Below are 114657 nucleotides of genomic sequence, written 5' to 3'. Positions count from 1 at the left end.
GGCCGAGGCCGCCCGCGCCACCGTGGCCCGGCTCACCGCCGAACGGGACCGGCTCACCGCCGTGCGGGTGCCGGCCGGCCTGAACGAGCTCGATGCCCGGCTGCGCGCGGCACGCGAGGTGGCCGCACGCGCGGCCACCGCGCTCACCGAGGCCGAGGCCGCCGACTCGGCCGCCCGCGCGGCGGTGAGCGCGTCCCCGCCCCGTGGCCCGGTCGAGGAGGCCAGGCGCGCCCGCCGCGAGCTCGATGCCACAGTGGACGGCCGCCAGGCGCTGGTCGAGCGTCGCTCCCGGGCGGCGGCCGCGCTGGACGCCGCCGACCGCGCGGTCACCGACGCCAGGGCCGCGGTCGAGCAGGCCAGGGCGGCCCGTGAGTCCGACGCCCGCGCCCGCACCGCCGCCGGGTTGCGTCCGCACCTGGTGGCGGGGGAGCCGTGCCCGGTCTGCGAGCAGACCGTGGCCACCCTTCCGCCGCCGCTGGACGACCAGGACGGCACCGCCGACGCCGACCGCCGCATCGCCGCCGCCCAGCGCGCCGCCGACACCGCGTCCGCGGACCGCTCGACCGCGGCGACGGCCCTCCGCGACGCCGAGGCCGCGCTCGCCGCCGCCGACGGGACGATCGCCCGCCTGCAGGCCGCGCTGGGCGAGGAGAGCCTGCGGGTCACCGTCCACGGTGACGGGGCCGGTTCGGTGGAGATCCTCGCGCTCGCCGATCTCGAGCGGTGGCTCACCGCGCGCGACGCGCTCGACACCGCCGTCGTCGCGGCCGACCGGGAACTGGTGGCCGCACGCACCGCCCGCGCCGACGCCGACCGCGACGCGGCCAAGGTCGACGCCGAGTCCAGCGGCGTCCGGGCGGCGCTGCGCGAAACCCGCGACGCGGTGGCCGCGCTCGGCGCCCCGGCCGGCCTCGTCGAGGACGTCGCGGCCGGCTGGGACGCGCTGGCCACTTGGGCGTCGTCGGTCGCCGCCGAGCGCACCGCCGCGCTGGCCGAGGCCGGCCGGGCCGAGACCGCCGCCGCGGCCGCGCTCGCCACCGCGGAAAAGACGCTCGCCCGAGCCCAACAGCAGCTGGCCGACGCCCGGCGAGCGCACACCGAGGCGACGCGGGCCGAGCAGCGCGCGGCGGCCGAACTCGCCGCCGCCGACCGCACCGCCGAGGCGCTCACCGCCCAGCTCGGCGACTCTCCGGGCGCGGAGGAGCTGGCCCGGTCCCTCGCGGAACTCGACGCGCTCGACGCCGAGGCGCGCGCCGCCGACGAACGCCTCCGCGCCGCACGCACCGCGCTGGCCACCGCCCAACGCACCGCGCGCGAGGCTTACGAGCAGGTGGCGGCCACCGTCCGTGGTCTCACCGCGGTGCGCGAGCCGCTGGTGGCGCTGGGCGCTCCCGCGATCCCGTCCGACGATCCGGTCGGCGGCTGGCGGGCGTTCGCCGAGTGGGCGGAGACCGCCGCGGCCGACCGCGCCGAGCAGCTGGCGGAGGCCCAGCGGGCGGTCCACGCCGCCGACCGCGCCCTCGCCGACCACGAACAGGCCCTGCGGGGCCTGCTCGCCGACGCCGGGGTCCCGGTCCCGGCCGCGGACACCGTCCCGGCCCCGGATGACGACACCGAGGCGCCGACCGGCACCCAGGCCCGGACGCCGGGTGCGCGGCCGCTGGCCGAGATCGCGCCGGCGGCGGTCGCGCGGGCGCTCGCCGAGGCCCGCGCCGCCGAGGCACGCATCACCGAGCGGCGAAAGGAGTGCGCCGACCTGGTCGACCGCCGCGACGCCGCGGACACCGCCCAGCAGGTGGCCCGGCAGCTCGGCCAGCTGCTCCGGTCGGACGCCTTCCCGCGCTGGCTGGTGGCCTCCGCGCTCGACCTGCTCGTCGCCGAGGCCTCCGCGACGCTCAACGAACTCTCCGGTGGGCAGTTCGCGCTCACCCACGAGGCCGGCGAGTTCGTCGTCGTGGACCGGGCCGACGCCGACAGCCGCCGCCCGGTCAAGACGCTCTCCGGCGGGGAGACCTTCCAGGCGAGCCTGGCGCTGGCGCTCGCGCTCTCCGCGCACCTGTCGACGATGGCGGCGTCCGGCGCCGCCCGGCTCGACTCGATCTTCCTCGACGAGGGCTTCGGCACGCTCGACGAGGCGACGCTCGAAGTGGTCGCGGCGACGTTGGAGAACCTGGCCGCCGGTGGCGACCGGATGGTCGGCCTGGTCACGCACGTCGCGGCGCTCGCCGAGCGGGTGCCGGTACGGTTCGAGGTCAGCCGCGACCAGCGCACGTCCGTGGTGACGAAGGTGGTGCAATGAAGTTCTCCGTCGATGCCTGGGACCCGGGTTACGGCACCAGCACCGAGGACGACGCGGCCCGCACGAAGTCGTCGGCCCAGCTCGACCTCGAGATCGAGCGGCCCCAGACCGATTGGAAGCCGATCGAGCCCCGCCCGGTCGCCGCGCCGTCCGCGGTGCTGTTCGTCGACGGGGTGCGGCGCATCGACGCCCAGCTCTGGGTGCACGGCGCGAACGCGGCGTCGCTGGCGATCTGTGCGTCGTACGCGGCCGGGGTGGTGTGCTGCACCGACTCCGGGGCCACGGTCCCCACCGTGCAGGTCCGCCGGGGGGTGTTCACCGCGGCCGAGGACGCCACGCCGGTCACCACGTCGGCCGGTACCTACGCGCTGTACAAGGTGCGCCGCGACGACGCCGACGCGCTCAGCCTCGGGGTGCAGAGCCAGCTCGCCGACGTCGAGGTCCACGCCGCCCGCCTCGCGCGGGACCAGAACGCGACCGACGACGACCTGCTGGTGATCGACGGGCCGCTGAAGGGGCGCCAGCACCTGCCGCGTGCGCTCGGGTTCATCAAGACGCACAAGGCCGAGTACCTGCCCGCGCACCTCAACGGGGTGGTCGCGCGGCTGGAGGCGGCGCACCGGTCGCCGGTGTTCCGGATGGGCACCAGCTGGGACCGGTACGCGTGGTACCTCCGGCTGCCGGGCGCGGCCGGTGCACCGTGGGCCGGTGTCGTCCGCGTGGAGTGCGCCGCCGAGCTCACCGCGGCCGACGCGGTCGCGCTGGCGAACCTCAGCCAGGAGACGCTCTGCCGCTATGCGTCGGTCGAGTTCAAGGACTCCCGGGCACCGCAGAACCTGTTCCCGATCGCGGGCCTGGAGCGCGCCCTCCGCCGCCGTCTGGGCGACCCCGGCCTGCTCTACCGCGCCCTCCGCGCCGCCGCACGCCCCTGACCGACCTGGAGGCTGGGCGTTCAAGAGCGGGATCTAAAGGGTATAACCACGCATAAGCGGCTTAACTGGCGACGGAGAGGGGCTGGACCGTGCGGTCGGCGGCCACGCGGATGCGCTTCGGCGTCGCGATCGTGATCGTCTTCCTGCTGCTCGCGGCCGTGGTGGAGTTCGCCTCCGGTGCCCTGCACGGCGGGGTCTTCTCGCTCGGCGGCGCGCTACTCGTCGGGCTGATCGGCCTCCGCCTCGGCCGCGAGATCGCCCAGCCGCTGGACGTCCTCGGCGACGTACTGCACCGGGCCGCCGGCGGTGACCTCGCGGCACGCGCCCCGCTCGACGGGCCGGGCGGCGCCGGCACGGTCTACGCGGCGGCGAACACGGTGATCGCCGAGTGCGAGCAGGCCACCTCGGTCGAACAGACCCGCCGCCTGGTGCGCCGCCTCGCCGACCCCAACGGCGAGAACCCGAGCGCGAAAGGCCCCGAGGCCGCGCTCGCCGACGTCGTGCGCCGCGTCGGTACCGCGCTCGCCGTCGACCGGGTGTTCGTCCGGGTCACGGCCGGGAAACCGCTGGTCTCGCAGTGGCACCGCGACGGTCTCCAGCCGGTGTCCGACCAGCTCCCGCTGCTGCCGCCCGACCCGCGCAGCACCGAACCGGTGGGCACACCGGACGCCCACACCAACCTGCGCGGCGACCCGATCCTGTACGGCGACACCCCGCGCGCCCGCGCCGCGCGGACCCTCACCGAGGAGGCCGACGTCCGCGCGATCGTCACCACCCGCATCTCGGTGGCGGGAAAGCCGTGCGGCGCGCTGATGGTGATGGACAGCACCGGCCCCCGGAACTGGACGCCCGGCGAGCTCGACCTGCTCACGTCGATCGCCGCCGACCTGAGCCGCATGGTGGAGAATGCGCAGCTGCTCGCCGACCAGCGCCGGTTGGAGAGCGAGAAGCAGCTGTTCATCGCGACCGCGTCGCACGAGCTCCGGACGCCGCTCGCGAGCATCCTCGGCTACCTCGAGCTGCTCGCCGTCGGAGACTTCGGCGGGCTCACCGAGGACCAGCTCAACGCGGTCCGGGTCGTCGAGCGCAACACCACCCGCCTGCACGAACTGGTGCTCGACCTGTTGACGATCTCCGGCATCGGACCGGCTGGTGACCTCACCGAGCGCCCACCGGTGGACCTCAGCGACGTCGCGATGAAAGTGATCACCGAGGCCGAGGCGCTGGCCGCCGAGGCGCAGCTGGAGCTGCGCTACGAGGAGAAGGACCCGGCGACCGTGCTCGGCGAGTCGCGGCAGATCGAACGGGCGCTCACCGCGCTCGTGCACAACGCGATCGTGTTCACCCCGGCGGGCGGAACGATCACGATCAGGCTGGACCGCGACGCCGGGGAGGGCCGCCCGATCGGCACCGCGCGGCTGACCGTCGCCGACACCGGGATCGGTATCCCGGAGGCCGAGCTGGGCCGCGCGCTCGAGCCGTTCTACCGGGGATCGAACGCACTCCAGCGGGGCATCGCCGGGTCCGGGCTCGGGCTGTCCATCGTGGCGATGGTGGCCGAGCAGCACGCCGGCACCGTCACGCTCGCCGCCAGGGCCGGCGGCGGCACCGAGGCCACGATCCACCTGCCGCTCGCCCAGTACACCGCGGCCGCGGTGTCCGGCGCGATCATCGGCTGGCGCTAGAGACCCGTCGAAGGGGACGATACGGTTATCGTGAGCCGGTCTCGCCCTACGACCTGAATGGACTCATGTGCCGACGTTCCGTGTGACGCGCTACGTGCTCTCCTACGGCGCGGTGAAGACTGCCGGTGAGCGGCCGTTCCCCTGGCACTCGATCATCCTCGTGTTCGACCCCGACGGGCGCCCGCCGGTGTCCGACGCCGTCGTGCTGTTCACGCCCAGCAACAGCCTGGGCAACATGAACACGCCGAACCGCCTGACCGCCTACCTCCCGGTCGAGGACTTCGACACCTACCACCGCATCCTGCAGACCGAGAGCCCGGTCTTCGCCGAGTGGACCGAGGACAACGGGGGCCGATTGACCAGCTTCTACCTCAAGACGCAGGAGGAACCCGTCGGCGAGGGGCCGGTGGACCGCTCGGAAGGACCCGGCTGATCGACCGGGTCTGCGTCGTCGGGGCCGGCGCGGTCGGCGGCGTGCTGGGCACGCGGCTCGCCGCGGCCGGCGTCGGTGTGGCCGCGGTGGCCCGCGGCGCCACGCTCGCCGCGCTCCGCGAGCACGGCTGGCGTCTGCGTGACCGCGGCACCGGCGCACTGCTCACCGCGCCCGCCGCCGCCAGTGACGACCCGGCCGAGCTCGGCGTCCAGGACCTGGTGGTGCTCTCGGTCAAAGCCACCGCACTGGCCGACGCCGTGCGCGCGTTGCCGCCGCTCGTCGGGCCCGACACCGTGGTGCTCACCGCGATGAACGGCGTGCCCTGGTGGTTCTTCGCGGCGGGCGCCGGTATCCCCGCCGAGCTGCGGGGCCGGCGGCTGCGTGCGGTGGACCCGGACGGGGTCGTGGAGAAGACCGTCGCGGCCGAGCGGGTGCTCGGGGGAGTCGTGCACTACAGCGCGGCGGTGGCCGAACCCGGCGTCGCGGTGCTCAACGCGATCGGGCACGGGCTGATCGTCGGCGAACCCGACGGGAGCCGGTCGGAGCGGGTGGCCGACGTCGTGCGGCTGCTGTCGGACGCCGGCGTCCCGACCGCGCTCTCGACCCGGATCCAGGCCGACATCTGGTACAAGCTCTGGGGCAATATGACGATGAATCCGGTCTCGGTGCTCACCGGCGCCACCAGCGACCGGATCCTCGACGATCCGCTGGTGCACGAGTTCTGCGCCGGTGTGATGCGTGAGGCGGCCGAGGTCGGTGACCGGATCGGGTGCCACATCGACGAGACCGTGGCCGACCGGATGACCGTCACCCGCGGGCTCGGGGCGATGACCACGTCGATGCTCCAGGACGCCCGCTCCGGCCGCCCGATCGAGCTCGACGCGCTGGTCGGGGCGGTGCGCGAGATCGCCGCCGCGGTGGGCGTCCCCACCCCGGCCACCGACGCCTTGATGGGCCTGACCCGCCTCGCCGCCCGCGAGCGAGGCCTCTATTAGTCCGGCACGGCCCAGTGCGGAAGGCGGCTCTCCAGCAGCGCGGCGATGCCCTCCCTGGCCTCCGGGGCCTCGCACAGCTCGGACCAGAGCTTGACCATGCTCGGACCCTGTTCGTCGAGCCGGGCCCGGATCGGCCGGGTGAGCAGCTCCTTCGTGGCGGCCAGCGCCCCGGGTGACCCGGCCAGCAGGCTCGCCACCGCGAAGTCCACCGCCGCGTCCAGCATCTCGTCCTCGACGACCTGGCTGACCAGCCCGATCTCCTCGGCGATCCCGGCGTCGATCGTGACGCCGGTCAGGTACGCCCTGGCCGCGGCCCGCGGGGCGAGCCGCGGCAGCGTGAGCAGCGCCGCGAGCGTCGGAGCGAGGCCGATCCGCGTCTCGGTGAAACCGTAGCGGGCGCTCCGCTCCGAGATCACCAGGTCGCTCGCGCCCACCAGCCCGAGCCCGGCGGCGACCGCCTCGCCGTGGATGCGGGCGACGATCGGCTTCGGCAAGCGCACCATCGCCCGCAGCAACGCCAGGTAGGCCTCCGCCCAGATCTCCGGGTGGTGTTCGCCGGGCTCGGTGAGCTCGGTCAGGTCGGCCCCGGCGCAGAACACCTCGCCCTCGGCGACCAGGACGACGACCCGGACCTCGTCGTCGCCGGCCGCGGTGTCCATCGCGTCGATCAGGCCGGTCACGACCGGGAGCGAGAGCGCGTTCCGGTTGGCCGGGGAGTCGAGCATGACGACGGCGACCGCGCCGTCCAGGCGGGTCCGCACCAGCGGCCGCACCACGTCGACCGGTGCCGACGCTCCCATGGTCGATTGCTCCATATCGCCCAGCCTTGCACATTTCACCCCCGGGTGATGTGAGCGGGGCTTCTAGCGCTCCGGTGTCGCCCCACCGGCCTCGGTGAGCACCCCTCCGTCCAGCCGCAACCGGCGGGTGACCCCGAGCGCCGCCAGGAACGTTTCGTCGTGACTGACCACCACGAACGCGCCCTGGTAGGCCTCCAGCGCGCTCTCCAGCTGCCCCACGCTCACCAGATCGAGGTTGTTCGTCGGCTCGTCGAGCAGCAGCAGCTGCGGCGCCGGCTCCGCGTAGAGCACGCAGGCCAGCGTCGCGCGCAGCCGCTCACCGCCGGAGAGCGCCCCGACCGGCAGGTGCGCCCGGCCGCCGCGGAACAGGAACCGCGCCAGCAGCGTGAGCCGCTCGGACTCGGGCCGCTCGGGGGCGAACGCGGCGAAGTTCTCCGCCACCGTGCGCTCCGGGTCCAGCAGGTCCAGGCGCTGGGACAGGTACGCGACCCGGCCCGGCCCGTGGCGCAGCACCCCGGCGGTCGGCGTCGCCTGGCCCGCCAGCAGGCGCAGCAGCGTCGACTTGCCGGCGCCGTTCGGGCCGACCAGCGCGATCCGCTCCGGGCCCCGGACCGTCAGGTCGACGCCGTCGCCGGCGAAGAGGGAGCGCACCCGCAGCCGCTCACCGCTGAACACGGTGCGGCCGGCCGGTACCCGCGTGCCCGGCAGGTCCAGCGTGATCGTCGCGTCGTCGCGCAGCGCGCGCTCGGCGTCGTCGAGGCGGGCCTGGGCGCCCTCCAGGCGGGCGGCGTGCAGGTCGTTCGCACGACCCGCTGATTCCTGGGCCCCCCGAGCCATGTTACCGGCGAAGATGCGGGGCAGCCCGGCGCTCTTGAGGTTGCGCGAGGCGGTGCTCGCCCGCCGCGCGGCCCGCTCCTTGGCCTGCTGGGCGCCGCGTTTCTCGCGCTTGAGCTCCTGCTCCGCGCTGCGGACGTTCTTCTCGGCCACGTCCTGGGCGGCCGCCACCGCGCTCTCGTACGCGGTGAAGTCGCCGCCGTACAGGTGCATCTCGCCGCGGTGGAGCTCGGCGATGCGGTCCATCCGGTCGAGCAGGGCCCGGTCGTGGCTGACGACGACCACGCAGCCGCGCCACTCGTCGAGCACGCGGTGGAGCGCGTCCCTGGCGCCGGCGTCGAGGTTGTTCGTGGGCTCGTCGAGCAGCAGGACGTCGGGCTGGTCCAGCAGGAGCGCCGCGACGCCGAGCGAGACGACCTGGCCGCCGCTCAGCGTGTCCAGGCGCCGGTCGAACGCGAGCCCGCCGAGGCCGAGCCGGTCGAGCTGGGCCCGGGTGCGGTCCTCGACGTCCCAGTCGTCGCCGATCGCGGCCAGCACGGACTCGCCGGCGTCACCGGACTCCAGCGCGTCGAGGGCCTCGATCACCGGCGCGATGCCGAGCACCTCGGCGACGGTCGGGTCGCCGGCGAGCGGCAGGGTCTGGGGGAGGTAGCCGACCGTGCCCTGGACGGTCACGCTCCCGGCGGCCGGCCGCAGCTCGCCGACGATCAGCCGCAGCAGCGTGCTCTTGCCGGAACCGTTGGGCGCGACCAGGCCGGTGCGGCCACCGCCGAGCGAGAACGACAGGGAATCGAAGACCGGGGTGCCGTCCGGCCAGGAGAACGACAGGTCGGAACAGCTGACGAACGCAGTGGACATGCCATGCCCTCACGGGGGAACGCGGGCACGCCACCGGCGGGCCCGACATGATCAGGGAACGACGAAATGGCCACGGCGGCGCGACTGCGCCGGTGGCTCACCCCCGGAACTCATCCGGAGATGTCGTCGTCTCCCGCCACGGTTCGTCTCCTCGGATCACCGATCTGACGTTTCGACGGTAGCAGGGTTCAGCGTTCCCCGGCCCGGACGGCGAGTCGGGCGGGGACACCGGCGTGGTCGTTCGCGGCCAGCGCCACCGCGTGTGCGCGTGGGCGGGACGTGCTCGGCGGGCCGAGTCCCGGCGGGGCCGAGCCGGCCGGGGGCGTGCGGTGCGTCCCGGACGGCGTCTCCGGCGCCGGTGGGGTGCTCTCCCGGACCCGGTCGTGGCGCAGCGTCGCCAGGTAGATCGCGACCTGGTCGGCGGCCCGGCTCAGGTCGAGGCCGAGCCGCTCCTCGATCCGGCCGAGCCGGTAGAGCAGCGTGTTGCGGTGGATGTGCAGCGTCGCGGCCGTGCTCGTGCGGTCGAACCCGTAGGCCACCAGCGCGTGCAGCGTCGTCCGCAGGTCCTCCGGCAGCGGGTCGTAGACCCGGGCGGTCAGCGCGTCGCTCACCTCGGGGCTGAGCTCCACCAGCACCTCGGGCGCGAAGTCCGCCAGCCCGATCGTGCCGGTGCGCCCGTGCCGCACCGCGACCTCGATGACGACGTGCAGGTCGTGGCAGGCGGCGCCGAGCCGGCCGCGGGAGGCCGCCGGCCCGACCGCGACCGCGACCTCGTCCAGGCCGGTCAGCCACTCCAGCGCCGACGGCGACCGGCAGATGCCGTCGATCCGGGTGCCCTCACTGAACGCCAGTACGCCGCCGGCCGCGGTCAGCTCCGCGGCGAGGCGGGCGTGGTCACCGGCGCCGGCGCCGCGTTGCGCGGCGGTGAACGGCAGGTACGGCCCGGTCGTCGGGAGCCCGATGTCGTCGGCCAGCTCGACCAGGTCGGCGGTGAGGGCGGCGGCGCCGTCCAATGCGTCGAACAGCCGCCGGAAGCGGCGTTCGCGCTCGGACCGGCGCAGGTCGCGGTCGTCGAGACTGGCCTGGACGATCGCGGCCGTCGTCAGGTTGACGTAGGCCATCATCTCCTCGGTGACGGTCACGACCGCCGCGAGGTCCTCCGCGCCGGCCGCCGCCCGGACGGCACGGGAGGCCGCCTCGGCCGCGATCCGGTAGGAGCGCAGCAGCTCCTCGACCGGCGACTGGGACGCCGCCGCCGCCTGCCGGACGAGGGCGCGCAGCTCGGCGCGGGTGGGCTGCTCGCCGGAGTGCAGCATCCGGGTGAACATCCGCACGTGGTCGCGCACCAACGGCGGCACCGCGGTCCAGCGCGGGTTGCCGGCGCGGGGCTCGGTGGGGGCGTGGCCGTCGAGTCCGCGGCTCGCCCGCAGGGCCTGCAGGACGGCGTCGGTGACGGTGTCCCGGTCGAGCGCGTCGATGAGACGCCGGACGCGTGCACGGTCGGACAGCGATCGGGACTCATCGGACTCCGGCATGGGACCAGAGCTTGCCCGCCATTTCTCGATGGAACCGCTGGCCGGGACTGCGATAGGTCACCGATCGGGTTTCCTTAAGGTTTCCTGCTCGGCTTCGATTCAGCTCGTCAAGCGACGCGCGGAACCTGTTCGTCTGGGCGAAATAGGGCGTGGAATGTCCCCGTGGCCTGCGGAGTCGCAAATAGAAGGTCTCTTGTGGAGGCAACGATCCACACCATATTGACCGGCGGTCGTCACGCCTCTAGATTGCCAAATCACGGACCGGCCCTATGTGTTCCACGCCACATGGCATCGATGCCAGGAGGTTCACCGTGCGGATCTGGATGGCGTCCCTACTCGCGGCGGTACTCGTTCTGGCTGGATGCTCGTCCAGCGGCGGCGACTCCGAGACCGGTCCGATCCGGATCGGGTTGACCGTGCCTCTCACCGGCAACTACCAGGCGCTGGGCACCGGCGATCAGCAGGGTGCGCAGATCGCCGTCGAACAGATCAACGCCGACGGCGGCATCGACGGCCGGAAGATCGAGCTGGTCGTCAAGGACGACAAGACCCAGCCCGACCAGTCGGTGCTGGCGTTCAACGCGCACAAGAACGAGGGCGCGGTCGCGGTGATCGGTTCCTCGTTCTCCAACTCCGCGCTGGCGGCGATCCCGCTGGCCGAACGCGCGTCGATGCCGTACCTCTCGCTCGCCGCGGCCGACCAGCAGGTCGACCCGGTGCGGAAGTTCGCGTTCCAGATCCCGGCCCGCTCGTCCACCTACGCCGAGCAGACGCTGAAGTACCTCCAGACCACCAAGATCACCAAGATCGCGCTGGCCCACGACACGAAGAGCTCCTATGCGGTCGCCGGGTACGAGGCGGTCAAGGAGAAGGCGTCGCAGTACGGCGTGACGGTCGTCGTCGACCGGGCGTTCGACACCGGCACGCAGGACTTCAGCGCGGTGTTCGCGCCGGTGCGCACGTCCGGGGCGCAGGCGCTGTTCTTCTGGGCCACCGGGCCCCCCGCCGTGATCGCCACCAAGCAGTTCGCGTCCTCGGGGCTGTCGATCCCGCTGATCCTGACCGGCGCGCAGGGCACCCCGCTCTTCACCAAGCCGGCCGGTGCGGCGGCGGAGAAGGTCGTGCTCTCCACGTCGATCGGCGTGATCGGCAAGGACCTGCCGGCCGGTGACCTGAAGCAGGCCGTCGACAAGCTCGCCGGGGACTACCAGAAGAAGTACGGCACGTATCCGCCGCAGTTCGCCGCCGACGGGTACTGCGGGGTGATCATCCTGGCCGAGGCGATCCGCAAGGCCGGCAGCACCGACGGCAAGAAGGTGCAGGCGGCGCTGGAGAAGCTGTCGCTGCTGTCGCCGAACGGGCGCTACGAGTACAGCGCCGACGACCACTCCGGCCTCTCCACCGACAACATCGCGATGGCCCAGGTCACCGGCGGGGCGTTCGTCCCCACCCCCTGGATGGTCCAGCAGCTCTCGACGAACCTCCCCAAGTGAACTCGCCGGTACTGCGGCTGGAGGGGCTCTCCCGCTCGTTCGGCGGAGTGTTCGCGGTCCGTGACGTGAGCCTGTCCGTCCCCTCCGGGCAGACCAGGGGCCTGATCGGCCCGAACGGCGCCGGCAAGTCGACGCTGTTCAACCTCGTCGCCGGTCTGCTCCGGCCCGACGCGGGGCGGGTGAGCCTGGCCGGTGACGCGGTCACCCGGCTGCCCGCCCACCGCCGGGCCGCCCACGGCGTCGCGATCGTGTTCCAGGGTGCGCGGGTGTTCCCCGGGCTCACCACGCTCGAGAACGTGATGGTCGGCGCGCACACCCAGGTCCGGCACGGGTTCCTCGCGGCGGCGGTCCGGTCACGCCGGTGCCGTCGCGAAGAACGGGCCGTCCGGGTGTCCGCGCTGGCCGCGCTGGAGCGGGTCGGGCTCGCCGACTGGGCCGACGTGCCCGCCACGTCGCTGCCGCTGGGCCAGCAGCGGCGCACGCAGCTGGCCCGGGCGCTCTGCGCGCAGCCGCGGCTGCTGCTGCTCGACGAGCCGGCGGCCGGGCTGCGCGGCGCCGAGCGGGCGGCGCTCGCGGAGGTCATCGAAGGACTGCGTGGCGAGGGGCTGACGATGATGCTCGTCGAGCACGACGTCGGCTTCGTCTCCCGCCTCGCCGACCGGGTCACCGTCCTCGACCTCGGCTCGGTGATCGCCGAGGGCACCCCGGCCGAGGTGCGCCGCGACCCGGCGGTCGTCACCGCATACCTGGGCCCCGGGGAGGTGGAGCGCGATGCTGGAAGTACGTGAACTCGTGGTGCGCTACGGCACGGCCACCGCGCTGGACGACGTCGAGCTGGACGTCGCGCCGGGCGAGATGGTCGCGCTGGTCGGCGCGAACGGCGCCGGGAAGTCCACGTTGGTCAACACGCTGTCGGGGATCGTGCGGCCGGCGTCGGGAACGGTCCGCCTGGACGGCCGGATGGCCCAGGTGCCCGAGGGGCGGCAGCTGTTCGCCACGCTGAGCGTCGAGGACAACCTGCGGCTCGGGGCCTGGCGCAACCAGCGTTCCCGGCGTGACCCGGCGCGGATCTACGACCTCTTCCCCGACCTGGTGCGCCTCCGGCAGCAGCTCGCCGGTTCGCTCTCCGGCGGCCAGCAGCAGATGGTCGCCGTCGGGCGCGCGCTGATGGCCGACCCCGACCTCCTCGCGGTCGACGAACTCTCGCTCGGGCTGGCCCCGCTCGTGGTCCGTGACCTCGCCGCGCACCTCGCCGAACTCAACCGGGACCGCGGCCTGGCCGTGCTGCTGATCGAACAGGAGACGACGCTGGCGTTCGAACTCTGCCGGCGCGGTTACGTGCTCGAAGCCGGCCGCGTGGTGGCGTCCGGTCCCTCGGCCGAGCTGCGGGCCAGCCCCGCCGTCGCCGCCGCCTATCTGGGAGGACTGCCCGGATGAGTGAGTTACTGGGGTACCTCGTGGCCGGTGCGGCCCTCGGCTGCACGATCGCGTTGCTGGCCAGCGGGTTCGTGGTCGTGCACCGGGTCACCGGCGTGGTGAACTTCGCCCAGGGCATGTTCCCGGTCGTCGCCGGGCTGGCCGCCGGTTCGCTGCTCTCGGCGCACTGGCCGCACGGCATCGCCGAGCTCGGCGGGATCGCGCTCGCCGGCGCGGTCGGCCTGGTCGTCGGCGTCGTCGCGATCGGCAAACCCGGCACCCCGCCGCTGGCGTCGTTGGTGATCACGTTCGGGCTCGGGTTCCTCGGCTACGCGATCGAGATCATCGTCTGGGGCGACCAGCCCCGCGGCTTCGACGGCCTCTCCGGCGTCGTGACGCTCGGCGACGTCCGGATCCAGCACCAGTGGCTGCTCGTGATGGTCGTCACGGCCGGTACGTTCGCCGCGCTCGGCGCGTTCTTCGGCCGCACCTACCTGGGCAAAGGGCTCACCGCGTGCGCGGCGAACCCGTACGCCGCCCGGCTGGCCGGCATCGACGTGCGCCGGATGGGCCTGTACGCGTTCGCGCTGGCCGGTGTGCTCGGCGGCATCGCCGGTGTGCTCCTGACGCCGCTGCAGTCGATCGCGTTCGACCGGGACGTCGCGCTGGCGGTCAACGGGTTCGCCGCGGCCGTCCTCGGCGGCCTCGACCGGCCCGGCACCGCGCTCGCCGGCGGGCTGCTGCTCGGCATCGGCCAGACGCTCTTCGCCGGCTACGTCGACGGCTCCTTCCAGACCGAGGTCGCGCTCGGCTTCATGGTGCTGGTCATGGTGGTCAGGGCCGTCCGCCAGCCCCAGGCGGTGGCGGTATGAACCGCCTCGTCGGCGTCGGGTTCCTCGTCGTCACGATGAGCCTGCCGCTGGTGCTCGACGACACCCGGCTCTCGATCTACGTCCTGATGGGCCTGGCGGTGCTCGTCGTCACCGGCATCAGCCTGCTGATGGGCTACGCCGGGCAGGTCTCGCTCGGCCAGGCCGCGTTCTACGGCATCGGCGCGTACACCGCCGCGGTCCCGGCCGTGCACGGGTGGCCGCCGGTCGTCGGCCTGCTCGCCGCCCCGCTGGTCGCCGCCGCCGCGGCGGCGCTGCTCGGCGCGCTGCTGCTCCGGCTGCGCGGCCACTACCTGGCGTTCGCGACGCTCGCGCTGCAGCTGATCATCCTGTCGGTGGCGGCCGAGATCGAGTTCTTCGGCGGCGCGATCGGGCTGCAGGGCATCCCGCAGTTCGGCATCGGCTCGGTGACGCTCGACGAGCCCCGCGAGTACGCCTGGCTCACCTGGGCCGCGGTGGCGCTGGTGCTGCTGCTCACCGCCAACATCGTCGCCAGCCGCCCGGGCCGGGCGCTGCGTGCGCTGGCCGGCAGCGAGCAGGCCGCCGCGGCCAGCGGCGTGCCGGTGATCCGCTACAAGGTCACGGTCTTCGCCCTGTCGGCGGCGTTCGCCGGCCTGGCCGGCGGCATCTACGCGTTCTTCCTCGGTTACATCGCGCCGGGCTCGTTCACGATCGCGATGTCCGTCGAGTGGGTGGTGATGGCGGTGTTCGGCGGCCTGGGCACCCGCTGGGGCCCGGTCGTCGGCACGGTCGCGGTCACGCTCGTCGTCCAGGTGCTCAACGACCTGAGCACCCGGCCCGGCGCGCCCAGCTACGCGCCCACCGTCCTCGGGTACGCCGCGTACGCCGTGCTGCTCATCGGCGTGCTGCTGTTCATGCCGGCCGGGGTGGTGCCGTGGCTGCGCAACCGCGTGCGGCGGCGCCGGAAGACCCCCGACGAGCCGATTCGTATGATCCCGGAGTGGCCACCCCGACGAGAGCAGACGTCGCGAGCCACCACACCCCCATGACCACGGTCCAGCTGCCCCGCAGGCAGGCCGGAACCTCGCCCCAGCACCTCCTGGTCACCCTGCTCGGCGACTACTGGAACGGCCGCCGGGAGCACCTGCCGTCGGCGGCGCTGGTCGCGCTGGTCGAGGAGTTCGACGTCGGCGAGGTGAGCGCACGGGCCGCGCTGCGCCGCCTGGCCCGGCGGGGGGTGCTGGAGTCCAGCAAGGTGGGGCGCAACACCTACTACGGCCTGTCCGCGTCGGCCACCCGCACCATCGTCCAGAGCTCGAAGCGCATCGTCCACCTGGGAACCCGCGAGGAGTCCTGGGACGGCGTCTGGACCGTCGCGACGTTCTCGCTCCCGGAGGAACAGCGGGACCTGCGCCACCTGCTGCGAAGCCGGCTGCGGTGGCTGGGGTTCGCCCCACTGTTCGACGGGGTGTGGGTCTCACCGCGCGCGGCGACCGCGGAGGTGCGTGAGTTCCTCGACGAACTCGCGATCAGCTCGGCCGCGGTGATGCGGGCCGAGGAAGCGGTCGGCACCCCGCTGATCTCGGCTTGGGACCTCGACGAGATCCGGCACGCCTACGAAACGTTCCTCGCCGACACGCTCCCGCTGCGCGAACGGCTCGACGGCGGCGACGTCGGGTCGGCCGAGGCGCTGATCGCCCGCACCCGGCTGATGGACGTCTGGCGGACGTTCCCCGCGCTCGACCCCGACCTGCCCGAACGGGTGCTGCCCGCGGACTGGCCCCGGCGCCGGGCCCGCGCGGTCTTCGGTGAGCTCTACGACGCGCTCGGACCGCTCGCCGAGGCGCGGGTGCGTCAGGTGCTCGCCCGGTTCGACGCGTCGCTGGCGCCGCTGGTGCGCCACCACACCACTACCGAGCTGACCATCTGAGCGTGCCGTTCGCGGTGTCGCGGGCCAGCTCACGGGAGAGCGCCAGCGCGGCCGTGCGCACCGCGGGCGCGAGCCGGTCGAGATCGAGGTGCTGCGCCCAGCCGGTGATCGAGATCGCCGCGATCACCGAACGCTCGTGGTCGAAGACCGGTGCGCCCACGGCCGAGACACCGACCTCGGCCTCCTCCCGGTTGATGCCGTAGCCCCGCTCGAGCGTGCGCGCGAGCTCCTGGCGCAGGAGGCCCGGCATCACGATCGTGCGTGGCGTCAGGCGGGCCAGCCCCGCCTCCACGACCTGACGCAACCGGTCGGGCGAGCCGTAGGCGAGGAACACCTTCCCGGTGGCCGTGCAGTGCGCGGGCAGGCGCCCGCCGACGCGCGACACGATCGGCGTCGAGCGGCGTCCGCTCACCTTCTCCAGGAACAGCGTGTCGTTGCCGGCCGGCACCGTGAGGTGGATGTTCTCGTGAGTGGCCTCGTAGAGGTCCTCCAGGTACGGCAGCGCGGCCTCGCGCAGCTCGCGGTGCCGGGGCACCCGCTGGCCGAGCACGAACAGGCTCATGCCCAGCCGGTAGCCGCGCGTGGTGCGCTCCAGGCCACCCCAGGTGACCAGCTCGTTGAGCAGCCGGTACGCGGTCGGTTTCGGCAGGCCGGTACGTTCGGACAGCTCGGAGAGGGTCAGGTCGACGTCGGTGGCGCCGAACGCGTCGAGCAGGCGCAGCCCGCGTGCCAGCACCGACTTCGGGACGACGTCGCTGCCGTCCCCGCGCCCCGGTTCCATCCGCTGATCGTGGCGTCGCCGGTACCGCACCGCAATCGTTCTCAGGTCGCCTCTGCGGTGGACAGACCGCTGGCTGCGGTGAACGCGTGCGTGGTCACCGGAACCTCGACCAGCAGCGGTCGGGCCCGGTCACCGGCGCCCGCGACGAGGGCACGCAGCTCGTCGGTGTGACCGACCCGCGTCGACGCCAGCCCGAAGAGCCGCGCGGCGGCCTGCCAGTCCAGGCCGGGCAGGTCGAGGCCCAGGTAGGTGTTCCGCTCGGCCGAGCGGCTCTTCGTGCCGTCGAGCGTGTCCTTGAGCGTGCGGTACTCGCCGTTGTTCACGATCACGAACGTCACCGGGGTCCGGTAGCGCGCCGCGCTCCACAGGCCTTGCAGCCCGAACATCGCCGAACCGTCGCCGAGCACCGCGACGACCGGGCGGCCCGGGTCGCCCAGGCTGCTGCCGACCGCGGCCCCGATGCCCCAGCCCAGGCCGCCCCCGACCGTGTGCACGTAGGACTTCGGCCGGTCCGGGCGGTACACCGAGCGCAGCGCGATACCCGCCGTGATCGCCTCCTCGACCACCACCGCGTCCGGCGGCAGCCCCGACGCCAGCGCGTGCATCGCCGCCAGCGGATCCAGCGGCGCCGGCCCGTACCTCGCCCGCGCACCGGCGTCGACCGCGTCCCGCTGCGCCGCGGTCCCGGCCGCGGTGCGCGCGGCCCGCTCCTCGATCCGGGTCAGCCGCTCCCGTGCCGCCTCGGACGGGCCCGCGGACAGGGCGTCGGCGAGCGCGTCGTCGAGGGCACCGAGCGTGGGGCCGATCGCGCCCACCAGGCCGGCGGCGACCGGGAAGTTGCGGCCGATCTCGTGCTGGTCGGAGTCGAGCTGCACCACCGCGGTGCCCTCCGGGATCGCCGGCCCCGGCGTGTAGTGGTGCGGCATGAACGCGTGGCAACCGACGATCAGCACGACGTCGTGGGGCTCCAGCGCCGCCCGGATCGACGCGTGCCGCGGTGGCAGCATGCCTCGGTGCAGCGCGTGCCCGCCGGGGAAGTCGACCCCGTCGAACATCGGCTGCGACCACACCGTCGCGCCGAGCCGCTCGGCCACCGCGACCAGCTCCGGCACCGCGCCCTCGCGGCCCACCGCGTCCCCGGCCACCACCACCGGCGCCGACGCCGCCGACAGCAGGCGCACGGCGTCGTCGAGCGCGGTGGCGGCGGGAAGCCCGGCCACCCGCGACGGTTCCCCGACCGCGACCGGGCCCTCCTCCTCCAGCAGGTCCATCGGCACCGACACGAACACCGGCCCCGACGGCGGGCGCCGGGCCAGCGCGAACGCCCGCCGGAGCAGCACCGGCAGGTCGTAGGCCTGGTGCACCTCCACCGCCGACTTCGTGACCGGCGCCGCGAGCGCGACCAGGTCGCCCGAGAGCATCGGGTCGGCGAGCAGGTGCCTGCGGTCCTGCTGCCCGGCCAGCACCACCATCGGCGTCCGCGACCGGCTCGCGTTGAGCAGCCCGATCAGCCCGTTCGCCAGACCGGCGGCGACGTGCAGGTTCACGAACGCCGTCCGCCCGGTCGCGCGCGCGTACCCGTCGGCGGTCGCGACCACCGACGCCTCCTGCAACCCCAGCACGTACCGCAGGTCGGGGGCGTCCACGAGCGCGTCGAGCAGTGGCAGCTCAGTGGTGCCGGGATTGCCGAAGACGTACTGGACGCCTTCGCTGCGCAGGATCTCCAGCAGTGCGTCCACGGGTTTCACGCGAGCTCCTCCGAGTGCGTCGGCGGCACGGGCGGAGCGTCGGCCCGAACGCGTCGAACTACAAGGAGGACATTCCGGTGAATGAAAACCGGCGGTCAGTTGGCCCAGGTGGTGTAGGCGCGGACGTGACGGGCCGGGAGCGGGTGGCCGTAGTGCCAGCCCTGCGCCCGGTCGATGCCGAGACGCCGGGCCAGACCAGCCTCGGCGATGTTCTCGATGCCCTCCACGGTCGTGGTGAGGCCGAGGCGCTGCGCCAGCGCGGTGACCGTCACCAGCACGTCGGTGCCGGCCTGCGCGGCCGGGAACGGCAACTGGCGCACCGGGTCGAGCAGCGCACCGGCGAGCTTCAGACCGTGGATCGGCAACACCGGGAGCATCGCCAGCCGGGACAGCCCGGTGCCGAAGTCGTCGAGCGTGAGGTGCGCGCCGGTGGCCGCGAGCCCGCGGAGCACCGGGAGGTCGGCGTCGGTGAGCGAGACGTCCTCGGTGATCTCCAGGTGCAGCAGCTCCGGCGGGAGGCCGGTGCGGTCGAGCAGGTCGCGGATGTCGTCGACGAGCGCGGGATCGCGCAGCTCGGCGGGGGAGACGTTCACGCCGACGAAGAGCGGCCGCGCCGCCTCCCGCTGCCAGCTCACCGCGGTCTCGCACGCCTCCGTGCGCAGCCGCTGCCCGAGCGCGCGGAACAGCTCCGACTCCGACGCGTCGGGCAGGAACGCCGCGGGCGGCAACGTGCCGCGCACCGGGTGCTCCCAGCGGGCCAGCGCCTCGAAGCCCAGCAGCCGCTCGTCGTCGAGGGCGACGATCGGCTGGTAGTAGGGCACGACCTCGCCGCGCTCGAGTGCGGCGGGCAGCTCGGAGCGGTAGCCGGTGTCGAGCACGCGTCCGGTGCGGCTGACCGGGGCCGCCGGGTGCTCTACGTCCGGCTCCGTCTCGCCGGGCGTTTCGGCGGGTTCGTTCGTGGCGGCCAGCTGGGAGCGGAGAGCGCGCTCGGCGCGTTGGCGGGCGACCAGGTCGGAGGTCCGGATCGCGTCCTGCTGGGCCAGCGTCCGGTCGTGTGCGGCTCGCGCGAATCCCACTCCGACCGCTCCCACCAGTGACGCCAGCCGCTGCGGCAGCACGCCGTCAGCGGGATCGATACCCAGTTCCGCCGGCAACCTCGTGCCGAGCAGGTACAACGTCCGGCCGAGCGCGTCCGGTGCGGCGAACCCGATCGTCACCACGCCCTCGCCGATCGCCCGTCCGGCCGCCGCCGAGTCCGCGTGCCCGTGCAGCGCGTCCGCGGCCTGGTCGACGAGCAGCCGTAACCGTTCGACGATCACCGTCCGGTCGTCGGCCACCCAGCTCGTACCACTCAGGTTGCGGGCCCATTCCCACGCGAACACCGCGATGTCGACCGCGCGGTTGTGCTCCGCGCGACCGGCTCGTCGGCCGGGTGCGGACGTCACCGTGTCCGAACTCCACTCCGGACGGTCCACGCGCTGGCTCCCGGGTGTAGGCGGTGGTTGGCCGATCCTAAGACCACTGTGGCCGGTGGTTGTTTCCGAACAAGGTACGTTGCCCGCTTTTCTCATACTTTCTCGGTGGAGGCGGCGGGACCGCCGCTGGAGTCAGGAAGCCAGGTCCGGCGCGATCCGGTCAGCCAGCCGGCGCAGCGCCGACCACGCCAGCGCCCCCGCCTGGTCGTCGACAAAATCGTCGCCGGTGTCCACGCCGGTGAGCTGGCGCGCGGTCCGCTCGCACACCTCCGGCTCTGGCACCACCAGCGGCACCCCGGTCGCCTGCGCCGCGACCTGAATCTCGCACGCCCGCTCGAGATAGTGCATGCGCAGGAACGCCTGCCCCGGCGTCTGGCCCACCGTCAGCAGGCCGTGGTTGCGCAGGATCAGCGCCGGGTGCGGCCCCAGGTCGTCGACCAGCCGTTTCTGCTCGGCCAGGCTGAGCGCGACCCCCTCGTAGTCGTGGTAGCCGACCCGGTCGTAGAACTCCATCGACATCTGGTTCAGCGGGAGCAGCCCGTCGCGCTGCGCCGCCACCGCGCACCCGGCCTTCGTGTGCGTGTGCAGCACGCACTGCGCGTCCTCGCGGGCCTGGTGCACGGCGCTGTGGATGACGAACCCGGCCGGGTTCACCGGGTGCGGGGTCGGCTCGACGGCCCGCCCGGACAGATCGATCTTCACCAGGCTCGATGCGGTGATCTCGCTGAACAACAGTCCGTACGGATTGATCAGGAAGTGGTGCTCCGGTCCCGGCAGCCGCACCGAGATATGCGTGAAGATCAGGTCGGTCATCCGGAAGTGGTCGACGAGCCGGTAGACGGCGGCGAGCTCGCACCGCAGGTCCCACTCACTCATCGACGCCCTCCAACGCGGACGCCACCAGCACCTGGAACCGGGCCGTGATCTGGTCCCAGTGCGGCAGCAGGTGGTTGCGGTCGGCGGCGGGTGAGCTCCGCCCACGCTGCAGGCGTTCGAGTATCGGCACGTCCTGGTCGTTCACCTCGAACAGCACCGCCGACAACGCCTTGCGCGCGTCCTCGAACTCCGGCCCGGCCGCGGTCCGGTCCACGAACACCGCCATGTGCTCGACGGTACGGTCCGCGGCCACCGGTTCGAAGCCGATCACCTGGAACCAGTCGGCCTCCAGGAACACCAGTGCGTTCGGGAACACGCAGAAGATGTCCTGCCGGTCGCGCAGCGCGGCCGGTACGTCCCCGAACATCGGCAGCGGCGACGAGGTCTTCGCCGCCTTGCCCGCGGCCCCGCGCGGATAACAGCCGCCGAGGATGTCGTCGGCCAGCATGACGTCGTCGATGTCCAACGCGGCCGCGGCCGGTCCGACCTGGGGATGGACGAACGGCAGGTGGTAGAAGTCGAGGAAGTTCTCCACCACGAGCTTCCAGTTCGCCGCGATCTCGTAGGTGTCCTCGGCGGCCAGGTGCAGGCGCTCCAGGTCGACCGGGGCCCAGCGTTCCCGCAGCGGCGCCAGCGCCTCGCCCAGCGGCCGGCCCGGCTCGCCCAGGCTGACCAGCACCATCCCGGCCCACTCGGCGTGCGTCACCGGCAGCAACGCCAGCGCGTCCCGGGTCGCCTCGTCCGGCGCCGAGCCCTTGCTGCGGTCCCAGTACGGCGTGCCGCAGAGCCCACCGTCGACGTCGTACGTCCAGTAGTGGTACGGGCAGCGCAGGCGTTTGCGGGTGCTGGGCTCCTCCGAGAGCACCATGCCGCGGTGACGGCAGATGTTGTGGAACACCCGGAGCACGCCGTCGAGGCCCCGGGTGATCAGCAGCGGCCGCCCGGCCACCGTGACCGGGTGCGAGCTGCCCGGCGCCGACACCCAGTGCGTGAACCCGGCCCAGACCCAGCGCCGCTCGAAGATCGCACCGCGCTCGGCCGCGAACACCGCCGGATCGGTGTAGGCGTCGGCCGGCAGAATGCTGGTGCCGATGGCTCGGTCGTCCAGAGGCCCGACGGTCATGCGGTGCTCCCCTCGAAGAGTTCCTCGGCCCACGACTTGAGCAGCAGCGCGTCGGCCCAGCGGTCGCTGATCTGGGCGCCGTCCGGTCCGGTGATCGCGTAGGGCACCGTGCCGAGCTCGCAGCAGAACATCAGGTCGTCCCCGGTGTAGGACCGCATGCCCGCCGTCCACCAGCGGCGGAAGCGCTCGGCGGTGTCGCGGTGCTGCGGGAACGACGGTGAGACCTGCACCTGGCCCCGGGTGGCGATCCGGCCCTGCAGCGAGCCCGCGCGGGCCAGCACCCGCCCGATCAGCGACTCGACCCGCGGATCCGGGGCGTCGGGAAGCTCGTTGCCGACGACGTAGTGCGAGAGGTCGACCGCGAGCGTCAGCTCCGGGACGGCGTCGAGCAGGGAGACGGTGAAACCAAGGTCGTTGGTGAGCGTGTACCGGTGGGTCTCCAGCTGGAACGGTGTCCCTCCGGCGCGCCGGAGCCAGCCCCGGACGATGTCCGCCGCGGTCCCGACGTCGCCGGGGAACACCTGTCCGCAGCCCACCACCAGCTCCGCGCCGATCGTGTCGGCGTACGCCAGCGCGGCGTCCAGCGCGGCGTCGTCGGGAAGAAAAGTGAACACCGCGCTGCGCAGGCCCGAGAGCAGCGGCGCCAGCTCGGCGGCCGCGGGTGCCTCCCGCGCCCCGAGGTCGACCGCGAGCCCCGCGAAGCCGGCCGACGCGATCCGCTCGACCCGTTCGGCGAGCGTCCACGGCTGCGCCGAACGCCAGGGCAGATCCTCCATCGCCCACAGCGACTGGAACACCGACAGGGTCGTCACGGTCGGCCCACCACCCGCGGTGGCTCCTGACCGGCCAGCACCGCCGCGACGGACTCGGCGGCCCAGACGTACGGACGCACCGCCGCCGTGGCGGAGTACCACGCGGCATGGGGCGTGAGAACGGTGCGCGGAAAGCTCAGCGCGGGGTCGTCGGGCGGCGGGGGTTCGCTCGGCAGCACGTCGAGCGCCGCACCGGCGACGTGACCCGACCGCAGCGCCGCACCGAGCGCGGCGGTGTCGAGCACGGCGCCGCGGGCGACGTTCACCACGAACGCCCCCGGCCGCAGCGCCGCGATTCCCGCCGCGTCCAGCACCGGCTTCGCGCCGGGCCGGTGCGGCACGTGCAGGGTGACCACGTCGGATCCGGACAGCAGGGGTGACAGGTCCTCGCCCGACGACGCGGAGAGCACCCGCATGCCCAGCGCGGTCGCCCGAGCCGCGACCGCCCGGCCGGTCGCACCGAAGCCGATCACCCCGAGCGTGGTACCGGCGATGCGACGCGGAGCGGCCTCCCGGACGTCCCAGCGTCCGGCCCGCACCGCCGAGTCCAGCGCGGTGACGCCGCGCAGCAAACCCAGCACCAGCGCGATCGTGTGGTCGGCGACCTCGTCCGTGCAGTAACCGGCGGTCGAGGTCACCCACGCGCCGCGCGCCGTGACCGCGTCGACCGGCACGTGGTCGGTCCCGGCCGAGGTCGCCGCCACGATCCGCAGGTCGGGCAACGCGTCCAGCTGCGCCGGGGTCAGCGGCGTCTCCGGCCCGAGGAGCAGCGCGACGATCCCGGCGCCGGCCGGAACCACCGATGACACCCGCACCTCGGCCGGCACCCGCGACTCCACCTCGGACACCACCGCGAACGGATCGACCACCACCACGACGGGCATCACGCGTCGGCGAGCGCGCGCAGGGCGCCGCCGCGGTGACGGACACCGATCGTGTCCCCGGCCTCCGGCCGCACGGCCAGCTCGCCGGGGATCGCGCTGACCACCAGCGCGGTCTCCTCCGCGGTCACCGTCACCCGCAGCCGCGAGCCCTGATAGACGACGTCGGTGACGGTCGCGGCCACCGTGCCCGGATGGTCGGCCGCGGTCAGCTCCAGGTCCTCGGGGCGCAGCACGGTGATCCCCGAACCGGAGACCGGGTTCCCGAACAGCGCGGCCCGGCCGTCCACCACCGGCAGCAGGTTCGCCTCCCCGAGGAACCCGGCCACGAACCGGGTCGCCGGCCGCCGGTACACCTCCTCGGGCGATCCGACCTGGACGATCCGCCCCTCGTGCATGATCGCCACCACGTCGGACATGGACAGCGCCTCCACCTGGTCGTGGGTCACCGCGACCGTCGTCGTCCCGGTCTCCCGCTGGATGCGTTTGAGCTCGAGCTGCATCGCCTCGCGCAGTTGCTTGTCCAGCGCGGCCAGCGGCTCGTCCAGCAGCAGCAGTTTCGGCTCGAACACCAGCGCGCGGGCCAGCGCGATGCGCTGCTGCTGACCGCCCGACAGCGACCGCACCGAGCGGTCGGTCACGTCCGGCAACTGCACCAACTCCAACGCCGACGCCACCCGCGCCCGCCTCGACGCGGACGGCACCTTCCGCGCCAGCAGCGGGAACTCGACGTTCCGGCCCACCGACAGGTGCGGGAACAACGCGTAGTTCTGGAACACCACGCCGATGTCCCGCCGGTGCGGCGGCACGTCGAGCAGCGGTTCGCCGTCGACACGCACGTCGCCCGACGTCGCCGCGACGAAGCCCGCCAGCACGTTCAGCGTCGTGGTCTTGCCGCTGCCGCTCGGTCCGAGCAGCGTCGCGAAGCTTCCCGCCGGCACGGTCAGGCTGACGCCGTCCAGGATCCGGGTGCCACCCAGGTGCACCGTGAGTTCGTCGATCTCCACGCTCATCGGCGTCGTCTCCCCAGTAGCAGGCTCAACCCGAGCAGGACGACGGCCAGCCCGATCACCAGCGTGCTCACCGCCGCGATCGCCGGTGACGCGCTCTGGCTCGCGTCCAGCCAGATCCGCGTCGGCAGCGTCTCGCGCCCGGGCGGCGAGAGGTAGTAGGCCAGCACCGACTCGTCGAAGCACAGCCCGAACGCCAGCACGGCCGCACCGGCGACGCTCCGCGCGACCAGCGGCAACTCGATCCGCAGCAGCACCGAGGGCCAGGTGTGCCCGAGGCTGCGGGCGGCCCGCGCCAGCGCCGGGTCCACCCCGGCCAGCCCGGCCGCGACCGCCAGGTAGACGATCGGCGTGGCCAGCACCGCCTGCCCGACCAGCAGCGTCCCGAGCCCGGCCCGGCCGCCCAGGTCGTCGACCGCCAGGTACAGCCCCAGCGCCAGCACCAGCTGGGGCACCACCAGCGGGGCCAGCATCACCGTGCGCAGCGCCCGCTGCCCGCGCCGGAGCCGCCGCAACGCGAACGCCGCCGCGGTACCGGCCACCGTCGCCAGCACGGTCGCGCCGGCCGCGATCCGGGCCGAGAGCCCCAGCGCGTCCCGCCAGGCCGGGTCGTTCAGCACCGCGCTGAACCAGCGCGGTGACCACTCCTGCGGCGGGAACACCAGGAACGAGTCGGCGCTGAACGCCACCGGCAGGATGACCAGCAACGGCAACAGCAGAAAGAGCGCCACGACGACGCCGAGCGCGACCGCGATCGCGCTCGTGCGCGGTGCCGCCCGGCGGAGGTCACTCACGCTCCACCGCCGCGCTCCAGGCCCGCCCGATCCCGAGGAACCGGTCGGCCAGCAGGTACAGGCCGAGCGTCGCCACCAGCAGCAGCACGCCCATCGCCGCGGCGCCGCCCAGGTTCTGCAACCGCCCGAACTGCGCACCGATGACGATCGACACCACCTGGCCGCCGGGGCCGCCGAGGAACGCCGGCGTGACGTAGAACCCCAGGCTCAGCACGAACACGATCACCGCGCCGGCCAGCACACCGGGCCGGATCGCCGGGAGCACGACCGAGCGCAGCGTCAACCATTCACCGCCGCCGAGGCTGCGGGCCGCGCGCAGCTGCGTGGCGTCCAGCGCGCGCAGATCGGCGTACACCGGCAGCACCAGGTACGGAAGCATGATGTGGACCATCGCGGGCACCAGGCCGGGCGTGGTCTGGTACAACCCCAGCCCGTCGCCGCCCACGACGACGTCGAGCGCCCCGGCCGGCTGCAACGTCAGCACCCAGCCGAACGTGCGGACCAGCAGCGACACCCAGAACGTCAGGAACAGCACCCCGAACAGCACGCCGGCCAACCAGCGCGGCGCCGCGGCCAGCGCCACCGCGTACACCGTGCCGATCACCACCGTGAACACACTGACCAGTAACGACAGCCAGAGGGTCCGCACCGCCGCGTCGAGGAACAGCTCGCTGGAGAACGGCTCGGTCAGCATGCCGACCGGCCCGTCGGCCGCGATGCCGGCGGCGAGCACGGCGACCAGCGGACCGATCAGCCCGATCAGCAGCAGTGCGAGCGGCGGCAGGAGCAGCCACCGCCCGCCCTCGCTCACTTGCCGACCCACGCGAAGAACTTCTCGACGTACTCCCCGTCCTGCTTCGCCAGCGACGGAACGTCCACCGACAGCTGTTTCGCCACGTTGTCGGGCGCGCTCGGCTGCTTCGCCAGTTCCTCGGGCGTCAGCAGATCGAGCGCGGCCGACACGGTCGGACCGAGGTAGAGCTCCTTGGCCACGGCGGCCTGCGCCTCGGGGGTGGACAGGTAGTCGATCAGCGCGTTCGCGGCGTCGGCGTTCGGTGCCTGCTGGGTGAGGGCGAAGCCACCCCAGGGGTAGAGGATCGCGTCCTGGTAGGTCCAGTCGATCGGCTTGCCGCTGTCCTTCAGCTGGATCATCCGGCTGTTCGCGGTCGCGATCATCGACGCGCTGCCCTGCGCCATGTATTGCTGACCCTGGGCGTACGAGTCGTAGAAGATGATGTCCTTCTTGATCGTGTCCATCTTCGCGATCGCCCGGTCCAGGTCGAGCGGGTACAGCTTGTCCTTCGCGACGCCGTCCGCGAGCAGCGCCAGCTCGGCGGTGCCGGCGTAGATCGACTTCGGGAACGCCCGCTTGCCGGGGAACTTCTTCGTGTCGAAGAAGTCGGCCCAGCCGGTCGGCGTCGCACCGAGCTTCGTCGACCACCCCAGCACGACGCTGTACGCGTAGCTGCCCGCCGCGTAGTCCTGGTACTGCTTGTCGACGAGGTCGCAGCGGCGCACCCAGTCGGCGAGCTTGCCCGGCGGGGTCTTGCCCTCGATCAGCGCGGCGATCGAGTAGCCGTCGAAGTCGATCATGTCCCACTCGGGGTTCGGCTTCGCGACCATCTCGGTGAACTTGCCGTAGTCCCAGGAGGCCTGGGTGACCCGCGCGCCGGAGAGCTTCGTGAACGGGTCGAACTCCAGCTTCTGCCGGACCTCGTAGGTCTCGCCGCCGAAACCGGCCACGACGACCTGGCGTGACGTCAGGTCGGGCCACTTCGCGTCGACGCCGGAGGGCGCGGCCGACGGCGTGGCTTCGGCGTCACCGTCACCGCAGGCGGCCAGCAGAGCCATCCCGCCGGCGGCCAACGAGACTCTCGTGAGGAACTGACGACGGGAGGAGTGCACGGGGAGCCTCCGGGGGTTCGACTTTCAGCGGCAAGCTGGGGGTAGCGCCGCTGCAACGCTCGTAAGCTAGCGTCGCTACTTACGGATCTGCGGTCTGAAATCCAGATGGCCGCAGAGATTTACTAACCCGAAACCGGAGGCCGATGGACGCCGACGTGTTCGACCGCGCGCTGCTCGCCGAGCTGCGCCGCGACGGGCGGGCCACGTTCGAGGCGCTGGCCGCGGCGGTGGGCCTGTCCCGCCCGGCGGTGACCGCGCGGATGCGCCGGCTGCTCGACAGCGGGCTGGTGACGATCGTCGGCGTGGTCCACCCGTCGGTGTTCGGCCTCACCGCCTACGCCCACCTGGGGCTGACGATCGAGGGCCCGGTGTCGCCGGTGGCCGACACGCTGGCGGAATTCCCGGAGATCCCGTTCCTGTCCGCGGTCGCGGGACGGTTCTCGCTGATCGCCGAAGTACGGTCCGCCGATCAGGCGGCGCTGGCGGCGACGGTGCGCCGGGTCGCCGGCCTGCCGGGCGTCCGCCGGGTGGAGACAGGGGTCTACACCGAGATCCGCAAGGACACGCACTTCCCGCCCGGCCCGTACGAACAGAGTCCGATCGACGACGCCGACCGCGGCCTGCTCGCGCACCTGCGACGCGACGGCCGGGCCTCGTTCGCGGAGCTGGCCGAGGGGGTGGGCCTCTCGACCAGCGCGGCCCGCTCCCGGGTGTTACGGCTGCTGGAGTCGGGCGCGGTGCACGTCGGGGCGAAAGTGAACGCCAGCGCGTGGGGCGCGCCCGTCCTCACCGGCTTCGAGGTGACGCTCGGGGGCGATCCCGCGCCGGTCGTCGCCGTCCTGGAGGGTCTCGAGCAGATCGAGTACCTCGCGACCGTGGTGGGGCGCACCGACCTGATCGGCACCGCGGTCACCTACGACGCCCACGAGACCCTGAAACTGCTCGAGGACGTCCGGGCGATGCCGGGCGTCCTCGGGCTCGAAGCGTGGACGCACCTCGACGTCCGGAAAGAACGGTATTAGCGCGCGCGGGCCATCCGTGGGCCGCCGAGCGGGTCGGAGCCCATCAGCGGCACGACCCGGTCGCCCAGCGGGTCGTCCTCGATCAGCTGGTGGGTTCCGGTCTGCACGCCGGAGGGCTGCGCGAACCGGTTGTTCAGGTCCATCGGCGTCGCGCCGTCGAGCGACTCGGAGAACGACGAGGTCAGGTAGCTGCGGATGCCGTTGAGCAGCCGCTCGGTGTCGGCCCGGGGCCGGACCACCAGCCGCACGAACTGGCTGGTGATACCGAGCTTGTTGCCGCACTCGCGGATCAGGACACCGTGCCGCTGCAGCAGGTAGTCGCGCAGGCGCGGCCCCTCGACCTCGGCCGGGAGCTTCACCAGCACGAAGTTGCCCTGCGACGGGAAGACCTGCATGCCGGGGATGCGGCGCAGCTCGTTGATCATCTCGTAGCGGTCGCGGGCCAGCAGGCGCAGGCTCTCGCGGTACTCACCGAGGTGGTCGCGGAGCATGAACACCACGGACTCGGCCAGCGAGTTCAGGTTCCACTTCGGCAGCCGGGAGCCGATCTTCTTCACCAGCGCCGGGTTGCCGACGACGTACCCGAACCGGATGCCGTGCAGACCGAAGTTCTTGCCGAGGCTCTTGAGCACGACGACGTTGTTGCGCAGCATCGCCTCCTGCGCGATCGACGGCCGGTGCTCGGCGTCGACAAAATCGATGAACGACTCGTCGACGACGACCAGGTCACGATCGGCCAGCGAGTCGACGAACCGGAGCACCTCCCACTTGGGGATGTAGTTGCCGTCCGGGTTGTTCGGGTTGCACACCACCGCCACCCGCGAGCCGCGCTCCCGGATGAATTCGATGTACGCGTCGATGTCGAGCGCGAACCCGCCCGCCTCCGGGAGCTGGAACATGTCGACGCGCTTGCCGGTCTCCAGCGACTGGTCGGTCCAGCGACCGAACGTCGGCACCGGCGTGGCCATGCTCTCGGTGATGAGCAGGTGGTCGATCCAGGTGATCAACTCGGTCGAGCCGTTGCCCATCGCGATCGTCTGCGGCGGCATCTGCAGGAGGCTGGCGAGCTGCCCGGTGATCGCGCCCGCGTCGGTGGGGTAGTACTTGAGCATCGTCTCGAGCTTGGAGGCCAGCTCGGCGAACATCTCCGGGGTGGGGAAGTACGGGTTGCAGGGGATGCAGAAGTCGGAAAGCTCTTCGGCGCCGGCGCCCATGCTGCGTGTGAGGGTGGCGTACGACGGGCTGTGGTTGCCCTGTCGGAACATGCCCAGGTCCATCGAGTGCTTCACGCAGGTCCTTCCATCGGGCCGGTCTAGGGGGTTACGCGGCTCGCAGGCGGTGCACTCTCACAGACGGGTTGCGGGGGACGCCGGTTCACCCGAGTTGCTGGTGTGAGCGACGTATTCTGCGGCGGTGAGTCTCGCCGCTACCGCCCTGGTGACCGTGCTCGGAGCCGGGTGCGCGGCGGGCACGCTGTGGTTGGCCCGCCGGGCCGAGAACGCTTCGCGTCCGGGCGGGGAGGCCGAGAACGTTTCGCGTCCGGGCGGGGAGGCCGAGCTCGATGCGGCCGGTGCTGGTGCGGTGGGCTTGCCGGCGCGGGAGGCGGGCGCGGGGGACCCGCCGGGTGAGGTAGCGGCCGGGAGTGACTCCCCGAACGGTGGGGAGCGTTGGTGGGAGGCCCAGCCGTGGTGGGAGTCCCTGTCGGAGGACGAGCGGGGCTGGGTGGTCCGCAATCTCGCCGAGGCCGGGCACGCGCCCGGGGCGGACGTCGATTGACTCGTTGACAGGTTGCTCTAGTCTCCGCGCTCAACTGAGCGCTACCGCACTGGTGGTGTGCGAGTGACTGGAGGGACGCGATGTATCCGGACGGAGAACTCGATAAAGGATTAAATGGGGCGGTGATCGTGGCGGAGCCGATCGACCCCGCAACTCCGCCCGCTCCGGCGGCTTCCGCGCCCGACGGCGGCGACGCACCACCAGCCCGAAAAGCCCCACCCGCGCGAAAGACCCCCGCTCCCCGAAAGAGCCCTGCTCCCCGGAAGAGCCCCGCTCCCCGAAAGTCCGCCACCGCCCGGAAGACTCCCGCCCCACCGGAGGCTTCCGCCCCTCAGGAGACGCCGGCCCCACCGGAGGCTTCCGCCCCTCAGGAGACGCCGGCCCCACCGGAGGCTTCCGCCCCTCAGGAGACGTCCGCCCCACCGGAGGCTTCCGCACCTCGGGAGACTCCCGCACCTCAGGAGACTCCCGCGCCGCAGGTGGCTGCCGCCGAGGTGGAGGCTCCCGCAGCCCCGCAGGCCCCTGCCTCCAAGGCCCCCGCCCGGAAGGCCTCGGCCCGGAAGGCTCCCGCTTCGGCGCCGGCGGCTTCGGCAGCGCCCGCCTCCAAGGCTCCGGCCCGGAAGGCCTCGGCCCGGAAGGCGCCTGTCACTCGGAAAGCTGCGACCGTCCGGAATGTCGTGGCGGTCGACGAAGCGTCAGTAGCCGAGGTGGCTCACCCCGTTGAGGTAACTGCTCCGGCCGAGGTGATCCCGGCTGCGGAGGTGACTCCGGCGGAACACTTGGCTCCGGCGGCCGAGATCGCGGCGCCAGTCCAGGCACCTCCGGCCCCTCCGGTGGCTCCGGTGGCTCCGGTGGCTCCGGTGGCTCCGGTGGCTCCGGTGGCTCCGGTGGCTCCGGTGGCTCCGGTGGCTCCGGTGGTTCAGGGGGCCTCGGTGGCTTCCTCGGGCGTGGGGGAGCGGGGGAGCACGGTGACACCGATCGGTGACACCGAACCCGGCACGGTTGCACCGATCGGTGCAAGCACGGCGGCGGCGCGGCCCAAGACGCTGATCATCGAGCGGATCCTGCGCGATCGGGAGGGCCTCTGGCGCGACATCCTCGCCGAGCAGAACCTCAACACGGTGCTCCGTCGCATGCTGGTCAGCTCGGTGATCTCGCTGGCGTTCTACGGGCTGGTGCTCGGCGCCTCGGCCGGTCCGTTGCAGGCGGTGTCGTCCGCGGTGAAACTTCCGCTGCTGTTCCTGCTCACGCTCGCGATCTGTCTTCCGACGCTGTACCTCTTCAACCTCGTGTTCGGTGCCCGGTTGTCGATCCGGCAGGCGTTGGCGCTGGTGTTGGTGGCGATCACGGTCACCGGGGCGTTGACCCTCGCGTTCGCGCCGATCAGCTTGTTCTTCCTGGTGACTTCGAGCGACTACTCGTTCTTCAAGCTCCTCAATGTGGGCATCCTGATGCTCACCGGGTTCATCGGGCTCAGCCTGATGGTGGACGGCATGCGTGGTCTGAACCGGCTGTCCGGACACGAGCCGGCACCGCGTCCGGAGCCCCGCTACGCCTGGGAGGCCCTCGACGCCCATCCCCACGGCCCCCACGCCGTCCCGGCCGCGTCAGCCGTCCACACGGTGCCGAACACCCAGAACATCCACGCCGCCCACCAGAACATCCACGCCGCCCACCAGATCAACGCCGCGCACCAGGTCCACGCCGCGCACCAGATCAACGCCGCGCAAAAGGCTCACCCCGCTCCCGGCGCCTTCGACCGGCCGGTCAACACTCGGCTGCTCTACGTCTGGGCGCTGCTGTTCGGGTTCGTCGGCACGCAGCTGGCCTGGACCCTCCGCCCCTTCATCGGCGAGCCGAACCATCCCTTCCAGCTCTTCCGCGACATCGAAGGCAGCTTCTACTCCAACGTGCTCTCGACGATCGCGTCGCTCTTCTAAGCACGGGAGAAGCTTCTAGGCACGGGAGAAGCTTCTAGGCACGAAGAAGCCCGCCCCGGCGCGAACGCCGGGGCGGGCGACACATCGATGACGGTTCGTACCGGGTGCCCGTCGGCAGGGACCACATCGATGCGTTGACACGCCGGCCGTCAGGCGGCCGGCCGCTGGTCAGCCCGTCGCCGCCAGACGACGGCCGTCGCGCGACAGGATCCCGGTGGGGACCTGCACCGGACGACGCGGCGCGGAGAGCTCGTAGCGCGGCTTCGCGTACAACAGCTCACGAGCCACCGTGACGAACTCCGACGGCGCGTTGATCGCCACGACGCCGACCAGGTCACGGCCGCGGTAGTGGCAGGTCAGGACGCCGTTGCGGGCGGTCTTCCGGTGCCCGGGACGACGCTCGAGGCGACGCACGTCGCTCTCGTCGGAGATGTCGCCGCAGACCTGGACGCGCAGTCCCAGCTGCTGCGACCAGTACCGGGGAAGCAGAATCGCCGGGTGGGTGGCCGCGTCACCGGCGAGCAGCGACCGCGCCGCCTGCTGGCCCTGCTCGAGCGCGGCGATCCACTGGCCGACCCGGCCGTTCTTGCCGTTCATCCAGTAGTTCGGCCACTTCGCGAGCGCGCCGGCCGCGACCACGCCCGGCACGACGTTGCCGTCGGTGTCCAGGACGCGCAGCGCGTCGTCGCAGATCACGCCGTCGGACGTGTCGATGCCGGTGCCTTCGAGCCAGGCGATCGAGGGCTTCTCACCAGCGGTCATCACGACCATGTCGGCGTTCACGCGGTCGCCGTTGTCGAGCGTCAGCTGCCACTTCTCGCCCATGCGGTCGGCGGCCTTCACGCGGCGGCCGAGGCGCATGTCGATGCCGTCCTCGATGTGCTCCTCGGTCATCAGCTCGGCGGCCGTCGCGTCCAGCACGCCGTTGAGGACGACGTTGCGCGGGTGGATGAGCGTGACGTTCTTGCCCATGCCGCGGATGCTGCAGGCGAGCTCGGTGCCGGTGAAACCGCCGCCGACGATCGCGATGTGCTCGGCGGTGCGCAGCCCGACCCGGATGCCCCAGGCGTCCTCGATGTCGTGGACGATGTGCGGGGTGGCGTGGCCGGACCACATGCTGTTGAGCGTCGGGCGGGCGCCGTTGGCGATCACCAGGCCGTCGAACCGGAAGCCCTCGCCGGTGTTGGCCCAGACGACCCGCTCGTTCATGTCACAGGCCACCGCGGTGCGCCCGAGGCTCCAGTTGATCTCCCAGCGCTTGTCGGTGACGCCGATCCGGGCGTCCTTGGGGCGCTGGGTGCCGGTGATGAGGCCCTTGGAGCAGGCCGGCCGGTCGTAGGAGCCGCCGGGGTCCTGGCAGAGCAGCTGGATCTGACCGCGGAAGCCCAGGCGCCGCAGCTCCTCGCCCGCTGCGGTACCGGCGGGGCCACCGCCGACGATCAGGATCCGATCGGCCGGCCCCAGGTTCGCCAGTGACTTCTGGGGCGCGAGGCGGGAGATGTTTGCCGCTCGCCTCTGCATCACTTACCTCCTCGGGGGCGGAGCCCCGTGACGTTGTTGAACTGGCCGGTGTTGTCCCTGCGTTCCGGTCGGTTGGGTACCGACCGCAGCGGGGGCGGAGGCGGGGGGTTCACGGGCTGACCGTGTCGCCGGCCGGGGCCACCGGGAGGGAACGGTCCGAGCCGGCCGGTGGGCCGCGGCGCACCGGGTCCGCTGGACGCGCCGGCCGGGACCGGCATCGGACCGGACGGCTGGGACGGTGCCGCCGGGCTGGTCGGCATGTCCGGAACGACCCGGGGGCCGGGGGTGGGCACGTCCGGAACGGCACGCGGGCCGTCGACCGGGGACACCGGCGCGATGTGCGGCACCACGGTGGTCTCCCGGTTGTCGCTGGGGACGCCGGGCGCGTAGTCCTGACCGGGGCCGGTCGTGGGGCCGATGTTGACCTTCGGCCCGGCGCTCTCGGCGCCCGGGGGGATCGTCAGGTCGAACGGGACGCCGGGGCCGGTCATCGTGATGGCACGGGCCGGGCAGATCTTGACCGCGTTGTAGACCTTGTCGACCTCGTGCGGCTCGACCGTCGTGCGGTAGGCCAGGCGGCCGGTGTGCTGGAGCTTGAAGACCTCCGGCGCCTCGTGCTCGCAGAACCCGAACCGGGCGCAGACGTGGGGGTCGACGTTGACGGTCGTGGTGTTGACCCGCTTCTCGTGCAGCCCGACCGCGACCGTCTCCAGCCGCTTGCCGTACTTGTTCGGGCCGACCGCCAGCCAGAAGCCGGTGGCGATCACCCAGGACGCGATGACGGCCCAGGTGACCAGGCCCTTGACCTCGGAGCCGGTGAAGACCAGGTGCGCCGCGGTGACCGTGTAGGCCGCGTAGGCGGTGGAGTGGAGCATCCGCCAGCGCGCGTGTCCGAGCCGGCGCTGCACCGGCACCGAGAGCGCGATCGCGATGAACATCTCCATGCAGAGCGTGCCCAGCCCGACGCCGATCGGCTTGGTCGGGTTGATGAACGGAATGAACTCGTCGATCACGCGCACGTACGTGCCGGGAGCCGCCAGCTGCGCCAGACCGTGGACGATGCCGAGCGCGAGCCCGCCGATCGCGAACGACATGTGCAGGTTCTTCAGCGATGCGTGCTTGATCCACGGCAGCGACCAGGAGCGGCCGAGCGCGGTGCCCATCAGGATGCTGATCCACAGTGCGATCGTGGAAGCGAATCCCACAGCCGCCGCGACTACGTGCACAGCGGCCGCGGCCGCGGCGTCCTCAGCGGATGCCGCCAGCAGGGCGGGTTCCATTCACGTCCTCCTCGTAGTTCCACCGGCCGTCGCGCATCTGCGTCCCTGCAAAGAGTCCGGCCGATCGGACGGGCGTCCGATCGGCCGGTGCTCCCGATCCCCTCGGGATGCGCACCGTCCTATCCGTGTGACGGGTGAGGCGGCGCGCCGGTTCAGAGGTTTTTTCTCAGCAGCGGCGACCCGTGTTGATGCACTGGACGACGCGGTTCATCAGACCCTCGTCCATGACGTTGATGAAGTCGTCGTGGTCGTTGATCGGCTTGTGCAGCTGCTCCGGGAATCCGTCGACAGCGAAGTTCGGACCGGCCGGGACGTTGTAGGTCAGCGTCATGGTCAGCTGCGGGATCGCCTTGAAGCCGGCCGGGCAGGCGCCCGTGCGCGGGTCCGAGAAGGCGACGTGCGAGCGGTGGTTGGCGCTGTCGGCGTTCACGCCGTCCCAGCAGTTCTGGAACGCGAACGTACGCTGCATCCCCCGGCCGCCCGGGCAGAGCGGGTACTTGTCGGTCGTGATCCGGTTGGTGAACCCGGAGCAGGTGAAGTGCGCGTTCGCGTTGCCGCCACCGTTGGTGAAGGCCTTCGCGTCACCGGTGATGATGCGCAGGAACTTCGGCATGGCCACGACCTTCTGGGTCGGGTTGCCCTTGTACTGGATGGTGAACTTCGGGGTGAGCGGAGCGCCCTCGTTCAGGTCCTCTTCCAGCTCGTTGGTGAAGCGCTGGGGGGTGTCCTTGGTGATGTCGCGGACGACCGGCCAGTAGTACGTGGACTTGTCGCCGTTGGTGCAGGTGGTACCGCCGGCGGCGAGGCTCTCGTCGGTCGACTTGCCGCTGGTGGTCGTGTTGCCGGCGTACTCGTGCAGGTGGTGGGCACCGTTGTCGACACCCGGCGCGACGATCACGTTGTCGGAGTTGAAGCCGTTGGGGTTGATGCTGCAGTTCACGCGGAACGAGCCCCGCGAGCCGTTCCGGTTGCCCCGCGGAGCGGCCTGCTGGTTCGGACGGACCTGGCGGATGTCGATGAAGTCCGAGGCGACCGGGCCGCGGGCCGGCTCGGCCTCTTCGCCGCCGTCGCCCTCTTCGCCCTCACCGTTGCCGTCGCCCTGGCCGTTGCCGTTGCCCTGACCGTCGCCGTTGCCCTGGCCATCCCCGTTGCCCTGGCCGTCGCCGTTGCCCTGGCCGTCGCCGTTGCCCTGGCCGTCGCCGTTGCCCTGGCCCTCGGTGGCGCTCGGGTCGGCGCTCGCGCTCTCGTCCGGGTCCTCGGAGTTGGCCGGGTCGGCGGTGGAGGAGGCCTGCGGGTTGCCGCTCTGCGTCGGCTTGCCGTGGCCGTGACCCCACTTCTGTCCGGCCCACTTCCAGCTCTGCTGACCGCCCCGGTCGCCGCGCATACCGGCCGACGCGGTGCCAACCCCGAGGGCCACCACCATCGTCGTCACGACCGCCATGATGATCAGCGATCGGCGACGGAACTGGTTGGGGGGCCGCTTGTGCCTCTTGGGTCCAGTCATGCGGGTGTTGTCTCCTCGGTTGGGGTCGGCAGGTTTGCTCGGGTCTGCCGACCAGGTCGGTTCACAGGCCCCTCATACGTCTCGCCCTCACTACGCTGCGCGGGCGAATCCGGTTCAACGCGATCGGCGCTGTAGACCAGCCGGAGCGCGGTGCGCGCCCGGTGTCGTCCACCGTTTCCGCTGCTCAGCGGCGTACGGCGGGCGGAATATTCACGTCCGGCAATGGCCGGAGATTCAGGATTTTCGTACTGTTCCGCAGTGGACCCAGCATTTTCTGGCCACTCAGCGTCACTATCGGCCGCGTGGCGCGGTGCGGGGACCGCTGCTCGCCGGGACTCGACGGCGAGCATGCTCGCGGCCCAGGCCCGGGCGTCCAGGTGGTCCGGAACCGGCCCGTCGTCCAGGCAGGCTTCCTCGACCCAGTCGTCGTGCATCCAGGAGTCGTCCGGGCGGGCCACGGTCTGCACGCGGGCCACGCCGATCCAGGCACCGGCTTCGCGGGGTATCCGCGACCGGGTGCGCCAGGACTCAGGATCTCTGAACTCGTTCATCGGATTACGCTCCTCGGCGGATCCGGCGGACGCTGACGAGGCCGATGAGCCCGGCGGCGGCCAGCATCGCGACGATTGCCATGGTTCGCATGCCCGGGGAACTCTCGGAGAGGCCGCCCGAACCGCTGGTGGACGACGCCTGGGAGAGAACCGGGGCCGGCAGGTCGTCGAACGCGACCAGGCCGGTGCTCTCCAGCAGCGTCATGTGCCGCATGACGACGGTGTTCGCCGTCTGGGCGTACGCCCGGATGATCGGGTTGCGGGTACCGGTCCGCACCTGGGCGATGATGTTGAAGACCGTGCCGTGCGCGGCACGCAGCCGGTCGGCGAACAGTCGGTCGTAGTCCGCGCCGCTCGCCTTGGACAGCTCGGCCATCCAGCCCTGCTGCAGCTCCGAGGGCGTGCTCGGCAGGACGACGTCGAGGTCGGCGGCCAGTTTGCGCACCGAGTCGTCGAGCTTGCGGTGGTCGGCGGCCAGCTGCCGTCCGACGGCCTTCACGATCGGGCTCTCGGCCTTCTGCTGGGCCTGCTCACCCGACGGGATCTCCCAGAGGCCGGCCTGCCGCACCTTGATCAGGAGCTGCTTGTCGGCCTCGGTGAGCGGGATCGACCGCGCGGTGGCCAGATCGGGGTTCGGCGGCAACGGCTCCGGGCTGGCGCTGGTGACGACCGGGTCGGTCGCCTGGTCCTTGGTGGTGTCCCGGACGTCGCCGGTGCCGGCGGCGGGGGTGTCGGTGCCGTCGCCCTCCTCCGCCGCCGGGACGGCGGCGGGGTTGCCCTGGCCGGTCCGCAGCGCGGGGGTGCCGACGCCGGGTTCGGCGGCCTGCGCCGCCGCTCCGGGCCACCATCCGAGGGAGGTGGCGCCGAGCGCGATCGAACCCGCCGCGATCAGCGCGACGAAAAGAGTTAGTGATCGACCGGGCAGGGCATCGGCGACGGTGCGCTGCACCCGCCGGTTACCCGGTGCGTTGTCGTTACGACCGGTCATCGACCGCTCCCGAACGTCTGGAAGTAACAGGGGTCCCAGGGCGTCCCGGGTTTCCCCGGGGACTCGTTCAGCGCGACGAGGGTGGGCGCCGACCAGTTCAGCGCGGATCGATCGTTAATCCGGAGATAAAGTTCGGCTGACCCGGGGTTAATGGGACGGCCGTCGTCAGCAACTTTCTCCGTTGTTTATGAACCGGCGATGAGCGTCGTCCGTGTTTTCGATCGCGCGGCTCAGCCGGCCGCGTGCTACCCCGACGCCACTGGGAGACCAGGACGATGAACGCGAGCATCCGCTCGGTCACGACACGCTCCGCCCTCGCGGCCGCTGGGCTGCTCACGGCCCTGGCGTTGACCGCGTGCGGCTCGACGTACGACGGCGCAGCGCAGAACACCGCCGCCACCGGGGCGCCGGCACCTGCGACCGCCGACGTCGCCCCGCCGGCGGACGAGGTCATTCCGAAGACCACGGAATCGGAGGGCGGTGACACCGCGGCCGGCGGCGACGCCGGTGCCTCCTCGGCCGACGTCGGTAAGAAGCCCACGACGCTCAAGCGCACGCGCACGAAGAAGATGGGTGACGTCGTCACCGACGAGCGCGGGTGGATTCTCTACCGCTTCGACAACGACAAGCCGAAGCCGCCGAAGTCCGCCTGTGACGGTGACTGCGCGAAGGTGTGGCCGCCGGTCGTCGCCGGTGACCAGAAGCTCGTCGGGCTGGACGCGGCCAAGGTGGGCGAGGTGACCCGCAAGGACGGGACGAAGCAGGTCACGCTGGGCGGCTGGCCGCTCTACTACTACCTGGGCGACAAGAAGCCCGGCGACTGGACCGGGCAGAACGTGGGCAAGGTGTGGTTCGCGGTGTCGCCCGACGGCACCAAGAACGTGACCTGCCTCCCGGAGAACCCGCCGGCTCCGCCGAAGCCGCCCGCGGACGACGCCGCCCAGAGCGACGACGCGGGCGCGGGAGATGGTGAATACACCTACTGACGGGTGGGGAACCACCCCATCACTGTCGGAGTTCGCCCTGGCGGCTCGCACCCGGTGCTAGTGCGGACTCCGGCCCAGCCCACCCGATCGCCGACTCGGATCGCGGTCGGGTGGGCCACTGGTCCGGTGTCGCCACCGCTGGGCCGGACGAGAAAGTCCGCGGGGGCGGAAGGGGAACAAGCTCAAATGGCGCGCAAAAACATGTGGTCGGCGTCCGCCGCGGTGGGGGACGCCGAACTCCGGGGTCTTCCGGAGGGGTACGCGCCTGAGCGTGACGGCACGATCGAGCTCCCGCGCGCGATGCCGGGCCCGTCGTCCGGTGTGTACACGGTGGGCCGGCTGGGCGGTGCGCACCGCAAGAGCGACAAGCCGGGCCGGCAGGTGGACCCGACGGCCGGCCGATCGAGCCGCTCCGGACGCGCGAACCGCGACAGCAGCCAGGACACCGGCGAGTGGACCAGCATCTGGCCCGACGAGCAGCCCACCGTTTCCCGGGCGATGCCGCAGCCGCGGCCGTCGCAGTCACCGCACGACACCGGCACCTACGGCTACGTCCAGGCCGAACCCGGCTACGACCGGGGCCCGTCCGGCTACGACGCCGGCCCGGCGGCGTACGACCGCGGCCCGTCGGGTTACGACCGGGGCCCCTCCGGCTACGACGCGGGCCCGTCGGGTTACGACCGGGGAGCGGGTGCGCGTCCGGTTCCGACCAGTCCGGCCGGGCGTCCGGCCCCCCAGGGGCGGCCGGTCTCGAGCAGCCGGCCGGTGTCGAGCAGCCGCCCGACGTCCGGGTCGCGCACGGGCCAGCGCCGGGCCGGTGGGGAGCGCCGCGCGAAGGCCGGCTCGCGCCGGAGACCCTCGCGCCCGATGCGCTACACCGGGGCCCGCCGCAAGTTCTCCAGCTGGGCCCCGCTCGCCGGTGGTGTGCTGATGCTCGTCCTCGTGCTGGGCGCGACGATGCTCGCCGAGCGGGACCGCTACACCGGCAACTCCAGCACCGCGCAGGGCACCGCCTCGGCGAGTCTCCCGGCCGCCGGGGCGAACCAGCCCCCGAAGGCCGACGCGGCCACCGCGCAGGCCGCCGAGGCCGTCGCCACCGCGATCAACAAGGACCTCGACGACCTGGGCTGCGGCCGCGTCGAGGTCGACCAGACCCTGGTGGCGTACGCGGGTGACCACGTCGACGACATGCTGACCCGCAACTACTTCAACACCACGACGCCGGACGGCGACACCTCGATCCAACGGGTGAAGAGCGTCGGGTACGACGGGACGAAGGTCGTGGAGTCCGTCGTCGCCGGTGCCGGTAATCCGGCCGAGGCGGCCCGCGCCGCGTTTCCGGCTCCGGACACCGCCACCAACCTCCCGGCGACCGTCAAAGTGGTGTCCGGAGGCAAGCTGAGCTGCGGTTGGACCAAGGTAGGGGCGCAGGCACGGATGAACACCAAGAGCGTCGCGTACTGGTCGATCGTGCTCGGGCAGTGACCCGGGTGGCCGCCTGCGAAGACAGGGAGGGGTTTGTTGCCGGTTCCGGTCCGCATTACGTTGTGGCTCCGGTTGACTGGCTCCTGCCGTTGACCGTCCGCGTCGCCGAGAAAGTCTTCGGTTCGCCCTGAACCGGCTCTCGACGACGCACGTGTGAGAGTTGGGGTTCGTGCGACCCGATAAAGGATCACGGTCGGAGGCGTCAGTGCACATCGCTGTTCCCGCTCCTCGGCTACCCGGAGCGGCAGTACCGCCAAGCGGTCGGATGTTCGGTGGACCCGACGTCCGGCAACGCACTGCGTCGGGACCCCGGGACGGAGTAGCCGCCGGACCAGGACACGCTCAGCCGGTGAACGGCGCGGCGCGCGCCGACCGGGGGCCGTCCGGCCGTCAGCTGCCACCGGCCCAAGGTGAGGAGCTGATCCGGCAGATCTACGTGGAACACGGTCGGGCGCTCCTGGCGTACGCGACCCGCCTCACGGGTGACGCCGCGGCCGCCGAGGACGTCGTCCAGGAGACGCTGGTCCGTGCCTGGAAGCACGGTGAAGCGCTTTCTGACGGATCCCGGTCAGTTCGGGGCTGGTTGCTCACGGTCGCGAGGAACATCGTCACCGACCGGGCCCGCGCCCGCCGGGCTCGGCCGACCGAGGTCGCCGAGAACCCCGCGACCCCGCCGATGGAACGGGACCACTCCGACGGGGTGGTCGACACGATGGTGGTTCTCGATGGCCTGGGAACCCTCTCCGCCGAGCATCGGCGGGTACTGATCGAGGTTTATTACCGTGGACGGACGACCGCAGAGGCTGCCGAGGTGCTCGGCGTGCCCGCCGGCACCGTCAAGTCCCGGACGTACTACGCGCTGCGGGCTTTACGCTCCGCGCTCGGAGATGTAGTGGGGGTGACACGATGACCGAGATGCAATGCCGCGAATTGGTCGGGGCGTACGCGGTAGGAGCGCTCGAGCCACCAGAGGCGGCCCGGCTGGCCGACCATCTGCTGTCGTGCACCCGCTGCCGGCACGAGCTCGACGAAGCCGAGGAGACCGCCGCGATCATGGCGGCCGTGCCGCCCGAGGCGTTCATCGACGAGCCGGCCGACCCGAACGACGCGATCTTCATGCGTGCGCTGCACGACATCCGCCTCGAGGCGTTCGAGCAGGCCGGTCCGCCGCCCCGCCAGGAGGCCGGGCCGCAGCTGCGCTCGGTGCCGGGCGGACGGCAGGACAGCTTCCCGGGTTACTCCGGGCAGAAGGCCCGCTCGCACCGGCGTCGGCCCCGCGCGGGCAGCGCCAGCCAGCAGCGTCGTCACCTCGCGTTCGCCGGTGCGGCGGCCGCGGCGGTGCTGGTGCTCGGCGGTGGCGTCCTGATCGGATCGGGCCTCGGTGACTCCGACGAGGGTGGCACCCGGACCAACCCGGTCGCGAAGCAGACCCAGGGGACGAGCCAGCCCGCCGATCCCGGGATCGGCTCGGCGAACCTCCCCGGCCTCAAGGGCGAGAACCCCACCACCAAGGCGACGCTCAAGGTCGACGTCAGCTCGGCCGCCAGCGGCTACCTGCGCCTCGACCTGGAGGGCACCGGGCTGCCGGCCGGCCAGGACGTCGAGATCGTCGCGTCGGACTCGGTGGGTGCTCCGACCGTCGTCGACACGGTGAAGGTCAGTGCGTCCGGTGTGCTGGACGAGATCAAGTCGGTGAAGATGGCGCCGACCGAGCTGACCACGGTCACGCTCCGGACCACGGCCGGCGAGACGTTGGTGACCGCCAAGAGTTCCTAGGCCGGGTGGCGACTCTCCTCGGGTTGTGGGGATCGGTGGGGCGTCGCGACCCTTCAGTGAGCCCCGCATCGTTTTCGGAAGCGATGCGGGGCTCACTTGTTTTCCGCGTTGAACCACCGTGGGCCGCGAACCGTCTGGGAAGTATGAGCCGACCGCAGTCGACGTACCCCCACCAGCAGGCCGGTCGCCCGCCTGCCGATTCCTACTCGGACCGGTCCTACCCGGGCTACGGCTCCGACGACCAGGACCCCCCGGGCCGCTACCCGGGCAACGGCCGGAACGCCCCGGGCGCCCCGAAGTCCTCGAAGCGCAAAGCCATCATCGCGACCGTCGCGGCGGCCGTGGTCGGTGGTTCCCTGCTGGGGCTCGGCGGCGCCGAGTGGTGGAGCAGTCGCGACTCCGGGCCGAAGACCGCGCCGGTCCTCTCGCTGGAGCAGATCGCCGACAAGGTCGGCTGTGAGCCGACGAGCATTCGGAAGAGCAGCGACTTCTCGCAGGGCGTCTGCGATCTCGGGTCGACGCGCACGACGATCCTGACGTTCGAGTCGAACCAGAAGATGCTCGACTGGATCGAGGCGGCCGAGGGGTACGGCGGCGCCTACCTGGTCGGCACGAAGTGGCTGGTGACCTCGAACAAGGCCGAGACGCTCGACCCGCTCGTCAAGAAGCTCGGTGGTGGGCAGATCATGCTCGACTCCCACTACCAGGACTGATACCTCCGGTCGGACTACCCGCGTCGCCCTGATCGGGCGGCGCGGGTTCTTTCGTGTGCGTGCTTTCCGGTGCTGCGTGCTTTTCCGGTACGGGAAACCACCCCCGAAAAGCCGAACGCGCGAGCCCCCGAGGGGTGCTCGCGTCGCGTCCAGAGGAAGGTGTGTAGTTGGGTCGTGCGGGCGTCAGCGGCCGCAGGAGCGGGTCCAGCGCCGCGCGCTGCGGGCGGCTCGCGCGGGGCGCGGACCGAGCACCAGCGGGCGGGAACCGATCGCCGGGCGGGCGACGGCGGGCAGCGTGGGTTCGGGCGCGGTCGTCTCGACCGACAGCGGCTTGGGCAGCGTCCGGGACGGCGGCGCCGCCGACGGGAGCCAGGGTATGCCGGCGGGGGCGGCCGATTCCGTGGCTCTGGCGGCGCGGCGGTCGGCACCCGCGCCCAGGCCACCGCGGCGGCCGAGGCCACCGGGCCGGCGCGCGCTGCGGGCCCGGCCCAGCGCGCCGCGCTGCGCGGACGTGATCCGGTTGAGCGTCGCGCGGCCGATCACGGTCAGCGGGCCGGTGGCCACGACCACCGCGGTTCCCGCGCCGTGGACGATGCGGCTGCCGGCGTGCACCATCGAGCGACGGTCGGCGACCGGGGTCCAGCCACTGCCCACCGGGGCGACGCACCGGGAGGAGGCGAGCTCACCGCCGGTCAGCGGCTCCTCGTCCACCCGCAGTTCGACGACGTCGAGCAGGCGCGCGTCGGCGGGCACCAGGTCACCCTGGGCGAGCAGGACGATGTCGCCGGGCACCAGGTCGACGGCGTGGACGGTCAGCACCCGGTCCGAGCGCAGGACGCGGGCCATGAACTGCTCGCGGACCTGCTCGGTCGCGCTCTCCGCCTCGGAGCGGCGGCCGAGCAGCGTGTCGACGAAGGCACGCAGCCGGGGCCAGCGCTCCTGGCTCAGCGCGGTGGTCTCCTCGGTGCCCGGCTCGACGACGTTCGGGCCGAGCGCGCCGCGCCGACGCGCCGCCTCCTCCAGCGTGAGCCCGGTCAGCGGGTTGACGTCGAAGCGGCGGACGACCTCCTCGTGGGAGTAGGCCCACGGGTGAACCGACACCGGTCCGCGCGTCTCGGCGCTGGCCTTCACTGCTGGGCGCATGGCCGTCTCCTGTCCAAGCTTTCGGGTTGGGCACCTGGGTGACGCTGATCAACGACCCTGCGGCGGCTGACCTTAAGTTCGGCTTTGCGTTTCCTGTTTGGGAGGACGGCTCCTCTCGGGGGTTGGTTCAAAGCTCATGGGACTACGTTGACGATGTTTTGGAAGGGGCGGGTGTGACTGGTGGGACCAGGCGCACCCCGGCGTGGCCGTCACCGCCGCGACCGGGCACGATAGGGGTGCGATGACGCTCACCGACCTGCTCCCACAGACACCCGACGCCGACGAGATCTTCGAGGCCTTCGCGGGCTGGGCGGAGAAACAGGGCCTGACGCTCTACCCGCACCAGGAAGAGGCGCTCATCGAGATCGTCTCGGGCGCGAACGTCATCCTCTCCACGCCCACCGGGTCGGGGAAGAGCATGGTCGCCACCGGGGCGCACTTCGCGGCGCTGGCCACCGGGAAGCGCACGTACTACACCGCGCCGATCAAGGCGCTGGTCTCGGAGAAGTTCTTCGCGCTCTGCGACGTGTTCTCCCCGTCGCAGGTCGGGATGCTGACCGGCGACGCGTCGGTGAACGCCGACGCCCCGATCATCTGCTGCACGGCCGAGATCCTCGCCAACATCGCGCTGCGCGACGGCGCCGCGGCCGACGTCGGCCAGGTCGTGATGGACGAGTTCCACTTCTACGCCGAGCCCGACCGCGGATGGGCCTGGCAGGTGCCGCTGATCGAGCTGCCGCAGGCCCAGTTCCTGCTGATGTCGGCGACGCTCGGCGACGTCACGCGGTTCGTCGACGACCTCAGCCGGCGCACCGGTCGCTCGACCGCGGTGGTGAGCAACGCCGAGCGTCCGGTTCCGCTGTTCTACGAGTACGTCACGACGCCGCTCCACGAGACCCTGACAGAACTGTTGGAAACCCGACAGGCGCCGATCTACGTGGTGCACTTCACCCAGGCCGCGGCGCTCGAACGGGCACAGGCCCTGATGAGCGTCAACGTCTGCACGCGCGCGGAGAAGGACGCGATCGCGTCGGCGATCGGGAACTTCCGGTTCAGCACCGGCTTCGGGAAGACGCTGTCGCGGCTGGTGAGGCACGGCATCGGCGTGCACCACGCGGGCATGCTGCCCAAGTACCGGCGGCTGGTCGAGACGCTCGCCCAGGCCGGGCTGCTGAAGGTGATCTGCGGCACCGACACGCTCGGTGTCGGCATCAACGTGCCGATCCGGACGGTGTTGTTCACCGGCCTGTCCAAATACGACGGGGTTAAGGTCCGGCTCCTGAAGGCCCGGGAGTTCCACCAGATCGCCGGTCGGGCCGGCCGGGCCGGGTACGACACCGTCGGCACCGTCGTCGTGCAGGCGCCGGAACACGTGGTCGAGAACGAGCGTGCGCTGGCCAAGGCCGGCGACGACCCGAAGAAGCGGCGCAAGGTCGTGAAGAAGAAGCCGCCGGAGGGGTCGGTCGGGTACGGCAAGCCCACCTACGAGCGGCTGATCGCGGCTGAACCGGAGCCGCTGACGTCGTCGTTCGCCGTGTCGCACGCGATGCTGCTCAACGTGATCGGGCGGCCGGGCGACGCGTTCGCCGCGATGCGCCACCTGCTCACCGACAACCACGAGGACGCCGCCGCGCAGCGCAAGCACATCCGCCGGGCGATCGCGATCTACCGGGCGTTGCTCGCCGGCGGAGTGGTGGAGAAGCTCGACTCGCCCGACGCCGAGGGGCGCTCGGTGCGGCTCACGATCGACCTGCAGGAGGACTTCGCGCTCAACCAGCCGCTGTCGCCGCTCGCGCTGGCCGCCATCGAGCTGCTCGACCGCGAGTCGCCGTCGTACGCCCTGGACGTCGTGTCGGTGATCGAGTCGACGCTCGACGACCCGCGCCAGGTGCTCTCGGCCCAGCAGTTCAAGGCCCGCGGCGAGGCCGTCGCGCAGATGAAGGCCGACGGGCTCGAGTACGACGCGCGGATGGAGGCCCTGGAGGACGTCACCTACCCGAAGCCGCTGGTGGAGCTGCTCTCGGCGGCGTACGAGACGTACCGGCGCGGACACCCGTGGGTGGCCGACTACGAGCTCTCGCCGAAGTCGGTCGTGCGTGACATGTACGAGCGGGCGATGACGTTCACCGAGTACGTGTCGTTCTACTCGCTGGGGCGCTCGGAAGGCCTGGTGCTGCGTTACCTGGCCGACGCGTACCGGGCGATCCGGCAGACCGTGCCCGGCGAGGCGCGCACCGAGGACCTCACCGACCTGATCGAGTGGCTCGGCGAACTCGTGCGCCAGGTCGACTCGTCGCTGATCGACGAGTGGGAGCGGTTGACGTCGCCGGCCGACGAACTGGCCGAGGTGGCGCCGATCGAGTCGACGCCGGTGGCCGTGACCCGCAACACCAGGGCGTTCCGCGTGCTGGTGCGCAACGCGCTGTTCCGGCGGGTGGAGCTGGCCGCGCTGCGCAACTGGTGGGAGCTGGGCGAGCTGGACTCGGCGTCCGGGTGGGACACCGAGGCCTGGGACGAGGCGATGACGCCGTACTTCGAGGAGTACGCGTCGATCGGCACCGGCCCGGACGCGCGTGGCCCGGCGCTGCTCTCGATCTCCGAGGAGGCCGGGTTGTGGCTGGTGCGCCAGACGTTCGACGACCCGGCCGGTGACCGGGACTGGGGCATCTCGGCGACCGTCGATCTGTCGGCCTCGGACGAGGCCGGGGTCGCGGTGATCGAGGTGACGTCGGTGGGCCCGCTCACCGCGGAGTGAACTAGCCGCCTGGGGGTGGGGCGCTCATCGGGGGGTGAGGTAGCCCTGTAGGTGGTGGAAAACGGTGGCTTGCCGGATGTCGTCGGTCGGGACCTCGATCAGGCGGCCGCCGGCCGGGTTGTAGACGAGCAACGTGTCCGTGTCATGGGCGACGGCGAGCAGGTAGTGCGCCGGATAGGTGTTGCCGACCAGTAACGGCACCGGGTGGCCGGCGTCGACCGCGGTGAGGATGTTCCTGGTGGCCGCGGAGAGCTCGCGCGGGTTCGTGTCGTCGGTCCAGTGGAACGCGTACCGGGTGCCGGTCTCGGCGGCCAGACCTCGCTCCATGCCCCACGGTGAGGTGCCGAGCGCCTCGGGCCAGATCGGGTTGGTGCGGCCGTGCAGGCGGCGCTGTTCCTCCCGGAACGACTCGGGATCCTTCGTGATCTCGAGCGTGTAGACGGGGTCGGCGAGCGCGCGGGCGACCACGATCGAGGTCGTGCCGCAGGTGGTGCCGTCGGTCTGGGCGAACGGCTGCCCGGCGAACGTGACCGGGCCGCGCCGGGCCGGATCGAGCACCGAGAGGTGCTCGCGGAGCCAGGTGGGGTTGTGGCCGCGGATCTGCTCGGCGAACGCGGTGACGGTGGCGATGTCGTGGCCGGCGGCCAGCGCTTTCCAGAGGTAGGCGCGTTCGAGCGGGCTCGCGGCCGCGGCCAGCGTGTGCTCGAAGGCCGCCCGCTCGATGGCGGTGAGGGCGGCGCGGCGCCGGTTCGCGCGGAGCAGCTGCCACGGTGGCAGGACACCGAGATCGGTCGGCCACCCGGCCCCACCACCCACGGCCGGCCCACCGGCACCCGACGACCCCGGGGCGCCCGCATCGGCGGGCGACGACCCCGGGGCGCCCGGATCGGCGGGCGACGACCCCGGGGCGCCCGGATCGGTGGCGCCGGGGTTGGCGGGTCGTGCGTCCACGGCGGCCAGGGTGACCGCGTCGGCGGGGTGGGCGTCGACGGCGGACGCGCGGGCCCGGGCGGTGACGTCGCCGAGCCGGGCGATCAGCGTGTCGGCGGCGGTCAGGCCGCGCCGGTAGATCTCCCCGAACCCGCTGATCAACTCCCTGGCCGTGGTCGCGAGCTCGTCGAGCGCACGCACGTCGAGCGCGCGGACGCTGCGCCCGAACAGCTCGACGTGCGTGGCGTCGTGCCAGGCGGCGGCGAGTCGGGAGCGCAGCTCGCGGTGCTCGGCCCGGAGCTCGGCGCTGGTGGCGGCGTAGCCGGTGAGCGCGTCGGCCGCGGCGTCGAACGCCGGGCGGACCGAACCGACCAGGTGCGCGGTGGCGATCGTGGTCTCGGCGGCGGAGGCGAACGCGCTGCCGGTCCACGCGGCCGGGAGCCGCCCGCGGGCGAGTTCGGCGGCGTCGGCGGCGACCGGATCGGTGTCAGCGGCGGCCCGGCGGAAGGCCGCGGCGAGGTCGGCGAGCTTCTCCGGGTCGCCGCCGGGAGGGTCGGACACCGTGGCGAGCACCGTGCCGAGCGTGCGTACCAGTGCGGCGGGGCCGAGCCGCCCGAGTGCGGACCCCAGGCGGTGCAGGATGGCTCCGACCTGCGCGTAGTCCCGAATGGCCACGGTTACTCCGCCTCCCCGGACACGGTGGCGCCGTCGGCGTCCCGATAGCCGGCCGCGGCGATGGGCAGTGCGTCGCAGAGGGTGCGGAGCACCTCGAGGTACAGCCCGAGCTCGGCATCCCAGCGCTGCACGGTGTCGGCGATCGCGTGGTCGGCCTCGCGGAGGCCGGTGGCTCCGGCGACGTCGGCGGTGCCGCTGCGCCAGTGCCGCCGGATCGCGTCGAGCTCGTCGACGAGCGCACTCGCGACCCGCCCGGCGTCCACGAGCGCCCCGGGCGACACCGCGAACGCCCCGGGCGAAAGACCGAACGCCCCGGGCGGCGCGACCACTGCCCCGGGCGGTGCAACCAGCGCATCGGCCGACCCCGCGAGCGGCCCGGCCGGGCCGGCCGACCCGGCGCGCTCCGAAGATTTCTCCACCCCGTCATCGTGGCAGCCCTCACGACCCTCGCCCACGTTGTCCACAGGGCGATTCACGCCGGCGGCGTCAACCCGCCGGTGGGGGAGACGCGCGCGGCGGCGCGGCCGAAATCGGCGGTGGAGAGCCCCCGCACCAGCGTGAGCGCCCGCCGGCGGGGGTCACGGGCCGGGAGACCGCCGTCGACCAGGTGGGTGCCCACCAGCGTGCCACCGGCCCAGCTGCCGTCGGAGCGCAGCGTCACCCGCAGGACACCGCCCACCCCGGCCGGCCCGGCGCTCGACAACGTCCGGTACCCGGCGAAGTTGCCCAGGCTGTACGCGATCAGCCGCCCCCGGTAGAACTCCAGGCCACGCAGCACGTGCGGGCTGTGCCCCACGACGAGGTCCGCACCGGCGTCGACGACGGCGTGCGCGAACCGGATCGGGTCGCCGCGCTGCTCGCCGAGGAACGACTCCGGGCCCCGCCGGACGTGGGCGTGGTCGGCGCCCTCCGCGCCGATGTGCATCTGGACGACGACGAGGTCGGCGCTCGCGGCGGCCCGTCGCACCAGCGCGGCCGCGGCCGGGACGTCGAGCACGCTGTTCGTCCACGCGTACGGGGAGAACCCGATCGTCGCCACCCGGATCCCGCGCACGGAACTCCGGGTGATCCGGCCGGCCGGGCCGGTGTGGTCGACGCCGTACCGGCGCAGCGCCGCGACCGTGTCGGCGAGCCCGGCGTCGCCGTAGTCGCGGGCGTGGTTGTTGGCGACGTTCAGCACCGTGAACCCGGCGCCGGCGAGCCAGCGGGCGTACCCCGGCGGCACCCGGAACGCGTAACACGTCCGCGCCTCGGCGGTGGATCGCTCCTCGGTCGGCCGGGACACGCGGCGAGCGCACTTCGTCGTCGTGGTCCGGTCGGTCAGCGGCGACTCGAGGTTGCCGCTCACCACGTCGCCGGTCAGCTCGCGGCGGACGTCGTCGAAGAACGTCCGGCCGCCGTTCGGCGGTAGCTTCGGCGTCGAGCCCAGGATCACGTCACCCACCGCGGCGAACCGCACCGTCGGCACCGGGGCCGCCGACGCCGCGGGGGGCACCACCCGGAGGAACGACGCGTCGGGCGGTCCGCCGCCGGGGCCGGTCGTGGTCGCCGCGAGCACGCCGAGCAGGACGGCGGGCACGCCGAGCAGGAACCACCGGCCCCGGTATCCGGACGTCACAGCCGAACAATAGGGAAAACCGGGCGCCGAACCGCCGGGCCGCGCCGGGTGTCGGCAACCCGTCCGGAGCCGAACGACGCCGGACGTGGGGCTATACACTCCAGCGGCGGACGAATGGTTACCGGACAGGGGAGCGCGGACCCACGATGAGCGGCTGGTCGAGCGACTCGGGCGGCGCTCACCCCGGCGACGGCTCGCCCAGCGGGGGCGGCCCCACGCTCACCGAACCGCAGATCGTCGAGGGGCGCTCGATCCGCTTACCGGTCGGCACCGGTCCCGGCGTCCGGGTGCTGCTGCGCGAGCGCATCTCGAAGAACACCGGGCAGGCGACGGTGTTCACCGCCGAGCTGCTCGACCCGCTGGCCGAGGCGGGTGAGCCCGGTGACCCGGTCGCGGTCCGGGTGGTGCTGGAGCGGCGCGGCCGGCCCGACGTCCTGCAGCGCATGCGCCGTGAGCAGCGGTACGCCACCGCGTTGCGGCACCCGTTCCTGCTGCCGGTGTTCGCGCAGGCCGAGATGCCGGAGTTCCGCCGCGAGTTCGACGGCACCTGCCTCGCGCTGGTGCAGGTCATGCCGCTCTGCGGTGCGGACCTGGAGGACCAGGTCGTCAAGTCCAACCCCCCGCGGCTGACCGCCGACCAGATCCTGTTCGACCTGGTCGGCATCGCCGACGCACTGCACCACCTGCACACGCCGACCGGTCAGCGCGGGGTGCTGGTGCACCGCGACGTCAAACCGGCGAACATCCTCCGGTGGGACCGGCGCAGCGTCCTCGGGGACCTCGGCACGCTCCGCGACCCGCAGACCGGCAACCCGACCGGCGGGGTCGGGACGATCCCGTACATGCCGCCGGACGAGGGCACGAGCCCGACCCCGGCCTGGGACATGTTCAGCTTCGGCGTGGTGCTGGCCGAGCTGCTGACCGCGCGTCGCCCGCACGACGTCGCGGAGAAGACGCCGCTGGCGTACCTGCAGGCGCACCTGCGGCACAGCCTGCGCCCCGACCTGGACGACCTGATCGAGGCCGAGGTGGGGCCGGAGCGCGGCCGGGTGGTGGCCGGGCTCGTGCGCCGGTGCACCGACCCCGAGCCGCGCAACCGTCCGACCGCGGCGGCCGCCCGCGACGAACTGCTGCCGCTGCTGACGCCGGACGAGCAGCTGCGCCTGCACGAGCTGGTCGGGTTCGACACGGTCGAGGCGCTGGACGTGATCGCGATCAGCGCGCTGCGGGTGTTCGGGGACCAGCACCCGGTGACCCGTTCGGCGGCCGAGCGGCTGGCGGCGACGCTCGTGGCGTCGGCCGCGGGGTTGATGGAGGAGGGGCGGCCCGGCCGGGCCAAGGACTACCTCGAGCGGGCCCGGCGGATCCAGGGGGCGCTCGCCGAGGGCGGGCCGACGCCGGTGGAGCCGTTCACCGACGCGCCCACCCGCCAGCAGCACTGGACCCGCACCCGCTCCGACCACCCCGCGATCGCGGCCCCGATCTCCGGAGCCGCCCCCGTCTCGGGCGCGGCCCCCGTCTCCGGCGCGGCCCCCGTCTCGGGATCAGCCCCGGTCTCCGGCTCGGCGCCGGTCGCGTACCCGGTCTCCGGCCACCCCGTCTCCTCGTATCCCGTCTCCGGCAACCCCGTCTCCGGGCACCCCACCCCGGGCGGCACCGCGGTCTACGGCGCTCCGTACGGCTACCCGCCCCCCGGCCCACCGGCGCCGCCGAAAAAGAAGAAGCGCACCGCCCCGCTCCTCGCCGGCCTCGCGGTCCTGGTCGTGCTGGCCGTCGCCGGCGCCGGCATCTACCTCCTGAGACCCACCGGCGGCGACGACGGGGGCGACGGGGACGTGGCCGCGCCCCGCGTCACCGCCACGCCGCTCGCCGTCGGGCCCTCCCCGGCGGTGCAGGACACGTTCAGCGGCCACACCCAGTGGATCAACGCGGTCGCGTTCAGCCCCGACGGCACCCGGATCGCGTCCGGGAGCGGCGACAGCACGGTGCGGCTCTGGGACGTCGAGGACCGCAGCCCGATCGGCGACCCGCTCGAGGGCCACACCGGCACGGTCTACCGCGTCGCGTTCAACAAGGACAACCTGCTGGCCTCGGTCGGCGGCGACGGCGCGGTCCGGCTCTGGAACACCACCGCGGGCACGAAGGTGGGCACCCTCACCGGCCACACCGGCGACGCGTACGGCCTGGCGTTCTCGCCGGACGGCCGGACGATCGCCTCGTCCGGCGGCGACAAGACCGTCCGGCTCTGGGACGTCGCGAGCCAGCGCCAGATCGGGCAACCGATGACCGGCCACACCGACGAGGTGTACAGCGTCGCGTTCTCGCCCGACGGGAAGACGCTGGCCAGCGGCAGCGCGGACGACACGATCCGGCTCTGGGACGTGGCGACCCGCACACCGCTCGGCGACCCGCTCAAGGCCACCCCCGGTGACATCGACTCGATCGCGTTCAGCCCGGACGGCCGGTACGTCGCCGGTGGCGGTTCCGACAGGGTCGTCCGGGTCTGGGACGTGGAGAAGCGGATCGTGCACCAGGCGCTGCGCGGGCACACCGACAACATCTACGGCCTGGCCTACAGCCCCGACGGCCGCACCCTGGCCACCGCGAGCATCGACGACACCACCCGGCTGTGGGACCTCACGACCGGCAAACCGATCGGGAAACCGCTGAAAGCCACCGGCGACGTCGACGCGGTCGCGTTCAGCCCGGACGGACGCCTCCTCGCCGACGGTGGCGACGAGAAGGTCGTCCGGCTCTGGGACCTGGACACCCGGCCCGTTCCCACCCCGAGCAACTGACGATGCCCCAGCCGACCGGCGGCACCTCGTGGCTCGAGGGCATCTCCGCGTTCCTCGTGCTCGCGTTCTTCGCCGCGTCGTGGTGGCGCGCCCGCCGCCGGAAGAACCGCGGCGACTAGCGCACGGCCGACAGCCCCCACTCGGTGTTCGCGTTCGTCGACTGCGACCCCGCGAAGCCCTCACCCGGGTTGAACACGTCCCGTCCGAAGTCGACGTCGTCGTCGTCCTCGGTGCCGCCGATCTGGTCGGCTCCCACCCCCCAGAGCACCGCGAAGTTGCCACCCTGGTCCATCAGGTCGGCGGTGTCGTCGAACGCGGCCGTGTGCCAGCTGCCCAGGAAGTGCCCGATCTCGTGGGACACCGCGTTGCCGACGGCCTGCCCCACGAACGCGACCCGGTTGCTGGAGCCGTTCAGGTACGCCAGCAGCGAGGGGTTCGACGTGTTCCGGGCTCCGCCGGGGTTGGAGACGTCGTCGAGCAGGACGAGCGCCGATTCCTCGGTGTCGAAGTTGCCGGGGTCGACCGACTGGGAGATGCCGACGGTGGAGAGCCCGGCCTCGTCGGAGCTGCCGCCGATGACCACGCGGCTGACGTTCGGCTCGCCCCACGGGTCGTGGTTGTCGCGGCTGTTGAGGATCCGGATCGCCACCCGGCCGCCGAAGTCGTGCTCGAGGTTCTCGCGCACCGACCGGATCGTCGCGTCGATCGCCGCGCTCTCCTGGTCGCCGCGCAGGCCCCAGCGGCCGAGGAACGCGCGGTACGGGGAGAGCGTCCGCACCCCGGTGCCGCCCCAGATCTTCGTGTTGACCTGGGCCCCGTCGAAGTCGAGGAAGATCGTCTGCACGGTGCTGGCGCCGCGCTTCTCCGGGCCGGGCCGGTACACCTGCAGCGTCAGGTCGTAGCGCCCGGCGCCGCTGCTGACCGCGATCGTGTGCGGCCCGGTCGCGTCGGCCACGTGGGCGAGCACGGCGTTGCCGCCGCCGGGCAGCGGTGAGGTCGGCGGGTAGATGCCGGACTGGTCCTGGCGCGAGGTGATCCGCAGGTGGTCCTCGGGGTCGCGGACCGAGAGCTCGCGCGCCGAGCCGCTGACCGAGGCGCCGAGCACGTCACCGGCGTGCAGGTCGACCTGGTAGTAGTCCACGTCGTCGGCGTCCAGGCCGAACGTCAGCGTGTAGGCGCCCTCGGAACCGACGCCCTTGCCGCTGCCGGAGTCGAACGGGTCCTCCGGTACCGGCGAGTCGTAGGCGCCCACCGAGACGAAGTACTCGCCGTCGGCGGGGATGTTGATCGCGAGCCGGCTGTCGAGCGTCTCGCCGTCGTCGTCGTTGAGCGCTATCGCTTTCCCGGCCTTCGTCCAGAGGACGACGACGGAGTCGAGCTTCGGCTGCGTCGCGTCGTTGCTGGTCGGGGTGTCGAGGTCGACGAGGAGCCGCTGGCCGGCCTTCGCGGTGGCGATGCGGTAGAAGTCGAAGTCGCCCTTCTTGTCGCCCTCGGAGCCGTGCGGTCCGTCGCCGATCCGGCCGGTGGTGGTCCGCCGCGTCTGCGACCCGGGCAGCACGACGTTCGACGCCACCCGGATCGACCCGTTGTCCTCCTTCGGCGGGTCGAACTGCACGGCGGCCGGTCCGTCGGCGAGCGTGCCCACGACCCGGGCGGACGGTGTGCGGCCCTCGGCCGAGCCGAAGCGGGGCAGGGTCTCGGCCGTGCCGATCTTGTCGTTGCCGCCGAGCGTGCGTGACGGCTCCAGCTCGTCGACGAACACCGGTTCGACGCCACGGGCCGCGAGCCCGCGCGGATCGGTCTTGCCCGCCTTGCCGGACACCGTGCGCTGCCGCCCGTCGGCGGCCATCTTCTTGCGCCAGTACCCCCAGTCGACCTTCGCCGGCTCCGGCACCAACCCCAGGTACGGGTTGACGGCCCCGGTCGCCACGGCCTTCTTCTTGTCGACGTTGGGCAGGCCCAGCTGCCGCGCGGCGTCCAGTTGGGCGGGGTGCGGAGCGGGGTCCGGTGCCGCCGCGGTCGGGCCGCCGAAGAGCAGGAGCCCGGCCACCGCCCCCGCGGCGCCGAAAGCGGTCAGTATCGGACGATGTCTCATGTCCCGGCCCCCCTGGTATCCGACAAGAGGAACATAACGTATTAAGCGTCCCTAAAACCTCTTACCCCGTGGCATCGGCGGTTGGGGTGCCAAAACGGGTTTTGATTCCTCGGCGTATGGCCGAGGGGGACCGGAACCGGCTGCACTGGAGTGGCAGACTGCTGCGGGACGGCCCATCGCTCTGTCCAGTGGAGACGCCGATGAACGAGGCAGGCGCGGCCGACCGGCCGAACCCGGCCGGGATCTACGACTACCTCCTGGGCGGGTCGGCGAACACCGCCGCCGATCGGGACGCCGCGGACCGGGTGATGAAGGCGTTACCGGAGCTGGCCGAGTCGGCCTGGGCCAACCGCGGCTTCCTGCAGCGCGCGGTCGCCCGGATGGCCGACGAGTGGGGCGTGCGTCAGTTCCTCGACCTCGGGGCCGGGTTGCCCACCCAGCGCAGCACGCACGAGGTGCTCGCCGAGCACTGCCCGGACGGCCGGGTCGTCTACGTCGACCGGGACCCGCTGGCGGTCGAGCGGGGCGAGGTCCTGCTCCGGGGTGTCGCCGGCGCCACGATGGTGCACGCCGACATCCGCGACGTCGAGCAGGTGCTGTCCGCGCCGCGCACCCGGGAGCTGATCGACCTCGAGCTGCCGGTCGGGATCCTGCTGGTCGCCGTCACCCAGTTCCTGCCCGACGAGGACGACCCGTGGGGCCTGGTGCGCCGCTACGTCGAGGCGGTGCCGCCGGGTTCGTTCGTGGCCGTCTCCGCGCCCACCAGCGACCAGCAGTCCGAGCGGGTCGTCGGCAACCTCCGGTCGGAGATGGCCAGGGCCGGTGCTCGCGCGGTGTCCCGGTCGCGGGCGGACTTCACCCGTTTCTTCGACGGCCTGGAGATCGTGCCGCCGTTCCCGGGCGCCGATCCGGTCGTCGTCCACGTCGGCCAGTGGGGGGCCGAGGATCCCGAGGTCGCGGACGACGACGGGTCGCGGTGGTTCTATGCCGCCGTTGCGCGTAAGCCATGAGGAGAGCGCTAACGTTGTTCCATGACCCCGCCGCGGAAGCCGACGCTGGAAGACCTGCGTGTCGACGTCGAGACGCAGAGTTGGCAGCGGTCCGGCACCGGGCGCGGGGCCATCGAGGTCGCATTCGTCGATGCACTCGAGGAGCGTTGGGTATTGATGCGGGTCGCCGGGGACCCGGACGGGCGAGTGCTGGTCTACAGCCGGTTCGAGTGGGAGTGCTTCGTCGACGGCGTCCGTAAGGGCGAGTTCGACGACGCCGTCTGACACCCCCGGTGAGCGCACGATGCTGACCAGTGGAGGAACGCCGGTGACCACCCTGTACGGCCCCACCGTCGCGAAAAGACGGTTGGCGCGCCGGCTGGTCGAGCTGCGGGTGGAGAACAAGTACACCGCCAACCAGGTGTGCGACAAGCTCAACTGGGGTCGCGGCAAGGTCGGTCGGTTCGAGGCGAACGTCTGGAAGCGCCCGGAGATGAGCGACGTCCGCGACCTGCTCCGGATCTACGGCGTCCCCGACGCCGAGCGCGAGGAGCTCGAGGCGCTGGCGATGCGCGCCAGGGACCGGTCCTGGTGGCGCGAGTACGGCGACGTCTTCGGCGACGACGAGTACGCCGGGTTCGAGTCCGACGCCGAGTGCATCTCGCTCTACATGCCGCTGATCCTGCCCGGCCTGCTGCAGACCTCGGCCTACACCGAGGCGCACATGAACGTCGGCACGCAGTCCGAGCGGTGGCGCGCCCGTGCCCTGGAGGCCCGGCAGCGCCGCCAGCGTGCGCTCGACGACGTCGACGTCGAACTGGTGGTGGTGCTCACCGAGGCCTCGCTGCTCTACCACTGGGGCACGCCGGAGGAGCGCCGCGCGCAGCTCCGGCACCTGGTCGCGATGAGCCTGCGCCCGAACGTCGAGATCCGGCTGTTGCGCTTCGCCGACGGCCCGCACCCCGGCATGAGCAGCCTGATCAGCATCTTCGACTTCCCGGGTGACGAGCCCGGCATCGTCTTCCTGGAGAACGACGCGGCCGTGCAGCAGCTGGACTCCCGCGTCGACGTGGAGACCTACAAGCGGATCTTCGCCGACATCCGCGCCGCCGCACTGGAGCCGATGGCCACGACGGTGGCGCTGAAGCAGCTCTCGGATTCGCTGCCGTAGCTACAGATTGGCGGGAGTTCCGGGCTGGCCGCCCCCCGGTTCGCCCGGAACCCCCGCCAATCGGCTCAGAGGCGCGCCACGCCGCCCAGCAGGCCGGAGGCCGGCGCCGCCGCGTCGGTGCCCGCGGGGTGCCACCGGTTCACCGGGACGATGCCCGGCTCGACCAGGTCGAGACCGCCGACCGCGTCGGTGAGGGTCTCCGCGGAGCGCAGCACCAGCGGCGTCAGCGTGCAGTCGTAGACCAGCCGGGTGATCCGCTCGGTCGTCGACGGCGTCTCGCCGGCCGCCGCGTGCGAGAACGCCAGCAGGCTCCCCGGGGCCGCCGCGCGACGCAGTGGCCCGAGGACACGCTCGAGGTCGCCCGGTACGAAGTGCAGCACCGCGAGGCAGAGGATCGCGACCGGCCGGTCGAAGTCGAGCAGGCGCCGGGTGACCGGGTGCTCGAGCACACCGGCGGCGTCGCACAGATCGGCGTGGATGGCCCCGACCCGCCCGGACACCCCCGTGGCCCGGGCGGTCGAGCCGACCTGGGCGGTGACGCCCGGGTCGATGTCCACCGCGACGACCCGGCTCGCCGCGCCACTGGCGCAGGCCACCTCCGGAACCCCGCCCGGCGACGTGTAGCCGGACCCGAGGTCGAGGAACTGCGTGACGCCCTGCCCGACGGCGTACTCGACGACCCGCCGCAGGAAGGCGCGGTTCTGCTGGGCCGCGACGGCGATGTCGGGCACCGCGTCGAGCAGTGCGTCGGCGGCTTCGCGGTCGGCCGCGAGGTGGTTGCGGCCGCCCAGGTAGTAGTCGTACATCCGGGCCGCGCTGGGCCGGAAACTGTCGACCTCGACCGGCGTGCGCGACCGAGGTGCGTGAAGCGTTGACGTCATCCGCCTGACTCCTCCGACCGCGCGACTCCAAATCTGTGAAACACAGATTATGAAGGTGCGGCGGCGGCGGCAACTCTCTCATGCATATTGGCGAGATTCACTGGTACCAGGCGTTTCTTGCATCGATTGGTGTCAGGGTCCGGGCCCGGAAAACGCCGCACGGTGACACCCGGAGCGGGTGTCACCGTGCAATCGACGACGGGGGTCAGAGGTCGAAGCGACCGGCCTTCACGTCGGCGAGGAACGCACCGAACGTCTCGCGGGTCACGACGTGCGCGCCGTCCTCCGGGCGCACGCTGTCGCGCACGGCGGTCACGACGGGGAAGTTGGCGGCGACCTCCACGCAGCCGGTGTTCGCGCCGGTGCTTCTGGAGGCCTTGCGCCAGTGGGCGTGGGACAGGTCGGTCGGGGAGTCGTTCATCATCGTCACCGGGCCTTCCGTCTTGACAGATAGCGCGGTCCACCATACGCCGCTTCAAACTGTGAATCACAAGAACGAATAACGTGCACCGTGTTTACCAAAATCGCGCGAAATGGCTGTTCAGAAGCGTGAGCTCCGGTTCGCCGGGTACCCGCCGTCCATGCACGGGGACGACCTCCAGGCTCTGGCCGGCCCGCTCCGGGACGCCGGCGACTTCGACCCACTGCTCGACCGGCTCGGCGGCGCCCGCGTCGTGATGCTCGGCGAGGCCAGCCACGGCACGCACGAGTTCTACCGCCGCCGGGCGGAGCTCACCCGGCGGCTGATCGACGAGCGGGGCTTCTCGTTCGTCGCGGTGGAGGGCGACTGGCCGGACTGCGACCGGGTGGACCGGGCCGTGCGTGGCGGCGCGGACCCCCGGCAGGCGCTGTCCGAGTTCGACCGGTGGCCGACCTGGATGTGGGCCAACGAGGAGGTCGGCGACTTCGTGACCGGGCTGCGGGAGGCGAACCTCACCCGCGCGGACCCGGTGGGTTTCCACGGCCTGGACGTGTACTCGCTCTGGGAGTCGCTCGACGAGATCTGTGCCTACCTGCGCGAGCACGACCCGGAGAACCTGCCCGCGGCGCTGGCCGCCGTCGGCTGCCTGGGCCCGTACGGCCAGGACCCCCAGCAGTACGCGTGGGCCACCGTGATGGGGTCCACCTGCGCGCCGCCGCTGGTGGAGCTGCTGACCACGCTCCGGTACCGCACCACCGACCTGGGCATCCTGCAGAACGCCGAGGCCGCGGTCGGCGCGGAGAACTATTACCGCGAGATGGTCAGCAACGGCCCGGAGTCCTGGAACGTCCGCGACGTCCACATGGTCAACACCCTCGACCGCCTGCTCCAGCACTACGGGCCGGGATCGAAGGCCGTGGTCTGGGCCCACAACACGCACATCGGCGACGCCCGAGCCACCGACATGGCCGACGTCGGAATGGTGAATCTCGGCCAGCTCGGCCGCGAACGCTGGGGCGACGACGACGTCGTGCTGGTCGGCTTCGGCAGCCACCGCGGCCACGTGCTCGCCGGCCCGGCCTGGGGCGCACCGGTGGAGGTGATGCCGGTGCCACCCGCGCGCGCCGGTTCGCTGGAGGCGATCCTGGACGCCTCGGTGCCCGAGCCCGCGCTGTTCGTCTTCGACGACGACCGGCCGGCCTGGCTCACCGACACGCTCGCGCACCGGGCGATCGGCGTCGTCTACCAGCCGTCGCGCGAGGCGTACGGCAACTACGTACCGACCCGCCTCGGAGACCGCTACGACGCGTTCGTCTGGCTGCCGGAGACGACCGCGCTGGTCCCGATGCACGCTACCGCGGTCGGCGGTGAGCGGGAAACGTACCCCGTCGGCGTCTGAACTATCGTGGCCCGGTGAGCGCCACTCTGGTCGTCAAGGGCCTGTCCGCCGGGCACGGTGACCGCGCCCTCTTCTCCGGTCTCGACCTCGTCGTCGCTCCCGGGGACGTGATCGGCGTCGTCGGTGCCAACGGCGCGGGCAAGTCCACCCTGTTGCGTCTGCTGGCCGGTCTGGACACACCCCAGGAAGGCGCGGTCCGTCGTACCCCGGCCACCGCCACCGTCGGCTACCTGCCGCAGGAGTCCGAGCGGCGCCCGGGCGAGAGCGTCCGCGACTTCCTCGGCCGCCGCACCGGCGTCACCCGGGCCCAGCAGGAACTCGACGAGGCCACCGAGGCGCTCAGCGAGAGCCGGCCCGGCGCCGACGACGCCTACTCCGAGGCGTTCGACCGCTGGCTCGCGCTCGGCGGCGCCGACCTGACCGAGCGCGCCGACACCGTCGCCGATGACCTCGGGCTCTCGATCGACCTCGACGCGGCGATGACCGGGCTCTCCGGTGGCCAGGCCGCGCGGGCAGCGCTGGCGTCACTGCTGCTCAGCCGCTACGACGTCGTGCTGCTCGACGAGCCGACCAACGACCTGGACCTGGACGGGCTGGAGCGGCTCGAACGGTTCGTGTCCGAGCTGCGCACCGGCACCGTGCTGGTCAGCCACGACCGCGAGTTCCTGGCCCGCACGGTGACGTCGGTCGTCGAACTCGACCTCGCCCAGCAGCAGATCAATACGTTCGGCGGTGGGTACGCGGCCTACCTGGAGGAGCGTGAGGTCGCCCGGCGGCACGCCCGGGAGGCCTACGAGGAGTACGCCGACACCCGCGCCGGGCTGATGGACCGGGCCCGCACCCAGCGCTCCTGGATGGAGAAGGGCGTCAAGAACGCCCGGCGCAAGGCACCCGACAACGACAAGATCGGACGCAAGTTCCGCACCGAGGCCACCGAGAAGCAGGCCGCGAAGGCCCGGCAGACCGAGCGGCTGATCGAGCGGCTCGACGTCGTCGAGGAGCCGCGCAAGGAGTGGGAGCTGCGGATGACGATCGCCGCCGCGCCCCGCTCCGGTGCGGTGGTGGCCACGCTGCGCGGTGTCGTCGTGCGCCGCGGCGACTTCACGCTCGGCCCGGTGGACCTGCAGCTCGACTGGGCCGACCGGGCGGTGCTCACCGGCGCCAACGGATCGGGGAAGAGCACGCTGCTCGGCGTCCTGCTGGGCCGGATCGAGCCCGACGAGGGCACGGCCGCGCTCGGGCCCGGTGTGGTCGTGGGCGAGGTGGACCAGGCCCGTGGCCTGTTCGCCGGCGACGACACGATCCTCGACGTGTTCGCCCGGGTGCTGCCGGACCAGGCCCCGGGCGAGATCCGGACGCTGCTGGCGAAGTTCGGGCTCAAGGCCGACCACGTCCACCGTCCGGCCGGGAGCCTGTCGCCGGGGGAGCGCACCCGGGCCGGGCTGGCGCTGCTGCAGGCCAAGGGCGTCAACCTGCTCGTGCTCGACGAGCCGACCAACCACCTCGACCTGCCGGCGATCGAGCAGCTCGAGTCGGCGCTGGAGAACTACCCGGGCACGCTGCTGCTCGTCACGCACGACCGGCGCATGCTCGACGCGGTGAGCACCAACCGGCGTTTCCACGCCTCGGCCGGACGTATCTCCGAGGCCTAGGAGATCCCGTAGTCGGTGAGGAAGCAGGCGACCTCGCCGTTCGCGGTGTAGCCGACGTAGGTCCCGTACCGGCCGTCGCCACCCAGCGGGAACCCGATCACGTTCACGCCGGTCTTCTCGTCGGTGTAGGACATCGACGGTTCGTCGTGGTCGAACGAGAAGTCGGCGATCATCAGCTCAGCGTTCTCCGGGTCGGTGAGGGTCTCGAACACCTCCACCGAGCCGAACGAGCCGGTGCCGCCGTCGACCGGGAAGTAGACGTGCGTCCAGTCCGGATGGCTGTCGCCGGTGAGCGCGGGGCGCCATTCGCTCACCGGCCCGGGGCGCACGACCACCCGGGCGGCGGTCACCACACCGTCGTCGTGGAGGACCTCGACCGTGTAGTCGCCGGGCGGCACGGTCTCGACGAAGGCGCCGGCCGCGACCTCGTCGCGGGCACGCAGGCCGGGCGGTTCGGCGGCGACGAGGCGCCCGGTGGGTAACGAGAGCAGGCCCGCGGACACCACGTCGGCGCCGCGGAGCGCCCGATCGAAGTCCGGCGTCGTCACCATGCCCGGGAATCTAGTCCTCGTGGACGCCTTTGAGCGGGCTCGCCTGGAGTTCGGTGACCGGCGCGTTCCACTTCTGCCGCGCCGACCCGTCGCACGCGGCCACCACGATCTTGGTGACGCGCTGCCCGGTGTTGAACAGGTCGGGCGGGTTGGCGTCCGGGTCGGTCGTGGTCAGGCAGTTCCCGGCGCTGTCGACGAGCGTGTAGCTCAGCGGGTAGCTGTCGTCGGCCTCGCGGCGGGTCCACTGCAGCGCCGCGCCGCCGGAGCCGCACTGGACGACCCGGACGTACTGCCCGGTCCCCACGAGCAGCGGGCTGCGCAGGCAGTACTGGTTGCCCGGCTTGGTGACGACCGGACCGGTGACCCCATTGGCGGGCATCGTCCACTTCTGGTTCCACGCCACGTAGGTCGGGTCCGGAGCCTGTTTGCACGGCCAGGCGATCAGGAACGACTGGTTGACGTTCTGGTCGGTCACGTCGAGGCAGCGGCCGAACTGTTCGAGGTTGACCAGCTGGCTGTTCGTCGGGCCGGCCGCGCCGGGGCCCACGGTGGCGTCCGGGAAGAAGCTCTGGGTGGTGTTGTAGCTGCGCCGGCAGTTGTTGCCCGAGCCCAGCACCACCGGGCTGCCCTCGACACCGGGGAACTTCGCGTTGAAGCAGTAACCGTCGAGCGAGGACCCGTTCGTGGTGCCCTCGAAGTTCGCCGAGTCGTTGATGCTCCACTGCTGGCGCGGCTGGACGGTCGGGGTCGTGCAGTTGGCGACCACGACCGGGTTCCCGACGGCGTGCGGCGTGGCGGCGTCCAGGCACACGCCCGACGGGAGCGCGGTGGTCCGCGAGGACAGCAGGAGGATCCGCAGCTTGTTGTCGTAGGCGAAGTTCTGGGCCGGGAGGCCGGGACTGCAGGCCTGCAGCGTCACCGCGGTACCCGACGCCGGCGTCGGTGAGCCGGCGTCCAGGCACAGGTCGGTCTCGCTGGTGTTGGCCCGGTAGACGTGGATCAGGCCGCCGGGGATGCTCTGGTTCGTCGTCCGGAACGTGTAGACGGCGGTCAAGGTCCGGCGGACCGTCGCGCCGAGCCCGGCGGAGTAGGTCCCGACCGAGCTCAGCAGCGCGTACGCCGGGGTACGCGCGACCCCCTGGGACGCCGCGCAGGTGATCCGGCTGCTGCCGTTCAACCAGCTGTCGGGTTGGCCCTGGGGGTCCTGCGCGTAGTAGCGGACGCTGACCGAGTACGACCCCTGCAGCACCGAGGTCACCGCACCGGCCAGCGACGCGCACGGCAGTTTCGACAGCACACCCGCGACCGTGCCGTCGTTGGCCGCCCGGATGTGGGCCATACCGACGTCCAGCCCGCTCTGGGCGGCGTTGAGTGCCTCGGCCCGCGCGATCTCCGTCCGGGCCGTCACGGTCTGGCGCACCACCGAGTCCAGCACCACCGTGCTCAGGGACAGCGCCACCAGCGTCAGCAGCATCGCGATCGGTAGCGATCCGTCGTCGCGTCGTCTCACGGCAGTGCCCGGCCTTCCGCACAGGTGGTCCTGGTGTCGACCGACGAGGAGTTCTGCGCGGTGAACGCCACCCGGTAGCCCCGCGTCGCCCGGTTCGCCGAGCCGCCGGCGCCGATCGTCATGTTGAGCGAGAGCTGCTGGTAGACCTTCGGGCTGCCCACGTCCTCGACAGTGAACGGGGTGTCCGCGGTGACGCCGCTCGCAAGCCGGGCCCAGCCGGTCGGCTGCGGCGCCGACGCGCTCTGGTCCCAGGTGCGTTGCTGCAGTTCGCCGGTGGCCCGGTTCAACCGCAGCTGGGTGCAGGTCGGCGTGCCGCTCCAGGTGGTGAGGAACTCGACGTAGGAGTCCTCACCGATCAGGCCGGGCGCGCTGATGGCCGCGGAGTAGCGCACCTCCCGGTCGAGCCGGCCGAACGCGACGGTCACGTCCTGCTGGGCCTCACTGCCGGACTGGGTCAGGTTCGTCGTCCGGTAGAGCGCGAGGATCCCGGACATCGCCGCGGTCATGAACAGGCCCATGACGAACATCGAGATCGCCATCTCGATCAGCGTGATCCCCGCGTCGTCGGGCCGGCGGTTCACGTGATGTTCCAGGTGATCGTCCAGCGGGCACGTGCGTTGAGGCTGTCGGTGAGCGTGATCTGCGTGGTGTACGTCCCGACCGTGGTCGGCTTCCCGGAGATCAGCCCGGTCGCCGACATGCTCAGCCCCGGGGGCAGGCCGGTGACGCCCCACGTGTAGGGCGCCTTGCCGCCGGTGCCGGTGACCTGCTGCGAGACGGTGGCGCCCGCCGCGGTGTTCAGCGGGCTGGTCGGCGCGGTGGCGAACTTCAGCCCGCTGCCGACCGCGGACACCGTGAACGCGAGCCGGATCGACGAGCCGGCCGCCGGCCTGGGCGCGGCGGCGGTGGCGGTGACCGTGAAGATGAACCGGCCCGACACGGTCGGGGTGCCGGTGATCGCCCCGGTGGCGCTGTCGATCGACACCCCGTCGGGCAGGCCGGCCGCCGACCACACGTAGGGCTTCGTGCCGCCGGTGGCCGCCGTGGCCGTGTACGAGAACGCGCTGCCGACGGTGCCCGCGAGCGCCGCGCCCGGAGCCGTGACGTTCGGCCCGACGGCCCAGCTGAACACCGTCGACTTGACGGTGTTCACCGCGTCGGTGGCGGTGACCGTCACCGACGTCGTGCCCACCGTCGTCGGGGTGCCGGTGATCGCGCCGGTCGAGGCGTTGATCGAGAGACCGGTCGGCAGGCTCGTGGCCTTCCACGTGTACGGCTTGACGCCCCAGGTCGCGTCCGGGGTCAGCGTCGGGATCGGGTAGCCCACGGAGTCGGTCTGCGCCGGGATCGCGGTCAGCACGAGCACCGGGACCTTCCAGGTGAACGCCGTCGACGCGGTCTTCTTGTACGTGTCGGTGACCGTGATCGAGACCGCGCTGCCGCTCGCGTTGACGGTCGTCGGCGTGCCGCTGACGGCACCGGTCACCGCGTCGATCGTCAGCCCCGGCGGCAGGTTCGTGGCTTTCCAGGTGAACGGCGCGGTGCCACCGGTCAGCGCCGGCTGCAGCGGCGTGATCGGCTGCCCGCCCTGGCTGCTCTGCGTCGCGATCGCGGCGAGCGTGGGCAGCGCGTTGACCGTCCAGCTGAACGTCGCGATGCCCACCAGGTCGAACGCGTCGGTGGCGGTGATCGTGGTGGTGTAGCTGCCCACCGCGGTCGGCGTTCCGCTGATCAGGCCGTTCGAGCTGATCGACACGCCCGGCGGCAGGCCGGTGGCGCTCCAGCTCAGCGGGGTCGCGCCGCCGGTCGCGGTCACGGTCAGCGTCACCGGGACGGTGATCTCGCCGACCTGCGCTCCCGGGCTCACGACCGTGGGTGGCTTGGCGCTCTGCCCGCTGACGAAGAGCGGATCGGCGGCGGTGCTGCTCACCAGCGTCGTGCCGACGCGGGTGCAGAGGTTGTCCGCGCAGTCCCGGTGCGGCCAGGTGACCTCGACGACGACGCGGTAGAACTCGGCCGCCCCGACGGACGACACCGCGGTGCAGTCCCCGCCGGACCGCAGCTGCCAGCAGCTCCCGATGAACCAGGACTGGGTGTAGCCCAGCCCGTCGATCGTCACCGGCGCGGGCACGGCCGGCAGGAGCGCGGTCCGGCCGTCGGGGTAGGTGGCCTTCGCGTCGTAGGCCTGCTGCATCGTCGCCAGCAGCGGGCGGACGACCGGGTCGGCGGCCGACCACTGCTGGAGCGTCGACGTCCGGTCCCGCCCGGTGACCAGGCTCGCGCCCCGGATCGCCCGCGCGCGCTCCAGCCCGTCGCTGACCAGCTGGACCGCGGTCGAGACGTTGCCCTGCGCCGCGGTGCGGGTCACGGTGGCGGTGAAGAACGTGCCGAGCGAGGTCATCACGATCGTGACGACGCTCATCGCCACCAGCAACTCGGCCAGCGTGAAGCCGTCGTCGGCTCCGCCCGGCCGGTCGCGTCGGTGGTCCGGACGCATCAGTTCGCAGTGGATTCCGTGGCCGTACCGACGGCCGGGGCGACGAACGCCTGCATCTCGATCGTGAGCGTGATCCTCCCGTCCATCACCGGGTCCTCCTCGGCGGAGGCCAGGCTCAGCGTCTTGACCAGCACGGTGCGCGGCTGCACCCGCTGCATCCGGTGGAGGAAGCCGTCGAGTGCCGTGGCGGAGCCTTCGGCCGCCACGGTGATCGGCAGCCCGTAGACGGCCCCGTCGGCGAGCGCGACCGGTGTGCCCACCGAGACGCCCTCGATCGAGGTGGCCGCCAGGGTTGCCGCCGACTGGGTGTCGCGCAGGAACGTCGTCATCTTGTCGCTGGTCGGCAGTGCTGTTCTGGCGGTGGCGTAGGCGGAGCGGTAGTTGTCCAGGTTCGCGTTCTCGGCGCGCACCTGGGCCAGCCGCTTGCGAAGCCCGGCGATCCCGTCCTCCGCCGTCGCGGTGCGGTCCCGGAGATCCGACGCCTCGGTCAGCTGGGGGCGGATCAGCAGGAGCCAGCCGAGCAGGATCAGGGCCACGGCTCCGGCCACACCGCCGATCACCCAGGATCGGTACGCGCTGATCCGGAACGCGGCCGGGTCGAAGAGCGAACCCTCGCCACGGAGTCCCAGTGCGGGAACGATCATGACCGGCTCCTCTACTCGGCGTACAGCTTGCTCAGCAGGGTCGGGGAGAGGTCGGCCTTCACGCCGAACACGATCCCTTTGTCCTGTGCGGTGGCATTGGTGAGCAAGCTTCCGGTGATGCCGGAGATCTTCGCCACCGAGTCCACGAACGTCGCGATCGCCGCGTTGCTCGACGAGAGTCCGGTGATCGTCAGCGCGCCGATCGGGCTGCCGGTCGCGCTCGGCAGCCCGGAGGACGTCATCACCCCGTCGGACGAGCGTTGCGACGGGTCGATGACGTTGAGGAGCACACCGGTCAGGCCGACCCCGGCGGGAGTGGCGCTCCGGATCGACCGGACCAGCGGCGTCCAGGTGACGTCGTCGGCCATCAGCAGCGCCAGCTGCCCCTTGATCTGGTTCGCCGACGCCTGTGCGGTGATCAGTTCCCCGTATCTGCTCTGCTGGGCGCGCAGCTGGCCGGACGCGTCGGTGACCGCGTCCAGGTCGTCCTGGCTCCGGACCTTCCGCACCCAGGCCGCGGCGTACACGGTCAGCACCAGCAGCGCGGTGACCACGAGCAGCGCGATCATGACCAACCGGATCTTGCGGACCTGCCGGTGCGCCACCACCTCGGGCGGCAGCAGGTTCGCGCCGAGCAGCAGCAGTTGCTCGTCCGCGGCCGTGGCGACCGGTGCGGGAGCGGGTGCGGGTGCGGGCGCGCTCATCGGGTGCCGCCCAGCGTCAGGCCGACGGCGATCGCGCACGCCGGCGACGGCGCGGTGTCACCGACGTCGTCGCCGCGGAAGCCACGCAGCCGCCGGAACAGGTCAGCCGAGTGCACCGGGACGTCGAGCTGGTCGGCCAGCGACCAGCGGAGCCCCTGCAGCAGGCTGGCGCCACCGGAGAGCACCAGACGGGCCACCTCGGCCGCGCGGCCGCCCGCGGTCAGGTACGCGAACGAGCCGCGGATCTCGTTCATCAGCGGGCGGATCGCCTCGTTCACCGCGTCGGCGACCTCGGCGTTCTCCTCCCGGTTCAGGCCGATCCGGCACTTGAGTTCCTCGGCCTCGCCGGTCTCCACCCGCAGCCGGTTGGCGACCGCGGCGGTGACCTCGGCCCCGCCCCGCGGAATCGTCCGGACGATGAGCGGCTGCCCGTCGATCTGCACGATGACCTGGGTGAGCTGGGCACCGATGTCGACGATGGCCTCGGCCTCGCCGTCGAGCTGGGCGAGCGCGCGCATCAGCGCCAGCGAGGCCAGGTCCACCCGGGCGACGGTCAACCCGGCCGCCTCCACGGCGGTCACCGCGCTGAGCGTCGACGCCTTGGGCGCGGCCACCAGCAGCCCGCGCACGGTGTCGCGGTCGGACGTCTCGAGCGGGAGGAAGTCGAGGACCGCCCGGTCGACCGGCAGCGGAAGCATGTCGCCGACTTGGAACGGCAGCGAGGTACGCATCTCCTTGCGGGGCAGGTTGGCCACCGTCATCTCCCGGACGACGGTCTGCGCGCTGGTCAGGCCGAGCACCGCCGTCTTCGACCGCAGCGGCGCAGAGGCACGCAGCCGGCGGACGGCGGCGGTCACGGCCGCCTCGTCCTGGATCACGCCGGCCTGGACCGCGCCCGGCGGCAGCGCCACCTCACCGACCGCGGTGACCACCGCGCCGCCACGCGCCTGGTCGGTCTCGACCGCCCGTACCGACGTCGAGCCGATGTCCAGGCCGATCACGCTCGTCGTTCCCATCGATGCCCCCAATCGCGACGTCCGGACCGAGCGAACAGTGGCTCAGCCGCTCGGGAGGAGCAGCGAGCTGTACCAGACGGTGATCGGCGTCGCCGCGAACACGGCGAGGAAGCCGCCGACGAGCATCGCCGGGCCGAACGGGATCGCGGTGCGGCCGGTGGCCCGCCGCGTGGCCAGCAGGACCACGCCGACGACCCCGCCCACCAGGAACCCGGCGAACGTGCCCACCCAGACCGAGTTCCACCCCAGCCAGCCGAGGTAGAGCCCGAGCAGGCCGGCGAGTTTCACGTCGCCGAAGCCCATCCCGTCGGGGTAGACGAACGCCAGCAGCCAGTAGCCGGCGTAGAGCGCGCCCATCGCCAGCAGGGCCCGCCCGGCGTCCCGCCAGGAGCCGGCCGCGACCGCGGCCAGGAGCAGCAGGACCCCGGTCACCAGATAGGAGGGGAGAACGATCCGGTCGGGCAGCCGCATGACGTCCAGGTCGATGAGCGCGAGCGCCACCGCGATCGCGGCCAGGTACAGGTAGGCCGGCAGCTCGGGGGAGAGCCCGAACCGGGCGGTCACCGCGGCGAACAGCACGCCGGTGCCCAGCTCCACCAGCGGGTAACGCACGCTGATCGGGGCCCGGCAGTCGGCGCAGCGCCCCCGGAGCACGAGCCAGCCGAGCACCGGGACGTTGTGCCAGGGCCGCACCGGCGACGCGCACGCCGGGCAGTGCGAGGCCGGGCGCACCAGCGACTGCGCCCGCGGGACGCGGTACACCACCACGTTGAGGAACGACCCGACGACGAGACCGAGCACGCCGGCGAGGGCGGTGATCACGGTGTCGTCGGGCACGAACACGGGTGGCGCTCCAGTGGCTCGGAGGGAGAACGAAAGACGTCCTGCTCCCGGCCGCGGTGGCCGGGAGCAGGACGGTCGATCACGGGTCGGTGATCTTGCATTCCGCGATGTTCGGCGTGGTCTTGTCCGGCCCGTACTTGGTCGTCTTGCCGGTCACGCTCTTGTAGACGTAGACGTTCTTGCCGGTCGAGCTCCACCCGCAGATCGCGTAGCCGGGCTGGGTGGTGCCGCTCGCGGTGTTCGTCGACTTGAGAACGAGCTGGTTGCCGGCCGACACCGCGATCTTCTCGGTCGCGGTGCCGGTGGCGCCGGACAACTTGAGGTCGAGATCCTTGCCCAGGGCACCGGTGACGCTCGCCGGGTACTGGTTGCCGTTCGCCGTGTAGAACGCCTCGACCGCTGTCACGCCGTTACGCACGTCGGACTGTGCCGCCGTGTTCTGCGCGCCCTTTTTGTAGTTGTTGTAGAGCGGCACGGCGATCGCGATCAGGACGCCGATGATGACGACGACCACGAGCAGCTCGATGAGCGTGAAGCCCTCGTCGCCGGTGCGGCGCCGCGTACGGTGCCAGCGGAGCAGAGCGGTCATTCAGGTCTCCTGTGGACAAGGGTTACTGAGCGCCTTGGATGTTCTGGTAGATCGTGAACATCGGTAGGTAGAGGCAGATGACCATCGCGCCGACGATGACCCCCATCAGGAGCACCATGATCGGTTCGATGGAGGCCGTGAGCGCTTCCGCGGCCGTATCCACCTCGCGATCGTAAAAATCGGCGATCTTATCCAACATCTGACTAATTTGTCCGCTTTCTTCGCCGACCTCGATCATCTGGGCGACCATCTGCGGGAACACCGGGTGCTGGCTGATCCGGCTCGACATCGGGGCGCCGTCGCGCACGCCCCGCTCCACGTCGAGCAACGCCGTGGTGATGACCGCGCTGCCGGTGGTGGCGCCGACCACGGAGAGCGCCTGCAGCACCGGGACGCCGGCGCCGAGCAGCGTGCCGAGGTTGCGCGTGAACCGGCTGATCGCGATCTTGCTCACGAGCTTGCCGACGACCGGCATCCGCAGCTTGAGCCGGTCGAACGCCAGCCGGAACCCGGGCCGGGTGGCGAGCAGCCGTTTGACGACGACCGTGCCGACGACGATCAGGCTGACGGCCAGCGGCCCGGACCAGACCAGCGAGTGGCTCGCGGTCACGATGACCTGGGTCGGGGCCGGGAGCGTGCCGCCGAGCTGGCGGAACATGTTCTCGAACACCGGCACGATGAAGATCAGGACGCCGGCGACCATCAGGAGCGCGAACGCCAGCACGATCACCGGGTAGGTGAGCGCGCCCTTGATCTTGCCGCGCAGGGCGTCGTCCTTCTCGAAGTTGACCGCGACGCGCTCGAGCGCGCTGTCGAGGAAACCGCCGGTCTCGCCGGCACGTACCAGCGCGACCATCAGCGTCGGGAACACCTTCGGGTGCCGCCCGAGTGCGTCCGACAGCGGCGTGCCGCCCTCCACGTCGACGCGGACCTCGGTCAGCGCCTTGCGCAGCGACGCCCGTGAGGTCTGTTCCTCCAGTACCGAGAGGCAGCGCAGCAGCGACATGCCGGACGAGGTCATCGTCGCGAACTGCCGGGAGAAGACCGACAGGTCACGCAGTGTGGTCCGGCTGCCGAGCCCGGGCAGGCTGATCTCGGTCTTGAGCCCGGTGCCGGCCGGGGTCACCGAGAGCGGGACCACACCCTGCTGGCGCAGGATCTGGACCGCGACCCCGGAGTTGGGCGCGGTGACTTTCCCACGGGTGCGCTTCCCGCTGGTGTCGACGCTCTGGTACTCGAAGATCTTGTTCGCGCTGCCCCGGCTGGGGTCGCTGAGCATCGCGGTCATCGCCGGCCGGCCAACCGGCTGTACTCCTCGGCCGAGTGGCAGAGGTTGAGCCCTTGTTCGAACGTAATGATCTGGTGCCGGGTGCGTTCGGCCAGGTGCTGGTCGAACGAGAGCATCCCGTCGGCCGACCCGGCCTGCAGGAACGTCGCGATCTGGTGGTTCTTGCCCTCGCGGATCAGGTTCCGGATCGCCGGGGTGAGCGTCATGATCTCGGTGATGATCGTGCGGCCCTGGCCGTCCGCGCGGGGGGCCAGCGCCTGGCTGATCACACCCTGCAGCGCGGCCGAGAGCTGGGTGCGGATCTGCGGCTGCTGGTGCGGCGGGAAGATGTCGATCAGCCGGTCGACGGTCTGGATCGCGCTCTGCGTGTGCAGCGTCGCCAGCACCAGGTGGCCGGTCTCGGCCGCGGTGAGCGCGGTGGACGCGGTCTCCAGGTCGCGGAGCTCGCCGACCAGGATGATGTCCGGGTCCTGGCGCAGCGCGTGCTTCAGCGCGATCGAGAACGAGTTGGTGTCCCCGCCCACCTCACGCTGGTTGACCAGGCTGCGCCGGTGCATGTGGAGAAACTCGATCGGGTCCTCGATCGTGACGATGTGCGACGACCGGGTCCGGTTCGCCAGGTCCACCAGGGCCGCGAGCGTGGTGGTCTTGCCCGAGCCGGTGGGGCCGGTCACCAGCACCAGACCCCGGGGGAGCTGGGCGAACCGCGCGACCGAGTCGGGCACGCCGAGTTCCTCGAGCGGCTTGATCTCGTGCGGGATGGCCCGGAACGCGGCCGCGCAGGACCCGCGCTGGAGGTACAGGTTGACGCGGAACCGCGACGAGCCCTCGACGCTGTACGCGAGGTCGAGCTCGTGTTCCCGCTCGAACCGGGCCCACTGCACCTCGTCGGTGGCCGCCCTGGCCAGCCCGGTGGTCTCCACCGGCGACAGCGGTTCGTAGTCCGGCAGCGAGCGCAGCGAGCCGTTGATCCGTCCGGTCGGCGGTGCGCCCGCGGTCAGGTGCAGATCGGACCCGCGGTGCTCGACGAGCGCCCGCAGCATCGCGTCGAGAGTTTTGCGGGCCGCGCCGGTGCCGTCCAGCGCCCAGCTCTGCCACAGATTCCCGCCGGGTTCCGACACCAGGTGCCCCCTCGATCGCGTGGATCCCCCGACCTTGATCGGCGGTGCCCGCACCGAGCTGAGGAGTTCAGATGGCGACCCGGAGTACCTCTTTGACCGAGGTCAGGCCGGTGGACGCCTTGCGCAGGCCGTCGATGCGCAGGTCACGCATGCCTTCGGCCCAGGCGACCTCGCGGATCTCCCGCGCGGACGCCCGGTTCACGGCCATCCGTTCGATCTCGTCGGAGATCGGCAGCACCTCGTGGATCGCGACCCGGCTGCGGAACCCGGTGCCGCTGCAGTTGCGGCACCCCACCGGCTTCCACAGCGACTTCGGCAGGCCCAGGTCCTCGACCGGCCAGTCGGAGCCCTTCAGCTCGGTCTCGGTCGGCTCGTACTCCTCTTTGCACCAGTCGCAGAGCCGGCGGGCCAGCCGCTGGGCGACCACGCAGTCGACCGACGAGCCGACGAGGAACGGCTCGATGCCCATCTCGATCAGCCGGGTCACCGCGCTGGGGGCGTCGTTGGTGTGCAGCGTCGAGAGCACGAGGTGACCGGTCAGCGCGGCCTCCACCGCGAGCTGGGCGGTGACCCGGTCCCGGATCTCACCGATCAGCACGACGTCGGGGTCGGACCGCAGGATGGCCGGGAGCACCGCGGCGAACGTCAGGCCGGCCTTGAGGTTCACCTGGACCTGGTTGACGCCGGGCAGCCGGTACTCGACCGGGTCCTCGACCGTGATGATGTTGACGGTCGGCTTGCTGATCTCCGCGAGCGTGCCGTAGAGCGTCGTCGACTTGCCGGAACCGGTGGGGCCGGTGACCAGCACCATCCCGTGCGGCTTGGAGAACGCGGTGGAGTACCGCTTCAGGTTGGTCTCGGTGAACCCCACCGAGCTCAGGTCGATCTGCATGCCGCTGCCGGTGTCGAGCACCCGGAGCACGACCTTCTCGCCCCAGACGGTCGGGAGGGTCGCGGTACGGAGGTCGACCGTGCGGTCGTTGATCTCGACCGTGATGCGGCCGTTCTGCGGCACCCGCTTCTCGGTGATGTCGACGCCGGACATGATCTTCAGGCGCGACACCAGCGCGGCCTGGACGTTGTGCGGCACGGTGTCGATCTCGTGCAGGACGCCGTCGATGCGGAAGCGGATCCGCATCTCGTTCTCGCCCGGCTCCAGGTGCAGGTCGGAGGCGCGGTTCTGGATCGCCTGGCCGATCATCGAGTTGACGTAGCGCACGATCGGCGCGTCCTGGTCGCTGCTGGTCAGGCTGGAGACGCTGGCCGGCGTGGGCGCCTCCGGCCGCAGGTTCTCGGCCAGGTCGGCGAGGTCGTTCTCCTCGCGCTGCAACTTGGCGATGAGCTTGCGCAGCTCGCTGCGGGCGACCATGACCGGCCGGACGACCATGCCGGTGGCCGCGCGGACGTCGTCCAGCGCGACGATGTCGCTCGGGTCGGTGATCGCGACCGTGATCTCGTTGCCGTCCAGCGCGAGCCCGAGAACCCGGTGCCGGACGACCAGCGCGATCGGGATCTTCGCCATCGCGACCGGATCGATCGGGTACCCGACCAGGTCGACGCTGTTCATGCCGTAGACGTCGGCGGCGGCCGCGGTCAGCTCGGCCTCGGTGACGACGTTGTTGTTGATCAGGATGCCGCGGATCGAGCGTCCGGTCCGTTCCGCCTCCGCCGCTGCCTTGGCCAGGGCCACGGGATCGGCACCGCGCTTCTTGAGGGCGGCGATCAGCGGGCGAAACGTGGAATTCATGACATCCTTCGCGTAAATGGCTCCTCAGGGCCTTATCGGCGACAGGTGTCGTGTTCTTAGCGCTGCGGGGCGGTGGTCGCGGCGGGCAGTGCCGCCAGGTCCTCCAGCAGCTCGGCGACCTCCGGGTGGATGCCGCCGAGCAGCGCCCGCTTGATCCAGAGCGCGTGGAGCAGCCGCTGCCGGCTCACCGCCGGCTCGGTGTCGGCGTGCAGGCGGCCCAGCCCGCGCAGGCAGAGCGCGGCGTCGTACTGCCGGCCGTACCGGCGGTAGACGGCGAGCGCCCGCTGGTAGAGCGCGTTGGCCTCGGCCCTGGCGTCCCGGGCGGCGAGGACGTCGGCGAGCGTCTTCGCGTCCGCCGCGATCGACGGCGTGTCCTCCTTGCTGGCGCGTTCGCGCAGCTTGAGTGCGGTACGGGCGGCTCGCTCGGCCTCGTCGAGGTCCCCGTCGGTCCAGGCCAGGACGGCGGCGCCGTGCTCCCGGTCGGCTGCGGCGATGGTGTGCTTGCGGTGTCCGAACATCGTGGTGCTCTCAGTCGTGTCGGCGTGCCCCGCCGGTACCAGGTTGCGCCCGGCGGGGCCCGCGCTCCACGTAGAAATGCACACTCAGGCGCTCTGCAGCACCAGCCCGCTGCCGTCGGGTGCGGTGAGGCGGAGCGTGTCGTCGACGACCATCCGGACGGTGCCGGCGCCGAGCACGCGCAGCACCGCCCGCTCGGTGGTGTCGCGGCCGCCGCCGCAGGCCATCTTCGTGGCGACGACCGGACCGAACACGATCGCGCCGGAGCCGGGCCGCGCCGGGCCGCTGATCCGGTTGCAGCCGGCGTTGCCGGTCACCGTGGTGCCGTCGAACTCGAGGTACGCCTCGACGTCCGGCGGCAGGCTCGCGACGGTCTCGCCCTCGACGAGGCCGGTGACGTTCCAGCGGGTGCCGACGAGCGGCGGTGAGGTCTGCATCGTGAACCGGATCTCCGTCCGTTCGGTGGTGAGCGTGAGCGTGTCGTCGTCGAGGCGCCAGGCCGGGCCGGCCCTCAGCACCCCGGCGAACCAGGCGTCCTGGTCCATCCGCGGCTGGTCGCAGCCCATGTCGGTGGTCTGCAGATCACCGACGCGCAGGCTGTCGTCCCCGATCGTCACCGGGCCGCTCATCCGGTTGCAGCCGGCCCGGACGCCGAGCGCGCCGTCGGCGGTGAACCGCAGCTCGATCCGCGTGCCGTCGACGAGGGGCCGGTCGGCGCCACCCTCGGTGACCCCGGTGGAGCGGAACACCGTGCCGACCAGCGGGTGGGCCGCGTCGGCGCGGGCCACTCCGCGGTCCTCCGAGCCGCGGGCGGCGAGCGGCGGCTCGGCGGCGCAGGCGGCGAGCAGCGAGACGGCGACGAGCACCAGCGCGAGTCTGATCATGATCCTTGGACGTTTCCCGGGCCGCGAGGGATCCACCGGTCGGTACCGTGGATTCATGGAGGTCCTGCGACTCGGCACCGAATTCTTCACCGATCCGCACGCCGACTACTCCTGGATCCGCGAACGACGCCCCACGTCCAGAGTGATCACTCCGCTGGGCAACGAGGTCTGGCTGGTCACCCGGTACGCCGACGCGCGGGCGGCCCTCGCCGACCCGGCGCTGCACAAGGACAACGCCGAGTTCCACGCGCTGGCCGAGGCCAAGTACGGGCCGATACCGCGGCACGAGCTCAAGGACGCGATCAACTCGCACATGCTCGCCGCCGACCCGCCCGACCACACCCGGCTGCGCAAGCTGGTCGGCAAGGCGTTCACCGGCCGGGCGATCGCCGCGCTGCGCCCGCGCATCGAGGAGATCGCGGCGTCGCTGCTGGACACGATGGAGGCCGGTCCCGACCGCGTCGACCTGCTCGACACGTACGCGTTCCCGCTGCCGATCACCGTGATCTGCGAACTGCTCGGGGTCTCGATGGACGACCGCGACGACTTCCGGAACTGGTCGAACACGCTGTTGCAGTCGGCGGACATGGAGGCGCACACCGCGGCCGCGCGCTCCCTCGCGGGGTACCTGACCGCACTCGTCGACGAACGCCGGGACCACCCGACCGACGACATGCTCGGCGCGATCGTGGCCGCCTCGGCCGACCGCGACCAGCTCTCGCGCAACGAGGCGATCTCGATGGCGTTCCTGCTGCTGATCGCCGGGCACGAGACCACCGTCAACCTGATCGGCACCGGGATGTACGCGCTGCTGCGCGACCCGGTGCAGTTCGAGGCGCTGCGCGCGGACCCCGCGCTGGTGCCGGGCGCGATCGAGGAGTTCCTGCGCTGGGACGGGCCCGTGCACCTGGCCACGCTGCGGTTCACCGCGTCGCCCACGGTCATCGGCGGGGTGTCGATCCCGGCCGGCGAGGTCGTGCTCGTCTCGTTGACGTCGGCCAACCGCGATCCCGAGCGCTGGCCGGACGCCGATTCGCTGGACGTGCGCCGGCCCGCGACCAGCCATCTGGCGTTCGGCCACGGCATCCACCACTGTCTCGGCGCGCCACTGGCCCGGTTGGAGGGTGAGGTGGCGTTCACGGCCCTGCTCTCGCGCTTCCCGTCGCTCACGCTCGACGCCGACCCGTCCACGCTGACCTGGCGCCCGTCGACGCTGATCCGCGGCCTCGACCGGCTCCCGGTCCGCCTCCACTGACACCGACCGATTCCGGGGTCGATTCCGGGGGCGGTCGCGTGGCCGGTCCGGCGGCCGGCTCCGCGGCCGGTGCTGCTCAGGCCGGTGGGGTGCCGCCGACCCGGCGGGCGATCTCGGCGGCGGTGCGGCGCACGGCGTCGGCCAGTGCGTCGGGATCACCCTCGGCGACTCCGAACGTGACCGCGACCGCCGCGACCGGGTGGCCGGCGTGGTCGGTCACCGGGGCCGCCACCGACGCGAAACCCGGCGTGACCTCGCCGTTCTCGGTCGCGTACCCGGCCTTGGTCACCGCGGTGAGCAGCCGTCGCAGCTCGGCGTAGTTCGTGGGGCCGAGCTCGTGCCGCCGGACGAACGCGCTCGCGTCCGGGAAGAGCGCACGCACCGCGGGCTTCGGCAGCACCGCCAGCATCGCCCGGCCGCTCGCGGTGAGCTGCGCGGGCAGGCGGACACCCACGTCGGTGACGAGCGGCGGGCGGCCGGGAGCCCGTTCCTCGATCACGTAGATCACCTCCCGGCCGTGCAGCACGGCCAGGTGCGCGCTCTGCCCGAGCCGGTCGACGAGCGTGGCGAGCGGCACCCGGGCGAGCCGCTGCAGCGGTGCCTGGCGGGTGTAGCCGGTGCCGAGCTCGTAGGCGCTGACCCCGAGCGCGTACCGCCGCTCCTCCGGCAGGTGCACCACGAACCCGGCCTCGATCAGCGTCGAGAGCAGGTGGTAGGTCGTCGACCGGGGGAGTTGCAGGTCGCGGGTGATCGCGGCGGCCCCGACCGGCCCGGCTTGCCGCGCGAAATACCGCAGGATCGCCAGCACCTGAGCAGCAGCGGGGACCTCGGCCATAACGTCTGGGATACCAGACGACACCGCTCGCGTGGCGCTGTCGTCCGGCAACCGCGGTGGTGTCCCATGGACGGCATGGGTGACGCGGTACTGGTGGGAAAGGGTCCTCTCGACCCGGACGACGTGGTGGCGGTGGCACGGGACGACGCCCCGGTGGCACTGGCGCCGGAGGCGGAACGCGCGATCGAGGCGAGCGCCCGGGTGATCGAGGCCCTGGCCGACGACGACACCCCGCACTACGGCGTCTCCACCGGCTTCGGCGCGCTGGCCACCCGGCACATCCCGGTCGACCGCCGGGTCGCGCTCCAGCACAGCCTGATCCGCTCGCACGCCGCCGGGTCCGGCCCCGAGGTGGAGCGCGAGGTGGTGCGCGCGCTGATGCTGCTGCGCCTGGCCACGCTGGCCACCGGGCGCACCGGCGTCCGGCTCTCCACCGCGCGGGCGTACGCGGGGATGCTCGACGCCGGCATCACGCCGGTCGTCCACGAGTACGGCTCGCTGGGCTGCTCCGGTGACCTCGCGCCGCTCGCGCACTGCGCGCTCGCGCTGACCGGCGAAGGGCTCGTGACCGACGCGCTGGGGGAGCGCCGCCCCGCCGCCGAGGCGCTGGAGGCCGCCGGCCTCGCCCCGATCGCCCTGCGCGAGAAGGAGGGGCTGGCGCTGATCAACGGCACCGACGGCATGCTCGGCCAGCTGCTCCTGGCCGCCGCCGACCTGCGCCGCCTGCTGCGCACCGCCGACCTCACCGCGGCGATGAGCGTCGAGGCGCTGCTCGGCACCGACGCGGTGTTCGCCGCCGACCTGCAGGCCCTGCGCCCGCACCCGGGACAGGCGGCGAGCGCGTCGAACCTGCGCTCGGTGCTCGCGTCGTCGGGAATCATGGCCAGCCACCGCGACCCGCACGCCTGCACGCGGGTGCAGGACGCCTACTCGCTGCGGTGCGCGCCCCAGGTGCACGGTGCGGCGCGGGACACGCTCGCGCACGCCGAGTCGGTGGCGTCGCGGGAGCTGGCGAGCGCGGTCGACAACCCGGTCGTGACCGTCGACGGCCGGGTCGAGAGCAACGGCAACTTCCACGGCGCGCCGGTCGGGTACGTGCTCGACTTCCTCGCGATCGCGGTCGCCGACGTCGCGTCGATGTCCGAGCGGCGCACCGACCGCATGCTCGACGTGGCCCGCAGCCACGGCCTGCCGCCGTTCCTGTCGCACGACGCCGGGGTCGACAGCGGCTACATGATCGCGCAGTACACCCAGGCCGCGGTGGTGTCCGAGCTCAAGCGGCTGGCCGCGCCGGCCTCGGTGGACTCGATCCCGTCGTCGGCGATGCAGGAGGACCACGTCTCGATGGGGTGGTCGGCCGCGCGGAAGCTCCGGCGCGCGATCGACGGCCTGACCCGCGTACTCGCGATCGAGCTGCTCACCGCCGCGCGCGCCCTCGACCTGCGTGCCCCGCTCACCCCGGCCCCGGCCACCGCGGCGGTCGTCACCCGCCTGCGCGAGTCCGCACCCGGCCCCGGCCCCGACCGCTACCTGGCCCCGGAGATCGAGTCCGCCGTCGCGCTGGTCGCGAGCGGAGCCGCGATCGCCGCCGCCGAATCGACCACCGGCCCACTGGCCTGACCACCCTGCGAAAGGAGCGCCTGATGGACGGCGCACGACCCGTACGCGCGGCGCGCGGAACCTCGCTGACCGCGGGGAGCTGGCAGACCGAAGCCCCGCTGCGCATGCTCATGAACAACCTCGACCCCGAGGTGGCCGAACGCCCCGACGACCTCGTCGTCTACGGCGGCACCGGCCGCGCGGCACGCAACTGGGCCAGCTTCGACGCGATGGTGCGCACGCTCACCACGCTCAAGGACGACGAGACGATGCTCGTCCAGTCGGGCAAGCCGGTCGGCGTGATGCGCACCCACGAGTGGGCGCCGCGGGTGCTGCTGGCCAACTCGAACCTCGTCGGCGACTGGGCCACCTGGCCCGAGTTCCGCCGCCTCGAGCAGCTCGGGCTCACGATGTACGGCCAGATGACCGCGGGCAGCTGGATCTACATCGGCACGCAGGGCATCCTCCAGGGCACGTACGAGACGTTCGCCGCGGTGGCGGAACGCAAGTTCGGCGGCACGCTGGCCGGGACGCTCACGGTGACCGGCGGCTGCGGCGGCATGGGCGGCGCCCAGCCGCTGGCCGTGACGCTCAACGGCGGTGTGGCCCTGGTGATCGACGTCGACCCGGCCCGCCTGCACCGCCGGGTGGAGCAGCGGTACCTCGACGAGGTCGCCCCGTCGCTGGACGCGGCGATCGAACGCGCGCTCGAGGCGAAGAAGGACCGCCGGGCGTTGTCGATCGGCGTGGAGGGCAACTGCGCGACGGTGCTGCCCGAACTGCTGCGCCGTGGCGTCGACGTGGATGTGGTGACCGACCAGACCTCCGCCCACGACCCGCTCTCCTACCTGCCGGAAGGCATCGACCTCGCGGACTGGGCGGAGCGCGCCGAGAAGGACCCGGCCGACTTCACCGCACGGGCCAGGGCGTCGATGGCCAAGCACGTCGAGGCGATGGTCGGCTTCCTCGACGCCGGCGCCGAGGTGTTCGACTACGGCAACTCGATCCGCGACGAGGCCCGGCAGGGCGGCTACGACCGCGCGTTCGCGTTCCCCGGCTTCGTCCCCGCCTACATCCGGCCGCTGTTCAGCGAGGGCAAGGGCCCGTTCCGCTGGGCCGCCCTCTCCGGTGACCCGCGCGACATCCACGCCACCGACCAGGCCGTGCTCGACCTGTTTCCCGACCACGACCACCTGCACCGCTGGATCCGCGCCGCCCAGGACAAGGTCGCGTTCCAGGGGCTCCCGGCCCGGATCTGCTGGCTCGGCTACGGCGAGCGGGACAAGGCCGGCGTCCGGTTCAACGAGATGGTCGCGTCCGGGGCGGTGTCCGCGCCGATCGTGATCGGACGGGACCACCTCGACTGCGGCAGCGTGGCGTCGCCGTACCGGGAGACCGAGGCGATGGCCGACGGCTCCGACGCGATCGCCGACTGGCCGCTGCTGAACGCGCTGGTCAACACCGCGTCGGGCGCGTCGTGGGTGTCGATCCACCACGGCGGCGGGGTCGGGATCGGACGCTCGATCCACGCCGGGCAGGTGACGGTCGCCGACGGCACCGCGCTGGCCGGGCAGAAGATCGAGCGGGTGTTGACGAACGACCCCGGCATGGGCGTCATCCGCCACGTCGACGCCGGGTACGACGACGCAGGCGAGGTCGCCGCCGCGCGCGGGGTGCGGATTCCGATGCGGGAGGGTTCTTGACCGGCTTCGACGAGCTCTGGCGGGAGCTGCTGCCGATCGGCCGGGCGGCCGACACCGGCGGGTACCGGCGCTTCTCGTGGACGCCGGACGACGTGTCCGGCCGGGAGTGGTTCGCGTCCACGGCGGCGTCGCTGGGCCTGTCCGTGGAGGTCGACCGCAACGGCAACCAGTGGGCCTGGTGGGGTGCGCCGGGGCCGGACGCCGTGGTGACCGGGTCGCATCTGGACTCGGTGCCCGACGGGGGAGCGTTCGACGGTCCGCTCGGGGTGGTGTCGTCGCTGGCGGCGGTGGGCGCGCTGAGAGCGCGCGGGACGACGCTCTCGCGGCCGCTGGCCGTGGTGAACTTCGTCGAGGAGGAGGGGGCGCGGTTCGGGTTGCCGTGCCTCGGGTCGCGGTTGCTGACCGGCGCGGTGTCCCCGGACCGGGCGCGCGAGCTGCGTGACCCCGCCGGGGTCACCTGGGCCGCGGCGATGGACGCGGCCGGGCTCGACGCCTCGGGCATCGGGGCCGACCCGGCGCGGCTCGGTCTGATCGGCACGTTCGTCGAGCTGCACGTGGAGCAGGGGCGCGGGCTCGTGGAGTCCGGATCGCCGGTGGGGGTCGCGAGCGCGATCTGGCCGCACGGGCGCTGGCGGTTCGAGTTCGCCGGTGAGGCCAACCACGCCGGCACCACCCGGCTGGCCGACCGCCGCGACCCGATGCTGACGTTCGCCTCGACCGTGCTCGGCGCACGTGAACAGGCCGCGCTCGCCGGGGCGCTGGCGACGTTCGGCCGGGTCTCGGTGGAACCGAACGGCACGAACGCGATCGCGTCGCTGGTGCGTGCGTGGCTCGATTCGCGGGCGCCGGACTCGGCGTCGCTCGAGCGGGTCGTCGAGGCGGTGACGACGCTCGCGGCCGAGCGGGGTGACCGCGACGGGGTGAAGGTGACCGTCACGCCGGAGTCGACGACGCCGGTGGTCGAGTTCAACGCCGACCTGCGCGACGAACTGTCCGCGCTCGTCGGCGGGGCACCCGTCCTGCCCACCGGGGCCGGGCACGACGCCGGGGTGCTCTCGGCGCACGTGCCGACCGCGATGCTGTTCGTCCGCAACCCGACCGGCGTGTCCCACGCCCCGGGCGAGTTCGCGACCCCCGACGACTGCGTGCTCGGCGTCGAGGCGCTGACCACCGTGCTGGAACACCTGGCCACCCGGTGACCGAGCGCTACTGGGCCGAGCACGCGTGGCTGCCCTCCGGGGTGGCCTCCGGAGTGCTCATCGAGGTCACCGACGGTCGAATCACCGCCGTGTCCACCCCGGTCGAACCCTCCCCGGGGGTGGTGCGGCTGGCCGGGCTGACGCTGCCCGGGCTGGCGAACGCGCACTCGCACGCCTTCCACCGCGGCCTGCGTGGACGTACCCAGGCCGACCGCGGCACGTTCTGGACCTGGCGCGAGCAGATGTACGCGCTGGCCGCGACGCTCACCCCGGACCGCTACCACGCGCTGGCCCGCGCGGTCTACACCGAGATGGTGCTGACCGGCATCACGTGCGTCGGTGAGTTCCACTACGTCCACCACGCGCCCGGCGGCGCACCGTACGCCGACCCGAACGCGATGGGCGAGGCGCTGATCGCCGCGGCCGCCGACGCGGGCATCCGCGTCACGCTGCTGGACACCTGCTACCTGACCGGCGGGTTCGACCGTCCGCTCGAGGACGTCCAGCTCCGCTTCGGCGACACCACCGCTGAGCGGTGGGCCGAACGCGTCTCGGCGCTCCGGCCCGACGGGGGGCACGTGCGGATCGGGGCGGCGCTGCACTCGGTGCGCGGTGTGCCCCGGGAGCAGATCGGGCCGGTCGTCGAGTGGGCCGCGGCGACCGGGGCGCCGCTGCACGTCCACCTCTCCGAGCAACCGGCCGAGAACGAGGCCTGCCTCGCCGCGCACGGCGTCACCCCGACCCGCCTGCTCGCCGACGCCGGCGCGCTGGGCCCGCGCACGACCGCGGTGCACGCCACCCACCTCACCCCCGCCGACATCGCGCTGCTCGGCGCCACCCGCACCGTCGCCTGCGCGTGCCCCACCACCGAACGCGATCTGGCCGACGGCATCGGCCCGATCCGCACGCTGTTCGAGGCCGGCTCCCCGGTCTCGCTGGGCAGCGACAGCCACGCCGTGATCGATCTGTTCGAGGAGGCCCGCGCGGTGGAGCTCGACGAACGTCTCCGGACGCGCGAACGCGGCCACTGGCGCGCCGCCGAGCTGCTGCGCACGGCCTTCGCGCACGACTCCCTCGGCTGGCCCGACGCGGGTGCGCTCGAGGTGGGCGCCCGCGCCGACCTGGTGACGATCCGCACCGACACGATCCGCACCGCGGGTTTCACCCCGGCCACCGCCGCCGAGACCGCGGTCTTCGCCGCCGGCGGGGCCGACGTGGCTTCGGTGATCGTCGACGGCCGCGCCGTGGTCACCGACGGCGTCCACGCCACCGTCGACGCCGGCCGCGAACTGGCCAGGGCCCTCGCGTGAGCACCGTCGTCCGCAACATCGGGATGCTCGTCACCCAGGACCCCGACCTCGGCACCCGCCACGACGCCGCCCTGGTGTTCGACCGCGGCCAGGTCGCCTGGGTCGGCCCCACGAACCAGGCACCGCCCGCCGACACCGAGGTCGACGCCGGGTCCCGGGCGGTGATCCCGGGCTTCGTCGACAGCCACAACCACCTCGTCTTCGCCGGTGACCGCTCGGCCGAGTTCGCCGCCCGCATGGCCGGCACCCCCTACGCGGCCGGCGGCATCCGCACCACGGTCGCCGCCACCCGCGCCGCGTCCGACGACGAGCTCCGGCACCGGCTGCGCACGCTGGTCACCCAGGCCCACCGCCAGGGCAGCACCACGCTGGAGATCAAGTCCGGCTACGGACTGACCGTCCACGACGAGGCCCGCTCGCTCCGGCTCGCCCGCGAGGTCACCGAGGAGACCACCTACCTCGGCGCGCACGTCGTCGCACCGGACACCGATCCCGCCGACTACCTCGCGCTGGTCACCGGCGAGATGCTGGAGCAGTGCGCCCCGCACGCCACGTGGGTCGACGTCTTCTGCGAGCGCGGCGCGTTCGACGGCGACGCCGCCCGCGCGGTGCTCGCCGCCGGCGTCGGGCGGGGGCTGATCCCGCGCGTCCACGCCAACCAGCTGGGGCCGGGCCCCGGCGTGCAACTGGCCGTCGAGTTCGGAGCCGCCTCGGCCGACCACTGCACGCACCTGTCCGACGCCGACGTCGACGCGCTCGCCGGCAGCGACACCGTCGCGACGCTGCTGCCCGGGGTCGAGTTCTCCACCCGCTCGCCCTACCCGGACGCCCGGCGCCTGCTCGACGCGAACGTGACGGTCGCGGTCGCCACCGACTGCAACCCCGGCTCCTGCTTCACGTCGAGCATCCCGTTCTGCGTGGCGCTCGCCGTCCGCGAGATGCACCTGACGCCCTCCGAGGCGCTCCGGGCCGTGACGCGAGGAGGGGCCGCGGCACTGCGTCGCACCGACGTCGGCCACCTGGGAATCGGGGCAAAAGCGGACGCAATTCTGCTCGACGCCCCCGATCCGGTCTATCTGGCGTACCGCCCCGGGGTCCCGCTGATCGCGGCGGTGTGGAAATCCGGTCAACCGGTCGTCTAAAACCTCCATTAACCAGCGCCGACGCCGGTCGGCCGTCCATACAGTGACGCTGTGGAACCGAGCCGCGATCGCAGGCTGGCCAACGTCCTCACGCTGATCGTGTGCGGGGTGCTGGCCGGCGTCGTACTGGCGGCGGTCGCGTTCCCGGTGGTGGGGGTCTCCGGCCTGACCGCGAAGTCCGCTTCGGACTCGTTCCGCGACCTGCCGACCGAGATCCGGATCCCGCCGCTGCCGTCCACGTCGACGTTGCTGGCCAGCGACGGCAAGACCGTGCTGGCGCAGTTCTTCGAGGAGAACCGGAAGAACGTCGAACTGAACGACATCGCGCCGGTCATGCGGCAGGCGATCGTCGCCGCCGAGGACATCCGGTTCTACGAGCACAACGGGGTGGACGCGCGCGGAATCGTCCGGGCGCTGGTGCGTAACCAGACCTCGGGTGAGCTCGCGCAGGGTGCATCGACGCTCACCCAGCAGTACGTCCGGTCGGTGCTGAAGTACAGCGCCTCGAACCCGGCCGAGTTACGCGCCGCCACCGAGGACACCGCCGGCCGGAAACTGCGCGAGATCCGCTACGCGGTGGCGCTGGAGAAAGGGATCTCCAAGAACGAGATCTTGGAGAACTATCTGAACATCACCTACTTCGGCAACGGCGGGTTCGGCATCAACACCGCCGCCGCGCTCTACTTCAGCAAGGCGCCGGCCGAGTTGACGCTGGCCGAGTCCGCGCTGATCGCCGGCCTCGCGCAGAACCCGACGCAGTACAACCCGGTCGGCAAGGACGAGGCCGGTCAGCGTCCGGCGCTCGCGCGGCGCGCGTACGTGCTGCGTCAGATGGTGAAGATGAAGTACATCAGCGCGGACGAGGCCGCGGCCGCGAACAAGTCGCCGATCGGGTTACGTCCGAAGGAGAACGCGCAGTCCTGCGAGTACAGCAAGGCCGGTTTCGGGTTCTTCTGCGGCTGGTTCCTCGACTGGTGGCAGGCCAACCCGACGTTCGGCAAGTCCACGACCGAGCGGCTGGCGGCGTTGCGGCGGGGCGGCTACCGGATCGTCTCCTCGGTCGACGTGCGGATGCAGGCGGCGGCCCAGCGGCAGGTCAACCGGGCGCTCAGCCCGAACAGCCGGTTCGCGACCGGGGTGGTGCTGGTGCAGCCCGGCACCGGCCGGGTGCAGGCGATGTCGATCAACCGCAAGTACGGCGTCCGGAAGAACCCGGGGGGCCGGACCTACCCGTACACCGAGAACCCGCTGCTCACCGGCTCGACCATCTCGCCGGGGTACCAGGCGGGCTCGACGTTCAAGATGTTCACCATGCTTGCGGCCCTGCAGCAGGGCATTCCGCTGAGCCACACGCTCTACGCCCCCCGGCAGTTCGTGTCGCAGTACGTCGGCGGCTGCCGCACCGGCCGGTACTACTGCCCGAAGAACGCGGACGGGCGGATGACCGGCGTCCAGACGCTCTCCAGCGGCTTCGGCGAGTCCGCGAACACCTACTTCGTCCAGCTGCAGCAGGAGGTGACGGTGAAGGCCGCGGTCGCCGCGGCGGAGGCGGCCGGTGTGGTGTTCCGGGGCTCGAAGGACCAGAAGAACATCAAGTGGGCACGCGACTCCAACCAGGCCTGGGGCTCGTTCACGCTCGGCACCGCGCAGGTGACCCCGCTGGACATGGCGACCGCCTACGCGACCGTGGCCGCCCGGGGCAAGTACTGCAAGCCGACGCCGGTCACCTCGATCACCGACCCGGGCGGCCGGTCGCTGCTGCTGTCGAACACCACGTGCAAGCAGGCCTTCAGCCCGCAGGTGGCGGACGCGGCGAACGACGCCGCGCGCTGCCCGGTCGGGGACGGCTCGCCGTCGGGCATCTCGTGCACGCACCCCGGTGGCGGGCCGACCGCCGCGAGCGTCGGCGGGACGATCGACCGGCCGGTGGCCGGGAAGACCGGCACCACCGACGACAACAACGCCGGCTGGTTCGTGGGGTACACGCCCAACCTCGCCGGGGCGTCGTTCATCGCCAACCCTGACAAGTACTACGACACGGTGCCCGACAGCCATCTACCGGTTCAGATCGTGCGTGACACGTTCGCGAGCGCGTTGCGTGTGCTGCCGGTCAAACAATTCGTCAAGGCACCCCGGCGCCTGTCGTGGGGCACGATGCTCCAGGTGCCCGACGTGAAGGGCGACACGCCCGACGGAGCGATCTACCGGTTGCGTGCGGCGGGCTTCAACGTCTCGATCAACTACCAGGCGGAGGACTCCGACCAGCCGGCCGGCCGCGTCGCCGGCACCGATCCGTCGGGGGGGAGCTACGCGAGCAAGCGCAGCAGCATCCGGATCACCGTGAGCAACGGCAAGAAGTCCCACCGCGATCCACGTGTCGACGCGCTGTGCAAGGCCGACCCCAAGCTACCGATCTGCAGGATCAAGCCCGGCGAACCCGGCTTCCCGGCCGCACCGGGGCGGCCCTGAGCTCACCGGGGTGGCCCTGAGCTCATCGGGGCTCATCGGCCGGCGTCGCGGCCAGCGAACCCAGCAGCTCGAGGGAGCGTGCCGTCTCGGAGTGCGGCTCGGCGTGGTAGATCGCCAGGATCAGGCCGTGCGTGTCCTGCAGCGGCAGCTTCTCGCGTCGCAACTGCATCGGTCCGACCTGGGGATGGCTCAGCCGGAACGAACCACCGGCCAGCGGGACGACGTCGTGCTGCGCCCACAACCGGCGGAACTCGGGGCTCGTCCGGGACAGTTCCTCGACCAGCCGGACGACCGGCGGATCGTCGATCTGGGTACCCACCGACGCCCGGAAACCGGCGACCATGCCCTGGATGGCCTGCTCCCAGTCGGTGAACAGGGCCTGCTCCTCGGGGTCGAGCAGGACGGCGCGGAGCCGGTTCACGCCGGTGCGGATGTTCGGCGAGACCGCGGTGGCCAGGCGGTTGGCCGCCACCACCTCGAACATCCGGTTCTCCACGAAGGCCGGCAGGTTGATCACGTCGAGGAGCTGCCGGATGCCGATCGGCACCGTCTCGCGGTGGGCGCGGCGAGGCGCCGCGCGGGCCGTGGACAGACTCAGCAGGTACTGCGTGGCGGTCGCGTCGAGCTGGAACACCCGGGCCAGCGACTCCAGCACCTGCACCGACGGGTTGCGGTCGCGGCCCTGCTCCAGACGCAGGTAGTAGTCGGCGCTGACGCCGGCGAGCGTGGCGACCTCCTCCCGGCGGAGCCCGGGCGTACGCCGCACGCCCACGACCCGGACGCCGGCGGAGACCGGGTCGATCTGCTCGCGGCGTGCGCGCAGATACTCCCCGAGCGTGTTCGCCATGGTGTCGACTGTACGGTCGCGCCGACCCTCGTGCCTGGTCCCCGCGCTACCAGGATGAGCGGGACACTGACCGGCCGGACCGGCGAGGAGCAGCCTCGAGTCATGGCACAGACGAACCTTCCCGGCGGCACCTACCCGGTCGCCGACCTCACGCTCACCCGATTCGGCTACGGCGCGATGCAGCTGGCCGGCCCCGGCGTCTTCGGGCCGCCGAAGGACCGCGACGCGGCGGTCGCCGTGCTGCGCACCGCCGTCGAGCTGGGCGTCACGCACGTCGACACGGCCGACTTCTACGGTCCGCACGTCACGAACGAGATCATCCGGGAGGCGCTCGCCCCCTACCCGGCGGACGTGCACATCGTCACCAAGGTCGGAGCCCGCCGCGACGAGACCGGCGGCTGGCCGCACGCCCGCACGCCCGCCGAGCTGGTCGAGCAGGTGCATGACAACCTGCGCCGCCTCGGCCTCGAGGCTCTCGACGTGGTGAACCTGCGCGTCGGCGGCTTCGACGCCCCGGAGCCCGGCTCGATCGCCGAGCAGTTCGGGGCCCTGGCCGACCTGCGCGAACGCGGGCTGATCCGGCACCTGGGGCTCAGCACGGTCAACGCCGAACAACTCGCCGAAGCGCAGGCGATCGCCCCGGTGGTGTGCGTCCAGAACTTCTACAACATCGCCAACCGACGCGACGACGCGATGATCGCCGACACCGCGCGCCAGGGCATCGCGTACGTGCCCTACTTCCCGCTCGGCGGCCTCAACCCCCTGCAGTCGGCCACCCTCCGGACGGTGGCGGAGGGCCTGGGGACCACTCCGCTGTCGGTGGCGCTGGCGTGGTTGCTGCAGCGGTCGCCGAACGTGCTGCTCATCCCGGGCACGTCGTCGGTGGCTCACCTGCGTGAGAACCTCGCCGGCGCCGCGCTGACGCTGTCTCCCGAGGCGGTGGCCGAGCTCGACGCGATCGGCTGACCGCCCGCCTCCGGGGTGAGCACCGGTGGACGCTCCGGGTTCGGGGAGGGCCGCCCGACATGACGAGGGGNNCCCCCTCGTCGTCAGTGCGTTACGCCAGGCCGGCGCTCGTGAGCCACTCCTTGGCGACCACGTCGGCGTCCTTCTTGTCGGCGACGACCTCCTTGACGAGCTGCGCGAGCGTCGTCGTGTCGAGCTTCGCCGAGACGGCGTTCAGCGCGGACTTCGCGGTGTCGTCCACGCCCTTCTTGTAGACCAGCGGCGTGACGTTCTGCGCGCTGAACAGCCCCTTCGGGTCGTCCAGGACGACGAAGCCGTTCGACGGCACCGCCGGGTCGGTGGTGAACAGGTTCGCGGCCTGCACGTCACCCTTCTTCAGCGCCGACACGGTGATCGGCCCCGCGACGTCGAGCGACTTGAACTCCTTGAACTCGACGCCGTACTTGTCCTTCAGGCCGACGATGCCCTGCGCCCGGGTCTTGAACTCCGGCGGGCCGCCGATGACCAGCTGCTTCGACACGGCCGCCAGGTCCTCGAGGGACTTCAGCTTGTACTTGTCCGCGGTCTCCTTGGTGACCGCGATCGAGTCCTTGTCCTCGGCCTCGGCCGGGTTCAGCAGCTCCAGGCCCTCCGGCAGCTTGGTCTTCAGCGCGGCGTCGACCTCCTCGCTGGTGGTGGCCGTCGCCGCCTTGTCGAGGTAGGCGAGCAGCGCGCCGTTGTACTCCGGCAGGACGGTGAGCGTGCCCTTCTCGACCTGCGAGTAGATGACCTCGCGCGCACCGATGTTGAGCTGGCGCTTGACCTTGACCTTCTTGGCCTCGAGGGCCTGCGCGTAGATCTCGCCCAGCAGCACGTTCTCGGGGAAGTTCGCGGAACCGACCACGACCTCGCTGCTGCTCGCGGGCTGGTTCAGCGGGTCGTCACCGGAGTCGCTGTCCCCGCCGCCGCAGGCGGTGAGCGCCAGCAGCGCGGCGGCACTACCGACTGCGAACAACATGCGGACTTGCTTTCTCATGGTTTCCCTTCCAGCGGGGTGTGGCGGTTGTGATGGTAGGTCCGGGGTACGACGATTATTTGACGAGCGCCCGCTGACGGACGCCCGGCGACACGATGAGTCGCTGGATACCGACGAACAGCGCTTCGGTTCCGAGCGCGAGCAGCACCGAGAGCACGGCGCCGCCGATCATGACTTCGTACTCCCGGCGGGCCAGGCCGTCGAAGATGTAGCGGCCCAGGCCACCGAGGCCCACGTACGCGGCGATCGTCGCGGTGGAGACGATCTGCACCGCGGCCGTGCGCAGGCCCAGGACGATGAGCGGCAGGGCCACCGGCAGCTCCACCTGGAACAGCACCTGGGAACCGGTCATCCCCATGCCGTTCGCGGCGTCACGCAGCTGCGCGTCCACCTGCCGCACCCCGGCGTAGGTGTTCACCAGGATCGGCGGGATCGCCAGCGCGACCAACGGCAGCAGCGTCGGCGTCAGGCCGATGCCGAACACCACGACGGTGAGCCCGACCAGACCGACGGTCGGCAGCGCACGGGCGGCACCGGCGGAGTTCACGGCGAGGAACGCGCCGCGCCCGGTGTGCCCGACGTAGAGCCCGAGCGGCAGCGCGATCAGGGCCGCGATCAGCAGCGACAGCCCGGAGTAGTAGAGGTGCTCGCCGACCCGGGCCGGGATCCCGTCGGAACCCGACCACTGCGACGCTTCGCCGAACCAGTTGATCGCTCGCGAAACGATGTTCACACCGCCACCCCCGCGGGGTCGGTGGAGACCGGCTTCGCCGAGCGGCCGGTACGGGTCCACGGCGTCAGCAGCCACTGCAGCCCGACGAGGATCGCGTCCGCGAGCACGGCCAGGATCACGGTCAACACGATGCCGACGATGATCGGCGTGATGAAGCTGCGCTGGATGCCGTCCACGAACAGCTGGCCGAGCCCGCTGATGCCGATCAGCGATCCGACGCTCACCAGGCTGATGTTCGAGACCGTCGCCACCCGCAGCCCGGCGACCACCACCGGGATCGCGACCGGCAGGTCCACCTGGAGCAGCCGGCGAAGCCCGCCGAAGCCCATCGCGGTCGCGGCCTGGCTGACGTGCTCGGGCACCGACCGCAGCCCGTCGACGACGTTGCGCACCAGCACCGAGAGCGTGTAGATCGTCAGCGGCACGATCACCGTCCAGCCGGTGAAGCCGGTGTAGTCGATCAGCACGACGAACAGCGCCAGCGACGGCAGCGCGTAGAAGAAGCTGGTGAGCGCGAGCACCGGTGCGTAGAGCCGGGGCACCTGCACGCACAGGATGCCCAGCGGCAGCGCGATCAGCAGGCCGAGCAGCACCGGCACCACCGAGAGGTAGAGGTGCTGGCCGAGCAGCTCACCGAGCAGGTCGTAGTGCGAGGTCACCCAGGACCAGCGCCAGTCCCAGGTCATCAGGCGACCTCGGAGGGCAGGCGTCCGCGCAGCGCGCCCATGATCTGCTCCTGGCCGGCCAGCCCGACGACCTTCCCGTCGGCGTCCACCGCGATCGCGTCGCCGGAGGGGTTGAGCACGGCGCTGTCGAGCGCGGAGCGCAGCGACTCGCTCCCGACCACGAACGCGCGCCCGACCGGGAGCGGGTCACCGTCGGACCCGGGTGCGAGCCACCCCGACGGCTTGCCGGACTCGTCCACCAGCAGCCGCCACGAGTCGGCGACCCCGGCCGCGGTCACCACCCGCGCGGTGTCCAGCGCCAGGCCGTCCGACCCGACGAACGACAGCCGCCGCACCCCGCGGTCGTCGCCGAGGAACTCCTCGACGAACTGGTCCGACGGGGAGGCCAGCAGGCGCTCCGGGGTGTCGAACTGGCCGATCCGCCCGCCGACCTCCAGCACGCACACCAGGTCCCCGAGCTTCACGGCCTCGTCGATGTCGTGCGTGACCAGCACGATCGTCTTGTGCAGCTCGGTCTGCAGCCGGAGGAACTCCTCCTGCAGCTGCTTGCGCACGACCGGGTCGACGGCGCTGAACGGCTCGTCCATCAGCATCACCGGCGGGTCGGCGGCGAGCGCACGCGCCACCCCGACACGCTGCTGCTGACCACCGGAGAGCTGGTGCGGGTAGCGCTTGGCGAACGACGACGGCAGGCCGACGCGCTCGAGCAGCTCCATCGCGCGGGCCCTGGCCTGCTTCTTGTCCTGCCCGAGCAGGAACGGCACGGTGGCGATGTTGTCGACGATCGTCCGGTGGGGCAGCAGCCCGCCGGCCTGGATCACGTAGCCGATCCGGCGGCGCAGCGTCGGGGGGTCCACGCTGCGCACGTCCTGGCCGTCGACGGTGATCGTGCCCGACGTGGCGTCGATCATCCGGTTGATCATCCGCAGCGTGGTGGTCTTGCCGCAGCCGGACGGGCCGACCAGCACGGTGATCTTCCCGGCCGGGATCTCGAGGCTGAGGTCGTCGACGGCGACCGTCCCGTCGGGGAACTGTTTGGTGACGCTCTCGAAGGTGATCACCCGGTGTTCAGCGCTCCCGCCCAGTTGTGAATGGAGTTCTTCATGCTTCTTCCGCGTGAAGATGGTGTCAAGATAGGTTCTGCGTAGCCGCTGTTAAATCGGTATGGAGCGTTGAAGGGGCATCGATGTCGGAGGTCGTGCTCGACGGGGCCGCGCTCACCGCCGAGCAGGTGCGCAGCGTGGCGAGGGACGGCGCCCGCGTGCTGGTGCACGAGGACGGACTGACCCGCGCGAGCGCGGCCCACGAGTCGATCCGGGCGCTGACCGCCGCCCGGCCGGTGTACGGCCGCACGACCGGCGTCGGTGCGAACCGGCTCGTCGCGGTGGAGTACGAGAGCTCGGCCGGGCCGGTCGTGCTCGGCCCCGAGGGCAGCGTGGTGCCGCCCGGGACGCCGATGAGGGAAGTGACGCACCACGAACCGCACGGCCTGCGCCTGCTGCGCAGCCACGCCGGCGGCGCCGGTCCGCTGCTCGACCCGGTGAGCGTGCGGGCGATGCTGACGGTACGGGCGAACCAGCTGGCCGCGGGTGGTTCCGGCGTCGCGCCGCACCTGCTCACCGCGCTCGCCGAAGCCCTCAACCGTGGCCTCACCCCGCCCGTGCACGCGTTCGGCGGCATCGGCACCGGTGACCTGCCCGCGCTCGCCGTCACCGCGCTCTGCCTGCTCGGCGAGGTGCCGTGGCGCGGCGGGGTCATGCCGCCGGTGCCGTTCGACCCGGCCGACGCGCTGTCGTTCATCAGCTCGAACGCCGGCTCGATCGGCGAGGCCGCACTGGCCTGCGCCGACCTGTCGGAGCTGCTCCGGGCCAGCACAGTGATCACCGCACTGGCGTTCCTGGCCTGCGACGGCAACAGCGAACCGTACGAGGCCGTCGTCCACCTGGCCCGGCCGCACCCCGGCCAGCAGACCGTCGCCGCGCGGCTGCGTGACCTGCTCGCCGGCCAGCCGGTCAAGGCCGCGCGCATCCAGGACCCGTACAGCTACCGCGCGGTGCCGCAGGTGCACGGTCCGGCGCTGGACGCCGTCGTCGCGCTGGAGCGGACGATGGGCATCGAGCTGAACGCCGCCGCGGAGAACCCGCTCGTCGACTCGGTCGGCCGCCGGGTGCTGCACAACGCGAACTTCCACACCGCGTACCTCGGCCTGGCCCTGGACGCGATGCGCAACGCGCTCTACCAGACCGCCGCGCTCTCGGTCGCCCGCCTGAGCCTGCTGCTGGAGCCGGCGTTCACCGGGCTGTCGCCGTTCCTCGCATCCGGGCCGCCCGGGTCGTCCGGCCTGATGATCCTGGAGTACGTCGCGCACTCCGCGCTCGGCGCGCTGCGCTTGAACGCGACCCCGACGGCGCTGGCGACCGCGGTGGTCAGCCGGGGGGTCGAGGAGCACGCCCCGTTCTCCTCGCAGGCGGCACGCAACTCGCTCGACGCGGTGGACAGCTACCGGATCGTGCTCGCCGCGGAACTCGTCGCGGCCGTCCGGGCCCTGCGGATGCGGGGCACGCCGCCGGTCGACGGCCCGCTGGCCGAGGCCTTCGGATACGCGGCGGAGCGGTTGCCCGACCGGCTCGACGACCGCCCGCTCGACCAGGACGTGGAGGACGCCGCCGGCCTGTTGCCCGCGTTGGCGGGGCTCGAGGGTTGACCGGCCCGGGGCGCGGGCGCGTCCGGAGCGAGCGCGTACGGATGCTCGTGCATCCACACGCTGTCTTTCGCTTCCGTCCACGGGCCCCATCCTCTGTCGCTCAGCGCTCGGCGCGCATCTTTTGACGTCGAATCGTGACCCACTCAACCCATCAACACGCTGGGATTAGAACCTACCGGTCGGTGAAGAACCCGGCTCGTTCGGCCATCCCCTCGTACGCCTCCAGCCGCGCCTGCGTGCGTGCCGGATCGGCGTCGGCCACGGCCTGGAGCACCACCGCGGCCAGCGCCACCGGGCCGGCGTAGGAGTCGAACACCAGGCGCGTGCCGACGCCGGCGGCGAGCAGCACGTCGACCTCGTCGGCGAACGGCGCGATCGGGGCGTCGGTGACCACCGCGCTGCGCAGGCCGAGCTCCCGGGCGAAGCGCAGCGCGGCGATCGTCTCCTCCGCGTAGCGGGGCAGCACGAACGCGAACACCCAGCGGCCGCCGGCCTCCTGCGACTGCAGCAGCGCGTCGTACACCGCGCTGCCGCCCGAGGTCACCACGCGCACGTCCGGATGGATGCGCTTGGCCGCGTACCCGAAGTAGTCCGCCAGCGGCGCCGAGATCCGGGAGCCGAGCACGGTCAGCGGCACCGACGCCGCCAGGTCCCTCCCCAGCGCCACGACCCGCGACGGGTCGACCAGGCTCTGGCGCAGCGCCTCCAGGTTGCGGATCTCCGCGTCGACCGCCGCCTGCAACTCGTTGCGGCGCACGGTCTCGGGGTCGGGCCGGTCGGCCACCGCGCGCATCGCGATCGGCCGGAGCGCCTTCTGCAGGTCCGGGTAGCCGGCGAAGCCGAGCGCGACCGCGAACCGGGTCACCGACGGCTGGCTCACCCCGACCCGGCTCGCCAGGTCGACGCTGGACAGGAACGCGGCCTCGGCGAGGTGGTCGAGCAGGTGCTGGGCGATGCGCCGCTGGGTGGGGGAGAGCCGGTGCGGCTCGAACAGCGCGAGCAGCTGCTCCGTCGGAGTTCTTCCCACGCGACGAGCTTAGAGGGAGGTGGATTCACGTACCCAAAGACGGGGGGATCGGACGAATCGGCGGTGTTCGGTGCGCCCCTCGACGGCCAGGCTCGCCGCCTGGCGCACGATGCCGTCGAGGTCCCAGTCGACGGTCGTCAGCGCCGGGGTGAGCAGAGCGGACATCGGGTGCGAGTCGTAGCCCATCACCGACACGTCCCGCGGGACCTCGAGCCCGAGCTGACGCGCCGCCGCGTAGACGCCGTAGGCGATGGAGTCGGCGAAGCAGAACACCGCGGTGGGCCGGTCCGGCGGTTCCAGCACGGTGACCGCGCAGGCGGTGGCGCCGGCGAGCGCGTGGGGCGACGTCACCAGGCGGACGTCCAGCCCGAGCCGCGCCGCCTCCACGCCGACGTGCGTCTCCGCCGGGCGATCGGGTGTGCTCGGACGGTTCGGCGTCAGCACCGCGATGTGCCGGTGACCGAGGCCGGCCAGGTGCTCCAGCGCCAGCGTCACCCCGGTGCGGTTGTCGAAGAGCACTTCCCCGCCCTCGACGCCACGCAGCGGATCGCCGATCGAGACGATCGGCAACGAGGTGGCCAGCGCGGCCCAGTCCGGTGCCGACGGATCGATCGGTTGCACGACCAGCGCGTCCACCCGCTGGTCCCGCAGCTGCCGGGCGAGGATCGCCTCCCGGGCCGGGTCGCCGGCGGCGTCCAGGATCAGCGCGTACCGGTCCTGGCCGAGCAGCTCGCGTCCCATCGCGACCGCCAGCGACTGCTGCCAGAGGTCCTCGAGTGAGCCGCAGAGCAGCCCGACCGTGCCGGTGCGGCCGCTGGCCAGCGCACGGGCGATCGGGTCGGCCTCGTACCCGAGCTCGGCGGCGGCCGCGCGCACCCGCCGCTGGGTCTCCTCCGAGGTCTGCAGGCCACGCAACGCGTAGGAGACCGCGGCGGTGGACAGCCCGGTCGCCTCGGCCACGTGGCGGATCGTGGCGCGTTTCCGTTGTTGCGGCACGGTTTCCAGCGTAGTGAGGTGCGGTGTCCGGCGTGGCGTGCGCGGCGTTGCTCCTGTTCGCGGCTTTTCTGAAGTCATGACCGAACCGGAGAAGACCCCGCGCATCGTCCGCGTCATCACGCCCCAGGACCACCACGCCGCCGAGACCGTGCATTCGCGGACCGCCTCACCGGCCGAACTGCTGGCCGGGAAGGTCCGCGGCGGTGAGGCCGAGCACGTCGAGGTCGTCGTCGAGTACTGCGAGGGGCCGACCGGCCACCGCCAGTTCACCGTCGACCTCGGCGACGGCGTCCCGCTGCTGGTGCCGGCCGAGCCGCCGGTGGAGGAGTGGCTGCTGGAGCACGGTATCCCGGCCTCTTGACGGGGGTGGAGGTTAACCGGTTAACTTCAGGGGAGTTAACCGGTTAACCCTCTATCTCGGTAGGAATACCCTTCTGGCATGCGCATCGACGTCCATCAGCACCTGTGGCCCCAGCCGCTCATCGAGGCCCTGCGGGCGCGCACGGCGCCGCCCCGCCTCGACGGCTGGACCCTGCACACCGCGAGCGCGCCCCCGTTCGAGGTCGATCCGGCCGACCACGACGTCGCCGCCCGGATCGCGCTGATCGACGCCGACGGCCTCGACCGGGCCCTGGTCTCGCTCTCCAGCCCGCTGGGCATCGAGTGGCTGCCCGACGCGTCCGCGCTGCTCGACGCGTACCACGAGGGCGTGACGGCGTTGCCGGGGCGGTTCGGGGCCTGGGCGGCCGCCGGGCTGGTCACGATCGACTCCGCCGCGCTCGAGCGGGCGCTCGACGCCGGCTGCGTCGGGCTCCAGCTGCCGGCGAACGCACTGCTGGATCCGGCCGGCTACGCGCACTGCGCGCCCCTGCTCGACGTGCTGGAACGGCGGAGCGCCCCGCTGCTCGTCCACCCCGGCCCGCACCCCGCGCCGCCCGCGGGTGCCCCCGGCTGGTGGCCGGCGCTGAGCCCGTACGTCCACCAGATGCACGACGCGTGGCACGCGTTCCTCGCGTTCGGCCGGGCCGCCCACCCCACGCTGCGCATCTGCTTCGCGTTGCTCGCCGGGCTGGGGCCGCTGCACGGCGAACGGCTCGCGGCCCGCGGCGGCCCGGCCCGCCGCCCGGTCGACATGGACGCCTTCGTGGACACCTCGTCGTACGGGCCGCGTGCGGTCGACGCGATCACCCGGGTGCTCGGCGTCGACCTGGTGGTGCTCGGGTCCGACCGGCCGTACGCCACCGTGCCCGACTTCGGCCTGGGCGACGCGTTCGACCACGCGATCGCCGTCTCCAACCCCGCGCGTCTCCTGTACGGAAAGGGAACGAAGTGAACTTACCGGCACGCGACCTGACGAAGCGCGAGCTGAAAGACCTGGTCGACGACCTGGCCCGGCACCCCGACCGGTGGCGCGAGCACATCGCGTTCTCCGACACCGAGCGCCACTACGTCTCGCTCCACCGCGACGACCACGTCGACGTCTGGCTGCTCTGCTGGACACCGCAGAACGACACCGGCTGGCACGACCACGACATCTCGTCCGGTGCGGTGGCCGTCGTGCAGGGCGCGGTGCACGAGAACAACCCGCGCATCGGCGGGGAGCACGTCGACGTCGTCGTCCGCGAAGGCGAGTCGTTCTGCTTCGGGCCCGACCACATCCACCGCATGTCCGGCGCCGACGCGGAGAGCGTCTCCATCCACGCGTACTCGCCGCCGCTGTGGCGGCTGGGCACCTACCTGATCACCGACGACGGCGTGATGCGCCGCACGTCGGTCAGCTACGCCGACGAGCTTCGTCCCCTCGAAGTGGCGTAGTTCCGGCACTCTGACCTGGTGCGCAAGCTGCTGCTGGTGGTCCTGGTGATGCTCGCGGGGTGCTCCCGCGCCGATTCCGACGTGCACACGCTGGGGGACCGCACCTACCGCGTGCACGGCACCGGCGACACCGTCGTGATCGTGCTGCACGGCGGCGGGGGCAACGGGGCCCAGGTCGCCGAGCAGACCGGTTTCGACGCGCTCGCCGACCGCGAGGGGTTCCGCGCCGTGTACCCGGACGGTTCCGGCCGGTCGAACCTGCTCACCTGGAACGCCGGCACGTGTTGCGCCTACGCCCGCGATCAGGGCGTCGACGACGTCGGGTTCATCCGCGCGCTGATCGACGAGCTCGACGCCGACCGGGTGTTCGTCACCGGCTTCTCCAACGGAGCCATGCTCACGTACCGGCTCGGCTGCGAGCTCGCCGACCGGATCACCGCGATCGCACCGGTCTCCGGTGCGTTGGACGTCCCGTCCTGCACCCCGTCCCGCCCGTTGCCGGTGTACGTCATCCACGGCGACGCCGACGAGGTGGTGCCGTACGCCGGTGGCGTCTCCACGCGGCGCCCCGCGAACGAGGAGCGGGCCGGGTCGCATCCGCCGGTGAGCTTCGCGGTGAAGACCTGGGTGGGCGTGGACCGGTGCTCCGGTACCCCCACGCGCACGGTCTCGGGTGTCGTGACCTCCGAGCGGTACGACTCGTGCGCGCCCGGTGTCCAGGTGTGGCTGGACACGATCGCCGGCGGTGAGCACGCCTGGCCGGGCGGTGCCGCCGGACGGCGCGGCGCCGATCAGCCGGCTGATTTCGACGCGTCGGCGGCGATCTGGGGATTCTTCGCGACCCACGGCGGTTAGTTGTCGGGGGCGGCTGGTAAATCTCTTCGCGAAGAAGGGAGCCGAGCATGTCGGCGTTAGTGACCGTGCTGGTCGGGCTGGGCGCGGCGGTGGTGATCGCGGCCGGTGTCGGTGTCGCGGCCCATTTCCGCCACCGGCGCTGGGGTGCGATGACCGGTGGTCACGCCCACAACGACTACCGCCATTCCCGCCCGCTGCTCGCGGCGCTCGACCAGGGCTTCACCAGCGTCGAGGTCGACATCTGGCCCCACCAGGACGAGCACGGCGTCCCGCGGTTGCTGGTCGGGCACGACGCGGAGGACCTGGAGTACTGGCGCACCCTGCGCGGCCTGTACCTGGAGCCGCTCGCGCGCCGGGTCGCCGACCACGGCGGTGTGCTGCCCGGCTACGACCGCCCGTTCCAGCTGCTCGTCGAGATCAAGAACGACCCCGAGTGGTGCTGGGAACTGCTCTCCGCCGAACTGGACAACTACCAGCACATCCTGACGCGCTTCGAGGGCGACGAGATCCACGCCGGCGCCGTCACCGTCGTCATCACCGGCAAGCCGCCCAAGAAGGAGCTGGCCGCCGCCCCCGTCCGCTACGCGGCGTGCGACGGCTCCCTGGCAGCTGTCGGAAGCGACTCCCCGGCCTCCCTGGTGCCGCTGTGCAGCGAGAAGTGGGACTGGAAGTTCACCTGGGACGGCCACGGCACCATGCCCGACGCCGAACGGAAACTCCTCCGCGAGTGGGTGGAGAAGGCCCACGCGGAGGGGCGCACCGTGCGCTTCTGGGGCGTACCCGCCCACTCTCGACGTCAGCGCCGAGCCTTCTGGAAGGAAATGCGCGACGCCGAGGTGGATTATTTGGGCACCGACGACTTGTCGGCGTTGCGTGCTTTCCTGCACGTGCCGTCGGGTCGCTGATCCGGTGGGGGTAGCTTCCGGGCGCGTGGTGCCCGGGGGCTGAGCCGGCGAGCGGCTCGGCCTCACGGTCGCGCGGGGTCTCGTGCTGGGCGGGGTCTCGTGCTGGGCGGAGTCTCGCGCTGGGCGGGGTCTCGTGCCGGGCGGGGTCTCGTGCCGGGCGGGGTCTCGCGCCTGGCAGGGTCTCGCGCTGGGCGGGGCGGGTCCGTGCTTCGCGCGGCGGTTTAGCGGTGCGCGCGGGGCTGGGTTCCGGGTGGCGGTGTCGTGCAGTGCGTGGGTTCCGCGTTCGCGCGGTAGTCCCATGCAGCTCGCGGAGGGCTCGCGTTTCGTGCGGCTGCGCGGTGTCGCACCTCACGCTGCGTGGTCCCACGCCGCTCCGCGCTGCGATCCACCCTGCTCCGCGCTGCGATCCGAGTTCCGCGCTCAGCTCCCGCGCACCGCCAATCCTTGCTTCTCGGCCAGCTCCCAGGACCTGCGCTCAGTTCGCATTCCTCGTGCCCTCCGCAGGCTCTGAGCCCACGAACGGCTCCGCCGTCACACGTCTCGCCTATCGATCCCCGGAGCTAGCGCAGCTACGCGGCTCCGAGCCGAGCCGAGCCGTGCCGAGGGGGCCCCACGCCTGGGTCGCCCTGCCCTGAGTCGCGCTCGGATCGTCCCGCGCTAAGTCGCGCTCGGATCGTCCCGCGCTAAGTCGCGCCGCGTGCAGGCCGCTTCGCCCCCCTCGCGGAGCCGCTTCAGGCCGCGCCGAGTTGGCCTGGTTCACTCCCATCCCAGTCCCGGGCCAGGGCGCTCTGCCCCGTCCGCGCCGGATTCCCTGCCGGGTTCCCTGCGCCGAGCCTCCTCGCCCCGATATGCGCTCGGCGTCGCGCCAAGCCGCCCAAACCGCGCTGGGCCGCTCTGCCTGCTCCGGGCCGCAGTCGGGTCGCTCCGCCCCCCGCATGGCCGCCGCCATCCCGCGCTGAGCGACTCCCGCGCCGTGCTGCTTCGCGCCGTGCTGCTTCGCGCCGTGCTGCTTCGCGCCGTGCTGCTTCGCGCCGTGCTGCTTCGCGCCGTGCTGCTTCGCGCCGTGCTGCTTCGTGCCGTGCTGCTTCGTGCCGTGCTGCTTCGTGCCGTGCTGCTTCGCGCCGTGCTGCTTCGCGCCGTGCTGCTTCGTGCCGTGCTGCTTCGTGCCGTGCTGCTTCGTGCCGTGCTGCTTCGTGCCGTGCTGCTTCGTGCCGTGCTGCTTCGTGCCGTGCTGCTTCGCGCCTCGCTGCCCCCATCCCGCGCCAGACCGGGTCCGCGCCACGTCGGACAGGGCCGCCAACGCTCTGGGCCGTTTCGCCTTACTCCCGAGGGGGCGCTCCACTCCAGACTCAGCCCCCCGCCATGCCGTCCTATGCCGAACTGCTCAGCTCCACGCTTGGCCGCTTAGCTCCACGCTTGGCCGCTTAGCTCCGCGCTTGGCCGCTTAGCTCCGCGCTGAGCTGCCATGAGTTGCGCCGACCCAGGCTGAGCCGCTCAGCCCGCGAAGCCCGACTCAGCCCGGCCTCGCGCTGCCCCGGCTCACGCTGCCCCGGCTCACGCTGCCCCGGCTCACGCTGCCCCGCCTCGCGCTGCCCCGCCTCGCGCTGCCCCGCCTCGCGCTGCCCCGCCTCGCGCTGCCCCGCCTCGCGCTGCCCCGCCTCGCGCTGCCCCGCCTCGCGCTGCCCGGGCTCGCGCTGCCCGGGCTCGCGCTGTCCTGGCCCCATGCCGGGGCGCGCCGCACCGGATCGCGCTGCGCCACCCATCATCGGAGCTTCCTGCGCGCTCTGCGCCGAGCCGCCCTGCGCCGTCCCACCTGTGCCGCGCCGTGCCCGAGTACCTTCGCGCCTGGCCGCTCGCCGCGCCTAGCGCCCGTGTCAGATCGCGCGGAACGACCGTGCCGCTTCGCACCGCCCCAGGCCGTTCCGGGTTCGGACCGCTGAGCTCCAGCCCACGCCGCGTCGGTCCGCCCTGCGTCGTCTCGTCCAAGTCGCCCTGTGTCGAGTTCGCCCTGTGTCGAGGCGCCCGCGACCCGCTGCGACCCGCTGCGACCTGCTGGGACCCGCTGGGACCCGCTGTGACCCGCTGCGACCCGCTTGTGCCGCTCAGCTCTGGGCTGTGCCGGGTCATGCTGCGGCGGGGTCGTGCTGCGCCGCCTTTCCAGTCCGGCCACTCCAGCTAGGTTGCGGTGCTGTGGGCGCCTCGCCCCGCCTGCTCCAGGCCCCGCTCCACCCGGCGCTGAACCGCCCCGCTCCCGGCCGTGCGGCCCCGCTCTCGGCCGTGCGGCCCCGCTCTCGGCCGTGCGGCCCCGCTCTCGGCCGTGCGGCCCCGCTCTCGGCCGTGCGGCCCCGCTCTCGGCCGTGCGGCCCCGCTCGGTCGCGCCGCCCCGCTCGGTCGCGCCGCCTCACTTGCGGCCGCGCCGCCCCGCTTCCGGCCGCGCCGCTCTGCACCCGGCCACGGCGCTCTGTGGTTGTGCCCCACGTGCCCTGTGAGCCATACCGCCCCGCTGCACGGGCTGTCTCACTCCATTGCGGGCGACCCGGGCCCCCATCAGCTCACAACGAGGCGCCCAGAGCAGCAGCCCGATCCAGAGCCGCTGCGAACAAAGCCTCGCTATGAGGCACCTGGGCGGCCAGCTCCGGAATGCGCGGCGCCAACGTCAGCTCGGTCGCCACCACCGTGACCGTCATGCCCAGCGCATCGCCCAGGATGATCCGCAGCACCGGCGTCAGATGATCCCACCCCTGCGTCGGCGAACCCTCGACGTACGAACCACCGGCGCTGGTCACCACGACGGCCTGGCGGCCGGCCATGGGCTGGCTCGGGGTGGCGTCCAGGGTCGTGGTGACGCCCGGGACGTGGATGTGGTCCACCCAGGTCTTCAAGGTCGACGGGAGCGAATAGTTGTACATCGGGGCGCCCACCAGGAGGACGTCGGCCGCCAGCAGCTCGTCGAGGATCGTCTGCTGCAGTGCTTCGTCCTCGGCGGGGGCGGTCTCGCCCTCCGCTCGCAGGCGGGGCGCCCAGTGCAGGGCGGGGGTGGAGAGCCGGGGAAGCGGAGCGGTGTGCAGATCGCGGTAGGTGACCGTGTGATCGTCGCCGCGGTCGGTCCAGGCTTTCGCGAACGCGGCCGTGATGGCCCGCGAACGCGACCCGGTGAGGTCGGCGGACGAGTCGAGATGCAGCAGGTGGGGCATTCTCCGGTTATAACCTTTCACGATTCCGCCATGCGAGGATGGCGAAATCACTGACGTCAGCGGGGCGTCGTTCCTACACTGAGCCGCCGGATGCTCACCAAGGAGGGCGACGTGTCGCGGTTACGTGTTGTGCTGCTCGTCGCCGTGCTGGTCGCGGCCGGTCTCACCGGCTGGGCGAGCCCCGCCGCCGCCGACGCCGGTGGCCTCTCGAACGGTGTCGCCGACGACGGCGCCCGGGTGATCAGCGAGACGTTCGTCGAGTGGCAGAAGCTCGACATCGTCATCGATTCGCCGGCGATGAAGGGCCAGACGCCGGTCCGGTTGCTGCTGCCGAAGGACTACTTCACCCAACCGAACCAGAAGTGGCCGACGCTCTACCTGCTGCACGGCTGCTGCGAGCCGGCCGACTACCGGTCCTGGACGCAGTTCACCGACGTCTACGACTTCATGTACGACCGGAACGTGCTGGTGGTGATGCCCAGCGACGGGCTGGCCGGCTACTACAGCGACCCGCGGGGCAGCGGCCCGAAGTACGAGACCTACCACATCACCGAGCTGCAGCAGATCATCGAGCGCGGCTACCGCGGGTCGAGCACCCGGGCGATCGCGGGGCTGTCGGTCGGCGGGTTCGGGGCGTTCTCGTACGCGGCCCGGCATCCGGGGCTGTTCAAGGCGGCGGCGTCCTACAGCGGGCTGCTCGACACGCTCACCCCGGGCGCGCCGACGGCGATCGAGTGGATGCGCCGCCAGGCCAACGAGTCGCTCTTCTCGCTCTGGGGCGACCCGATCCTCAACCGCAGCACGTGGGCGGCCCACAACCCGGCGAGCAAGCTGTCGGGGCTGCGCGGCACCCGGCTCTACATCTCGTGCGGCGACGGACGGGCGGCCGACCTGGATCAGAACAGTGACTTCGTCTGGCAGGAAACCGCCGCGTTGCTGACGACGCAGAGCTTCGTCGCGAAGGCGCGCGCCGCCGGGTTGTCGCCGACCGTGCGGCTCTACGGCCGCGGAACGCACACCTGGCCGTACTGGCAGCGTGAGTTCAAGAACTCGTGGCCGATGCTCGCCTCCGCACTGGGCGTGCCCGCTTAGGGCCTGTGCGGCCTGAACCTTTGAACAAGCCCTAGTCCTCCTCCAGCTCGATCTTCTCGCGGCGGACCGGTGCGCTGACCGTGCGCTGTTCGGTGACGCGTTCGGTGCCCAGGTGGACGCGTTCGGTCGGCACCCTCTCGGTGCGGACGACGACCCGCTCGGTGTGAAGGGTCGTAGGGTCCGGTTCGGGCTCGTCGTCGGCGTCGAAGGGTCCGTACTCGACCCGGACCTCCTCGCGGGTGACCGGGACCGTCACCTGGACGTCCTCGGTCACGGTGTACTTCCGCAGCCGCGCCCGCCCGGTCGGCTGGTCCTCGGTACGGACCCGCAGCCGTTCCTCCGACCGGGTCATCGCGTCGCCGGAATCGGCGTAGTAGGCGTGGAGGGACTGTTCCTGGGCGGAGGAGAGGCCGCCGTCGCGTCCGGACGGTCGCACGTCCGGTGCGGTCAGGACCCGGTCGCGGTCGAACGGCAGCACGATCGTGTCGCCCCGGGACACCGCACCGGCCAGCGGCACGACGCTGGGTGACCGGCGGCCGGTGTCGAGCGCGACGAACGTCGGGTCCGCCGACCGGGCGTCCAGATAGATCCAGTCGATCCGGCCGATCCGCTCCCCGGAACGGTCGAGCACTTCGCGGTCGAGAAGTTCGTCCGCTATCCACCGCACTGTCATTTGAAGACCCCTTCAAAGGTCACCTCAGGTCATGACGACCTCGCTGGAGGTAGCCATCACAGTCGGATGAGAAACGATTCATCCGGATGAGCATTTTTCGCTCTCCGGGTCTCAGGGGTACGCGTCCGTTTCCCGAGGCCGATCGAGGTAACTCAGTCACCGGACACCCTGAGTGACGTCCTCTATGGACTAAATTCATCGGTATTCAACCGTTTAGGGGTGGGTGGGAAGCGGCTATCTCTGCGGCGCCAACCGGAGCTCGCGAGAGGAGCAACCCCGATGTTGACCCAGGAGCAGATTCCGTCGCTGATCCAGTCGACCGCCTACGACTCGTCCGGCGACAAGATCGGATCGGTCAAGCAGGTCTATCTGGACGACCGCACCGACCGGCCGCAGTTCGCGACCGTCCACACCGGCCTGTTCGGGCTGAAGGAGTCGTTCGTGCCGCTGGAGGGGGCCGAGCTGCGCGGTGACCGGGTCGTCGTCCCGGTGGACAAGGCCCAGGTGAAGGACGCGCCGAGCATCGACCCGGAGGGCAGCGACGGCTCGCTGACCCCGACGCAGGTCGCCGAGCTCTACCGGCACTACCGCCTGCCGACCCAGCCCAGCGGCACCCGCGACACGTACGCGGCCGACGTCGACCGGGAGTCCGACGACCACCGGCACGGCCAGCACTACGAGTCCGACGGGGGCAACGTGCGCTTCTCCGGGCGCGAGACCCGGACCGGCCGCGACGACGACAACGCGATGACCCGTTCGGAGGAGCGGCTCAACGTCGGCACCGAGACGCACGAGGCCGGCCGGGCGCGGCTGCGCAAGTACGTCGTCACCGAGAACGAGCAGCACACCGTGCCGGTGAGCCGGGAGCGGGTCACGGTCGAGCGCGAGCCGATCACCGACGCCAACCGCGGTCAGGCGTTCTCCGGCCCGGCGATCTCGGAGGCCGAACACGAGGTCACGCTGCACGAGGAGCGGCCGGTCGTGGAGAAGGAGGCCGTGCCGGTCGAGCGGGTGCGGCTCGGCACGGAGACGGTGACCGAGGAGCAGACGGTCGGCGGCCAGGTACGCAAGGAGCGCATCGACACCGACGAGCGCTGACCCCCCGCCACCCCTGACCGCCCGCCGCGAGGGCGGTCAGGGGTGGTCGGTGCCGGCGCGCAGCGCGTCACCCAGCGCGGTGCGCCGGTAGAGCACCGAACGACCGGACCGGGCACGGTCGGCCAGCCCCGCGCGGCGCAGCACCGCGAGGTGATCGCCGACGGCGCCGACGGCCAGCCCCAGCGCGTGGGCGAGCTGCGTGGTGCTCGCGGGCTCGTCGAGCGCGGTGAGCACCCGGGCCCGGGACGGCCCGAGCAGATCGCCGAGCGCACCCGGCTCGACCGGCGCCGGCTCCCAGAGCGCGGCCGTCCCCCGCGCCGGGTAGACCAGGGCCCGGGGCCACGGATCGTCGGTGTGCACGGCCACCGCCGGCCACACGAACACCGACGGCACCAGCAGCAATCCGTGCCCGTCGGCACCGATCACCTCGCCCCGGCCGGGACGGCGGAGCTCCAGCGCGCCCTCGTGCCACCGCACGTGCGTGTGCAGGTCCTCGAACGCGGCCGCCCACCCGGCGCGCCCGAGCAACCCGGCCCGGTGGACGACGTCGCGCTCGCAGATCGCGCGGAGGCGCAGCCACTCGGCCGCCAGCAGCTCACGCCAGGCGCGGTCGAGCGTCGTGGCGAGCCGCTCGCACACGTCGTCGGCACGCAGCACGGCCAGCACCGCCGGATCGTCGGTGGGCCGCTCACGCAGGCAGTGCGCGATGTCCTTGCGTGCCTCGGCCAGCGGCACCGCACGCAGCGCCGCCAGCTCGTCGTCCCACGACTGGGCCAGTGAGGCCGGCGGCGGAACGAGAAAGCTCGCACCACCGCGCGGCCACTGCAGTGCCTGCACGGCGGCGAGGTCGGTCTCGGCGAGCAGCCGCCGGTAGACCGGGCGGCTGCGTGCGGCGAGCCCGCTCGGCAGCCGGTGCCGCGACAGCCCGGAGAGCACGCGGAGCAGGCCGTTCAGCTCGAACAGCGGGGAGAGCGCGAAGCGGCTGCGCAGCAGATCGTCGGCGGTGAGCTCGATCCGCAGCATCCACCGACCTTACGCTCTGCGGCGTAACAATTGGCCCGGGACGGTGGTGCTCGAAGACTGGTGGCGTGACCTCGACCGACGAGCGCGCCACCTACGCGCAGGTACTCGCCCAGCCGGTGTTCCGCACGGTGTTCGGCACACGCACGCTCGGCATCACGGCCGACACCGTGCGCATGGTGGCGCTCTCCACGCTCGTGTTCGCCACCACCGGGTCGCCGCTGCTGGCCGCCGTCGCGTTCGGGATCGGGTTCGTGCCGCAGGCCGTCGGGGCGGTCGGGCTCGGAGCGCTCGCCGATCGCCTGCCGGCCCGCGCGCTGATCGTCACCGGGTACGTGGTGGAGGCCGGTGCCGGGCTCATGATCGCGCGGTGGCATCCGCCGGTGGCGGTGATCCTGCTGGTCGTCGGCGGTGTCGCGTTGTTCACGCCGGTGTTCACCGGTGCGGGGAACCGCCTGATCGCCGACGTGGTCACCGGCGACGCCTACGTGTTGAGCCGTTCGCTGGCCGTCGTCGCGTCGTCGCTCGCGCAGCTGGTCGGCCTGGCCGTGGGCGCCGCCACGGTGGCCACCCTCGGCCCCACCGGTGCGCTGTTCGCCACCGCCGCCGCCCACGCGCTGGCCGCCGGGTGGTCGGCGCTCGGCCTGCCCACCCCCACCCCGACACCGCCCACCGCCCGGGGCGCGGGTGCGCCAGTGGGGGAGAGCTGGGCCGGCACCCGGGCGCTGTTCGGCGACCGGCGGGCCCGGGCGCTGCTGTTCGTGCACTGGCTGCCGCCGGCCGTCACCACCGGGGCCGAGGCCCTGCTCATCCCGTACGCCGAGCGCGCGCACTTCCCGGCCGGCGCCGGCGGGATCCTGCTGGCGTGCAGTCCGATCGGGATGATGCTCGGCAACCTCGCGGTCGGCCGGTTGCTCGCCCCGGCGACGCGGGAGCGGTTCGTCGTGCCGTTGATCGTGCTGTCGGGCGCTCCGCTGCTCGGGTTCGCGGCGAACCCGTCGGTGCCGCTCGGCGCCGCGCTCCTCGTGCTGACCGGCGTCGGCTACGCCTACCCGCTCGGCCTGCAGCGCCGCTTCCTCGACGCGGTTCCGCACGCACGTCGAGGGCAGGCGTTCGGGCTGCTGCACGCGGGGATGATGACGTTCCAGGGCCTCGGTCCGGCCCTGCTCGGGCTGGTGACCGAGTCCGTGTCGGTCGGCGCGACGATCGCCGTCGCCGGCGCGCTCACCCTGGCACTGGCGGCCGCCCTCACCCCGGCCGTCCGCCGAACCGCACAACCGGCGGCCTAGTCCAGATCGGACAGGTCGAGGACGAACCGGTACCGCACGTCGTTGGCCGCGAGCCGGTCGAAGGCCTCGTTCACCCGCGCCGACGGCAGCACCTCGACGTCCGCCGCCACCCCGGCCTCGGCGCAGAACCGCAGCATCTCCGCCGTGGCGGGCCGCCCGCCGCTCCCGGCCGAGCTCAGCTTCTTGCGCCCCACCAGCAGGTCCATCGTCTCCACGGTGACCGGACCGAGGTCGCCCAGCGAGCAGAGCGTGCCGTCCATCGCCACCGTCCGCAGGTACGGCCCGAGATCGTGCGGGGCCGCGATCGTGTCGATCACGAGGTCGAACGAATCGCGTGCCGCGTCCAGCTGCGCCGGATCCGACGACACCACCACACCCTGCGCCCCCAGCCGTCGCGCGTCCGGCGCTTTGTCCGCCGACCGGGTGATCACCGACGTCGTGGCCCCGAGCGCCACCGCCAGCTTCACCGCCAGATGGCCCAGGCCACCGAGCCCGGCGACCGCGACGCGGGTGTCCGGGCCGACGTCATGCGCATGCAGCGGCTCCCACACCGTCACGCCCGCGCACAGCAGCGGCGCGGCCGCCGCCGGATCGAGCCCCGGCGGCAGCGGATAGGCGAACGCGTCCCGGACGACGTACTCCCGTGAGTAGCCGCCCAGGGTGAGCGACCCGTCGCGCCGGTCGGTGCCGCCGTAGGTCAGCGTGGGGAACGTCCGGCAGAAGTTCTCCTGACCGGCCCGGCACATCGGGCATTCGCCGCACGAGTCGACGATGTTGCCCACCGCGACCGGGTCGCCGACCGCGAAGCCGGTGACGTCGGGCCCGATCTCGGTGACCACACCGGTGAACTCGTGCCCCGGCACCAGGGGAGTCGTCCCGTCGTGGCCGCGCCGGGCGTGCAGATCGGTGTGGCAGACGCCGCAGTAGTCGACCCGCACCGCGATGTCGTCCGGCCGCAGCTCACGCCGTTCGAGGCGGGCCCGGCGCAGCGGCGAAGCGGGGCCGTGCACCTGCCATCCGGTCGTCGTCCGCATCGTGGTTCTCCCTAAACAGACTGTTCGGTTTGCCAAGGCCACCGTAGCGCAAGAAAAACCAACTGGTCTGTTTGGTAAGCTCGTACCCATGCCGGAGCAGCCGTCGACACCGCGCGGAGCCGCCACCTACCAGCGCATTCTCGACGTGGCGACCCAGGAGTTCGCCCGGCACGGCATCGCGGGCGCACGGGTCGAGCGCATCGTCGCCGCCGCGCGCACCAACAAGGCCCAGCTCTACGCGTACTTCGGCAACAAGGACGAGCTCTTCGACGCGATCTTCTTCGGTTCGCTGGAGCGGATCGTCAACGTGGTGCCGATCGGCGCCGCCGACCTCGCGGACTGGGCCGTCCGCCTCTACGACGAGTACCTCCGCCGCCCCGACCTGATCCGGCTGGCCACCTGGGCCCGCCTGGAGCGCCGCCCCACCGGTCACCTGGTGGAGAAACACGACGCGTACGACGACGTCAAACTGCGCGCCATCGCCGAGGCGCAGGCCGCCGGGCGGGTGCGCCCCGGCGACCCGTTCGACGTGATGGCCATGGTCATCGCGATGTCGATGGCCTGGTCGCCGGTGAGCAACGTGTACGCGGCGACGGGTGACGAGCCCGCCGCCGTGCACACGCGGCGCCGCGCTCTCCTCCGCGAGTGCGTCGAACGGGCGCTAGAAGTGCCAGCCGAGCACGTTCCACTGCCAGCAGAACCACACCAGCGACGCCAGCGAGGCGAGTAGCACCACCTGGTGCACCCGGGCCGGCGCACCCGCGCCGCGCCATCCGGCCACCGCGGTGCCCAGCGCGCCCGCGGTCAGGCCCGTCACCAGGACCGGCGCCACGAGCAGCAGGCGGAACGACGTCGGCACCGCGTAGAGGAACGCGCTGGTGTCGCCGAAGAGGGCCGCGGCCAGGCCCACCAGGAAAGCGAGCCCGAGGAACGCCGCTCCGGCGGCCAGCCCGCGCGAGACCCGCCACGCCCGGCCCGGTGTCGCCCGCCGACGCCGCAGCCCGGCGGTCGGCACCGCCAGCGCGCTCAGCGTCACCAGCGCGAACACCGCGAGCAGGCCCAGGTTGAACGGCAACGCCCAGGACCATCCCAGCCGCTCGAACGCCGGCCCGTCGGTCGCCACGTACCGGGTCCCGTCGGCGCCGCGGACGGCGACCAGGTGATCGTCGCCGGCCGCGTAGGAACCGTCGCGCCGGGGCGTCCAGACCTGGCCTTTGAAGCGGACGGACCCGGAGTCGGTCACGGTCAGACGCATCGGTCCCAGCAGCGTGAGCAGCTTCTCGATGCCGGTGGTGTTGCGCCGGGTCGGCGCGTAGAAGCCCGGCTGCGGCGCGACCGGCGTCCGCGAACCCTCGGCCGGTGGCGCGGAGCCCGGCGCGAACCGGTCCAGGAAACCCTCGACGACCGCGGCCGTGGACTCGAAGCCCGCGGTCGAGTTCACCGAGGCGAACAGCCCGAGGTGGCAGCCCGGCACCAGCAGCAACACGCTGCCGAACCCCTCCCAGCTGCCGTCGTGCATCAGCACCCGGTGCCCGTTCATGGTCCGCGTGATGAAGCCGTGCGAGTACCCGGTCAGCCGCGGATCGGCGGCGAACGACCGGGTGTGCATCAGCGCCGCGGTCTCCGGCCGGAGGATGCCCGCGCCGGAGTTGAGGTGCGCGATCGCGAACTTCGCCAGGTCCGACGCGGTGGCGCTGATCGACCCGTCCGGGGTCAGCTGGTCGAACGCGAACGGGATCGTCTCGCCGTTGTCGCGGTAGCTTTTCGCCGGTTCGCCGAGGCCGGCCGGCACCGGCTCGGCGGCGGTGCTGTGCGTCATCCCCAGCGGCGCGAGGATGTGCCGCTCGACGTACCGGTCGTAGGGCTCGCCGCTGACCAGCGTGACGAGGTAGCCGGCCAGCGCGGCGCCGTAGTTCGAGTAGGCCGACACCACGCCCGGTGGACGGATCCGCTTCGGCATGTTCTCGGCCAGGTACCGGCCCAGCGGCACGACGTCGCCGGCCGTGCGGGCGCCGGTGCCGACGATGCGGTCCTCGAATCCGGCGGTGTGCGAGAGCAACATCCGCAGCGTGATCGGCCGCGGGTAGGTGCGCGGGATCGTGAAGTCCCGGAGGTAGCCGTTGACGTCGGCGTCCAGGTCGAGGCGGCCGGCCTCCACCTGCTGCATCACCGCGGTCGCGGTGAACAGCTTGGTGATCGACGCGATGCGCACGAGCGACCGGTCGGGGTCCATCGGCACGTTCTTCGCGACGTCGGCGCGGCCGAAACCGTGCGTGTAGACGGTGCGCGAACCGGAGACGACGGAGACGACCAGGCCCGGAGTGTGGCGCAGCTGCTCCGGTGCCGCCGCGTCGAAGTAGCTCGCCGCCGCGGCCGAGGTGACGGACGAACAGCTGGGCGGCGCGGCCTGCGCGGGGGAGGTTCCGGTGACCACCGCACCGACGGCGAGTGCCAGCGCGGCGAATGCGCTCGCCGCGCGTCGGTACGGGCGGAGGGAGGGCGGCACGGGGTGCTCCTTCGAGGCGTCGGGACGGACGCACCGAGCGTCGCGGTGGACGACGCCCCGGGGCATCGCCGCGTGGTCGCCGGTCGTCTCCGACCAAAGTCGGAGCACACCGTCGACTCCGGGGGCAGGAGAAGCCGGGGAGGGCGCGCCTACGCTGCGAGCCATGAGATCGGTCCAGCGGTGGCTCGGAGCGGACGCGGCGCTCGTCGCCGGCGGCCTGTTCCTCACCGTGCTGGCGGTGAAGACACCCTGGTCGGGCTTACCGCTGACGGTCGTGGCGGTGGCCGGGACGCTCGCGAGCCTCGCGCAGTGGTGGCGCCGCCGCTGGCCGCAGGCCGCCGCGGTGGCCGGCGCGACCGGGTACGCGCTCTCCGGCAACCCCGGCCCGCTGCTGGTGGGTCTCTACGCCGCGGGCGCCTACGCTCCCCGCCGGCACGCGTGGTGGCTGGTGGTGGTCGGCTGGGCCGGCGCGACCGGCTGGAACTGGCTCGACGCCGGCCGGCTGTCCTGGTGGGACGCCACCTACGTGGCGGTGGCCGCGGCCGCGACGCTCGGCCTCGGCGCCCACGTCGCGACGCGCCGGGCGCTGCAGGACGCGTGGCGCGAGCGGGCCGAACGCGCCGACACCGAGCGGGTGCTCCGCGACGAGCAGGCACGCGTCGCCGAGCGTGCCCGGATCGCCCGCGAGATGCACGACGTGCTGGCGCACAAGGTGTCGCTGATCGCGCTGCACGCCGGGGCGCTCGAGCTCACCGCGGACGGCGGCGCGGAGCGGGTCCGGGAAGGCGCCGGGGTGATCCGGGTGACCGCGCGTGAGGCGCTGGCCGAGCTCCGGACCGTGCTCGGCATCCTCGAGGCCGACGCGCAGCCCTACACCGACCTCGAGTCGGTGGTGGCCGACGCGAGGTCGGCCGGGCAGCGGGTGGAGCTGGCGAACGGCGCCGGGGAGTTGCTGCCCTCGACGGCGCGGGTGGTGCAGCGGGTCGTCCAGGAAGGACTGACGAACGCACGCAAGCACGCTCCCGGCGCGGCGGTGGCGGTGACCGTCGCGCGGGACGAGGGCGCGGTCTCGGTGGTGGTGACCAACCCGGTGACCGGCGGCGGCCTCGATCTGCCCGGGTCCGGCGCCGGCCTGGTGGGCCTGGCCGAGCGTCTGCGCCTGGTCGGCGGGGCCCTGGAGTCGGGCCCGGACCCCGGCGGCTGGCGCCTGTGCGCGACGATCCCGTACCCGGCCCCGGAGGCGTCATGATCTCGGTGCTGCTCGTCGACGACGAGGCCCTGGTCCGCGCCGGGCTGCGGCTGATCCTGCAGACCGCGGACGACGTCACGGTGGTCGGCGACGCCGAGGACGGGCGGGCCGCGATCGACGCGGTCCGGCGGCACCGGCCGGACGTCGTGCTGATGGACGTCCGCATGCCGCACCTGGACGGGGTCGCGGCCACGGCCGCGCTCCGCACCGAGCCGGACGCCCCGGCCGTGATCGTCCTGACCACGTTCGACACCGACGACGACGTGTTCAGCGCGCTCGCCGCCGGAGCCACCGGCTTCCTGCTGAAGGACACCCCGCCCACCGAGCTGCTGCGTGCGGTGCGGCTGGCCGCGGCCGGGGACGCGATGCTCTCCCCGAGCGTCACCCGGCAGGTGATCACCCGCTTCACCGGCGACGACGGCTCCCGGCGCCGCGACGCGCTGGCCCGGCTGGAGACGCTCACCGGCCGCGAGCGCGAGGTGCTCGTCGAGATCGGACGCGGCGCCGCGAACGCGGAGGTCGCCGCGCGGCTGCACATGAGCGAGGCGACCGTGAAGAGCCACGTCACGCACCTGTTCGAGAAGCTCGCGGCGACCAACCGCGTCCAGCTGGCGATCGCCGCGTTCCGCGCCGGTCTCGTCGAGTAGAGCCGAACTTTACCGGTACAGGCTTTACCGGTATAGGAGCCGCGTGCTATACCGGTAAAGCACAGTCGCTTTACCGGTATAGCCAAGGAGTGATCATGGAGTACATCGCCGCTTACTTCATCGCCCGCGACGCCGACCAGCAGCGGATGTCCGCCGGCCGCCTCGACGGCCCGGTGGCGGCTCCCCGGCCGTCGCTCTGGCGCCGGGCCGCCCGGTCCCTCGCCCGCACCGCGTCCACGCGCCGGGCCCCGGCCTCGAAGGCCCCGGTCACGAAGGTTCCGGCCGCGAAGGCCCCAGCTGCCGGGCAGGCCGGCTGCGCGACCGCCTGAGCGCGGGTCGGTATGCCCGCGAACCACCACGGATCCGTCGTCACGGCGGTCCCTGACGGCGGATCCGTGGTCCTGCGTCCCGCTCCCACCGGTTACGGTGGATCAGCGGAAGGCGGTGGCAGCGTGGCGCGGGTGACCTTGCAGACGATCGCGGACCAGGTCGGGGTCAGCCGGATGACCGTCTCCAACGCGTTCTCCCGGCCGAACCAGCTCTCGCCGACGCTGCGTGAGCGGATCCTGGCCGCGGCGCAGGAGCTGGGTTACGTCGGTCCCGATCCGTCGGCGCGCGCGCTCGCGAAGGGCACCACCGGCGCGGTGGGGTTCCTGCTCACCGAGTCGCTCGGTTTCGCGTTCACCGACCAGGTGTCCACGCAGCTGCTCGGCGCGATCGCCGAGGAGCTGAAGCCCACCGGGTTGGCGCTCACGCTGCTGAGCGCACTGGGCACCGGCGACATCGTGCCGGCCCGTGACGTCGCGATGGACGGCGTGCTGGTCTACTCCTGCGATCCGCAGACGCCGGCGGTCGACTGGCTGCAGCGTCGCCGGCTGCCGATGGTGTTCATCGACCAGGACCCGGTCGACGACATCCCGAGCGTCAACGTCGCCGACCGCGACGGCGCCCGGGCGTCGGCGCAGCACCTGATCGATCTCGGGCACCGGCGGATCGGGTTCGCGATGTCGGGTCTGCGCGGCCCGCAGGGCCTCATCGAGGACATCGCGGTCGTCGCCGACCAGCTGATCTCCGGGTACGCCTCGCGCGAGCGCCTCGCCGGCTGGATGGAGGCGGTCACCGGGGCCGGGCTGAAGACACCGCTGGTCGTGCGTCAGCTCGACGACTCGGTGGAGCACACCCGCGAGGCCGCACGGCTGCTGCTCGACCGGCCCGACCGGCCGACCGCCGTGCTGTGCTTCTCCGACGCGATCGCGTTCGCGGTGATCCGGGCCGCGAACGACCTGGGCCTGCGTGTTCCCGAGGATCTGTCGGTGATCGGGTTCGACGACCATCCGCTGGCCGGCACG

At 72.3% G+C, this 114657-nt stretch carries 103 protein-coding genes (1 of these 103 only partly in view); 48 read left to right on the top strand and 55 right to left on the bottom strand.

The features are described 5' to 3' along the window. The 5 genes from ABD437_RS37365 to ABD437_RS37345 form a co-directional block, all read left to right on the top strand. Positions 1-2299, top strand: the 3' portion of a protein-coding gene (locus ABD437_RS37365; protein WP_344653688.1) for an AAA family ATPase. The gene continues 1130 nt to the left of window position 1, outside the view; only the last 2299 of its 3429 coding nucleotides appear in the window; its start codon lies beyond the left edge, outside the window; its stop codon occupies positions 2297-2299. After that, positions 2296-3231, top strand: coding sequence for a hypothetical protein (locus ABD437_RS37360; protein WP_344653687.1), 936 nt, complete (start codon positions 2296-2298; stop codon positions 3229-3231). Before ABD437_RS37365 ends, ABD437_RS37360 begins: the two co-directional genes overlap by 4 nt. Before the next feature lie 89 nt (positions 3232-3320). Further along, positions 3321-4916: an ATP-binding protein gene (locus ABD437_RS37355; RefSeq protein WP_344653686.1), complete on the top strand. Its 1596-nt coding sequence runs from the start codon at positions 3321-3323 to the stop codon at positions 4914-4916. A gap of 67 nt (positions 4917-4983) precedes the next feature. Then, entirely contained in the window at positions 4984-5349 is a 366-nt protein-coding gene (locus ABD437_RS37350; protein WP_344653685.1) for a hypothetical protein, read from the top strand. Next, complete coding sequence (locus ABD437_RS37345; RefSeq protein WP_344653718.1) at positions 5346-6344, top strand: 2-dehydropantoate 2-reductase; 999 nt, start codon at positions 5346-5348, stop codon at positions 6342-6344. The genes ABD437_RS37350 and ABD437_RS37345 overlap by 4 nt, the downstream gene beginning before the upstream one ends. Here ABD437_RS37345 and ABD437_RS37340 read toward each other — a convergent pair. The 3 genes from ABD437_RS37340 to ABD437_RS37330 all read right to left on the bottom strand — a co-directional run bounded on the left by ABD437_RS37340 (position 6341) and on the right by ABD437_RS37330 (position 10371). After that, positions 6341-7159 carry an enoyl-CoA hydratase-related protein gene (locus ABD437_RS37340; protein WP_344653684.1) on the bottom strand — a complete coding sequence of 273 codons (819 nt, stop codon included), beginning with the start codon at positions 7157-7159 and terminating at the stop codon, positions 6341-6343. The genes ABD437_RS37345 and ABD437_RS37340 overlap by 4 nt on opposite strands. 48 nt (positions 7160-7207) lie before the next feature. Beyond that, positions 7208-8836 carry an ABC-F family ATP-binding cassette domain-containing protein gene (locus tag ABD437_RS37335; RefSeq protein WP_344653683.1) on the bottom strand — a complete coding sequence of 543 codons (1629 nt, stop codon included), beginning with the start codon at positions 8834-8836 and terminating at the stop codon, positions 7208-7210. Positions 8837-9024: 188 nt separating this feature from the next. Next, entirely contained in the window at positions 9025-10371 is a 1347-nt protein-coding gene (locus tag ABD437_RS37330; RefSeq protein ID WP_344653682.1) for a PucR family transcriptional regulator, read from the bottom strand. A 311-nt stretch (positions 10372-10682) separates the two neighbouring features. On the opposite strand from ABD437_RS37330, the gene ABD437_RS37325 reads away from it, so the two are divergent. From ABD437_RS37325 to ABD437_RS37300, 6 genes are read left to right on the top strand one after another with little or no spacing between them, the layout of a single operon-like run. After that, positions 10683-11864, top strand: a complete 1182-nt coding sequence (locus ABD437_RS37325; protein WP_344653681.1) for an ABC transporter substrate-binding protein — start codon at positions 10683-10685, stop codon at positions 11862-11864. Next, positions 11861-12652, top strand: coding sequence for an ABC transporter ATP-binding protein (locus ABD437_RS37320; RefSeq protein WP_344653680.1), 792 nt, complete (start codon positions 11861-11863; stop codon positions 12650-12652). Before ABD437_RS37325 ends, ABD437_RS37320 begins: the two co-directional genes overlap by 4 nt. Beyond that, the gene (locus ABD437_RS37315; RefSeq protein ID WP_344653679.1) at positions 12636-13301 is read left to right on the top strand and encodes an ABC transporter ATP-binding protein; all 666 of its coding nucleotides are present in this window, start codon (positions 12636-12638) and stop codon (positions 13299-13301) included. Before ABD437_RS37320 ends, ABD437_RS37315 begins: the two co-directional genes overlap by 17 nt. After that, positions 13298-14152 (top strand): branched-chain amino acid ABC transporter permease, encoded by an 855-nt coding sequence (locus ABD437_RS37310; protein ID WP_344653678.1) that lies wholly within the window; start codon positions 13298-13300, stop codon positions 14150-14152. The genes ABD437_RS37315 and ABD437_RS37310 overlap by 4 nt, the downstream gene beginning before the upstream one ends. Next, positions 14149-15180, top strand: a complete 1032-nt coding sequence (locus ABD437_RS37305) for a branched-chain amino acid ABC transporter permease (protein WP_344653677.1) — start codon at positions 14149-14151, stop codon at positions 15178-15180. The genes ABD437_RS37310 and ABD437_RS37305 overlap by 4 nt, the downstream gene beginning before the upstream one ends. After that, positions 15177-16061 carry a PaaX family transcriptional regulator gene (locus ABD437_RS37300; protein WP_344653676.1) on the top strand — a complete coding sequence of 295 codons (885 nt, stop codon included), beginning with the start codon at positions 15177-15179 and terminating at the stop codon, positions 16059-16061. The genes ABD437_RS37305 and ABD437_RS37300 overlap by 4 nt, the downstream gene beginning before the upstream one ends. Here the strand turns inward: ABD437_RS37300 and ABD437_RS37295 are convergent. From ABD437_RS37295 to ABD437_RS37245, 11 genes are all read right to left on the bottom strand, one after another. Beyond that, on the bottom strand, positions 16042-16842 hold the full coding sequence (locus ABD437_RS37295) for an IclR family transcriptional regulator (protein ID WP_344653675.1): 801 nt from the start codon (positions 16840-16842) through the stop codon (positions 16042-16044). The genes ABD437_RS37300 and ABD437_RS37295 overlap by 20 nt on opposite strands. Before the next feature lie 41 nt (positions 16843-16883). After that, entirely contained in the window at positions 16884-18590 is a 1707-nt protein-coding gene (locus tag ABD437_RS37290) for a thiamine pyrophosphate-binding protein (protein ID WP_344653674.1), read from the bottom strand. A gap of 95 nt (positions 18591-18685) precedes the next feature. Next, entirely contained in the window at positions 18686-20065 is a 1380-nt protein-coding gene (locus ABD437_RS37285; protein ID WP_344653673.1) for an EAL domain-containing protein, read from the bottom strand. Between the two features lie 132 nt (positions 20066-20197). Further along, a complete protein-coding gene (locus ABD437_RS37280) occupies positions 20198-20941 on the bottom strand; it encodes a class II aldolase/adducin family protein (RefSeq protein ID WP_344653672.1) in 744 nt (247 codons plus the stop codon). Continuing rightward, entirely contained in the window at positions 20934-22064 is a 1131-nt protein-coding gene (locus ABD437_RS37275) for an aromatic ring-hydroxylating oxygenase subunit alpha (RefSeq protein ID WP_344653671.1), read from the bottom strand. The genes ABD437_RS37280 and ABD437_RS37275 overlap by 8 nt, the downstream gene beginning before the upstream one ends. After that, positions 22061-22876 (bottom strand): sugar phosphate isomerase/epimerase, encoded by an 816-nt coding sequence (locus ABD437_RS37270; RefSeq protein ID WP_344653670.1) that lies wholly within the window; start codon positions 22874-22876, stop codon positions 22061-22063. Before ABD437_RS37270 ends, ABD437_RS37275 begins: the two co-directional genes overlap by 4 nt. Continuing rightward, positions 22873-23760 (bottom strand): NAD(P)-dependent oxidoreductase, encoded by an 888-nt coding sequence (locus ABD437_RS37265; RefSeq protein ID WP_344653669.1) that lies wholly within the window; start codon positions 23758-23760, stop codon positions 22873-22875. The genes ABD437_RS37270 and ABD437_RS37265 overlap by 4 nt, the downstream gene beginning before the upstream one ends. Further along, positions 23760-24770, bottom strand: coding sequence for an ABC transporter ATP-binding protein (locus ABD437_RS37260; protein WP_344653668.1), 1011 nt, complete (start codon positions 24768-24770; stop codon positions 23760-23762). Before ABD437_RS37260 ends, ABD437_RS37265 begins: the two co-directional genes overlap by 1 nt. Then, the gene (locus ABD437_RS37255) at positions 24767-25561 is read right to left on the bottom strand and encodes an ABC transporter permease (RefSeq protein ID WP_344653667.1); all 795 of its coding nucleotides are present in this window, start codon (positions 25559-25561) and stop codon (positions 24767-24769) included. The genes ABD437_RS37260 and ABD437_RS37255 overlap by 4 nt, the downstream gene beginning before the upstream one ends. Continuing rightward, a complete protein-coding gene (locus ABD437_RS37250) occupies positions 25554-26384 on the bottom strand; it encodes an ABC transporter permease (RefSeq protein WP_344653666.1) in 831 nt (276 codons plus the stop codon). The genes ABD437_RS37255 and ABD437_RS37250 overlap by 8 nt, the downstream gene beginning before the upstream one ends. After that, a complete protein-coding gene (locus ABD437_RS37245) occupies positions 26369-27466 on the bottom strand; it encodes an extracellular solute-binding protein (RefSeq protein WP_344653665.1) in 1098 nt (365 codons plus the stop codon). The genes ABD437_RS37250 and ABD437_RS37245 overlap by 16 nt, the downstream gene beginning before the upstream one ends. 143 nt (positions 27467-27609) lie before the next feature. Here ABD437_RS37245 and ABD437_RS37240 point away from each other — a divergent pair, with 143 nt between their 5' ends. Continuing rightward, the gene (locus ABD437_RS37240) at positions 27610-28488 is read left to right on the top strand and encodes an Lrp/AsnC family transcriptional regulator (protein WP_344653664.1); all 879 of its coding nucleotides are present in this window, start codon (positions 27610-27612) and stop codon (positions 28486-28488) included. Here ABD437_RS37240 and ABD437_RS37235 read toward each other — a convergent pair. Next, a complete protein-coding gene (locus ABD437_RS37235) occupies positions 28485-29777 on the bottom strand; it encodes a pyridoxal phosphate-dependent aminotransferase (protein ID WP_344653663.1) in 1293 nt (430 codons plus the stop codon). The genes ABD437_RS37240 and ABD437_RS37235 overlap by 4 nt on opposite strands. 124 nt (positions 29778-29901) lie before the next feature. Here ABD437_RS37235 and ABD437_RS37230 point away from each other — a divergent pair, with 124 nt between their 5' ends. Together ABD437_RS37230 and ABD437_RS37225 are read left to right on the top strand one after the other, a co-directional pair. Continuing rightward, entirely contained in the window at positions 29902-30264 is a 363-nt protein-coding gene (locus tag ABD437_RS37230) for a hypothetical protein (protein ID WP_344653662.1), read from the top strand. Between the two features lie 968 nt (positions 30265-31232). After that, positions 31233-32204, top strand: a complete 972-nt coding sequence (locus ABD437_RS37225; RefSeq protein WP_344653661.1) for a hypothetical protein — start codon at positions 31233-31235, stop codon at positions 32202-32204. 168 nt (positions 32205-32372) lie between these two features. Here the strand turns inward: ABD437_RS37225 and ABD437_RS37220 are convergent, their stop codons facing one another. The 5 genes from ABD437_RS37220 to ABD437_RS37200 form a co-directional block, all read right to left on the bottom strand. Further along, the gene (locus ABD437_RS37220) at positions 32373-33725 is read right to left on the bottom strand and encodes an NAD(P)/FAD-dependent oxidoreductase (protein ID WP_344653660.1); all 1353 of its coding nucleotides are present in this window, start codon (positions 33723-33725) and stop codon (positions 32373-32375) included. Further along, positions 33725-35005 (bottom strand): 4Fe-4S domain-containing protein, encoded by a 1281-nt coding sequence (locus ABD437_RS37215; protein ID WP_344653659.1) that lies wholly within the window; start codon positions 35003-35005, stop codon positions 33725-33727. The genes ABD437_RS37220 and ABD437_RS37215 overlap by 1 nt, the downstream gene beginning before the upstream one ends. Before the next feature lie 166 nt (positions 35006-35171). Next, the gene (locus ABD437_RS37210) at positions 35172-36509 is read right to left on the bottom strand and encodes a DUF1996 domain-containing protein (RefSeq protein WP_344653658.1); all 1338 of its coding nucleotides are present in this window, start codon (positions 36507-36509) and stop codon (positions 35172-35174) included. Continuing rightward, positions 36506-37060, bottom strand: a complete 555-nt coding sequence (locus ABD437_RS37205) for a hypothetical protein (RefSeq protein WP_344653657.1) — start codon at positions 37058-37060, stop codon at positions 36506-36508. The genes ABD437_RS37210 and ABD437_RS37205 overlap by 4 nt, the downstream gene beginning before the upstream one ends. A 4-nt stretch (positions 37061-37064) precedes the next feature. Further along, the gene (locus tag ABD437_RS37200) at positions 37065-38048 is read right to left on the bottom strand and encodes a DUF4142 domain-containing protein (protein WP_344653656.1); all 984 of its coding nucleotides are present in this window, start codon (positions 38046-38048) and stop codon (positions 37065-37067) included. Between the two features lie 275 nt (positions 38049-38323). Between ABD437_RS37200 and ABD437_RS37195 the strand changes: the two genes are divergently transcribed. The 5 genes from ABD437_RS37195 (at position 38324) to ABD437_RS37175 (ending at position 43008) form a co-directional block, all read left to right on the top strand. Next, positions 38324-39034: a hypothetical protein gene (locus tag ABD437_RS37195; RefSeq protein WP_344653655.1), complete on the top strand. Its 711-nt coding sequence runs from the start codon at positions 38324-38326 to the stop codon at positions 39032-39034. Positions 39035-39220: 186 nt separating this feature from the next. Beyond that, on the top strand, positions 39221-40519 hold the full coding sequence (locus tag ABD437_RS37190; RefSeq protein WP_344653654.1) for a CAP domain-containing protein: 1299 nt from the start codon (positions 39221-39223) through the stop codon (positions 40517-40519). Between the two features lie 349 nt (positions 40520-40868). Beyond that, a complete protein-coding gene (locus ABD437_RS37185; RefSeq protein WP_425558325.1) occupies positions 40869-41429 on the top strand; it encodes a sigma-70 family RNA polymerase sigma factor in 561 nt (186 codons plus the stop codon). Further along, positions 41426-42295: an anti-sigma factor family protein gene (locus tag ABD437_RS37180; protein ID WP_344653653.1), complete on the top strand. Its 870-nt coding sequence runs from the start codon at positions 41426-41428 to the stop codon at positions 42293-42295. Before ABD437_RS37185 ends, ABD437_RS37180 begins: the two co-directional genes overlap by 4 nt. Before the next feature lie 143 nt (positions 42296-42438). Beyond that, positions 42439-43008, top strand: a complete 570-nt coding sequence (locus ABD437_RS37175) for a hypothetical protein (RefSeq protein ID WP_344653652.1) — start codon at positions 42439-42441, stop codon at positions 43006-43008. Between the two features lie 183 nt (positions 43009-43191). On the opposite strand, the gene ABD437_RS37170 is transcribed toward ABD437_RS37175, so the two are convergent. Further along, positions 43192-44151, bottom strand: a complete 960-nt coding sequence (locus tag ABD437_RS37170; RefSeq protein WP_344653651.1) for a P-type ATPase actuator domain-containing protein — start codon at positions 44149-44151, stop codon at positions 43192-43194. Positions 44152-44392: 241 nt separating this feature from the next. Between ABD437_RS37170 and ABD437_RS37165 the strand changes: the two genes are divergently transcribed. Then, positions 44393-46906, top strand: coding sequence for a DEAD/DEAH box helicase (locus ABD437_RS37165; RefSeq protein ID WP_344653650.1), 2514 nt, complete (start codon positions 44393-44395; stop codon positions 46904-46906). Positions 46907-46930: 24 nt separating this feature from the next. On the opposite strand, the gene ABD437_RS37160 is transcribed toward ABD437_RS37165, so the two are convergent. The 3 genes from ABD437_RS37160 to ABD437_RS37150 are packed head-to-tail and all read right to left on the bottom strand — an operon-like array spanning position 46931 to position 50129. Beyond that, positions 46931-48511, bottom strand: coding sequence for a hypothetical protein (locus tag ABD437_RS37160; RefSeq protein ID WP_344653649.1), 1581 nt, complete (start codon positions 48509-48511; stop codon positions 46931-46933). A gap of 2 nt (positions 48512-48513) precedes the next feature. Further along, positions 48514-48930, bottom strand: a complete 417-nt coding sequence (locus ABD437_RS37155; RefSeq protein WP_344653648.1) for a hypothetical protein — start codon at positions 48928-48930, stop codon at positions 48514-48516. Between the two features lie 53 nt (positions 48931-48983). Continuing rightward, entirely contained in the window at positions 48984-50129 is a 1146-nt protein-coding gene (locus tag ABD437_RS37150) for a CapA family protein (RefSeq protein WP_344653647.1), read from the bottom strand. 146 nt (positions 50130-50275) lie between these two features. Between ABD437_RS37150 and ABD437_RS37145 the strand changes: the two genes are divergently transcribed. Continuing rightward, entirely contained in the window at positions 50276-52927 is a 2652-nt protein-coding gene (locus ABD437_RS37145) for a WD40 repeat domain-containing serine/threonine protein kinase (RefSeq protein WP_344653646.1), read from the top strand. Positions 52928-53042: 115 nt separating this feature from the next. Here the strand turns inward: ABD437_RS37145 and ABD437_RS37140 are convergent, their stop codons facing one another. After that, complete coding sequence (locus tag ABD437_RS37140) at positions 53043-55022, bottom strand: hypothetical protein (RefSeq protein ID WP_344653645.1); 1980 nt, start codon at positions 55020-55022, stop codon at positions 53043-53045. Positions 55023-55222: 200 nt separating this feature from the next. On the opposite strand from ABD437_RS37140, the gene ABD437_RS37135 reads away from it, so the two are divergent. Genes ABD437_RS37135 through ABD437_RS37125 form a run of 3 tightly spaced genes read left to right on the top strand, consistent with a single transcriptional unit; the run spans position 55223 to position 57182 of the window. Beyond that, positions 55223-56032 (top strand): SAM-dependent methyltransferase, encoded by an 810-nt coding sequence (locus ABD437_RS37135; protein WP_344653644.1) that lies wholly within the window; start codon positions 55223-55225, stop codon positions 56030-56032. Between the two features lie 21 nt (positions 56033-56053). Next, a complete protein-coding gene (locus ABD437_RS37130) occupies positions 56054-56296 on the top strand; it encodes a DUF397 domain-containing protein (protein ID WP_344653643.1) in 243 nt (80 codons plus the stop codon). Positions 56297-56339: 43 nt separating this feature from the next. Continuing rightward, positions 56340-57182, top strand: a complete 843-nt coding sequence (locus ABD437_RS37125) for a helix-turn-helix domain-containing protein (RefSeq protein ID WP_344653642.1) — start codon at positions 56340-56342, stop codon at positions 57180-57182. Positions 57183-57247: 65 nt separating this feature from the next. Here ABD437_RS37125 and ABD437_RS37120 read toward each other — a convergent pair whose 3' ends face one another. Beyond that, the gene (locus ABD437_RS37120) at positions 57248-58063 is read right to left on the bottom strand and encodes an SAM-dependent methyltransferase (RefSeq protein WP_344653641.1); all 816 of its coding nucleotides are present in this window, start codon (positions 58061-58063) and stop codon (positions 57248-57250) included. 205 nt (positions 58064-58268) lie between these two features. Next, complete coding sequence (locus tag ABD437_RS37115; RefSeq protein WP_344653717.1) at positions 58269-58487, bottom strand: DUF397 domain-containing protein; 219 nt, start codon at positions 58485-58487, stop codon at positions 58269-58271. 157 nt (positions 58488-58644) lie between these two features. Here ABD437_RS37115 and ABD437_RS37110 point away from each other — a divergent pair, with 157 nt between their 5' ends. Continuing rightward, positions 58645-59883 (top strand): erythromycin esterase family protein, encoded by a 1239-nt coding sequence (locus ABD437_RS37110; RefSeq protein WP_344653716.1) that lies wholly within the window; start codon positions 58645-58647, stop codon positions 59881-59883. A gap of 14 nt (positions 59884-59897) precedes the next feature. Continuing rightward, a complete protein-coding gene (locus ABD437_RS37105) occupies positions 59898-61535 on the top strand; it encodes an ABC-F family ATP-binding cassette domain-containing protein (RefSeq protein ID WP_344653640.1) in 1638 nt (545 codons plus the stop codon). On the opposite strand, the gene ABD437_RS37100 is transcribed toward ABD437_RS37105, so the two are convergent. From ABD437_RS37100 to ABD437_RS37035, 14 genes are all read right to left on the bottom strand, one after another. Continuing rightward, positions 61532-62086: a DUF4241 domain-containing protein gene (locus ABD437_RS37100; RefSeq protein ID WP_344653639.1), complete on the bottom strand. Its 555-nt coding sequence runs from the start codon at positions 62084-62086 to the stop codon at positions 61532-61534. The two genes, ABD437_RS37105 and ABD437_RS37100, sit on opposite strands and share 4 nt — an antisense overlap. A gap of 10 nt (positions 62087-62096) precedes the next feature. Continuing rightward, positions 62097-63596: a ricin-type beta-trefoil lectin domain protein gene (locus tag ABD437_RS37095; protein WP_344653638.1), complete on the bottom strand. Its 1500-nt coding sequence runs from the start codon at positions 63594-63596 to the stop codon at positions 62097-62099. Next, positions 63593-64177: a PulJ/GspJ family protein gene (locus tag ABD437_RS37090; protein ID WP_344653637.1), complete on the bottom strand. Its 585-nt coding sequence runs from the start codon at positions 64175-64177 to the stop codon at positions 63593-63595. Before ABD437_RS37090 ends, ABD437_RS37095 begins: the two co-directional genes overlap by 4 nt. Next, entirely contained in the window at positions 64174-66093 is a 1920-nt protein-coding gene (locus ABD437_RS37085) for a putative Ig domain-containing protein (protein WP_344653636.1), read from the bottom strand. The genes ABD437_RS37090 and ABD437_RS37085 overlap by 4 nt, the downstream gene beginning before the upstream one ends. Next, positions 66093-66737, bottom strand: coding sequence for a type 4a pilus biogenesis protein PilO (pilO, locus tag ABD437_RS37080; protein WP_344653635.1), 645 nt, complete (start codon positions 66735-66737; stop codon positions 66093-66095). The genes ABD437_RS37085 and pilO overlap by 1 nt, the downstream gene beginning before the upstream one ends. 11 nt (positions 66738-66748) lie before the next feature. After that, complete coding sequence (locus tag ABD437_RS37075; RefSeq protein WP_344653634.1) at positions 66749-67441, bottom strand: hypothetical protein; 693 nt, start codon at positions 67439-67441, stop codon at positions 66749-66751. Beyond that, positions 67438-68457, bottom strand: coding sequence for a type IV pilus assembly protein PilM (gene pilM / locus ABD437_RS37070; RefSeq protein WP_344653633.1), 1020 nt, complete (start codon positions 68455-68457; stop codon positions 67438-67440). Before pilM ends, ABD437_RS37075 begins: the two co-directional genes overlap by 4 nt. Positions 68458-68499: 42 nt before the next feature. Next, the gene (locus ABD437_RS37065; RefSeq protein ID WP_344653715.1) at positions 68500-69294 is read right to left on the bottom strand and encodes a prepilin peptidase; all 795 of its coding nucleotides are present in this window, start codon (positions 69292-69294) and stop codon (positions 68500-68502) included. Between the two features lie 85 nt (positions 69295-69379). Beyond that, the gene (locus ABD437_RS37060) at positions 69380-69889 is read right to left on the bottom strand and encodes a type IV pilin protein (protein WP_344653632.1); all 510 of its coding nucleotides are present in this window, start codon (positions 69887-69889) and stop codon (positions 69380-69382) included. A 22-nt stretch (positions 69890-69911) separates the two neighbouring features. Further along, the gene (locus ABD437_RS37055) at positions 69912-71177 is read right to left on the bottom strand and encodes a type II secretion system F family protein (RefSeq protein WP_344653631.1); all 1266 of its coding nucleotides are present in this window, start codon (positions 71175-71177) and stop codon (positions 69912-69914) included. Next, positions 71174-72220 carry a type IV pilus twitching motility protein PilT gene (locus ABD437_RS37050; RefSeq protein WP_344653714.1) on the bottom strand — a complete coding sequence of 349 codons (1047 nt, stop codon included), beginning with the start codon at positions 72218-72220 and terminating at the stop codon, positions 71174-71176. The genes ABD437_RS37055 and ABD437_RS37050 overlap by 4 nt, the downstream gene beginning before the upstream one ends. 145 nt (positions 72221-72365) lie before the next feature. Continuing rightward, the gene (locus tag ABD437_RS37045; RefSeq protein WP_344653630.1) at positions 72366-74045 is read right to left on the bottom strand and encodes a GspE/PulE family protein; all 1680 of its coding nucleotides are present in this window, start codon (positions 74043-74045) and stop codon (positions 72366-72368) included. Between the two features lie 56 nt (positions 74046-74101). Continuing rightward, positions 74102-74563, bottom strand: a complete 462-nt coding sequence (locus ABD437_RS37040; RefSeq protein ID WP_344653629.1) for a tetratricopeptide repeat protein — start codon at positions 74561-74563, stop codon at positions 74102-74104. Positions 74564-74647: 84 nt separating this feature from the next. Next, positions 74648-75445 (bottom strand): META domain-containing protein, encoded by a 798-nt coding sequence (locus tag ABD437_RS37035; protein WP_344653628.1) that lies wholly within the window; start codon positions 75443-75445, stop codon positions 74648-74650. Between the two features lie 55 nt (positions 75446-75500). Here ABD437_RS37035 and ABD437_RS37030 point away from each other — a divergent pair, with 55 nt between their 5' ends. Next, the gene (locus ABD437_RS37030) at positions 75501-76700 is read left to right on the top strand and encodes a cytochrome P450 family protein (RefSeq protein WP_344653627.1); all 1200 of its coding nucleotides are present in this window, start codon (positions 75501-75503) and stop codon (positions 76698-76700) included. Positions 76701-76776: 76 nt separating this feature from the next. Here ABD437_RS37030 and ABD437_RS37025 read toward each other — a convergent pair whose 3' ends face one another. Continuing rightward, complete coding sequence (locus ABD437_RS37025; RefSeq protein ID WP_344653626.1) at positions 76777-77535, bottom strand: IclR family transcriptional regulator; 759 nt, start codon at positions 77533-77535, stop codon at positions 76777-76779. Positions 77536-77601: 66 nt separating this feature from the next. Here ABD437_RS37025 and hutH point away from each other — a divergent pair, with 66 nt between their 5' ends. Genes hutH through ABD437_RS36995 form a run of 6 tightly spaced genes read left to right on the top strand, consistent with a single transcriptional unit; the run spans position 77602 to position 86957 of the window. After that, a complete protein-coding gene (gene hutH, locus ABD437_RS37020; protein WP_425558324.1) occupies positions 77602-79155 on the top strand; it encodes a histidine ammonia-lyase in 1554 nt (517 codons plus the stop codon). Positions 79156-79178: 23 nt separating this feature from the next. Continuing rightward, positions 79179-80837, top strand: coding sequence for a urocanate hydratase (gene hutU / locus ABD437_RS37015; protein WP_344653624.1), 1659 nt, complete (start codon positions 79179-79181; stop codon positions 80835-80837). After that, a complete protein-coding gene (locus ABD437_RS37010) occupies positions 80834-82036 on the top strand; it encodes an allantoate amidohydrolase (RefSeq protein ID WP_344653623.1) in 1203 nt (400 codons plus the stop codon). Before hutU ends, ABD437_RS37010 begins: the two co-directional genes overlap by 4 nt. Next, the gene (locus tag ABD437_RS37005) at positions 82033-83346 is read left to right on the top strand and encodes a formimidoylglutamate deiminase (protein ID WP_344653622.1); all 1314 of its coding nucleotides are present in this window, start codon (positions 82033-82035) and stop codon (positions 83344-83346) included. The genes ABD437_RS37010 and ABD437_RS37005 overlap by 4 nt, the downstream gene beginning before the upstream one ends. Then, positions 83343-84488: an imidazolonepropionase gene (gene hutI / locus ABD437_RS37000; protein ID WP_344653621.1), complete on the top strand. Its 1146-nt coding sequence runs from the start codon at positions 83343-83345 to the stop codon at positions 84486-84488. The genes ABD437_RS37005 and hutI overlap by 4 nt, the downstream gene beginning before the upstream one ends. Before the next feature lie 51 nt (positions 84489-84539). Further along, complete coding sequence (locus tag ABD437_RS36995) at positions 84540-86957, top strand: penicillin-binding protein (RefSeq protein ID WP_344653620.1); 2418 nt, start codon at positions 84540-84542, stop codon at positions 86955-86957. 22 nt (positions 86958-86979) lie between these two features. On the opposite strand, the gene ABD437_RS36990 is transcribed toward ABD437_RS36995, so the two are convergent. Next, on the bottom strand, positions 86980-87804 hold the full coding sequence (locus ABD437_RS36990; protein WP_344653619.1) for a helix-turn-helix transcriptional regulator: 825 nt from the start codon (positions 87802-87804) through the stop codon (positions 86980-86982). Between the two features lie 102 nt (positions 87805-87906). On the opposite strand from ABD437_RS36990, the gene ABD437_RS36985 reads away from it, so the two are divergent. Further along, complete coding sequence (locus ABD437_RS36985; RefSeq protein ID WP_344653618.1) at positions 87907-88770, top strand: oxidoreductase; 864 nt, start codon at positions 87907-87909, stop codon at positions 88768-88770. A 91-nt stretch (positions 88771-88861) separates the two neighbouring features. On the opposite strand, the gene ABD437_RS36980 is transcribed toward ABD437_RS36985, so the two are convergent. From ABD437_RS36980 to ABD437_RS36965, 4 genes are all read right to left on the bottom strand, one after another. Beyond that, a complete protein-coding gene (locus ABD437_RS36980) occupies positions 88862-89767 on the bottom strand; it encodes an ABC transporter substrate-binding protein (protein WP_344653617.1) in 906 nt (301 codons plus the stop codon). 73 nt (positions 89768-89840) lie between these two features. Continuing rightward, on the bottom strand, positions 89841-90518 hold the full coding sequence (locus tag ABD437_RS36975) for an ABC transporter permease (RefSeq protein WP_344653616.1): 678 nt from the start codon (positions 90516-90518) through the stop codon (positions 89841-89843). Then, complete coding sequence (locus tag ABD437_RS36970) at positions 90515-91204, bottom strand: ABC transporter permease (protein ID WP_344653615.1); 690 nt, start codon at positions 91202-91204, stop codon at positions 90515-90517. Before ABD437_RS36970 ends, ABD437_RS36975 begins: the two co-directional genes overlap by 4 nt. Beyond that, the gene (locus ABD437_RS36965) at positions 91204-92265 is read right to left on the bottom strand and encodes an ABC transporter ATP-binding protein (RefSeq protein WP_344653614.1); all 1062 of its coding nucleotides are present in this window, start codon (positions 92263-92265) and stop codon (positions 91204-91206) included. The genes ABD437_RS36970 and ABD437_RS36965 overlap by 1 nt, the downstream gene beginning before the upstream one ends. Positions 92266-92390: 125 nt before the next feature. Here ABD437_RS36965 and ABD437_RS36960 point away from each other — a divergent pair, with 125 nt between their 5' ends. Then, positions 92391-93908, top strand: a complete 1518-nt coding sequence (locus ABD437_RS36960) for an aromatic amino acid ammonia-lyase (RefSeq protein WP_344653613.1) — start codon at positions 92391-92393, stop codon at positions 93906-93908. Positions 93909-94080: 172 nt separating this feature from the next. Here ABD437_RS36960 and ABD437_RS36955 read toward each other — a convergent pair whose 3' ends face one another. Beyond that, positions 94081-94935, bottom strand: coding sequence for a MurR/RpiR family transcriptional regulator (locus ABD437_RS36955; protein ID WP_344653612.1), 855 nt, complete (start codon positions 94933-94935; stop codon positions 94081-94083). A 9-nt stretch (positions 94936-94944) separates the two neighbouring features. Continuing rightward, positions 94945-95931 (bottom strand): LacI family DNA-binding transcriptional regulator, encoded by a 987-nt coding sequence (locus ABD437_RS36950; protein ID WP_344653611.1) that lies wholly within the window; start codon positions 95929-95931, stop codon positions 94945-94947. Between the two features lie 76 nt (positions 95932-96007). Between ABD437_RS36950 and ABD437_RS36945 the strand changes: the two genes are divergently transcribed. The 5 genes from ABD437_RS36945 (at position 96008) to ABD437_RS36925 (ending at position 99506) form a co-directional block, all read left to right on the top strand. Continuing rightward, positions 96008-96292, top strand: a complete 285-nt coding sequence (locus ABD437_RS36945) for a hypothetical protein (RefSeq protein WP_344653610.1) — start codon at positions 96008-96010, stop codon at positions 96290-96292. Positions 96293-96370: 78 nt separating this feature from the next. Beyond that, positions 96371-97264 carry an amidohydrolase family protein gene (locus ABD437_RS36940; RefSeq protein ID WP_344653609.1) on the top strand — a complete coding sequence of 298 codons (894 nt, stop codon included), beginning with the start codon at positions 96371-96373 and terminating at the stop codon, positions 97262-97264. Next, positions 97261-97746, top strand: a complete 486-nt coding sequence (locus tag ABD437_RS36935; RefSeq protein ID WP_344653608.1) for a cysteine dioxygenase — start codon at positions 97261-97263, stop codon at positions 97744-97746. Before ABD437_RS36940 ends, ABD437_RS36935 begins: the two co-directional genes overlap by 4 nt. A gap of 18 nt (positions 97747-97764) precedes the next feature. After that, entirely contained in the window at positions 97765-98601 is an 837-nt protein-coding gene (locus ABD437_RS36930; RefSeq protein ID WP_344653607.1) for a CE1 family esterase, read from the top strand. Between the two features lie 47 nt (positions 98602-98648). Further along, a complete protein-coding gene (locus tag ABD437_RS36925; RefSeq protein ID WP_344653606.1) occupies positions 98649-99506 on the top strand; it encodes a PI-PLC domain-containing protein in 858 nt (285 codons plus the stop codon). A gap of 731 nt (positions 99507-100237) precedes the next feature. On the opposite strand, the gene ABD437_RS43175 is transcribed toward ABD437_RS36925, so the two are convergent. Together ABD437_RS43175 and ABD437_RS36920 are read right to left on the bottom strand one after the other, a co-directional pair. Continuing rightward, positions 100238-100762, bottom strand: a complete 525-nt coding sequence (locus ABD437_RS43175) for a hypothetical protein (RefSeq protein ID WP_425558323.1) — start codon at positions 100760-100762, stop codon at positions 100238-100240. Positions 100763-102058: 1296 nt separating this feature from the next. Next, on the bottom strand, positions 102059-102700 hold the full coding sequence (locus ABD437_RS36920) for an FMN-dependent NADH-azoreductase (RefSeq protein WP_344653605.1): 642 nt from the start codon (positions 102698-102700) through the stop codon (positions 102059-102061). A 90-nt stretch (positions 102701-102790) separates the two neighbouring features. Here ABD437_RS36920 and ABD437_RS36915 point away from each other — a divergent pair, with 90 nt between their 5' ends. Continuing rightward, complete coding sequence (locus ABD437_RS36915; protein WP_344653604.1) at positions 102791-103792, top strand: alpha/beta hydrolase; 1002 nt, start codon at positions 102791-102793, stop codon at positions 103790-103792. Positions 103793-103823: 31 nt separating this feature from the next. Here ABD437_RS36915 and ABD437_RS36910 read toward each other — a convergent pair whose 3' ends face one another. Beyond that, positions 103824-104465, bottom strand: coding sequence for a PRC and DUF2382 domain-containing protein (locus ABD437_RS36910; protein ID WP_344653603.1), 642 nt, complete (start codon positions 104463-104465; stop codon positions 103824-103826). Between the two features lie 279 nt (positions 104466-104744). Here ABD437_RS36910 and ABD437_RS36905 point away from each other — a divergent pair, with 279 nt between their 5' ends. Next, a complete protein-coding gene (locus ABD437_RS36905) occupies positions 104745-105563 on the top strand; it encodes a DUF2382 domain-containing protein (RefSeq protein WP_344653602.1) in 819 nt (272 codons plus the stop codon). A 36-nt stretch (positions 105564-105599) separates the two neighbouring features. Here ABD437_RS36905 and ABD437_RS36900 read toward each other — a convergent pair whose 3' ends face one another. After that, complete coding sequence (locus tag ABD437_RS36900; protein ID WP_344653601.1) at positions 105600-106586, bottom strand: ArsR/SmtB family transcription factor; 987 nt, start codon at positions 106584-106586, stop codon at positions 105600-105602. 65 nt (positions 106587-106651) lie between these two features. On the opposite strand from ABD437_RS36900, the gene ABD437_RS36895 reads away from it, so the two are divergent. After that, on the top strand, positions 106652-107872 hold the full coding sequence (locus tag ABD437_RS36895) for an MFS transporter (RefSeq protein ID WP_344653600.1): 1221 nt from the start codon (positions 106652-106654) through the stop codon (positions 107870-107872). On the opposite strand, the gene ABD437_RS36890 is transcribed toward ABD437_RS36895, so the two are convergent. Next, a complete protein-coding gene (locus tag ABD437_RS36890; protein WP_344653599.1) occupies positions 107869-108906 on the bottom strand; it encodes an NAD(P)-dependent alcohol dehydrogenase in 1038 nt (345 codons plus the stop codon). The genes ABD437_RS36895 and ABD437_RS36890 overlap by 4 nt on opposite strands. An 88-nt stretch (positions 108907-108994) precedes the next feature. On the opposite strand from ABD437_RS36890, the gene ABD437_RS36885 reads away from it, so the two are divergent. After that, positions 108995-109636 carry a TetR/AcrR family transcriptional regulator gene (locus ABD437_RS36885; RefSeq protein WP_344653598.1) on the top strand — a complete coding sequence of 214 codons (642 nt, stop codon included), beginning with the start codon at positions 108995-108997 and terminating at the stop codon, positions 109634-109636. Here the strand turns inward: ABD437_RS36885 and ABD437_RS36880 are convergent. Beyond that, the gene (locus tag ABD437_RS36880; RefSeq protein WP_344653597.1) at positions 109568-111412 is read right to left on the bottom strand and encodes a serine hydrolase domain-containing protein; all 1845 of its coding nucleotides are present in this window, start codon (positions 111410-111412) and stop codon (positions 109568-109570) included. The genes ABD437_RS36885 and ABD437_RS36880 overlap by 69 nt on opposite strands. 163 nt (positions 111413-111575) lie before the next feature. Here ABD437_RS36880 and ABD437_RS36875 point away from each other — a divergent pair, with 163 nt between their 5' ends. The 4 genes from ABD437_RS36875 to ABD437_RS36860 form a co-directional block, all read left to right on the top strand. After that, positions 111576-112661: a sensor histidine kinase gene (locus ABD437_RS36875; RefSeq protein WP_344653596.1), complete on the top strand. Its 1086-nt coding sequence runs from the start codon at positions 111576-111578 to the stop codon at positions 112659-112661. Beyond that, positions 112658-113308: a response regulator gene (locus ABD437_RS36870; RefSeq protein WP_344653595.1), complete on the top strand. Its 651-nt coding sequence runs from the start codon at positions 112658-112660 to the stop codon at positions 113306-113308. Before ABD437_RS36875 ends, ABD437_RS36870 begins: the two co-directional genes overlap by 4 nt. 95 nt (positions 113309-113403) lie before the next feature. Further along, a complete protein-coding gene (locus ABD437_RS36865) occupies positions 113404-113637 on the top strand; it encodes a hypothetical protein (RefSeq protein WP_344653594.1) in 234 nt (77 codons plus the stop codon). Between the two features lie 132 nt (positions 113638-113769). Further along, positions 113770-114657: LacI family DNA-binding transcriptional regulator (locus ABD437_RS36860; protein WP_344653593.1), on the top strand; the 888-nt coding region annotated here is incomplete at its 3' end.

Source organism: Cryptosporangium japonicum, assembly GCF_039524755.1.
In the GTDB taxonomy this organism is placed as follows: domain Bacteria; phylum Actinomycetota; class Actinomycetes; order Mycobacteriales; family Cryptosporangiaceae; genus Cryptosporangium; species Cryptosporangium japonicum.
This window is presented reverse-complemented; position numbering and strand designations above follow the sequence as displayed.

What these genes read in the sequence shown, in the direction of transcription:
- ABD437_RS37360 (WP_344653687.1), top strand. Translation starts at nt 2,296, where the DNA reads ATGAAGTTCTCCGTCGATGCCTGGGACCCGGGTTACGGCACCAGCACC.
- ABD437_RS37340 (WP_344653684.1), bottom strand. Translation starts at nt 7,159, where the DNA reads ATGGAGCAATCGACCATGGGAGCGTCGGCACCGGTCGACGTGGTGCGG.
- ABD437_RS37335 (WP_344653683.1), bottom strand. Translation starts at nt 8,836, where the DNA reads ATGTCCACTGCGTTCGTCAGCTGTTCCGACCTGTCGTTCTCCTGGCCG.
- ABD437_RS37330 (WP_344653682.1), bottom strand. Translation starts at nt 10,371, where the DNA reads ATGCCGGAGTCCGATGAGTCCCGATCGCTGTCCGACCGTGCACGCGTC.
- ABD437_RS37315 (WP_344653679.1), top strand. Translation starts at nt 12,636, where the DNA reads ATGCTGGAAGTACGTGAACTCGTGGTGCGCTACGGCACGGCCACCGCG.
- ABD437_RS37310 (WP_344653678.1), top strand. Translation starts at nt 13,298, where the DNA reads ATGAGTGAGTTACTGGGGTACCTCGTGGCCGGTGCGGCCCTCGGCTGC.
- ABD437_RS37305 (WP_344653677.1), top strand. Translation starts at nt 14,149, where the DNA reads ATGAACCGCCTCGTCGGCGTCGGGTTCCTCGTCGTCACGATGAGCCTG.
- ABD437_RS37300 (WP_344653676.1), top strand. Translation starts at nt 15,177, where the DNA reads ATGACCACGGTCCAGCTGCCCCGCAGGCAGGCCGGAACCTCGCCCCAG.
- ABD437_RS37295 (WP_344653675.1), bottom strand. Translation starts at nt 16,842, where the DNA reads ATGGAACCGGGGCGCGGGGACGGCAGCGACGTCGTCCCGAAGTCGGTG.
- ABD437_RS37280 (WP_344653672.1), bottom strand. Translation starts at nt 20,941, where the DNA reads ATGAGTGAGTGGGACCTGCGGTGCGAGCTCGCCGCCGTCTACCGGCTC.
- ABD437_RS37275 (WP_344653671.1), bottom strand. Translation starts at nt 22,064, where the DNA reads ATGACCGTCGGGCCTCTGGACGACCGAGCCATCGGCACCAGCATTCTG.
- ABD437_RS37265 (WP_344653669.1), bottom strand. Translation starts at nt 23,760, where the DNA reads ATGCCCGTCGTGGTGGTGGTCGATCCGTTCGCGGTGGTGTCCGAGGTG.
- ABD437_RS37260 (WP_344653668.1), bottom strand. Translation starts at nt 24,770, where the DNA reads ATGAGCGTGGAGATCGACGAACTCACGGTGCACCTGGGTGGCACCCGG.
- ABD437_RS37240 (WP_344653664.1), top strand. Translation starts at nt 27,610, where the DNA reads ATGGACGCCGACGTGTTCGACCGCGCGCTGCTCGCCGAGCTGCGCCGC.
- ABD437_RS37220 (WP_344653660.1), bottom strand. Translation starts at nt 33,725, where the DNA reads ATGCAGAGGCGAGCGGCAAACATCTCCCGCCTCGCGCCCCAGAAGTCA.
- ABD437_RS37215 (WP_344653659.1), bottom strand. Translation starts at nt 35,005, where the DNA reads ATGGAACCCGCCCTGCTGGCGGCATCCGCTGAGGACGCCGCGGCCGCG.
- ABD437_RS37210 (WP_344653658.1), bottom strand. Translation starts at nt 36,509, where the DNA reads ATGACTGGACCCAAGAGGCACAAGCGGCCCCCCAACCAGTTCCGTCGC.
- ABD437_RS37205 (WP_344653657.1), bottom strand. Translation starts at nt 37,060, where the DNA reads ATGAACGAGTTCAGAGATCCTGAGTCCTGGCGCACCCGGTCGCGGATA.
- ABD437_RS37200 (WP_344653656.1), bottom strand. Translation starts at nt 38,048, where the DNA reads ATGACCGGTCGTAACGACAACGCACCGGGTAACCGGCGGGTGCAGCGC.
- ABD437_RS37195 (WP_344653655.1), top strand. Translation starts at nt 38,324, where the DNA reads ATGAACGCGAGCATCCGCTCGGTCACGACACGCTCCGCCCTCGCGGCC.
- ABD437_RS37190 (WP_344653654.1), top strand. Translation starts at nt 39,221, where the DNA reads ATGGCGCGCAAAAACATGTGGTCGGCGTCCGCCGCGGTGGGGGACGCC.
- ABD437_RS37180 (WP_344653653.1), top strand. Translation starts at nt 41,426, where the DNA reads ATGACCGAGATGCAATGCCGCGAATTGGTCGGGGCGTACGCGGTAGGA.
- ABD437_RS37175 (WP_344653652.1), top strand. Translation starts at nt 42,439, where the DNA reads ATGAGCCGACCGCAGTCGACGTACCCCCACCAGCAGGCCGGTCGCCCG.
- ABD437_RS37170 (WP_344653651.1), bottom strand. Translation starts at nt 44,151, where the DNA reads ATGCGCCCAGCAGTGAAGGCCAGCGCCGAGACGCGCGGACCGGTGTCG.
- ABD437_RS37165 (WP_344653650.1), top strand. Translation starts at nt 44,393, where the DNA reads ATGACGCTCACCGACCTGCTCCCACAGACACCCGACGCCGACGAGATC.
- ABD437_RS37145 (WP_344653646.1), top strand. Translation starts at nt 50,276, where the DNA reads ATGAGCGGCTGGTCGAGCGACTCGGGCGGCGCTCACCCCGGCGACGGC.
- ABD437_RS37140 (WP_344653645.1), bottom strand. Translation starts at nt 55,022, where the DNA reads ATGAGACATCGTCCGATACTGACCGCTTTCGGCGCCGCGGGGGCGGTG.
- ABD437_RS37135 (WP_344653644.1), top strand. Translation starts at nt 55,223, where the DNA reads ATGAACGAGGCAGGCGCGGCCGACCGGCCGAACCCGGCCGGGATCTAC.
- ABD437_RS37130 (WP_344653643.1), top strand. Translation starts at nt 56,054, where the DNA reads ATGACCCCGCCGCGGAAGCCGACGCTGGAAGACCTGCGTGTCGACGTC.
- ABD437_RS37120 (WP_344653641.1), bottom strand. Translation starts at nt 58,063, where the DNA reads ATGACGTCAACGCTTCACGCACCTCGGTCGCGCACGCCGGTCGAGGTC.
- ABD437_RS37115 (WP_344653717.1), bottom strand. Translation starts at nt 58,487, where the DNA reads ATGATGAACGACTCCCCGACCGACCTGTCCCACGCCCACTGGCGCAAG.
- ABD437_RS37110 (WP_344653716.1), top strand. Translation starts at nt 58,645, where the DNA reads ATGCACGGGGACGACCTCCAGGCTCTGGCCGGCCCGCTCCGGGACGCC.
- ABD437_RS37100 (WP_344653639.1), bottom strand. Translation starts at nt 62,086, where the DNA reads ATGGTGACGACGCCGGACTTCGATCGGGCGCTCCGCGGCGCCGACGTG.
- ABD437_RS37085 (WP_344653636.1), bottom strand. Translation starts at nt 66,093, where the DNA reads ATGCGTCCGGACCACCGACGCGACCGGCCGGGCGGAGCCGACGACGGC.
- pilO (WP_344653635.1), bottom strand. Translation starts at nt 66,737, where the DNA reads ATGATCGTTCCCGCACTGGGACTCCGTGGCGAGGGTTCGCTCTTCGAC.
- ABD437_RS37075 (WP_344653634.1), bottom strand. Translation starts at nt 67,441, where the DNA reads ATGAGCGCGCCCGCACCCGCACCCGCTCCCGCACCGGTCGCCACGGCC.
- pilM (WP_344653633.1), bottom strand. Translation starts at nt 68,457, where the DNA reads ATGGGAACGACGAGCGTGATCGGCCTGGACATCGGCTCGACGTCGGTA.
- ABD437_RS37060 (WP_344653632.1), bottom strand. Translation starts at nt 69,889, where the DNA reads ATGACCGCTCTGCTCCGCTGGCACCGTACGCGGCGCCGCACCGGCGAC.
- ABD437_RS37055 (WP_344653631.1), bottom strand. Translation starts at nt 71,177, where the DNA reads ATGACCGCGATGCTCAGCGACCCCAGCCGGGGCAGCGCGAACAAGATC.
- ABD437_RS37050 (WP_344653714.1), bottom strand. Translation starts at nt 72,220, where the DNA reads ATGCTGCGGGCGCTCGTCGAGCACCGCGGGTCCGATCTGCACCTGACC.
- ABD437_RS37045 (WP_344653630.1), bottom strand. Translation starts at nt 74,045, where the DNA reads ATGAATTCCACGTTTCGCCCGCTGATCGCCGCCCTCAAGAAGCGCGGT.
- ABD437_RS37040 (WP_344653629.1), bottom strand. Translation starts at nt 74,563, where the DNA reads ATGTTCGGACACCGCAAGCACACCATCGCCGCAGCCGACCGGGAGCAC.
- ABD437_RS37035 (WP_344653628.1), bottom strand. Translation starts at nt 75,445, where the DNA reads ATGATCAGACTCGCGCTGGTGCTCGTCGCCGTCTCGCTGCTCGCCGCC.
- ABD437_RS37030 (WP_344653627.1), top strand. Translation starts at nt 75,501, where the DNA reads ATGGAGGTCCTGCGACTCGGCACCGAATTCTTCACCGATCCGCACGCC.
- ABD437_RS37025 (WP_344653626.1), bottom strand. Translation starts at nt 77,535, where the DNA reads ATGGCCGAGGTCCCCGCTGCTGCTCAGGTGCTGGCGATCCTGCGGTAT.
- hutH (WP_425558324.1), top strand. Translation starts at nt 77,602, where the DNA reads ATGGACGGCATGGGTGACGCGGTACTGGTGGGAAAGGGTCCTCTCGAC.
- hutU (WP_344653624.1), top strand. Translation starts at nt 79,179, where the DNA reads ATGGACGGCGCACGACCCGTACGCGCGGCGCGCGGAACCTCGCTGACC.
- ABD437_RS36990 (WP_344653619.1), bottom strand. Translation starts at nt 87,804, where the DNA reads ATGGCGAACACGCTCGGGGAGTATCTGCGCGCACGCCGCGAGCAGATC.
- ABD437_RS36985 (WP_344653618.1), top strand. Translation starts at nt 87,907, where the DNA reads ATGGCACAGACGAACCTTCCCGGCGGCACCTACCCGGTCGCCGACCTC.
- ABD437_RS36980 (WP_344653617.1), bottom strand. Translation starts at nt 89,767, where the DNA reads ATGTTGTTCGCAGTCGGTAGTGCCGCCGCGCTGCTGGCGCTCACCGCC.
- ABD437_RS36970 (WP_344653615.1), bottom strand. Translation starts at nt 91,204, where the DNA reads ATGACCTGGGACTGGCGCTGGTCCTGGGTGACCTCGCACTACGACCTG.
- ABD437_RS36960 (WP_344653613.1), top strand. Translation starts at nt 92,391, where the DNA reads ATGTCGGAGGTCGTGCTCGACGGGGCCGCGCTCACCGCCGAGCAGGTG.
- ABD437_RS36945 (WP_344653610.1), top strand. Translation starts at nt 96,008, where the DNA reads ATGACCGAACCGGAGAAGACCCCGCGCATCGTCCGCGTCATCACGCCC.
- ABD437_RS36940 (WP_344653609.1), top strand. Translation starts at nt 96,371, where the DNA reads ATGCGCATCGACGTCCATCAGCACCTGTGGCCCCAGCCGCTCATCGAG.
- ABD437_RS36925 (WP_344653606.1), top strand. Translation starts at nt 98,649, where the DNA reads ATGTCGGCGTTAGTGACCGTGCTGGTCGGGCTGGGCGCGGCGGTGGTG.
- ABD437_RS43175 (WP_425558323.1), bottom strand. Translation starts at nt 100,762, where the DNA reads ATGGGGGCAGCGAGGCGCGAAGCAGCACGGCACGAAGCAGCACGGCAC.
- ABD437_RS36920 (WP_344653605.1), bottom strand. Translation starts at nt 102,700, where the DNA reads ATGCCCCACCTGCTGCATCTCGACTCGTCCGCCGACCTCACCGGGTCG.
- ABD437_RS36915 (WP_344653604.1), top strand. Translation starts at nt 102,791, where the DNA reads ATGCTCACCAAGGAGGGCGACGTGTCGCGGTTACGTGTTGTGCTGCTC.
- ABD437_RS36910 (WP_344653603.1), bottom strand. Translation starts at nt 104,465, where the DNA reads ATGACAGTGCGGTGGATAGCGGACGAACTTCTCGACCGCGAAGTGCTC.
- ABD437_RS36905 (WP_344653602.1), top strand. Translation starts at nt 104,745, where the DNA reads ATGTTGACCCAGGAGCAGATTCCGTCGCTGATCCAGTCGACCGCCTAC.
- ABD437_RS36900 (WP_344653601.1), bottom strand. Translation starts at nt 106,586, where the DNA reads ATGCTGCGGATCGAGCTCACCGCCGACGATCTGCTGCGCAGCCGCTTC.
- ABD437_RS36890 (WP_344653599.1), bottom strand. Translation starts at nt 108,906, where the DNA reads ATGCGGACGACGACCGGATGGCAGGTGCACGGCCCCGCTTCGCCGCTG.
- ABD437_RS36885 (WP_344653598.1), top strand. Translation starts at nt 108,995, where the DNA reads ATGCCGGAGCAGCCGTCGACACCGCGCGGAGCCGCCACCTACCAGCGC.
- ABD437_RS36875 (WP_344653596.1), top strand. Translation starts at nt 111,576, where the DNA reads ATGAGATCGGTCCAGCGGTGGCTCGGAGCGGACGCGGCGCTCGTCGCC.
- ABD437_RS36870 (WP_344653595.1), top strand. Translation starts at nt 112,658, where the DNA reads ATGATCTCGGTGCTGCTCGTCGACGACGAGGCCCTGGTCCGCGCCGGG.
- ABD437_RS36865 (WP_344653594.1), top strand. Translation starts at nt 113,404, where the DNA reads ATGGAGTACATCGCCGCTTACTTCATCGCCCGCGACGCCGACCAGCAG.